This window comes from Streptomyces sp. NPDC034086 (assembly GCF_055575515.1).
In genome coordinates this window covers 918,188-1,033,530 of sequence record NZ_JBVISM010000001.1, presented here as the reverse complement: position 1 = coordinate 1,033,530, position 115,343 = coordinate 918,188, and the positions used below count along the sequence as shown (strand labels likewise).

General features: G+C 74.9%; 88 protein-coding genes and 5 pseudogenes (2 of these 93 running past the window's edge). 52 read left to right on the top strand and 41 right to left on the bottom strand.

Going from position 1 to position 115,343, the window contains the following annotated elements; genetic code table 11:
- Positions 1-1,001, top strand: partial view of an ABC transporter ATP-binding protein gene (locus tag ACZ514_RS04595; RefSeq protein ID WP_469124094.1) — the end only. It extends 1,009 nt beyond the left edge of the window; the window shows 1,001 of its 2,010 coding nt (coding positions 1,010-2,010); its start codon lies beyond the left edge, outside the window; it ends in the stop codon at positions 999-1,001.
- 42 nt (positions 1,002-1,043) lie between these two features.
- Here ACZ514_RS04595 and ACZ514_RS04590 read toward each other — a convergent pair whose 3' ends face one another.
- Entirely contained in the window at positions 1,044-1,889 is an 846-nt protein-coding gene (locus tag ACZ514_RS04590; protein WP_468173832.1) for a class I SAM-dependent methyltransferase, read from the bottom strand.
- 105 nt (positions 1,890-1,994) lie between these two features.
- Between ACZ514_RS04590 and ACZ514_RS04585 the strand changes: the two genes are divergently transcribed.
- Both ACZ514_RS04585 and ACZ514_RS04580 read left to right on the top strand, forming a co-directional pair.
- The gene (locus ACZ514_RS04585; protein WP_468173834.1) at positions 1,995-2,582 is read left to right on the top strand and encodes a TetR/AcrR family transcriptional regulator; all 588 of its coding nucleotides are present in this window, start codon (positions 1,995-1,997) and stop codon (positions 2,580-2,582) included.
- A 116-nt stretch (positions 2,583-2,698) separates the two neighbouring features.
- Positions 2,699-3,289: pseudogene (locus ACZ514_RS04580) on the top strand (phosphatase PAP2 family protein); the annotation flags it as partial.
- A gap of 87 nt (positions 3,290-3,376) precedes the next feature.
- Here ACZ514_RS04580 and ACZ514_RS04575 read toward each other — a convergent pair.
- The 4 genes from ACZ514_RS04575 to ACZ514_RS04560 form a co-directional block, all read right to left on the bottom strand.
- On the bottom strand, positions 3,377-4,072 hold the full coding sequence (locus tag ACZ514_RS04575; protein WP_468173836.1) for a response regulator: 696 nt from the start codon (positions 4,070-4,072) through the stop codon (positions 3,377-3,379).
- Positions 4,069-5,535 carry a sensor histidine kinase gene (locus tag ACZ514_RS04570; protein WP_469124093.1) on the bottom strand — a complete coding sequence of 489 codons (1,467 nt, stop codon included), beginning with the start codon at positions 5,533-5,535 and terminating at the stop codon, positions 4,069-4,071. The genes ACZ514_RS04575 and ACZ514_RS04570 overlap by 4 nt, the downstream gene beginning before the upstream one ends.
- A 96-nt stretch (positions 5,536-5,631) precedes the next feature.
- Complete coding sequence (gene helR / locus ACZ514_RS04565; RefSeq protein WP_469124092.1) at positions 5,632-7,806, bottom strand: RNA polymerase recycling motor ATPase HelR; 2,175 nt, start codon at positions 7,804-7,806, stop codon at positions 5,632-5,634.
- Positions 7,807-7,966: 160 nt separating this feature from the next.
- Positions 7,967-9,184 carry a glycosyltransferase gene (locus tag ACZ514_RS04560; protein WP_469124091.1) on the bottom strand — a complete coding sequence of 406 codons (1,218 nt, stop codon included), beginning with the start codon at positions 9,182-9,184 and terminating at the stop codon, positions 7,967-7,969.
- A gap of 278 nt (positions 9,185-9,462) precedes the next feature.
- Between ACZ514_RS04560 and ACZ514_RS04555 the strand changes: the two genes are divergently transcribed.
- The 16 genes and pseudogenes from ACZ514_RS04555 to ACZ514_RS04480 all read left to right on the top strand — a co-directional run bounded on the left by ACZ514_RS04555 (position 9,463) and on the right by ACZ514_RS04480 (position 31,106).
- Positions 9,463-9,879 (top strand): hypothetical protein, encoded by a 417-nt coding sequence (locus ACZ514_RS04555; protein WP_468173842.1) that lies wholly within the window; start codon positions 9,463-9,465, stop codon positions 9,877-9,879.
- Between the two features lie 140 nt (positions 9,880-10,019).
- On the top strand, positions 10,020-11,933 hold the full coding sequence (locus ACZ514_RS04550) for a VanW family protein (protein ID WP_469124090.1): 1,914 nt from the start codon (positions 10,020-10,022) through the stop codon (positions 11,931-11,933).
- 125 nt (positions 11,934-12,058) lie between these two features.
- Positions 12,059-14,731: a SpoIIE family protein phosphatase gene (locus tag ACZ514_RS04545; RefSeq protein WP_468694486.1), complete on the top strand. Its 2,673-nt coding sequence runs from the start codon at positions 12,059-12,061 to the stop codon at positions 14,729-14,731.
- Between the two features lie 9 nt (positions 14,732-14,740).
- Complete coding sequence (locus tag ACZ514_RS04540) at positions 14,741-15,433, top strand: M15 family metallopeptidase (protein WP_468694488.1); 693 nt, start codon at positions 14,741-14,743, stop codon at positions 15,431-15,433.
- Positions 15,434-15,839: 406 nt separating this feature from the next.
- The gene (locus tag ACZ514_RS04535; RefSeq protein WP_468173850.1) at positions 15,840-16,022 is read left to right on the top strand and encodes a hypothetical protein; all 183 of its coding nucleotides are present in this window, start codon (positions 15,840-15,842) and stop codon (positions 16,020-16,022) included.
- 32 nt (positions 16,023-16,054) lie between these two features.
- Positions 16,055-16,451, top strand: a pseudogene (locus tag ACZ514_RS04530) (helix-turn-helix domain-containing protein); the annotation flags it as partial.
- A 379-nt stretch (positions 16,452-16,830) separates the two neighbouring features.
- Positions 16,831-19,215 carry an Orn/Lys/Arg family decarboxylase gene (locus tag ACZ514_RS04525; protein ID WP_469124089.1) on the top strand — a complete coding sequence of 795 codons (2,385 nt, stop codon included), beginning with the start codon at positions 16,831-16,833 and terminating at the stop codon, positions 19,213-19,215.
- A gap of 344 nt (positions 19,216-19,559) precedes the next feature.
- Positions 19,560-20,588 (top strand): galactose-1-phosphate uridylyltransferase, encoded by a 1,029-nt coding sequence (galT, locus tag ACZ514_RS04520; RefSeq protein ID WP_469124088.1) that lies wholly within the window; start codon positions 19,560-19,562, stop codon positions 20,586-20,588.
- Complete coding sequence (gene galK, locus ACZ514_RS04515; protein ID WP_469124087.1) at positions 20,585-21,730, top strand: galactokinase; 1,146 nt, start codon at positions 20,585-20,587, stop codon at positions 21,728-21,730. Before galT ends, galK begins: the two co-directional genes overlap by 4 nt.
- A gap of 117 nt (positions 21,731-21,847) precedes the next feature.
- Positions 21,848-22,237 (top strand): hypothetical protein, encoded by a 390-nt coding sequence (locus ACZ514_RS04510; protein WP_468173858.1) that lies wholly within the window; start codon positions 21,848-21,850, stop codon positions 22,235-22,237.
- Positions 22,238-22,415: 178 nt separating this feature from the next.
- On the top strand, positions 22,416-24,122 hold the full coding sequence (locus ACZ514_RS04505) for a sensor histidine kinase (protein WP_469124086.1): 1,707 nt from the start codon (positions 22,416-22,418) through the stop codon (positions 24,120-24,122).
- On the top strand, positions 24,119-24,796 hold the full coding sequence (locus ACZ514_RS04500) for a response regulator (protein ID WP_468162252.1): 678 nt from the start codon (positions 24,119-24,121) through the stop codon (positions 24,794-24,796). Before ACZ514_RS04505 ends, ACZ514_RS04500 begins: the two co-directional genes overlap by 4 nt.
- Before the next feature lie 195 nt (positions 24,797-24,991).
- Positions 24,992-25,813 (top strand): ABC transporter ATP-binding protein, encoded by an 822-nt coding sequence (locus ACZ514_RS04495; protein WP_469124085.1) that lies wholly within the window; start codon positions 24,992-24,994, stop codon positions 25,811-25,813.
- A gap of 143 nt (positions 25,814-25,956) precedes the next feature.
- Positions 25,957-28,524, top strand: a complete 2,568-nt coding sequence (locus ACZ514_RS04490; protein WP_468162256.1) for an ABC transporter permease — start codon at positions 25,957-25,959, stop codon at positions 28,522-28,524.
- Between the two features lie 180 nt (positions 28,525-28,704).
- Entirely contained in the window at positions 28,705-30,072 is a 1,368-nt protein-coding gene (locus ACZ514_RS04485; protein ID WP_469124084.1) for an AMP-binding protein, read from the top strand.
- A gap of 68 nt (positions 30,073-30,140) precedes the next feature.
- Entirely contained in the window at positions 30,141-31,106 is a 966-nt protein-coding gene (locus tag ACZ514_RS04480) for a glycosyltransferase family 2 protein (protein WP_468162260.1), read from the top strand.
- 10 nt (positions 31,107-31,116) lie between these two features.
- On the opposite strand, the gene ACZ514_RS04475 is transcribed toward ACZ514_RS04480, so the two are convergent.
- Together ACZ514_RS04475 and ACZ514_RS04470 are read right to left on the bottom strand one after the other, a co-directional pair.
- Positions 31,117-32,328 (bottom strand): hypothetical protein, encoded by a 1,212-nt coding sequence (locus ACZ514_RS04475; RefSeq protein ID WP_469124083.1) that lies wholly within the window; start codon positions 32,326-32,328, stop codon positions 31,117-31,119.
- 279 nt (positions 32,329-32,607) lie between these two features.
- Positions 32,608-33,594: an aldo/keto reductase gene (locus ACZ514_RS04470; protein ID WP_469124082.1), complete on the bottom strand. Its 987-nt coding sequence runs from the start codon at positions 33,592-33,594 to the stop codon at positions 32,608-32,610.
- Positions 33,595-33,941: 347 nt separating this feature from the next.
- Here ACZ514_RS04470 and ACZ514_RS04465 point away from each other — a divergent pair, with 347 nt between their 5' ends.
- Entirely contained in the window at positions 33,942-34,265 is a 324-nt protein-coding gene (locus ACZ514_RS04465) for a putative quinol monooxygenase (RefSeq protein ID WP_388940705.1), read from the top strand.
- 34 nt (positions 34,266-34,299) lie between these two features.
- Here ACZ514_RS04465 and ACZ514_RS04460 read toward each other — a convergent pair whose 3' ends face one another.
- A complete protein-coding gene (locus ACZ514_RS04460) occupies positions 34,300-36,432 on the bottom strand; it encodes an MMPL family transporter (RefSeq protein ID WP_469124081.1) in 2,133 nt (710 codons plus the stop codon).
- Entirely contained in the window at positions 36,420-38,042 is a 1,623-nt protein-coding gene (locus tag ACZ514_RS04455) for a hypothetical protein (RefSeq protein WP_469124080.1), read from the bottom strand. Before ACZ514_RS04455 ends, ACZ514_RS04460 begins: the two co-directional genes overlap by 13 nt.
- Before the next feature lie 248 nt (positions 38,043-38,290).
- Between ACZ514_RS04455 and ACZ514_RS04450 the strand changes: the two genes are divergently transcribed.
- On the top strand, positions 38,291-38,701 hold the full coding sequence (locus ACZ514_RS04450) for a rodlin (RefSeq protein ID WP_468162270.1): 411 nt from the start codon (positions 38,291-38,293) through the stop codon (positions 38,699-38,701).
- Between the two features lie 405 nt (positions 38,702-39,106).
- Complete coding sequence (locus ACZ514_RS04445; RefSeq protein ID WP_468162272.1) at positions 39,107-39,850, top strand: hypothetical protein; 744 nt, start codon at positions 39,107-39,109, stop codon at positions 39,848-39,850.
- A 48-nt stretch (positions 39,851-39,898) separates the two neighbouring features.
- Here the strand turns inward: ACZ514_RS04445 and ACZ514_RS04440 are convergent, their stop codons facing one another.
- From ACZ514_RS04440 to ACZ514_RS04410, 7 genes are all read right to left on the bottom strand, one after another.
- The gene (locus ACZ514_RS04440) at positions 39,899-41,152 is read right to left on the bottom strand and encodes an ATP-grasp domain-containing protein (RefSeq protein ID WP_469124079.1); all 1,254 of its coding nucleotides are present in this window, start codon (positions 41,150-41,152) and stop codon (positions 39,899-39,901) included.
- On the bottom strand, positions 41,149-42,441 hold the full coding sequence (locus ACZ514_RS04435; protein ID WP_468162276.1) for an ATP-grasp domain-containing protein: 1,293 nt from the start codon (positions 42,439-42,441) through the stop codon (positions 41,149-41,151). The genes ACZ514_RS04440 and ACZ514_RS04435 overlap by 4 nt, the downstream gene beginning before the upstream one ends.
- Positions 42,438-43,676, bottom strand: coding sequence for an ATP-grasp domain-containing protein (locus tag ACZ514_RS04430; RefSeq protein ID WP_468162278.1), 1,239 nt, complete (start codon positions 43,674-43,676; stop codon positions 42,438-42,440). The genes ACZ514_RS04435 and ACZ514_RS04430 overlap by 4 nt, the downstream gene beginning before the upstream one ends.
- Positions 43,673-44,986, bottom strand: a complete 1,314-nt coding sequence (locus ACZ514_RS04425; protein ID WP_468162280.1) for an MFS transporter — start codon at positions 44,984-44,986, stop codon at positions 43,673-43,675. The genes ACZ514_RS04430 and ACZ514_RS04425 overlap by 4 nt, the downstream gene beginning before the upstream one ends.
- 51 nt (positions 44,987-45,037) lie before the next feature.
- Positions 45,038-46,099, bottom strand: a complete 1,062-nt coding sequence (locus tag ACZ514_RS04420; RefSeq protein ID WP_469124078.1) for a PLP-dependent cysteine synthase family protein — start codon at positions 46,097-46,099, stop codon at positions 45,038-45,040.
- Between the two features lie 151 nt (positions 46,100-46,250).
- Positions 46,251-46,862, bottom strand: a complete 612-nt coding sequence (epsC, locus tag ACZ514_RS04415; protein ID WP_468162284.1) for a serine O-acetyltransferase EpsC — start codon at positions 46,860-46,862, stop codon at positions 46,251-46,253.
- Complete coding sequence (locus ACZ514_RS04410) at positions 46,862-47,443, bottom strand: NADPH-dependent FMN reductase (protein WP_469124077.1); 582 nt, start codon at positions 47,441-47,443, stop codon at positions 46,862-46,864. The genes epsC and ACZ514_RS04410 overlap by 1 nt, the downstream gene beginning before the upstream one ends.
- Before the next feature lie 418 nt (positions 47,444-47,861).
- Between ACZ514_RS04410 and ACZ514_RS04405 the strand changes: the two genes are divergently transcribed.
- Positions 47,862-48,479 carry a CAP domain-containing protein gene (locus ACZ514_RS04405; RefSeq protein WP_469124076.1) on the top strand — a complete coding sequence of 206 codons (618 nt, stop codon included), beginning with the start codon at positions 47,862-47,864 and terminating at the stop codon, positions 48,477-48,479.
- 114 nt (positions 48,480-48,593) lie between these two features.
- Here ACZ514_RS04405 and ACZ514_RS04400 read toward each other — a convergent pair whose 3' ends face one another.
- Positions 48,594-49,775: a cytochrome P450 gene (locus tag ACZ514_RS04400; RefSeq protein WP_469124075.1), complete on the bottom strand. Its 1,182-nt coding sequence runs from the start codon at positions 49,773-49,775 to the stop codon at positions 48,594-48,596.
- Positions 49,772-50,482, bottom strand: coding sequence for a cyclodityrosine synthase (locus ACZ514_RS04395; RefSeq protein WP_468162292.1), 711 nt, complete (start codon positions 50,480-50,482; stop codon positions 49,772-49,774). The genes ACZ514_RS04400 and ACZ514_RS04395 overlap by 4 nt, the downstream gene beginning before the upstream one ends.
- A gap of 366 nt (positions 50,483-50,848) precedes the next feature.
- Between ACZ514_RS04395 and ACZ514_RS04390 the strand changes: the two genes are divergently transcribed.
- Positions 50,849-52,030, top strand: a complete 1,182-nt coding sequence (locus ACZ514_RS04390; protein ID WP_469124074.1) for an MFS transporter — start codon at positions 50,849-50,851, stop codon at positions 52,028-52,030.
- Positions 52,031-52,037: 7 nt separating this feature from the next.
- Here the strand turns inward: ACZ514_RS04390 and ACZ514_RS04385 are convergent, their stop codons facing one another.
- From ACZ514_RS04385 to ACZ514_RS04375, 3 genes are read right to left on the bottom strand one after another with little or no spacing between them, the layout of a single operon-like run.
- Positions 52,038-52,829, bottom strand: a complete 792-nt coding sequence (locus ACZ514_RS04385; protein WP_468163298.1) for an amino acid ABC transporter ATP-binding protein — start codon at positions 52,827-52,829, stop codon at positions 52,038-52,040.
- A 37-nt stretch (positions 52,830-52,866) separates the two neighbouring features.
- Positions 52,867-53,667, bottom strand: a complete 801-nt coding sequence (locus tag ACZ514_RS04380) for an amino acid ABC transporter permease (RefSeq protein WP_468162296.1) — start codon at positions 53,665-53,667, stop codon at positions 52,867-52,869.
- Complete coding sequence (locus tag ACZ514_RS04375; protein WP_469124073.1) at positions 53,664-54,536, bottom strand: ABC transporter substrate-binding protein; 873 nt, start codon at positions 54,534-54,536, stop codon at positions 53,664-53,666. Before ACZ514_RS04375 ends, ACZ514_RS04380 begins: the two co-directional genes overlap by 4 nt.
- A gap of 664 nt (positions 54,537-55,200) precedes the next feature.
- Here ACZ514_RS04375 and ACZ514_RS04370 point away from each other — a divergent pair.
- The 4 genes from ACZ514_RS04370 to ACZ514_RS04355 all read left to right on the top strand — a co-directional run bounded on the left by ACZ514_RS04370 (position 55,201) and on the right by ACZ514_RS04355 (position 59,507).
- Positions 55,201-56,640: a glycosyltransferase gene (locus tag ACZ514_RS04370; protein ID WP_469124072.1), complete on the top strand. Its 1,440-nt coding sequence runs from the start codon at positions 55,201-55,203 to the stop codon at positions 56,638-56,640.
- Between the two features lie 12 nt (positions 56,641-56,652).
- Positions 56,653-57,399: a PIG-L deacetylase family protein gene (locus ACZ514_RS04365; RefSeq protein WP_468694538.1), complete on the top strand. Its 747-nt coding sequence runs from the start codon at positions 56,653-56,655 to the stop codon at positions 57,397-57,399.
- A complete protein-coding gene (locus ACZ514_RS04360; RefSeq protein ID WP_469124071.1) occupies positions 57,396-58,625 on the top strand; it encodes an MFS transporter in 1,230 nt (409 codons plus the stop codon). Before ACZ514_RS04365 ends, ACZ514_RS04360 begins: the two co-directional genes overlap by 4 nt.
- Before the next feature lie 210 nt (positions 58,626-58,835).
- The gene (locus ACZ514_RS04355) at positions 58,836-59,507 is read left to right on the top strand and encodes a transcriptional regulator (RefSeq protein WP_468162304.1); all 672 of its coding nucleotides are present in this window, start codon (positions 58,836-58,838) and stop codon (positions 59,505-59,507) included.
- Between the two features lie 64 nt (positions 59,508-59,571).
- Here the strand turns inward: ACZ514_RS04355 and ACZ514_RS04350 are convergent, their stop codons facing one another.
- The 3 genes from ACZ514_RS04350 to ACZ514_RS04340 form a co-directional block, all read right to left on the bottom strand.
- Positions 59,572-60,999: a nucleobase:cation symporter-2 family protein gene (locus tag ACZ514_RS04350; protein WP_469124070.1), complete on the bottom strand. Its 1,428-nt coding sequence runs from the start codon at positions 60,997-60,999 to the stop codon at positions 59,572-59,574.
- A 287-nt stretch (positions 61,000-61,286) separates the two neighbouring features.
- A complete protein-coding gene (locus ACZ514_RS04345) occupies positions 61,287-61,460 on the bottom strand; it encodes a hypothetical protein (protein WP_468162308.1) in 174 nt (57 codons plus the stop codon).
- 184 nt (positions 61,461-61,644) lie between these two features.
- Positions 61,645-62,310: a DUF4360 domain-containing protein gene (locus ACZ514_RS04340; protein ID WP_469124069.1), complete on the bottom strand. Its 666-nt coding sequence runs from the start codon at positions 62,308-62,310 to the stop codon at positions 61,645-61,647.
- Positions 62,311-62,559: 249 nt separating this feature from the next.
- Between ACZ514_RS04340 and ACZ514_RS04335 the strand changes: the two genes are divergently transcribed.
- Complete coding sequence (locus ACZ514_RS04335; protein ID WP_468694546.1) at positions 62,560-63,504, top strand: nucleoside hydrolase; 945 nt, start codon at positions 62,560-62,562, stop codon at positions 63,502-63,504.
- Between the two features lie 281 nt (positions 63,505-63,785).
- On the opposite strand, the pseudogene ACZ514_RS04330 reads toward ACZ514_RS04335, so the two are convergent.
- Together ACZ514_RS04330 and ACZ514_RS04325 are read right to left on the bottom strand one after the other, a co-directional pair.
- Positions 63,786-64,553: pseudogene (locus ACZ514_RS04330) on the bottom strand (IclR family transcriptional regulator domain-containing protein); the annotation flags it as partial.
- An 869-nt stretch (positions 64,554-65,422) separates the two neighbouring features.
- Entirely contained in the window at positions 65,423-66,001 is a 579-nt protein-coding gene (locus ACZ514_RS04325) for an RNA polymerase sigma factor (protein WP_388940328.1), read from the bottom strand.
- A 453-nt stretch (positions 66,002-66,454) separates the two neighbouring features.
- Here ACZ514_RS04325 and ACZ514_RS04320 point away from each other — a divergent pair, with 453 nt between their 5' ends.
- Entirely contained in the window at positions 66,455-66,886 is a 432-nt protein-coding gene (locus ACZ514_RS04320) for a VOC family protein (protein ID WP_468162314.1), read from the top strand.
- A 24-nt stretch (positions 66,887-66,910) separates the two neighbouring features.
- Here ACZ514_RS04320 and ACZ514_RS04315 read toward each other — a convergent pair whose 3' ends face one another.
- On the bottom strand, positions 66,911-67,543 hold the full coding sequence (locus ACZ514_RS04315) for an NADPH-dependent FMN reductase (RefSeq protein WP_468163302.1): 633 nt from the start codon (positions 67,541-67,543) through the stop codon (positions 66,911-66,913).
- A 306-nt stretch (positions 67,544-67,849) separates the two neighbouring features.
- Between ACZ514_RS04315 and ACZ514_RS04310 the strand changes: the two genes are divergently transcribed.
- Entirely contained in the window at positions 67,850-68,719 is an 870-nt protein-coding gene (locus tag ACZ514_RS04310) for a polysaccharide deacetylase family protein (RefSeq protein WP_468162316.1), read from the top strand.
- Here ACZ514_RS04310 and ACZ514_RS04305 read toward each other — a convergent pair.
- Positions 68,706-69,575, bottom strand: coding sequence for a hypothetical protein (locus ACZ514_RS04305; protein WP_468162318.1), 870 nt, complete (start codon positions 69,573-69,575; stop codon positions 68,706-68,708). The genes ACZ514_RS04310 and ACZ514_RS04305 overlap by 14 nt on opposite strands.
- Positions 69,576-70,090: 515 nt before the next feature.
- Here ACZ514_RS04305 and ACZ514_RS04300 point away from each other — a divergent pair.
- The 3 genes from ACZ514_RS04300 to ACZ514_RS04290 all read left to right on the top strand — a co-directional run bounded on the left by ACZ514_RS04300 (position 70,091) and on the right by ACZ514_RS04290 (position 73,300).
- Positions 70,091-71,197, top strand: coding sequence for a mechanosensitive ion channel family protein (locus tag ACZ514_RS04300; RefSeq protein WP_468694554.1), 1,107 nt, complete (start codon positions 70,091-70,093; stop codon positions 71,195-71,197).
- A 245-nt stretch (positions 71,198-71,442) separates the two neighbouring features.
- A complete protein-coding gene (locus ACZ514_RS04295) occupies positions 71,443-72,096 on the top strand; it encodes a class I SAM-dependent methyltransferase (RefSeq protein ID WP_468162322.1) in 654 nt (217 codons plus the stop codon).
- A gap of 301 nt (positions 72,097-72,397) precedes the next feature.
- A complete protein-coding gene (locus ACZ514_RS04290; RefSeq protein ID WP_468162324.1) occupies positions 72,398-73,300 on the top strand; it encodes an alpha/beta fold hydrolase in 903 nt (300 codons plus the stop codon).
- A gap of 83 nt (positions 73,301-73,383) precedes the next feature.
- Here ACZ514_RS04290 and ACZ514_RS04285 read toward each other — a convergent pair whose 3' ends face one another.
- Together ACZ514_RS04285 and ACZ514_RS04280 are read right to left on the bottom strand one after the other, a co-directional pair.
- Entirely contained in the window at positions 73,384-74,430 is a 1,047-nt protein-coding gene (locus tag ACZ514_RS04285; protein WP_469124068.1) for a cation diffusion facilitator family transporter, read from the bottom strand.
- A gap of 734 nt (positions 74,431-75,164) precedes the next feature.
- Positions 75,165-75,716, bottom strand: coding sequence for a hypothetical protein (locus tag ACZ514_RS04280; protein WP_468162329.1), 552 nt, complete (start codon positions 75,714-75,716; stop codon positions 75,165-75,167).
- Positions 75,717-75,916: 200 nt separating this feature from the next.
- On the opposite strand from ACZ514_RS04280, the gene ACZ514_RS04275 reads away from it, so the two are divergent.
- Together ACZ514_RS04275 and ACZ514_RS04270 are read left to right on the top strand one after the other, a co-directional pair.
- A complete protein-coding gene (locus tag ACZ514_RS04275; protein WP_469124067.1) occupies positions 75,917-76,588 on the top strand; it encodes a hypothetical protein in 672 nt (223 codons plus the stop codon).
- 134 nt (positions 76,589-76,722) lie between these two features.
- Entirely contained in the window at positions 76,723-78,348 is a 1,626-nt protein-coding gene (locus ACZ514_RS04270; protein WP_468162333.1) for an alpha/beta hydrolase, read from the top strand.
- On the opposite strand, the pseudogene ACZ514_RS04265 reads toward ACZ514_RS04270, so the two are convergent.
- Positions 78,276-78,526, bottom strand: a pseudogene (locus ACZ514_RS04265) (SDR family oxidoreductase); the annotation flags it as partial. The gene ACZ514_RS04270 and the pseudogene ACZ514_RS04265 sit on opposite strands and share 73 nt — an antisense overlap.
- Before the next feature lie 126 nt (positions 78,527-78,652).
- Between ACZ514_RS04265 and ACZ514_RS04260 the strand changes: the two are divergent.
- Positions 78,653-79,087: a CBS domain-containing protein gene (locus ACZ514_RS04260; protein ID WP_468474639.1), complete on the top strand. Its 435-nt coding sequence runs from the start codon at positions 78,653-78,655 to the stop codon at positions 79,085-79,087.
- Positions 79,088-79,756: 669 nt separating this feature from the next.
- Positions 79,757-80,305, top strand: a complete 549-nt coding sequence (locus ACZ514_RS04255) for an N-acetylmuramoyl-L-alanine amidase (protein ID WP_469124066.1) — start codon at positions 79,757-79,759, stop codon at positions 80,303-80,305.
- Here ACZ514_RS04255 and ACZ514_RS04250 read toward each other — a convergent pair.
- The 5 genes from ACZ514_RS04250 to ACZ514_RS04230 form a co-directional block, all read right to left on the bottom strand.
- Positions 80,280-81,116: a class I SAM-dependent methyltransferase gene (locus tag ACZ514_RS04250; RefSeq protein ID WP_469124065.1), complete on the bottom strand. Its 837-nt coding sequence runs from the start codon at positions 81,114-81,116 to the stop codon at positions 80,280-80,282. The two genes, ACZ514_RS04255 and ACZ514_RS04250, sit on opposite strands and share 26 nt — an antisense overlap.
- Positions 81,117-81,127: 11 nt before the next feature.
- Complete coding sequence (locus ACZ514_RS04245; RefSeq protein ID WP_469124064.1) at positions 81,128-81,787, bottom strand: DUF2278 family protein; 660 nt, start codon at positions 81,785-81,787, stop codon at positions 81,128-81,130.
- 140 nt (positions 81,788-81,927) lie between these two features.
- Positions 81,928-83,442: an alpha/beta hydrolase gene (locus ACZ514_RS04240; protein WP_469124063.1), complete on the bottom strand. Its 1,515-nt coding sequence runs from the start codon at positions 83,440-83,442 to the stop codon at positions 81,928-81,930.
- A gap of 64 nt (positions 83,443-83,506) precedes the next feature.
- Positions 83,507-86,701, bottom strand: coding sequence for an amidohydrolase family protein (locus ACZ514_RS04235; RefSeq protein WP_469124062.1), 3,195 nt, complete (start codon positions 86,699-86,701; stop codon positions 83,507-83,509).
- 145 nt (positions 86,702-86,846) lie between these two features.
- Complete coding sequence (locus ACZ514_RS04230) at positions 86,847-88,322, bottom strand: multicopper oxidase family protein (protein ID WP_468162347.1); 1,476 nt, start codon at positions 88,320-88,322, stop codon at positions 86,847-86,849.
- A gap of 199 nt (positions 88,323-88,521) precedes the next feature.
- Here ACZ514_RS04230 and ACZ514_RS04225 point away from each other — a divergent pair, with 199 nt between their 5' ends.
- Both ACZ514_RS04225 and ACZ514_RS04220 read left to right on the top strand, forming a co-directional pair.
- Positions 88,522-89,631 (top strand): ADP-ribosylglycohydrolase family protein, encoded by a 1,110-nt coding sequence (locus tag ACZ514_RS04225; protein ID WP_468162349.1) that lies wholly within the window; start codon positions 88,522-88,524, stop codon positions 89,629-89,631.
- A 159-nt stretch (positions 89,632-89,790) separates the two neighbouring features.
- Positions 89,791-91,695: a glycoside hydrolase family 15 protein gene (locus ACZ514_RS04220; RefSeq protein ID WP_469124061.1), complete on the top strand. Its 1,905-nt coding sequence runs from the start codon at positions 89,791-89,793 to the stop codon at positions 91,693-91,695.
- Between the two features lie 119 nt (positions 91,696-91,814).
- Here the strand turns inward: ACZ514_RS04220 and ACZ514_RS04215 are convergent.
- The 3 genes and pseudogenes from ACZ514_RS04215 to ACZ514_RS04205 all read right to left on the bottom strand — a co-directional run bounded on the left by ACZ514_RS04215 (position 91,815) and on the right by ACZ514_RS04205 (position 95,754).
- Positions 91,815-93,016 (bottom strand): annotated as a pseudogene (locus tag ACZ514_RS04215) (anhydro-N-acetylmuramic acid kinase).
- Positions 93,013-94,329: an MFS transporter gene (locus ACZ514_RS04210; protein WP_469124060.1), complete on the bottom strand. Its 1,317-nt coding sequence runs from the start codon at positions 94,327-94,329 to the stop codon at positions 93,013-93,015. Before ACZ514_RS04210 ends, ACZ514_RS04215 begins: the two are co-directional and overlap by 4 nt.
- 3 nt (positions 94,330-94,332) lie before the next feature.
- On the bottom strand, positions 94,333-95,754 hold the full coding sequence (locus ACZ514_RS04205) for a L,D-transpeptidase (protein ID WP_469124059.1): 1,422 nt from the start codon (positions 95,752-95,754) through the stop codon (positions 94,333-94,335).
- Between the two features lie 200 nt (positions 95,755-95,954).
- Between ACZ514_RS04205 and ACZ514_RS04200 the strand changes: the two genes are divergently transcribed.
- The 11 genes from ACZ514_RS04200 (at position 95,955) to ACZ514_RS04150 (ending at position 113,321) form a co-directional block, all read left to right on the top strand.
- Complete coding sequence (locus tag ACZ514_RS04200; RefSeq protein ID WP_468162357.1) at positions 95,955-96,575, top strand: L-threonylcarbamoyladenylate synthase; 621 nt, start codon at positions 95,955-95,957, stop codon at positions 96,573-96,575.
- A 518-nt stretch (positions 96,576-97,093) separates the two neighbouring features.
- A complete protein-coding gene (locus tag ACZ514_RS04195) occupies positions 97,094-98,812 on the top strand; it encodes an AfsR/SARP family transcriptional regulator (RefSeq protein WP_468162359.1) in 1,719 nt (572 codons plus the stop codon).
- Positions 98,813-98,886: 74 nt separating this feature from the next.
- Positions 98,887-101,076, top strand: a complete 2,190-nt coding sequence (locus ACZ514_RS04190) for a TOMM precursor leader peptide-binding protein (protein ID WP_469124058.1) — start codon at positions 98,887-98,889, stop codon at positions 101,074-101,076.
- Positions 101,066-102,976: a TOMM precursor leader peptide-binding protein gene (locus ACZ514_RS04185; protein WP_469124057.1), complete on the top strand. Its 1,911-nt coding sequence runs from the start codon at positions 101,066-101,068 to the stop codon at positions 102,974-102,976. Before ACZ514_RS04190 ends, ACZ514_RS04185 begins: the two co-directional genes overlap by 11 nt.
- A 48-nt stretch (positions 102,977-103,024) precedes the next feature.
- Positions 103,025-104,572: a SagB family peptide dehydrogenase gene (locus tag ACZ514_RS04180; RefSeq protein ID WP_469124056.1), complete on the top strand. Its 1,548-nt coding sequence runs from the start codon at positions 103,025-103,027 to the stop codon at positions 104,570-104,572.
- A 30-nt stretch (positions 104,573-104,602) separates the two neighbouring features.
- Positions 104,603-107,380: a lantibiotic dehydratase gene (locus ACZ514_RS04175; protein WP_469124055.1), complete on the top strand. Its 2,778-nt coding sequence runs from the start codon at positions 104,603-104,605 to the stop codon at positions 107,378-107,380.
- Positions 107,368-108,435: a lantibiotic dehydratase C-terminal domain-containing protein gene (locus ACZ514_RS04170; protein WP_469124054.1), complete on the top strand. Its 1,068-nt coding sequence runs from the start codon at positions 107,368-107,370 to the stop codon at positions 108,433-108,435. Before ACZ514_RS04175 ends, ACZ514_RS04170 begins: the two co-directional genes overlap by 13 nt.
- Entirely contained in the window at positions 108,432-109,538 is a 1,107-nt protein-coding gene (locus tag ACZ514_RS04165) for a peptidase M50 (protein WP_469124053.1), read from the top strand. The genes ACZ514_RS04170 and ACZ514_RS04165 overlap by 4 nt, the downstream gene beginning before the upstream one ends.
- A gap of 104 nt (positions 109,539-109,642) precedes the next feature.
- Positions 109,643-110,611 (top strand): ABC transporter ATP-binding protein, encoded by a 969-nt coding sequence (locus ACZ514_RS04160; protein ID WP_468162373.1) that lies wholly within the window; start codon positions 109,643-109,645, stop codon positions 110,609-110,611.
- A complete protein-coding gene (locus ACZ514_RS04155; protein ID WP_468162376.1) occupies positions 110,608-111,363 on the top strand; it encodes an ABC transporter permease in 756 nt (251 codons plus the stop codon). Before ACZ514_RS04160 ends, ACZ514_RS04155 begins: the two co-directional genes overlap by 4 nt.
- Positions 111,360-113,321: a TOMM precursor leader peptide-binding protein gene (locus tag ACZ514_RS04150; protein WP_469124052.1), complete on the top strand. Its 1,962-nt coding sequence runs from the start codon at positions 111,360-111,362 to the stop codon at positions 113,319-113,321. Before ACZ514_RS04155 ends, ACZ514_RS04150 begins: the two co-directional genes overlap by 4 nt.
- A 138-nt stretch (positions 113,322-113,459) precedes the next feature.
- On the opposite strand, the gene ACZ514_RS04145 is transcribed toward ACZ514_RS04150, so the two are convergent.
- A complete protein-coding gene (locus ACZ514_RS04145; protein ID WP_007268044.1) occupies positions 113,460-113,633 on the bottom strand; it encodes a thiazolylpeptide-type bacteriocin in 174 nt (57 codons plus the stop codon).
- Positions 113,634-113,906: 273 nt separating this feature from the next.
- On the opposite strand from ACZ514_RS04145, the gene ACZ514_RS04140 reads away from it, so the two are divergent.
- The gene (locus tag ACZ514_RS04140) at positions 113,907-115,226 is read left to right on the top strand and encodes an amidohydrolase (protein WP_469124051.1); all 1,320 of its coding nucleotides are present in this window, start codon (positions 113,907-113,909) and stop codon (positions 115,224-115,226) included.
- Here the strand turns inward: ACZ514_RS04140 and ACZ514_RS04135 are convergent.
- Positions 115,219-115,343: the end of a hypothetical protein gene (locus ACZ514_RS04135; protein WP_468694595.1), read on the bottom strand. 334 nt of this gene lie beyond the right edge of the window; only the last 125 of its 459 coding nucleotides appear in the window; its start codon lies off the right edge, out of view; its stop codon occupies positions 115,219-115,221. The two genes, ACZ514_RS04140 and ACZ514_RS04135, sit on opposite strands and share 8 nt — an antisense overlap.

The following is a 115,343-nucleotide window of genomic DNA, read 5'->3' as shown; positions in this document are numbered from 1 at the left end:
TGGCCGTCCGCACCGGGGCCGCCAGCCTGGACAGCCTGGTCCTCCAGGTCACGGAGCTGTACCAGGAGAGCCTCTTCGTCGCCGACTTCAAGCACCTGTGCACGGAGGCGGAGGACCGCACCATCCCGGCCGGCGGGACGCCACTGCCGGAGCGGGTGCGCGAAGTACGGTTCGAGAGGGTGACGTTCACCTACCCGGCCGGCGGTCCCGGGGAGTCCCCCGAGCCCGCCCTGCGGGACGTCAGCCTCACCTTCCCCATGGGGAAGGTCGTGGCGCTCGTCGGGGAGAACGGCTCCGGCAAGTCCACCCTGATCAAGCTGCTGGCGGGGCTGTACCTCCCCGACGAGGGCGGCGGGGCGATCTGGTGGGACGAGGTCGACGCCCGCGGCGCGGACCGCCGTCAGGTCTTCGCACGGGTCGCCCTGATGTCGCAGAACTTCTACAACTGGCCCTTCACGGCAAGGGTGAACATCGGGATCGGCCGGCCCGGCGCGCCGATCGACGACGGCGCGGTGCGGACGGCGGCCGCCTTCTCCGGTGCCGACGAGGTCCTCGACGGTCTCCCCCGGGGCCTGGACACGCTGCTGGGCCGCGGCTACCGCGGCGGGCACCAGATCTCCGGCGGTCAGTGGCAGCGCATCGGCATCGCCCGCGCGCACTACCGCGACGCGGCGATCCTCATCGTGGACGAACCCACCAGCGCCCTCGACCCGATGGCGGAGCAGAAGGTCTTCGACCGGATCCGCGAACGGGCCACCGGCGGCCAGACGATCGTGCTGATCACCCACCGGCTGCACGCGGTACGGCACGCCGATCTGATCCACGTGCTCAAGGACGGCCGCGTCGCCGAGTCGGGCACCTTCGACGAGCTCATGGACGAGCGGACCGGCACCGGTGACTTCCGCGAGGCCTACCTCGTCCAGGCCAACGCCTTCGCCGATCCCCTGCCCGCGCCGCGGACCGGCGGCCATGAGCAGCTGCCGTCGGGGGACCCCGCGTGACCGCCCCGGCGGCGCTCGGGCGGCCCGGGCGCGCGGTACCGGTCAGGCGGCGCGGGTGGCGGTCAGGAGCCAGCCGGTGCCGCGCAGCCGGACGGCGCCCTCGGCCTCGTACGCGCGGAAGGTGTCGGTCAGGCGGTCGCGGGCGAGGGCCCGCCGGTCGGGGCCGACCGCGCTCAGCAGGTGGCGGCCGGGTCCGGAGCCGAGGAGGAAGTCCGCGGCCTCGCGGGCGGTGCGGCCCCAGGTCCCGGTTGCCGTGACGTGTTCGGCGCGGACGTCGCACAGGCCCGCCTCGCGCAGCAGGCCGGTCGCGGTGCCGGGGTCGGCGAGGGAGAACATGCCCGGTCCGCCGGCGGATCCGAAGCCGCCGGCCGGCAGGACGTCCCGCAGCGCGGTGAGGGCCGTCAGCCATTCGTTGCCCTCGGGTTCGGCCGCGCACAGGAGGGCGACGCGGCCGCCCGGCTTCAGGGCGGAGGCGATGTTGGCGAACGCCGCCGCGGGGTCGGAGAAGAACATGACGCCGAACCGGCTGATCGCGACGTCGTAGGCGGCTTCGGGCAGCGGGTGGGTCTGGGCGTCGCCGTGGGTGAAGGAGATGTTCGCGATGCCCTCCCGGGCGGCGGCCGTACGGGCCCGTTCCAGCATGGGGCCGGACAGGTCGAGGCCGTGCGCGTGGCCACGGCCGGCCGCCCGGGCCGCCAGCCGGGTCGTGGCGCCGGCCCCGCAGCCGATGTCGAGGACGTGTGCGTCGGGCCGGATGGAGGCGGCGGCGAGCAGGGGCCGGTCGAAGCCGGCGTTGACGGCGTTCCAGCGGTCGTGGTGGGCGGCCCAGTGGGCGCCCTCGTAGCCGTTCCATGCCCGAGCCTGGGCGGTGTTGGTGGTGGAGTGCATGCCGAAGGACCTCCGGTGGAGTGGGATGCACCTAGAATGGGCGCATGCCCAAACAGTATGGGCGAGCGCCCATACTGGCAATCCCCTGACCACCGGAGGATGTTGATGTCACCGCGAGGAGTGGCCATCGAAGGCCTGCGGGAGCGGCTGTTCGACGCGGCGGACCGCGTCCTGGCCCGGGACGGCGCGGCCGCCCTGACGAGCCGGGCCGTCACCGAGGAGGCGGGCTGCGCCAAAGGCGTCCTGCACACCCGCTTCGCGGGCCTGGACGAGTTCGTCGCCGAACTCGTCCTGCACCGCTTCGGCGCCGCCGCCGCGCTCTCGGAAGACCTCCCGTCCCGGGCGGGCACGGGCGCGGTGGCGGACAACCTCGCGGACGTGACCTCGGCCGTCCTGTCCCTGGACCCGGGACTGGTGGGCCTGGCCGTGACCCGGCCGGCGGCGGCGCGACGGGTCCGCGAGGCCTGGGCCGGGGGCGCCCCCGGCTTCGACGCCGTCGAACGGGCCGTCAGCGCGTACCTGCGGGCCGAGCAGGAACTGGGGCGGGTGGCGCCCGCCGTGGACGTGGAGTCGGCCGCGCTGGCGCTGGTCGGCACGCTGCACCATCTGCTGATGACCGGCCCGGCCGACGCGGAGGCCTCGTCCCGGGTCCGGGTCGGACGCCTGGTCCGGGCGCTGACCGGCGCGGCCTGAACCGCGGCCGGGCCGGGGGCGAAGGCGGCTGCCGCCGTCAACCCCGACCTTCGTCGGGGGTGGGGGCGGCCTTTCGGCCGGGGCGGCCGGGCGGCGGCGCCCCTACCGTCGGCCGCATGGATTCGATCGAACGATGGAGCGGGGCGCGTCGCCTGACCGCGGCGCTCGCCTCGGCGGGAGCGGGAGCGGCGGCGGTGGTCTGGCTGGCGCCCGGCGGCTCACCGGCGGCCAACGCGCCGGTACACGTCACCGCCGGCTGGTCTGCCGGCGCCTACCGTGCGCTGACCCGGACCGTGGCGCAGGGCCCGCCGTGGGCGACGGCCGTCCTGGAGGCGGCGAGCGAGGCCACCTTGCTGCTGCTGGCGCTGCTCCTGGCCTGGGTCGGCTGGAGCGCCCTGCGCCGCCGGGACGCGTCCGGCCTGGCCGGGACGGCGGCGGCCGCCGCCGGGACCGTCGCCGCCTACGGGACGAGCGAGGCGCTCAAGCTGCTGGCCGGTGAGGAACGTCCGTGCCGCGCCCTGGCGGGGGTCCCGGCCCTCGCGCCGTGTCCCGCGCCGGGCGACTGGTCGTTCCCCAGCAACCACGCCACCCTGGCGGTCGCGCTGGCCGTGGGAGTGGTCCTCGTACGGCCCCGGCTCGCCGTCCTGGCCCTGCCGGTCGGCGGGGCGGCCGCTCTGCTGCGGGTGCTGGTCGGGGTGCACTACCCGCACGACGTGCTGGCCGGGGCGGCACTCGGCACGGCGGCCGCGGTGGCGGTGCGGCTGCTCGTCCTGCCGTACGCCGTACGGACGGTGTCAGTCCTCCTCGCGCGGCGGCCGGCCGGACGGCACCGGGACCACGCCGGCCTCGTGCGCGACCACGGCCGCCGCGGCCCGGTTGTCGACGCCGAGGCGGGCCAGGATCGAGCTGACGTGGGCCTTCACGGTGCCCTCCGCCAGGCCGAGCCGGCGCGCGATCTGGCCGTTGGAGAACCCGCCGCCGAGGTGGCCGAGCACCTCCCGCTCCCGGCCGGTCAAGGCCTCCACCCGGGCGCGCGCCCCGGAGCGGCGGCCCGCTCCGGCACCCGCGCCGCCGGCCGCCAGATGGGCGACGACCCGGGCCGCCACCTTCGGTGAGAGGTAGGCGGCCCCGTCGGCGACGGCCCGGACGCCGGCGATCAGCTCCTCGGGCTCACCGGACTTGATCAGGAAGCCGGCGGCGCCGTCGCCGAGGGCCCGCAGGATGTACTCGTCCTCCCCGAAGGTCGTCAGCATCACGACTCCCGTTCCGGGAACGGTCCTGCGGATCTCGGCAGCGGCTTCCAGGCCGCCGGTTCCGGGCATCCGGATGTCGAGGACGGCCACCTGCGGGCGGTGGGACTGGACGAGTTCCACGGCGCGGCGGCCGTCGCCCGCCTCCGCCACCACGGTGATGCCGGGGTCACGGGCGAGGACGGCGCGGATGCCCGCGCGGATCATGGGTTCGTCGTCGGCGATCAGGACCCGGATCATCGGACGGCCTTCCCTGAGTAGTCGTCGGTGGAGACCAGGCGCCCGGCCCGGAAGCAGAGGCGGTAGAGGTCGCCCGAGCGGTCGTCGAACGGGTCGCCGGTCTGTACGTAGAACTCGCAGACCGCGCCCGGCGGCGGCGGCCCCGGTGCGGCCGGGCGGCGGGTGGTCTGGCGTTCGGGCAGGTACGGCACCACCTCGGCGCGGGGCTGGCCGAGGCGCAGGCGGGCGTAGTCCGCCGGTTCGAGGACCGACTGCCGGGCCGTCACGGTGTCCCACGCCCGCACTCCGCCGACCAGCAGGGCGGTGGTGGTCAACGGCACGAGCACGGCGGCGACGGCGGTACGGCCCAGCCGGCGACGGGCCCTGCGGTGCTCGGGCGGCAGTACGCCGCCCGGCCGGCGCGGCGGCGGGGGCGGCACGGTACCGGGGCGGTGCGGGAGCACGGCCCGTACGGCGAAACCGCCGCCCTCGGGGCCGGAGGTGAAGGTTCCGCCGGCCAGCCTGACGCGTTCGTCCAGGCCGATCAGCCCGAAGTGGTGGCCCTCCGCGGGCACGGAGGCCCCGGTGCCCCGGGCGGGCCGGACGGCGTGGTCCCGGGGCTCGGGCACGCCGGGCACCGGCCCGTCGGTCACGCCGACCAGGGTCCGGTCCCCGGTGTGGCGCACGAGGACGCTCACGCGGTGCCCGGGCGCGTGCTTGGCGACGTTCGTGAGGGCCTCCTGGACGACCCGGTGCACGGCCCGCCCGACGGCGGGCGGGATGTCCTGCGGCCCCGGTCCGCCCTCGACGTCCAGCCGTACGTCGAGGCCCGCCGCGGCCGCCCGGTCCACCAGGTCCTGGATCTCCGCGCGCCCGGCTCCCGGTCCGGAGCCCGGAGCCGGCTCGGACGGCTCGCGCAGCACTCCGATCACCTCGCCGAGCCGGTCCACCGCGGCACCCGCCCTGGCACGGATGTCCTGGGCGGCGGCCCGGTGCTCCTCCGGCAGGCCGGGGGCGAGCTTCAGCGCCCCCGCCGACAGGGCGATGAGGCTGAGGTCATGGCCGAGGAGGTCGTGCATGTCCCGCGCGATCCGGGTCCGTTCGCGCAGCCGGGCCTGTTCGGCGACCAGCCGCTGTTCCCGCTCCAGCCGCGCCGCCCGCTCCCACCCCGCCCGTACGAGTTCCCGGTACTGGCGCAGGAACCGGCCCGCGAACCACGGCAGCATCGCCGCCACGAGGAGCAGCCCGACGAAGCGGCTCGCCCAGCCCAGCCACGCCGGCACCAGGAGTACGGCCACCACGGCCGCCGCCAGGACTCCGGCCAGGGCCGCCACCGTGCCGCGGTTCCGCCCGGGCCTCCGGCCGCCGAGGAAGGCGCAGACCGCGGCCGGCACGCCCCACCACAGGGTGGAGACGCCGGTGCCCACGCCGGCCACCGCCCCGGCGAACAGGACGGCGGACAGGACCGGAACGGGTACCGGCACCCGTCGCGGTATCCGGATCCGCCACTTTTCGATCATCTTTCTCACGGACGTGACCTTACGGAAGCCGGTCCGTCCCGCGGCACTGCCGAAAGTCCACTACCGCCGGCCGGCCCCGGTGAGGACGACGAGCTGCCGGGTCGCCCGGGTCATCGCGACGTAGCGGTCGACCGCGCCTTCCACGCCCGTGCCGAAGTCCTGCGGGTCGACGAGGACGACCAGGTCGAACTCGAGCCCCTTGGACAGCTGCGGTGTCAGCGACCGGACGCGGGAGGTCGTACGGAACGTGGGGTCGCCGATGACGCAGGCCACTCCCTCCGCGTTCGCGGAGAGCCAGGCGTCGAGCACCGAGTCCCGGTCCGCGGCGGATCCGTGGACCACGGGGACGCCGCTGTCGCGGATGGAGGCCGGCACGTTGGCGTCCGGCAGGACGGCCCGGATGACCGGCTCGGCCTCCTCCATGACCTCGCGCGGCGTGCGGTAGTTGACGCTCAGCGAGGCCATGGTGATCCGGTCGAGCCCGATCCGCTCCAGCCGTTCCTGCCAGGACTCCGCGAAGCCGTGCCTGGCCTGGGCCCGGTCGCCGACGATGGTGAAGCTGCGGGAGGGGCAGCGCCGCAGCAGCATCTGCCATTCGGCGTCGGTCAGTTCCTGGGCCTCGTCCACGACGATGTGGGCGAACGGGCCCGCGAGGAGGTCCCGGCCGGCCGCGGGCAGCGCGGTCTCGTCGATCAGGCTGTCCTGGAGGTCCTTGCCGTGCAGCATCGTCACCGCCCCTTCGCCGTCGGCGTCGGCCGCGATGACGCTGTCGATGACGCCGGCCATCCGCTCGCGCTGGGCGGCGACGGAGGCCTCGTGACGGCGCTTGCGCAGGGACGCCTGCGAGTCGCCGAGCCGCTGCCGGGCCGCGTCCAGCAGCGGCAGGTCGGAGACCGTCCAGTGCCCGGTGTCCGCGCGCTGGAGCGTGCGCACCTCGTCGCGGCCGAGCCAGGGGGCGCACTGGCGCAGGTAGGCGGGCACCGACCACAGGTCGCCGACCAGCTCGGTCGCCTCGAGCATCGGCCAGGCCCGGTCCAGGGCGGTGACCAGCTCCCGGTTCTGCCGCAGGGACCGGCGGAACAGGTCCGGCGAGAGGTCGTCGTCCCCGTCGCCCTCGTCGTGCTGCTTGCCGAAGAGGATCGTGACGAGCTCCTCCCAGATCTGCTCGCGCGCCTCGTTGTGCGGGGTGCCCGGTTCGACCGCGTCGAACGCCGCGGCCCAGTCGCCGGCGGTCAGCCGGACCTCGCCCCAGTGGGTCGTGACGGTCATCCCCTCGGCGGGCGGTTCCTCGTAGAACCTGACGGCCGCCTCGATCGCCCGCACCAGGTCCGCCGAGGACTTCAGGCGGGCCGCCTCCGGGTCGCTCTCGACGGCCGCCGTGGCGCCTTCGGCGACCAGGTCCCGCACGGTGCAGGTCTGGACGCCCTCCTCGCCGAGGCTGGGCAGGACGTCGGCGACGTAGGACAGGTAGGGGCGGTGCGGGCCGACGAAGAGCACGCCGCCCCGGCGGTGGCCCAGGCGCGGGTCGGAGTACAGGAGGTGGGCGGTGCGGTGCAGGGCGACGACGGTCTTCCCGGTGCCCGGCCCGCCGTCGACGACGAGGGCGCCGCGGGATCCCGCACGGATGATGGCGTCCTGGTCCGCCTGGATGGTGCCGAGGACGTCGCGCATGCGGGACGACCGGGTGCCGGCGAGGCTCGCGATGAACGCCGACTGGTCGTCGAGCGCGGCGTGCCCCTCCAGTCCCTCGACGGTGAACACCTCGTCCCAGTAGTCGCCGATCCGGCCCTCGCTCCAGCGGTACCTGCGGCGGCTGGCCAGGCCCATCGGGCCGGCGTGGGTGGCCGCGAAGAACGGCTCGGCCGCCGGGGAGCGCCAGTCGATCAGCAGCCTGCGGCCCGTGCTGTCGGTGAGGCCGAACCGTCCGACGTACAGGGGCTCGGGGTCGTCGGCGAGGACGATGCGGCCGAGGCACAGGTCCAGGCCGAAGCGGCGCAGCACGCGCAGGCGCGCGGTGAGCCGGTGGACCTCCGCGTCCCGGTCCATGGCCTCCCGGCCGATGCCGCCGGGCGCCCTGCGCGCGGCGTCGAGCCGCTCGGACACCTCGGCGATCGTCTGGGCGAGGCACGCCTCGACGGCGGCGAAGTGCCGCTCGTCGCCCGCGACGAGCTTCGGGTCGGCCTTGGCGGAGAGGTGCTCGGGAAGGTTGAAGACGCTGGTGGTCAGCGGATTCACGGATGCGGCTCCGATCTGAGGTCGCTGGCGACCTGTGGGTGCGGTGAGTGTGCGGTGGGGGCGGGTCTTCCGGGCGGGCGCCCGATCACGTGGGGGCGGCGGCCCGGTCCGCGCCGAGGGCGGTCGGCCCGGATCACGCCGGGGGGCGTACCGGGGGCCGTTACCGGCCGAGTTCGTCGAGCAGTCGCCGGGCGGCGACGGTCGTTCCGTCGGTACGGACGGTGGCGGCCACGGCGGTGGCGCGTTCGCGGACCCCGGGGGCCAGGACGGCCCCGAGGACGGCCGAAAGGGAGTCGGCGGTGGGAACCGGCCCGTCGTGTTCCGCGCCGATGCCCAGGTCGCGGACCCGGCCGGCCCAGTACGGCTGGTCCCCGCCCCCGGGGACCACCGCCTGGGGAGCCCCGGCCAGGGCGGCGGTCGTCGTGGTGCCCGCGCTGCCGTGGTGGACGACGGCGGCGACCCGGCGGAACAGCGCCCGCTGGTTGACCTCGCCGACGAGGAAGCAGTCGTCGTGGCCGTCGGGCAGGGACAGGCCGGCCCAGCCCCGGGACAGGAGCACCCGGCGGCCGCGGGCCCGGACGGCTTCGACGGCCGCCCGGGCGAGGCCCTCCGGATCGGGGACGGGCGTGCTGCCGAAGCCGACGTACACCGGGGCCTCGCCGGCGTCGAGGAACTCCACCAGGTCCGCGGGGAGCGGCCGTTCGTCGGGCAGGATCCACGCGCCGGTCTGCACGACGCCCAGCTCCGTCGGCCGCCACGGGGCCAGGACCGGATCCGCGGCCAGCCACGGCCGGTCGGTGAAGGCGTAGTCGCGCACGCTGTCGACCGGCGGCAGACCCGCCGAAGCGCGGTGGACGTTGAGCATCTCCCCGAACATCGTGTGCGCGATCCGGGCGTCCTCGTCCCACAGGGTCCGGTTGGCGACGGACTCCGGCGGCACCGGCTGGCCCCGCCGCACGGGCGGCCTGCGGTGCGGCGACGGGAGGCTGACCGGCTGGTGGGCGGCGTGGACGTAGCGGATGCCGAGCTTGTCGGCGACCGAGCGGGCGGCGGAGGCGACCGGCAGCGGGCCGGTCACCACCAGCGCGTCACAGCCCTCGGCCGCCGCCGCGACCGTGCCGAACTGGGCCGCCATCAGTTCGGAGGCCCGCTCCGCCAGACCGGCCGCCGACCCGGGCGTCACCGAGGTCACCACCGGCCGCACCGGCCGGCCGGCGGGCACCGTCTCCACCCCGAGCGCGGCCAGCCGCTCCGCGAACTCCTGGTCCGGCGGGGCGCACACGCGCACCTCCGCGCCCAACTCCCGCGACCGCACGGCGAGTGCCGCGATCGGCTCGACGCTCCCGCGCGTTCCGTAGACCGAGAACAACACACGCATGACCGGCTCCCCCGCTTTGATGATCTTGGCTTAGGCCGGTGATTCTGCTGCATCACCAGGGCCTTGCGGCAAGCCCCCCGGTGCGTTATAACTTGAGAGTGGCAAGGAGTGGACATCCCTCCTTGCCTTTGTCGTTTCCGCAGACTCGCAGGCTCCGCGGGCTTCTTCGCAGGCTTCTTGTGCAGCGGGCCGGGGACCGGCGGACGACACCCCCCAGAGCCCCGCCCCGACCCGGCCGGGCCTGCACCGCCCGCACCGACCCGAGGGACGAAGGATCCATGACGCTCAAGGAAGGCCGGCGGGTGAGGCTCGCGGCGGACATCAGGCTGGCCGACGCGCTGACCGCCGCCGACGGCTCCGCCGACTCCCCCGCGCCCGCACCGCTGCCCGGGTTCCTCGCCCTGGCGGCCGGCACCGAGGGGACGGTCGAGCGGGTGGACGACGAGGAGCGGCAGGAGAGCCACGAGGTGCGCGAGTACCTGCGCCTCACCTCGCTCCTCGAGTCCTTCGGGCACGCCGTGCCCCCGGAGAGCAAGCGGCAGCTGGAGGAGCGGATCGCCGCCCTCGAACCGGAGTGGGCCGCTTTCCGGGAGCAGCGGCCCGGGGTCCGGCTCCGCGTCCGCTTCGACAACGGGTTCGTCCTCGACGGGACGCCCGGCGAGCTGTTCACCGAGGCGGCCGACCAGGCCCGCTGAGCGGGTGCGCCCCGGGGCGGCGGACCGCCCCGCCCCCGCGGCCCGGCGGCTGCCACCGCCCACCCCTCCCCCGTGCCGCCTTTGCCGGATTTGTGAGAACGATTACCTTCTCACCCGAATGGCGCGTTTCCAGGTCCATCATGGTTGACCGGAACTGTCGTCTACGCGCCCCCCGTCCCGGCCCACGAGGCCGCCCGGCGACCGGGTCGGCGCCACAAGGGAGAGCCGTGCGACCTGCGGGCAGCTGGACGGGTAGGAACTGGCGGATCGCGCTGACGGTGGCGGGAGGCGCCTTCGTGCTCGGGTTCGGCGGCCTGTACGCCGCCGGACTCTCCGTGGGCGACGACATCGCCGACGGCACCCGCGTGCGGGGCGTCGACATCGGCGGCATGAGCCGCGAGGCGGCGCGCAGCACGCTCCTGCGGGAGCTCGGGCCGCGGGCCGGCGCCCCGATCCCGGCGGGCGTCGGGGACCGCGTCGAGCGGGTCGCACCGGCGTCCGTCGGACTCTCCCTCGACGCCGCCGCGACCGCCGACCGCGCCTCGCACTCCGGATACGGGCCGGCCGGCGTCATCGGCCGGCTCTTCGCCTCCGGCGACCCGGACGTCGAGCCCGTGGTCCGCACCGACGAGCGGGCCGCCCGCGCCGGGATCGACCGGCTCGCCGCGAGCACCGCGCAGCCGGTCCGCGACGGGTCCATCACCTTCGACGCCGGCCGGCCGGAGGTCGTCACCGCGCGGACCGGTGTCTCCCTGGTCCGGGACCGGGCCCTCGACGTGCTGCGGGAGGCCTACCTGCGGCCGCGCCCGGCCGGCACCCCCGTCGCCCTCCCGGTCACCCGCACGGAGCCCCGCGTCGGCGAGGACGAGACGGCACGGGCCCTGCGCGAGTTCGCCGAACCGGCGGTCTCCGCGCCGGTCACCCTCACCGTGGCCGGTGCCCGCATACCCGTCAGCCCCGTGGTCCTCGGCGAGCACCTGAAGCTGAACGCCGGCGAGGGCGGGCGCCTGGTCCCGGCCCTGGACTCGCGGGGCCTGCTCAGCGACCCCGCGGTGGCCGGCCCCGTCACGGACGCCGCCGGATCGCCGCGCGACGCCGCGCTCGGCGTGGACGCCGACGGCCGCGTGCGGGTCACGGAACCCAGCCGCGCCGGGCGGAAGGTCACCGAGGAGGCCCTCGGCCGGGCCGTGCTGCCCGCGCTGACCCGCTCGGGCGCGGACCGCGGCGCGGAGGTGGCCACCACGGCCGTCGAACCGGAGCTCACCGACGCCGAGGTGCGCGGCCTCGGGATCAAGGAGGAGATGTCCTCCTTCACCGTCGAGTTCCCGGCCGCCCCGTACCGGACCAAGAACATCGGCCGGGCCGTGGAGCTGATCAACGGTTCCCTGGTCATGCCCGGCAAGGAGTGGAGCTTCAACCGCACGGTCGGTGAGCGCACCGCGGAGAACGGCTTCGTCGACGGAATCATGATCAACGACGGCCGGTACGTGAAGTCGCCCGGCGGCGGTGTCTCGGCCGTCGCCACGACGATGTACAACGCCATGTTCTTCGCCGGCCTCAAGCCGGTCGAGTACGGGGCGCACTCGTTCTACATCGAGCGGTACCCGGAGGGCCGGGAGGCCACCGTCGCCTGGGGCAGCCTCGACCTGCGCTGGCTCAACGACTCGGGCCACGCGGTCTACGTCAAGGCGTCCTCGACCGACACCTCGCTGACGATCAGGCTCCTCGGCACCAAGAAGTACGACGAGGTGCGCGCCACCAAGGGCCCGCGCACGAACGTCAAGCCGCCCGCGACGCACAAGGGCACCGGACCGGCCTGCGAGGCGCAGACGCCCCTGGAGGGCTTCGACGTCACCGTGGGCAGGATCTTCGTCAAGGACGGCCGGGAGGTCAGGCGCGAGTCGCACACGACGCACTACACCCCGCGCGACGAGGTGACGTGCGAGCCGCAGGCCGCGCCGGGCACCGCCCCGAGCGGCGCCCCGGCCGCCGCCGCACCGGCCGGCGAGGCTCCTGCGGCGGCCGCCGCAGCGGCCGCGGCGCCGGGCCGGTGAGGGGAGCGGACCCTCACCCAGCGTGACCGGAGGCGGGCGCGACGCGCACGTCGGGGGCCGTGGGGCGCCGGAGGTGCTACAACTGGGGACGTGACCCTTCCTCGCCAGCCGTACCGGGCAATGCGGTGCGGTCACCCCTGAGCAAGGGATTCAAGAGCGTCGCCGGACAGGTGTTCGTCCTCCAGGTGGCGATCGTGGTGTTGCTCGCCGCCGGTGCCCTCCTGGCGCTGCTCCTGCAGTCCCGCCACGATGTCGACCGAGAGGCGCGCAACCGGTCGATCGCCGTCGCCCAGACCTTCGCGCACTCCCCCGACGTGCGGGAAGCGCTGCGCACACCCGATCCGTCCGCCATCCTGCAGCCCCTCGCGGAGGCCACCCGCAAGGCCGCCGGGGTCGACTTCATCGTCGTCATGGACACCCGGGGGATCCGCTACAGCCATCCGCGGCCGGACCGCATCGGCAAGCGGTTCGTGGGCACCATCGAGCCCTCGCTCGCCGGCCGGGTCCACACCGAGAGCGTGCGGGGGCCGCTGGGCAAGGAGATCCAGGCGGTGGTGCCGGTCACCGCGCCGGACGGCCGGGTCGTCGCGCTGGTCTCGGCGGGCCTGACCGTGGAGAACGTCAGCGGTGCCTTCGACCGCCAGCTCCCCGTCATCCTCCTGGTCATGGCCACCGGCCTGGCCCTGGCCACCGTCGGCACGGCGCTGACCAGCCGCCGCCTGCGCCGCCAGACGCACGGGCTCGGCCCCCAGGAGATGACCCGGATGTACGAGCACCACGACGCGGTGCTCCACTCCGTCCGCGAGGGGGTCCTGATCACGGACGGCGACGGGCGGCTGGTCCTGGCGAACGACGAGGCGAAGCGGCTGCTCGGGCTGCCCGAAGGGGCCGAGGGCCTGCACATCGGCGAGGTGCCGGGCCTGGACGGCCGGATGGCCGACCTGCTGCTGTCGGGCCGGGTGGCCACCGACGAGGTGCTGGAGACGGGGGACCGGCTGCTCGTCGTCAACCAGCGGCCCACCCACCCGCACGGCCGGCCCGAGGGCGCCGCCGTCACCATCCGCGACTCCACCGACATGCAGGTCCTCACCGGCCGCGCGGAGGCCGCCCGCAAGCGCCTCAAGCTGCTGTACGACGCCACCGGTGACATCGGCACCACCCTCGACGTGGAACGGACCGCTCAGGAGCTCGCCGACGTCGCCGTGCCCCGCTTCGCGGACTTCGTCACCGTCGACCTGGCCGACCCGGTGCTCGACGGCGAGGAGCCCGGCCCCGACTCCGACATGCTGCGCACGGCGGTCAGCGGGATCCGGGCCGACCACCCGCTGTACCCGCTCGGCCGGCTGATCGAGTTCAAGCCCACCACCCCGCAGGCGCGCGGCTACGACACCGGGAAGACGGAGCTGGTGCCCGACCTGGCCGACGCCCCCGGGTGGCACGTGCAGGACCCCCGGCGGGCTTCCGCCATCGTCGAGTACGGCATCCACTCGCTGATCGCGGCGCCGCTCAAGGCCAGGGGCGTGGTCCTCGGCGTCGTCAACTTCTGGCGGGCCGCCAAGCCCGAGCCCTTCGACGAGGACGACGTGTCGCTGGCCGAGGAGCTGGTCGCCCGCGCCGCCGTCGCCATGGACAACGCCCGCCGCTACACCCGTGAGCACACGCTGGCCGTCACCCTCCAGCGCAGCCTGCTGCCCCGCGGCCTGCCCGAGCAGAGCGCCGTGGACGCGGCGCACTGCTACCTGCCCGCACAGTCCGGGGTCGGCGGTGACTGGTTCGACGTGATCCCGCTGCCGGGCGGCCGCGTCGCCCTGGTCGTCGGCGACGTGGTCGGGCACGGGCTGCACGCCGCGGCCACGATGGGCCGGCTGCGCACGGCGGTGCACAACTTCACCTCCCTCGACCTGCCGCCCGACGAACTCCTCGCCCGCCTGGACGACCTCGTGCAGCGCATCGACGAGGACGACACCGACGGCGGCGCCGGCGTGCTCGGCGCGACCTGCCTGTACGCCGTCTACGACCCGGTCTCCCGGTACTGCACCCTGTCCCGGGCCGGGCACCTGCCCCCGATGGTGGTGGCCCCGGACGGCACCACGGAGATCGTCGACGTGCCGGCCGGCCCCCCGCTCGGGCTGGGCGGCATGCCGTTCGAGACGAGCGAGCTGCGCCTGGCGGAGGGCAGCCAGCTCGTGCTGTACACCGACGGCCTGGTGGAGCAGCGGACCCGGGACATCGAGGAGGGGCTGGAGCTGCTGCGCGCGGCGCTCAGCCACCCGGACCGGGACCCGCAGGAGAGCTGTCTCGCCGTCCTCGACGCCATGCTGCCGTCCCGGCCCACCGACGACGTGGCCCTGCTCATCGCCAGGACCCGGACCCTCGGACCCGACCGGGTCGCGGAGTGGGACGTACCGCCGCGGGCGAGCGGGGTCGGCGTCGTACGGAACCTGGCGTCCGCGAAGCTCGCGGAGTGGGGGATGGAGGAGCTCGCCTTCACCACCGAACTCATCCTCAGCGAGCTGATCACCAACGCGCTGCGGCACGGCAGCCCGCCGGTCCGGGTCCGGCTGCTCCACGACCACTCCCTGACCTGCGAGGTGTGGGACGGCAGCAGCACCGCCCCGCACCTGCGGTACGCGGCCACCACGGACGAGGGCGGGCGCGGGCTGTTCCTGGTGGCGCAGCTCAGCGAGCACTGGGGCACCCGGTACACCGCCCAGGGCAAGGTCATCTGGTCGGAGCAGGGGCTTCAGGGTCACCCGGACGGCCTACCGCTGGAGGTCTTCGGGGACCTCGGACCCTAGCGTGGAGGAGTGCGCCCCAAGCGCTCCGTGTCCGCCTGCCTGACCGCGGTCGCCGTGCTGTACGCGAGCGCGACGCCCGGCTGCGCGCCCGCCGCCCGCGAGCGGCCCGGGGCGCCCGTACGGACGGCCGCGCCGGTGCTGGCGGCGCAGGTGACACCGGTGCCCGCGGGGAAGCTGGGGGCGAGCATGCGGGCCGGGTGTCCGGTGGCGGCGGACCGGCTGCGGCTGATCCGGATGAACCACTGGGGCTTCGACGGGAGGGTCCACCGGGGCGAGATGGTCGTCCACCGGGACGCGGTGCGGCCCCTGCTGTACGTGTTCGGCCGGGCCCTGGACGCCCGCTTCCCGATCCGGCGGATGCGGGTGACGGCCGACTACGGCGGCGACGACCGCGCGGCGATGGCCGACGACAACACCTCGGCCTTCAACTGCCGGCCGGTCACCGGGGACTCCGGGAAGCTCTCGCGGCACTCGTGGGGCCTCGCGGTCGACGTCAACCCGGTCGAGAACCCGTACGTGGACCGGCACGGGGTGGTGCATCCCGCGGCGGGCCGGGCGTACCTGCGCCGGCACCCGGCCCGCCCCGGGATGATCACCGCGGACGGGGCGGTGGCCAGGGCGTTCCGCCGGGTCGGCTGGGACTGGGGCGGGGACTGGTGGTCGCACCCGGACTACCAGCACTTCTCGTCCGACGGAGGCTAAGGGTTGTCCCGCGACTGCCCAGACGGCCTCTGCTCGCCGTGGCAGCCGCCGGAAACCGGGTGCAGCGGGCCACGGGTGCCTGGCACCATGGCTCACGTGATCACTTGTCGAAAGGCCGATGCCGCGTAGACGGCCGCGCGCGCTGCGCGCTGAACAGCCGGTCTCCCGCGTCTGGGGGCCGACCCCACCGTTCCGGATCCATGGACTCTCCGCGAGGGCGAGCCTGGCCGTGCACCGGGCCGAGCACTTGAGCGGCAGCTTCTGCATCCACCCGGGTGCCACCGACCGTGCCTTGCGTCGGTACCGCGCTTTCCTCCACGAACCGGGCAGACGTCCGCTGTACCCGCGGGAGTCGTTCTGCTCGTGCACCTGGTGCTCCTTCGACGACGTCAGACATGCACGCGACGTGCTGGAGGAGGTGCTGGAGCGACTGCCGGAACGAGCCCGTGCCGAGCTGGGTCGGCTCGTGAAGCCCATGGACGCGGTGTTCCTGCGCCGTACTCTGCCGGACCCGTTCGTGCACCGGCGCCAGTGGCGGACACGGTTCTGGTGGTACCGCCGCCTGGCCGACAGGTCGGAGTGGGGGTGACGGAACCCGTGGTCGCCCCCTGGCGAGGTGGGATGATCACAGCCCTGGGTGTTGTCATCACGGCGCCGGAGTCGTGCTGGACAGCCCCGTCCACCGGGCTGAGCTCGCACGGTTTCCGCAAGCTGATCACGGTCCTCCGCGGCGAAGGTGCCGACACCATGCGGCCGGGCCGGCCCTGGAGTCTTTCGCTGGAGGACCGGGTCCCGCCGGTCGCGGCCTATTGGCGGCCCAACCTGACCCTGCGGCAGATCGCGCCGCCGTTCGGTGTGTCCAAGTCGCCGCCGACCGAATCGTGGGTCAACTGGCAGACCGAGCACAACCACGATCACAAGCAGGTTCGCGCCCGAGTCGAGCACGTCTTTGCCCGCATGAGACGGCGTCCACCACGCCATGCTCGGCGTCGCCCACCTCCACCACCTCGTCCAAGCGCGTAACGGACCCCATCGACGGCCAGTCGATCTTGTCCCAACCCTCCGGAGATCAGTTACGGGACAACCCTGAGGCCGTCTCTTTCGGATCCTGCCGGTCGAGCCCGCGGTGTCCGGTGCCGTGCACCGTGAGGCGGAGCGGCTCCCGATGACCGGACGTCCTCGGGTGCCGCGGCAGCGCGGCGAGGCGCGGTGCCGGGCAGCGCGGTCAGGCAAGACCCGGAAGAGACGGCCCAGGGGTGGTGTCCTGGGCCTCACCGGGGGCCGCCACGCCCACCTGCGGGTGAAGCCTCCTCCACGCGCCGCCCGGGCGGCCGGGCGGCCGCGAGACTGGGCGCCGGTACGGGCTCGCGTACCCATGAACGCGTGGAGCGGATGAGATGACGAACGGCACGGTCCTGCTGGCATTGCGCGAGAACCCGATGGGCGGGGGTGTCAGCGCCGAGCAACTGCGGCGCATCGGCAAGGAGCTGGAGAACCAGGGGCTGGAGCTGCGCTGGGCGCCCAGTGCGCGGGACGCGCGCGCCGCCCTGCACACCGAGGCCGGGCTGGCGGCGGCCGTGGTCTCCTGGGGCCTGCCGCGCACGGCGGGAGGCGCCAGCGAGGAGGGCGGTGGCGGGGAGGTCCTGCGGTACGTGGAGAGCCGCTTCAAGGACCTGCCGGTCTTCCTGGTGATGGCGGACGACTCCGACCAGGACCTGGAGCGGCTGCCGCTGTGGGTGTCGGAGACGGTGGTCGGCTACATCTGGCCGCTGGAGGACACGCCCTCCTTCATCGCCGGCCGCGTGGCGACGGCGGCCCGCGGCTACCACCGGGACCTGCTGCCGCCGTTCTTCAGGGCGCTGCGCCGCTTCGAGGACTCCCACGAGTACTCCTGGCACACTCCCGCGCACTCGGGCGGTGTCGCCTTCCTGAAGTCGCCGGCCGGGCGGGCGTTCTTCGACTACTACGGGGAGCGGCTGTTCCGCACCGACCTGTCGATCTCCGTGGGCGCGCTCGGGTCGCTCTTCGAGCACAACGGTCCGATCGGTGAGGCCGAACGCAACGCCGCCCGCGTCTTCGGCTCCGACCGCACCTACTTCGTCCTGCACGGCGACTCCACCGCGGACCGGATGGTCGGCCACTACAGCGTGACCACCGACGAGATCGCGCTCGTGGACCGCAACTGCCACAAGTCGGTGCTCCACGGGCTGGTGATCTCCGGGGCGCGCCCCGTCTACTTGGTGCCGACCCGCAACGGCTACGGGCTCGCCGGCCCGTTGCCGCCCGCGGTGACCGACCCGGCGGCGGTGGCCGCGAGGATCGCCGCGAACCCGCTGACCGCCGGGGCGCTCTCGCCGGAGGCCCAGTACGCGGTGGTCACCAACTCCACCTATGACGGGCTGTGCTACGACACGGTGGCGACGGCGCGGGCGTTCGCGCCGAGCACGCCGCGGCTGCACTTCGACGAGGCCTGGTTCGCGTACGCCCGTTTCCACCCGCTGTACGCGGGCCGTTACGGCATGGCCGTCGGGCCGGACACCTTCCCGGACGCCGGCACCGGCAGCGGCGCTGATGCCGGTCCGGGGCGGCCCACCGTCTTCGCCACCCAGTCCACGCACAAGCTGCTGGCCGCCCTCTCCCAGTGCGCGATGGTGCACGTCAAGTCGGCGCCGCGGGCCCCCGTCGAACACGAGCGGTTCAACGAGGCGTTCATGATGCACGGCACCACCTCGCCGCTGTACCCGGCGATCGCCTCCCTGGACGTGGCGACCGCGATGATGGACGGTCCGCAGGGCCAGTGGCTGATCGACGAGGCGGTGACGGAGGCGATCCGGTTCCGCCAGGCGGTGGTCCGCACCGGGCGCCGCATCGCCGCCGCCGGGGACCGGCCGGGCTGGTTCTTCGGCGTGTGGCAGCCGGAGACGGTCGTCGATCCGGCGACGGGGGCGCGCGTCGGGTTCGCGGACGCTCCGGCGGCCCTGCTGAGCCGGGAACCGGCCTGCTGGCAGCTGGAACCGGGCGCCGACTGGCACGGTTTCGCCGGCCTCGGCGAGGGCTATTGCCTGCTGGACCCGGTCAAGGTCACCCTGACCTGCCCCGGAGTGACGGCCACGGGCGAGACCGGTGACTGGGGCATTCCGGCGCGGATCCTGACCGCGTACCTGGCGGCCCGGGGGATCGTCGTCGAGAAGACCGACAGCTACACCACGCTGGTCCTCTTCTCGATGGGCATCACCAAGGGCAAGTGGGGCACCCTGATGGACGCCCTGATGGACTTCAAGGCGCTGTACGACGCGGACGCCCCGCTGGACCGGGTCCTTCCGGAGCTGGTCGAGCAGTTCCCGCTGCGGTACGGGCGCGCCACCCTCGCCGGCCTGTGCGGGCAGATGCACGAGCACCTCACGCGCGCCGAGCTGATCACCGCCCTGGACGCGGCCTTCCAGGAACTGCCGGAGCCGGTGGCTCCGCCGCGCCACTGCTACCAGCAGCTGGTCCGGGGCGGCACCGAGCGGGTGCGGCTCGCGGACGCCGCCGGAAGGGTGGCGGCGGCGATGGTGACCGTGACCCCGCCGGGGATCCCGGTCCTGATGCCCGGGGAGTCCACCGGTGCCGAGGACGGGCCGCTGCTGAGGTACCTGCGGGCCCTGGAGGCCTTCGACCGGGCCTTCCCGGGCTTCCACAGCGAGGCCCACGGGGTGACGGTGGATCCGGGGAGCGGCGACTACCTCATCGAGTGCGTCCGCGCGGCCGACGGCGGGGAGGCCGGCCGAACCGCTCCGTGACGGTGTGGGGGGCGCCGCGGACGCGGTGGTGCGGGTGTGGCCACCCCGTCCGCGGTGCCGGCGGGGAGGCCCGGGACCCGTTCGGCCTGGGCGGGCCGGCGCCCGGGCAGCGGTCCGCGCACGGGGTGCCGGGGAGGCCCGGCCTGCGGTCCCCGGCGTGCCGGGGACCGCGTCCGGACCGCCGCGGGCACTCGCCGCCCGGCGGGTATCGCACGGGTGATCCATTCCCGTACGGTCGTATGATCGAGCCCGGCCGGCCCCGTACGGGCAGGGCCGCACACGCCTGCCGCCGCGGCCCGGGCGCCGCCCGCGTACTCCACGATCACAGAGGCGAGGACCCGCACGTGCACAGGACCGTCACCGAACTCGCGGACGGCCGCGAACTCATCTACTACGACAGCGCCCCCGGCCGGGACCGCCAGGCCAAGGACCCGCGGCCGCTCGACCCCGTCGGGAGCACGCCCGAGCTGCGCCGGGATCCGGCCACCGGCGACTGGGTCACCATCGCCTCGCACCGGCAGTCCCGCACCCATCTCCCGCCCGCCGACGCCTGCCCGCTCTGTCCCTCCCGGGAGGGCCGGCCGAGCGAGATCCCGGCCGCCGACTACGAGGTGGCCGTCTTCGAGAACCGTTTCCCCTCCCTCTCCGGCCCGGCCGGCCGCTGCGAGGTGGTGTGCTTCACCCCGGAGCACGACGCCGGTTTCGCGGCCCTCACCCCCGAGCGGGCCCGGCTGGTGCTGGACGCCTGGACCGACCGCACGGCGGAACTGTCGGCCCGCCCCGGCGTGCACCAGGTCTACTGCTTCGAGAACCGGGGCGCCGAGATCGGCGTCACCCTCCCCCACCCGCACGGCCAGATCTACGCCTTCTCCACCCCCACCCCGCGCACCGTCAAGCACCTCGCCGCCGCCGCCGCGCACCGGGCGGCCACCGGGCGCAACCTCTTCGAGGACCTGCTCGGCGAGGCCCGCGCGGCCACCGAGCGCGTGGTCCTCGCCGGGGAGCACTGGACGGCCTTCGTCCCGTACGCCGCCCGCTGGCCCTACGAGGTCCACCTGTACCCCCACCGCAGGGTGGCCGGCCTGACCGGCCTCGACGAGGCGGAGCGTGCCGAGTTCCCCGGGCTGTACCTGGACCTGCTGCGGCGCTTCGACCGGCTCTTCGGGCTGGCGGAGCCCACTCCGTACATCTCCGCCTGGCACCAGGCCCCGCTGGTGGGCGGTGAGGAACTGGCCCTGCACCTGGAGCTGTTCACGGTCCGGCGGACCGCCGACAAGCTGAAGTTCCTGGCCGGCACCGAATCCGGCATGGACGCCTTCATGAACGACGTGGCTCCCGAGACCGCGGCCCGCCGCCTTCGGGAGGTCCGGTGAGCACGCGGGTGCGCCGGGACTTCGAGCGGATCCACGGCCGCGCCCCGGAAGGGGTCTGGGCCGCCCCGGGCCGGGTGAACCTGATCGGTGAACACACCGATTACAACGACGGATTCTCCCTTCCCATGGCCCTGCCGCAGACCACGCTGCTCGCCGCCGGCCGCCGCGACGACGGCCTGCTGCGGGTGCACAGCGCCCAGGGCGACGGGCGGGTCACCGAGTTCGCGGTGGCGGAGCTCGCCCCGGGCGGGGGCGGCGGCTGGGCCCGCTATCCCGCCGGGGTGGTCTGGGCGCTGCGCGAGCGGGGTCTGGCCGTCGGCGGCGCCGACCTGCACCTGGACAGTTCGGTGCCCACCGGTGCGGGGCTGTCCTCGTCGGCGGCCCTGGAGTGCGCGGTGGCCGTCGCGTACGACGAGCTGTACGGGCTGGGGCTGTCCCGGCCGGAGCTGGCGCGGGTGGCGCAGCACGCGGAGAACGCCTTCGCCGGTGTGCCGTGCGGGGTCATGGACCAGATGGCCTCGCTGTGCTGCGCCGAGGGCGGCGCCCTGTACCTGGACAGCCGCGGTCTGGACGTCCGGCACGTCCCCTTCGACCTCACCGGGCACGGCCTGACCCTGCTGGTGCTGGACACCCGGGTCCAGCACGACCTCGCCGACGGGGCGTACGCGGCCCGGCGGGCGGGGTGCGAGCGGGCGGCGCGGCTGCTGGGCCTGCCCGCCCTGCGGGACCTGGACGAGGCGGAGCTGGCGAAGGCGCTGGCGGAGCTGCCCGGGGAACTCGTCCCGCTGGTGCGGCACGTGGTCACCGAGAACGGGCGGGTCGGCCGGGCCGTCGAGCGTCTGGCGGCGGACGAGCCGGAGGCCCTGGGCCCGCTGCTGACCGCCGGGCACGCCTCCCTGCGGGACGACTACCGGGTGTCCTGCCCGGAGACCGACCTCGCGGTGGAGGCCGCCGTCGCCGCGGGTGCGCTGGGTGCCCGGATGACCGGCGGCGGGTTCGGGGGCTCGGTGATCGCCCTGGTCCCGGCCGAGCGGGCCGCGTCCGTGGGCGGGGCCGTCGCGGACGCCTTCGCGGCGGCCGGGTTCGCTCCCCCGGCGGTGCTGGAGGCCGTGCCCTCGGCGGGCGCCCGCAGGATCTCCTGACCGGCCGGAGCGGAAGGCCCGCCCGGCCCGGCCGGAGCGGAAGGCGGCGTTCCTACTCGGGTGCGGATGAGTATCCGCACCCTGCCGGGACGGCCGGACGGGCCGAACACTGGAGGCATGAACGAGCGAACGCACGGACCGGCCCACGAACTGCCCACCGCCCTGGCACTGGCCGGGGTCGCGATGGCGGCCTGGGCCGCCTGGCTGGGCTGGGACCAGCAGCGGGACGTCCAGCCCGACGGTTCGACGACCGGCCCCTACGCGCCGTGGCAGGTGATCGGGCTCGTGCTCACCCTGCTGGTGCCGGTGTACTGGGCGGCCGCCCGGCGGTACGTCCTGGCCGCGGTGCTCGGCACCAGCGCCGGTCTGGGCGCGGCCGCCTTCGTCGACTGGTCGGACGACGGGAGCGGGCTGTTCGTGATCGGCGCGGGCATGGTCGTGGTCGGGAGCCTGGTGGTGACCGGTGCCCTGGCGCTCGCGGTCGCCTCGCTGAAGCGGAGGCCCTGAGACCGCCGCTACCGCCCGACGTGCCTGCCGATGTCCCGGGTCCTGACGGTGCCGACGGGGGCCCGGCCGTGCCGCCCTCCGGAGGGCGGCACGGCCGGGCTCCTCTGCCTTTCGGCAGAGGTACGGATCCCCCGCGAGGCTCACGCCGCCGCGCGCGGCGGCATCAATACTGGTCAGCGTGGTCCGCATCCCCTCACTCCGCCGTCCTGCCCGCAGCGTCCCGTCCGGGGCGCTGCCGCGCGGGTGCGCGCGTACGGCGGCCGGGACCGCCGGCGTGGCCCTGCTGGGGCTGGGCGTGTTCGCGGCCGTCGCGGGTCTCGGGCTCGTACGTCACCCGTGCCTGCACCTGCTGGTGATCCTCCTCGGCGTCGGGCTCTTCCCGCTGCGCCGCCGGTTCCCCGGGCCGGTGCTGCTCGCGCTGGCCTCCCTGACCGGGCTGGCGAGCGGTGTCGGGCCCCTCGCGGCGGTGGCCGCGTACGCCGTCGCGCGGCGCACGGCCGCGGCCCGGCGGCGGGCCCGGCTGCCGGCCGCCGCGGGCTGCCTCCTCGTGGCGGTGGCGACGGCCGGCGCGCCCCTCGCCGGTCCCGGGCGGGTGCCGTACGGCCTGGCGCTGGGCCTGGTGCTGGCCCCGACGGCGGTGATCGTGCCCAGCCTGGTCGGCACGGCGCAGGGGCAGCAGCGTCGTCTGGTGCGGGCCCTGCGCGAGCGCGGGGACGCGGCGGAACGGGCGCGCCGGGCGGCGGACAGCGAGGCCCGCACCCATGAGCGTTCGCGCATCGCCGCCGAGATGCACGACCTGCTCGGGCACCGGCTCAGCCTGATCTCGCTGCACGCGGGCGGGCTGGAGATGGCCCTCGGCCGGGCCGATCCCGAGCTGCGCGAGGAGGCCGTCCTGGTGCGGCGGACCACCGGCGACGCGATGCGCGAGCTGCGGCAGGTCCTCGGGGTGCTCGGGCCGCTGGGCCGGGACGCCGGGCCGGACGTCCTGACGGACGCGACGGGCACCCGCGCCGACATCGCGGCGCTGGTGGCGGAGTCCCGCGACGGCGGGGTCGCCGTACGGCTGGACTGGACGGGCCCCGACCTGGACGCCCGTCCGGCGGCGGTGCGCCGGGCGGCGCACCGGGTGGTGCGCGAGGCGCTGACCAACGTCCACCGGTACGCGCCGTCGGCGCACGTCACCGTGAGCGTCGTCCACGACGGGGAGGCGGTACGGATCACGGTGCGCAACGGGGCGCCGCCCGGAGCCGCCGGCGCCGGGGACGTGGGGGTGGGCACGGGGCGCGGGCTCACCGGCCTCCGGGAGCGCGTGGAACTCCTCGGCGGGGCCTTCGACGCCGCCCCGCTGCCCTCCGGCGGGTTCCGGGTGGAGGCGGCCCTGCCGGCGGAGCCGGGTGACGCCCTCGCCCCGGAGCCGTCCGCCGGGCCGTCCCCCGCCGGGCCGGACGTCACCGCTCCCGGCCCGGCGGGGGACGGCTTCGAGGACGCCGGCTCCGAGGGCGGGACGGCGAACACCCTGACGCTGGCCCTCGGCCTCGCGGCGCTGTGCGTGCTGATGGCCCTCGGGACCGCCTTCGTGTACGGCAGCGCGCCCCGGCGGGACGCGGGACCGCGGCCGCTGCCCCGGGTGGGCATGACGTACGCGGACGTGACGGGGCTCGGCGTCGTGGACAACGCGGCGGTCCGGGCCGCCGCCACCGGGCACGAGCCGCCGCGTCCCCCCGGCACCGCCGGCTGCGTCTACCCGTTCAACGGCGCGACCGAGGCCCGTCCCGGCGGGCTGCTGGTGGCCCGCTACTGCTTCGACGCCGGACAGCGTCTGACCGCCATCGACCGTTTCACCGTCCCGTCGGTCCGGGACGCCGCACCCTGGGAGACCCCGTGACCGAGACCGACCGGCCGATCCGCGTCCTGCTCGCCGACGACGAGACGATGATCCGGCACGGCGTACGCCTGATCCTGCGGCATGCCGACGGCATCGAGGTCGTCGCCGAGGCGGCGGACGGGAGGCGGGCCGTCGAACTGGCCGCCGTCCACCACCCCGACGTGGCGCTGGTCGACGTCCGGATGCCGGTGTGCGACGGGCTGGCGGCGATCGCGCCGTTGCTCGCGCTCGATCCGGCGCCGCGCGTGGTGATGCTGACCACCTTCGGTGACGACGACAACGTCGTCCGGGCGCTGCGGGAGGGCGCCGCCGGGTTCCTGCTGAAGGACGAGGGGCCGCAGGAGCTGATCAGCGCGGTACGGGCCGCCGCGGCGGGTGACGCCGTGCTCTCCCCGGGCGTGACCGGGGCGGTGATCTCCCGGATGCTGGGCGCTCCCGAGCCGGGCTCCGCCGACGGCCCGGACCGGGACGAGCGGCTCGCCCGGCTCACGGGCCGCGAGCGGGACGTGCTGGCGGCGCTCGGCGAAGGGCTGTCGAACCAGGAGATCGCGGTCCGGCTCGGCATCGGGACCGGCACGGTGAAGACGCACGTGGGAGCGATCCTGGACAAGACGGGTTCGGCGAGCCGGGTGCAGGCGGCGCTCCTGGCGCACCGGACCGGGCTGGCCTCCTGAGCCTCTGCCCGGGGGCGGAGGGGGCGGCCCGGACCTCTGCCCTTCGGCAGAGGAGCCGGGGCCCGGGCCGCTCTTTCGGCAGAGGCCCACTCGGGCCTTGAGGCCGATGTCCGCGCAGGTCAGGGCGGTGAGGATGGAGGTGTCCCCGGCGCGCGGCAGGTGTGCGCGGGCCGTCGTCCTCCAGGTGGAGCCTCCATGTCGCACGTGTTTCCGTCCTCCCCCGTGCCGTCCCCTCCCGTGCCCCCCGCGGCCGTGTCCCCCGGGTCCGCGGACGCCGTCGAGCCGGCTGCCCGGGCGACCGGGCTGACCAAGACGTACGGGAAGGGCGAGACGCGGGTCACGGCTCTGGACGCGGTGTCCGTGGAGTTCGCGCGGGGCCGGTTCACCGCGGTCATGGGACCGTCCGGTTCCGGCAAGTCCACGCTGATGCACTGCATGGCGGGCCTGGACACGGTGACCTCCGGCTCGGCGCGGATCGGCGGGGTGGAACTGTCCGGTCTGGACGACCGGCGGCTGACGCGGCTGCGCCGGGAGAAGGTCGGCTTCGTCTTCCAGGGCTTCAACCTGCTGCCCACGCTGACGGCGCTGGAGAACATCACCCTGCCGCTGCGGCTCGCCGGGCGGCGGCCCGACCCCGCGTGGAGGGACACCGTCATCGCCACCGTCGGGCTCTCCGGCCGGCTCGCGCACCGTCCGGCCGAACTGTCCGGAGGGCAGCAGCAGCGCGTCGCCGTGGCCCGCGCGCTGGTCTCGCGTCCGGAGATCGTGTTCGCCGACGAGCCGACGGGCAACCTCGATTCCCGTTCCGGCGCGGAGGTTCTCGGCTTCCTGCGGGATTCGGTGCGGGAGCTGGGACAGACCGTGGTGATGGTCACCCACGACCCCGTCGCCGCCGCCCACGCCGACCGGGTGGTGTTCCTCGCCGACGGCCGCCTCGTGGACGAGCTGCGGGAGCCGACCTCCGGCGCCGTCCTCGACCGGATGCTTGCCTTCGAAGCCGAGGGCCGCGCCCGCTGACCGGCACCCGTCCTCCCGCCCGTCCCTCACCCGTCCCCCGCTGACCGGCACCCGTCCTCCCGCCCGTCCCTCACCCGTCCCCCGCTGACCGGCATCCGTCCCCCGCCCGTCCTCCGCTGCCGACGCCTTCCGAAAGCCCACCCATGCTGCGAACAGCCCTGCGCAACGTCCTCGCCCACAAGGCGCGCCTGATCATGACCGCCCTGGCGGTCTGTCTCGGAGTCGCGTTCATCTCCGGCTCGCTCGTCTTCGCCGACTCCACCACCGCCGCCTACCGCGCCTCCCTGTCACGCGACTACTCCGGCATCGCCGTCACCGTGGACCCGAAGCACCCCGTGGGCGCCCCCGCCGACGAGCGCGCCGGCGTCCTCGACGACGCGCTCGTGGCCAGGCTGGCCACCGTGCCCGGGGTCGTCTCCGCCCGCCCCGCCGTCGACGGGTCGGTGACCCTGGCCGCGAAGGACGGCTCGCCGGTGCGCGCCGGCAACGCGATGGGCAAGCTGGCCGCCGCCTACGTCCCCGGCGCCGACGGCACGGACGCCCGCTACCCCCTGACGGCCGGCCGCGCGCCCCGCGACGGCGGCGAGGTGGCCCTGGAGCGGGGCACCGCGCGGGCCGGCTCGTACGCCCTCGGTGACACCGTCACCCTGGCCTCCGACGGCCCCGTGCTGCGGCTGCGGCTGGTCGGCATCGTCTCCACGGAGGACACCCGGGTCACCTCCGGCGGCACCCTCGCGGTGTTCGACAGGGCCACCGCCCAGAAGCTCTTCTCCGCCCCGGGCCGTTACACCGGGATCGACCTGTCCGCCTCGCCCGGCACCGACCCCTTCGACCTCGCCCGGCGGGTGGGGGCGCTGCTGCCGGCCGACCGCGCCGAAGCCACCACCGCGGCGGCCAAGGCCCAGCAGCAGTCCGTTTTCATCGGGGCCAAAACGCGCGCGTACTCCCGGCTGCCGCTGGTCTTCGCCGTGGTGTCCCTCTTCATCGGCTCGTTCCTCGTCATCAACACCTTCACCATGCTCATCACCCGACGGACCCGGGAGATCGCGCTGCTCCGCGCCGTCGGTGCCACCCGGCGCCAGGTGGTCCGCTCGGTGCTCGCCGAGGCCGCCCTCGTGGGCCTGTTCGCCTCCGTGACCGGATTCGGCCTGGGCCTCGGTGTGGCCGCCGCGCTGCCCCGCCTGCTCGGCACCGGGGAAGCCCCGCTGCCCGGCGGCCCGTTGGTGATCGGCCCCACCCCGGTCATCGCCTCCGTCGCCGTGGGCGTCGGCGTCACGGTCCTCGCCGCGTGGCTGCCGTCGCGCCGCGCCGCGCGGATCGCTCCCGTCGAGGCGATGCGCACCGCCGGGCAGCCGCCCGGCGCGAGGCCGTCCCGGATCCGGGGGGCGGCCGGCACGGCCGTGCTGCTGGCGGGCGCCGGCCTGCTGCTCTCCCTGGGCGGCGCGAAGGACGCCTCGGACGAGAACCTGCGGACCGCCATGTTCGGCTGCGGCGTCCTGGTGACCGGGCTGATCGTGCTGGCTCCGCTGCTGGCGGGTCCGGTGATCCGGTCGATCGGCCGGATCACCCGCGGGGCCGGCGTCGTGGGCGGCCTCGCGAGGGACAACGCCCTGCGCGATCCCCGGCGTACGGCCGCCACCGCCGTGGCCCTGATGATCAGCACGGCGCTGGTGACGGGGCTCGCCGTCATCGGGCACTCCTCCAGCCGGGCCCTTGACTCCCAGGCGGCGGCCGGGCTGAGCGCCGACTACGTCATCGGCACCCGCAACACCACCACCGCCGTGGACGACGCCGCCGTCGGGCGGATCGCCGCCGTCCCCGGTGTCGCGGCCGCCTCCGCCGTGTCGGACTCCGTCATCACCGTCGGGGGCGGGGCCGGGGAGGTCTCGGGCGTCGACCCGAAGACCGTGGGGGCCGTCATGAAACTCCGGTTCACCAGCGGTTCCGCCGCGGAGATCGGGCCGGGCCGGATCGCGGTCTCCAGCGGCTTCGCCCGGGAGAACCGGATCGGCACCGGTGACCGGATCACGGCGGCCGTCGGACCCGGCCGGAGTGACCAGGGCCGGCCCTACACGGTCGTCGGGGTCTACCGGGACAACCCCACCGCGCGGGACGTGCTCGCCGACCGCGGCGACGTCCAGCGGTACGGCTACCTGCGCGACTCCGTGCAGCGCGTCCTCGTGGCCGCCGGTCCGGGGGCCGCCACGGCCGGCCTCGGGAAGCGGCTGCGCGCCGCCGTCGACCACAGTCCCCTGCTGAAGGTCCAGAGCCGTGCCGAGCTGGTCCGCGAGCAGGCCGGCGTCGCCGGTGACCTGCTCACCATGGTGTTCGGACTGCTCGTCATCGGGGTGGTGATCTCGGCCCTCGGGATGGTCAACACGCTCGCCATGTCGGTCACCGAACGCACCCGGGAGATCGGCGTCCTGCGCGCCCTCGGCATGGACCGCACCGGGATCCGCCGCATGATCCGCCTGGAGTCCCTGACGGTCGCCGCCTACGGCACCCTGCTCGGGCTGGCCGGCGGCCTGTTCGGGGCGTGGAAGGTCAGCGGACTCGCCAACGGGGCCATTCCGCAGTACGCCTTCTCCCTCCCCTGGGGCACCCTCGCCCTGGTAGTCCTGCTCTCCCTGGCCGTCGGCGCCGCGGCGGCCGCCCTCCCCGCCCGACGGGCCGCCGCGCTCGGCCCGTTGGACGCCGTCGCGGACGCGTAGCGCCCGTTCCGGGAGGCCTGCCGTTTTGGACCTTCCGCTGACGCCGTCCGGTCTTCCTGGTCGGGAAAGCGCCTTGCGCGCGGGGACCCTGACGGACTGGAATGCCGAGGTCAGGGTCCGTCACCGGGCGCCACGCCCCGTACGGCGCCCGGTCCGGAAACCGGCACGGAAGGAACCGCATTGGCATCCCTGCTCGACGGCTGCACCCCCTGGCCCGGGGATTGCGTCGACCGCTACTGGGCGGCCGGTCACTGGGGCGGCAACACGCTGGACAACCTGCTGCGCGGGTGGGCCCTGCAGTACGGGCCGCGAACCGCGCTGGTGCACGGCGGCACCCGCGTCACCTACGCGCACCTGAACCGGCGCGTGGACCGCATGGCCGCCGGGTTCCGGCTGCGCGGCCTGCGGCCCGGTATGCGGGTGGTCGTCCAGCTGCCGAACGTGCCGGAACTCGTCGTCACCGTGTTCGCCCTGATGCGGGCCGGCGCGGTCCCCGTCCTCTGCCCGGTCCCGCACCCCGCGTCCGGGGTCACCGAGCTCGTACGGGTCACCCAGGCCGTCGGGTACGTCGGCCCCGCCACCTACCGGGGCTTCGACCACACGGCGATGGCCGCGGACATCGCCGCACGATGGCCCTTCCTGCGGCGGGTGTTCACCTACGAGCCGCCGGGGACCGAGTCCCCGTACGGCGGCATGACCACCGACCCGTCGAACTGCCAGTACGCGCCGCTGGGCTCCATCGACGCCGCACCCGAGCCCGCGCTGCCGCTGAGCGCCGGCCAGGTGGCGTTCCTGCTCCCCGCCGACGACGGCGGCGGCGGCGCGCCGCGGCTCGTTCCGCGCACCCACAACGACTACGCCTACCAGGCGCGGGCCGCGGCCGAACTGGTCTCGCTCACCCAGGACGACGTGTACCTCGCCGCGCTGCCCGCCGGGTCGGCCTTCGCCCTCGGGTGCCCCGGTGTCGTCGGCACGCTCGGCGCGGGCGGCACCGTCGTCCTGGCCGACGGGACGGACCCCGCCGTGTGCCTCCCGGCCGTCGAGCGGGAGAGGGTCACCGTGACCTCGCTGCCGCCGGCCGCCGCCGGGGCCTGGCTCGACGCGCTCGCCACGGCCGGTGCCGACGTGAGCAGTCTGCGCCTCGTACAGATCGGCGGCGGGCCCCTGTCACGGGCGACGGCCGAGCGGGTGGAGCGCGAACTGGGCGGGCGGCTCCAGCAGGTGTTCGTCCTGGCCGAGGGGCCGCTCGTGCTCACGCGGCCGGACGATCCGGACGAGTCCGTTCTCACCACGCAGGGGCGCCCGCTGTCGCCCGACGACGAGGTCCTCATCGTCGGCGCCGACGGCCGGAACGTGCCCGACGGGGAGACGGGCGAACTCCTGGCCCGCGGCCCGTACACCGTCCGTGGCTACTACCGGGCGGCCGGGGACGACGCCCGGTCCTTCACCGCCGACGGCTACTTCCGCACCGGGGCCCTGGCACGGCGCACCGCGTCGGGCGACCTGGTGGTGACCGGCCGGCGGCCCGAACGGTCCCCGGCGGACTGACGACGGCCCCGCCGGGACGGGCCGGCGTCCTTCCGGCCGACGTGCCGGGTCCCGGCCCCTCCCGCATCATGAGTGCTGTGCACGAGCCACCGCGGGGACCGGTCTCTGTGTCGGTCGTGGTTCCCGTCTTCAACGAGGAGGAGGCCCTGCCCGTTCTCGCGGCGCGGCTCCGGCCCGTCCTGGACCGGGGCGAGGAACCGTACGAGGTCCTCGCCGTCGATGACGGCTCCACCGACCGGACGCCCCGCGTGCTGGAGGACCTGCGCCGTACGTGGCCCCAGCTGCGCGTCGTGACCCTGCGGCGCAACAGCGGCCACCAGGCCGCCCTGACCGCCGGACTCCACCGCTCCCGGGGCTCGTACGTGATCAGCATGGACGCGGACCTCCAGGACCCGCCGGAACTCGTGCCGCGGATGCTGGCCCTGGCCCGGGCGGACGGTCTGGACGTCGTCTACGGCATCCGGACGGACCGCTCCGCCGACACCGGGTTCAAGCGCCGTACGGCGGCCGCGTACTACTGGCTGATGCGCCGTCTGGCCGGTTCTCACGTACCCGCGCAGGCCGGCGACTTCCGCCTGCTGTCCCGGCCCGTGGTGGAGACCCTGAAGACGCTCCCCGAGCGGCAGCGGATCTACCGCCTGCTCATCCCGTGGCTCGGCTTCCCCGAAGGCCGGATCACCTACCAGCGCGGGGAGCGGGCGGCCGGGACCACCAAGTACCCGCTGCACAAGATGGTCCTGCTGGCCCTGGACAGCGTCACGAGCTTCTCGGCGGTCCCGCTGCGCCTGGCCACGGCGATCGGCGCCTGCAGTCTCGTCGTCTGCCTCGCGTTCCTCGCCTGGGCCCTCGTCGCCCACGCGCGGGGAGACACGCTGCCCGGCTGGACCTCCCTGATCATCACGGTGCTGTTCTTCGGGGCCGTGCAGCTCTTCTGCGTGGGCATGCTCGGCGAGTACGTGGCCCGCATCTACACGGCGGTCCAGGGCCGCCCCACCTATCACGTCGCTCGCGACACGGAGGACGAACGGCGGTAGGCCGCGGCGGTCACACCAGGACCCCGGCGAAGAACATCGCCCCCAGCAGGGCGTACTGGAGCGCACAGCAGACCAGCAGGGGCACCTGCACCCAGCGGGACGCCCGCGCGACCAGGACGAGTCCGGCGAACATCTGCGCGTGGTTGCGGTACCAGGACATCTCCGCGCCCGCGAGGAACGGTACGAGGAACACCGCCTCCGTCAGGAGCAGGGCGGCCCACTGCGCGGCGTCGAGCCGGCGGTGCCGCACGAGCAGGGCGGCGGCCGTCGCCAGGACGAGCAGGGCGAAGGCGGTGTTCAGCCACAGCTGGGTCCGGTGCGCCTCGAGGGCGTGCTCCACCAGCGGCGGAAGCGGTCCCTTGGGCGTGTACCAGTCGCGGAAGGGGAAGCCGTACGCCGCGCCCATCTCCTCGAACGGCCGGTGGAGGCCGCCCTGTCCGTAGCTGGACTCCTGGATGACGGCGTACGCGTCCCAGTGGCCCGTGGCCTGCCACATCAGCCATGTGGCCCAGAGCACGCCGCAGCCGGCGAGCGCGGCGGACGACCCGGCCTTGGCGAACCGCACCGGCCACGGGTCGCCCCGCCAGGCGAAGAAGGCGCTGGCGAGCAGCATGCCGACGGCGACGGCACCGACGGGATGACAGGCGGCCGCCACGAAACCGCCGGCGGCGGCGACCCCCCAGGACCCGCGCCGCACTCCGGCGACGCAGACCAGGAGGGCCAGGGTGCCGGTGGCGACGGGAAAGGCGGCGTGGAGGTACACCCCGCCGGGGAAGACCGTACCGATGGCGAGCGTGAGGCCGGTGGCCCAGGTGAGCCGGGAGCCGAGCAGCCGCCAGAGCACCACGAACATGCCCAGCAGGCACGCTTCGGTGAGGACGAGGGCGGAGAGCTCGTAGGTGAGCCCGGTGGCCGACACCGCGCGGACCGCCATGGGGTACCCGGGGAACCAGGCGACGTTTCCGCACATGACGTCGCGGAAGTCCGGATAGCGGTCCCGGCACCGGAACATCTCGTAGCCGGTGCGGGCGATGGACAGGTAGTGCGCGGAGTCCCAGCGGCTGCGGCCACCGGTGGACCAGTACGCCACCGCCGATCCGTCGGCGGAGACCGATGCCCTCGCGACCGTCCAGGTGAGGAGGTTCGAGACCAGCCACGCGACGGCCGGCGCCCACAGGGCCCGGCGCTTCTCGCGGCCCGCCGGGCGGCTCGGTTCCACCATTCCAGCCCCGCGATCGTCTCGTCGGCGGCCCCCGGCCCCGCCGGGGGCGGTCCGCCCTCCTCCGCACGGCCGGGCCGGGCGGAGGAGGCGTGGCGGCCCGTACGGCGCCGTGCCTCGGGGTCAGTCTGGCGAACGCCTCGCGCGGGTGCATCCGGGGGCGCCCGCAGGGGTCACGCGGCCGCGCCCGCCGGTCTGGCGGGCCCGCCGGGCGTCCTCTCCCCCGCACGGGTGAAGATCCCGGCCGGGCCGTCGGACCCGCACCCGCGGGGGCGCCCGTGCTCAGTTGCCGACGAAGGTCAGGCTGGTGGCGTCGTACCGGGTGCCCGCGATCCGCTCCGCCGGCGCGGCGGCCTCGATGGCGGCGAGGTCCTCGGGGGACAGCTCCACGGCCAGGGCCGCGACGTTCTCCTCCAGGTAGCGCTGCCGCCGGGTGCCGGGGATCGGAACCACGTCGTCCCCCCGGTGCTGGACCCACGCCAGGGCGAGCTGCCCGGTGGTGATCCCCTTCGCCGCGGCCAGTTCGTCCAGCCGCGCGACGACCGCCAGGTTCCGTTCGATGTTGCCCGCGGCGAACCGGGGCTGCGTGCGCCGGATGTCGTCCTCGGCCATCCCCTCCACCGAGCGGTGACGGCCGGTCAGGAAGCCCCGCCCGAGCGGGGAGAACGGCACCAGGCCGATACCGAGTTCCCGGCAGAGCGGGGCGGTCTCCGCCTCCAGGTCCCTGGTCCACAGCGACCACTCGCTCTGCAGCGCGGCGATCGGGTGGACCGCGTGCGCACGCCGGATGGTGGCCGCCCCGGCCTCGGACAGGCCGAGGTGGCGGACCTTCCCGGCCCGGACGAGTTCGGCCATGGCCCCGACGGTCTCCTCGATCGGCACCTTCGGGTCGACGCGGTGCTGGTAGTAGAGGTCGATGTGGTCGACGCCGAGGCGTCGCAGCGACGCCTCGCACGCCTCCCGCACGTAGGCCGCGTCACCGCGGATCAGGGTGGGCTCGCCCAGCCGGTTGGCGAAGCCGAACTTGGTGGCCAGCACCACCTCGTCGCGACGGCCGGCGACGGCCCGTCCGACCAACTCCTCGTTGTGCCCGAATCCGTAGAAGTCGGAGGTGTCGAGCAGGGTCACACCCAGGTCGAGGGCGCGTGGGACGGTCGCGATCGACTGCGCGTCGTCCGGGGTGCCGTAACCGTGGCTCATGCCCATGCATCCCAGGCCCTGCGCGGAGACCTTCAGGCTGCCCAAGTGCCGGGCGGGTACGCCGTTCATGCCGCTTCCTCCTGATCTCGGAACATCGTCGGACCAGGAGGCTAGGTGCTGGAGCGCGCTCCAAGTCAACCGCCGGCCGCCGAGCGGCGACCGTCACGGGGGGCCGGCGCATGGCGAAGGCCCCGGTCTCCATGAGGAGGCCGGGGCCTTGTTCGAGCGCTGGGCAGGCCTTGCACCTGCATTCCCCCACGGGAAGTGGGGTGTCTTTCCTTGGACCACCAACGCCGGTCCCACCACCGTGTTCCGCGGCGGCGAGCTCGAGATCAACTATAGCGCAGCCCGCGGCGCCGAAAACCCCTGGCCGCGGCCGCCGGTGGTGGCTGCTGGGGCGTGCCTACAATGACTGAATGATCTTCATTGTGGTGAAATTCGCCGTCAAGCCCGCATACGTCGACCAGTGGCCGGAGAAGGTCGCGGAGTTCACCCGCGCCACCCGTGCCGAGCCGGGCAACCTGTGGTTCGAGTGGTCCCGCAGCCTCGAGGAACCGGACACCTACGTCCTGGTGGAGGCGTTCCAGGACGACGCGGCCGAAGCGCACGTCACCTCCGAGCACTTCGCGGCGGCGCTGGAGACGATGCGTCCGATGGTCACCCGCACGCCCGAGATCGTCAGCACCACCATCGAGGGCGCCACCGGCTGGAGCCGGATGGGCGAACTCCGGATCGACTGAACCGCCCCGGCGGGCTGTCGCCCGGCCCCCGTGCTCAGCGGACCGCCGCTTCCTCCCTCGGCGCCGCGGGCCCGCTCCCCGCCGCCGGGCGGGGGCGGCGCGCGGGCCGGGGGAACCACCAGTTGGCGCGGCCCAGGAGGGTCATGGTGGCGGGGACGAGGAGGCAGCGCACCAGCGTGGCGTCGACCACGACGACCAGGACCAGCGCCGTCGCCAGTTGTTTCATCACCAGCACCTGCCCCGTCGCGAAGCCGGTGAAGACGACGCACATCAGCAGTGCCGAAGAGCTGATGATGCGGGCGGAACGCTGCACGCCCGCCTCCACGGCCAGGTCGTTGCCGGCGCCGGCGCGGTAGAGCTCCTGGATGCGGGAGAGCAGGAACACCTCGTAGTCCATGGACAGGCCGAAGGCCAGGGCGAACACGACGACCGGCAGCCAGTAGCCCAGGCCGCCGAGGGTGTGCACGCCCAGGAGCCCCGCGCACCAGCCGTCCTGGAACACCAGGACGAGCGCGCCGAACGAGGCACCGAGGGACAGGGTGTTCATCACGATCGCCTTCAACGGGAGCAGTACCGAGCCGGTCATCGCCAGCAGCAGGACGTAGCTGGTCAAGGCGATCAGGGCGGCGGCGCGCGGCGCGTGCTCGACGACCTCGGCCGTGAAGTCGGCGTCGAGCGCGGCCCGTCCGGTCACCCAGACGGGGAAGTCCGCAGGTCGGTCCGCGCGGAGCCGCTCCACCAGCCGGGCGGCGCCGGCCGCGTCCTCGTCGGGGACGGGCACGAGGCGGACGACGGCGACCCCGGAGCCCGCGGCGGTGGCGGGCTCGATCCGCTCCACCTGCGGGAGGGCGGCGAAGCGTTCCGCCCACGCCGTCAGCCGTGACGGACCCGTTCGGGCCACGACCACGACGGCGTCGGCGCGGTGCTGGGGGAACCCCTCGGTGACGAGGCCGGCGAAGCGCCTCGCCTCGGTGCCCGGCGGGAGTTGCAGTTCGCCGACCGGGCTGACGAGATGGACCCGCAGGAAGGGCGCGGCGGCGGCCAGCAGGAGGACCCCCACCCCGACGGCCACGGCCGGGGCCCGGCGGCGGGTCCAGCGGGCGAGCGCCGCGAAGGCGCCCTCGTCGGCCTCCCGGCAGGCCCGGGCCCCGATCCGCTTCCCGCAGGCCGTGAGCAGTGCGGGGGTCAGGGTGACGGCGGCGGCCAGCGACAGCAGGACGGTGCCCGCGGCGGCCAGGCCGACGGAGGCGTAGAAGTCGCTGGGGAAGGCGGCGAGCCCGCTGAGGGCGGCCGCGACGACCAGCGCGGCGAACAGGACGGAGCGGCCCGCGCTGCCCATGGTCCGCACCACCGCCTCCGGGACGTCGTGGCCGGCGGCGCGTTCCTCCCGGAAGCGTCCGACGGTGAGCAGCGAGTAGTCCACGGCCAGGCCCAGGCCCACCATCGTGGTGGTCGACAGCACCGGGGAGGTGAGGTCGTACCAGCGCGACAGCAGCAGGAGCCAGAGCATCCCGGTGCCGATCGTGGCGACGGCGGCGAGCAGTGGCACGGCGGCCGCCACGAGGCCGCCGAACAGGAGGTACACCACCGCCAGCGTCAGGGGCAGGGTGATCAGTTCGGCGCGCCGGGTGTCGGCCAGGGTCCGCGCCGCGACCTCGGCGCGCGCCCGGTCGCTGCCGCCGAGCGTCACGGCGGCCCCGGGCAGGGCCCGCCGCACGGCGCGCAGCCGGGCTTCCACGGCCCGCTCGCAGCGCCGGCGGTCCTCCCCGGCCGGCTCCCGGTCCAGCCGTACGGAGAGCAGTACGGCCCGCCGGCCGGCGGCGTAGGCCCCTTCGGTGAGGGGGGTGACGGCGTGCACGCCGGGGAGGGAGACCAGGTCGCGGCGTGCGGCGGCGAGTTCCCGGCGCAGGTCCGGGTCGGTCACCGGCACGCCGGACACCACCGCGTCGATCTGGCCCCCGTAGGGGCGGACGCCGTCCAGCAGCCGGTTGCCGCGCACCGATTCGTGCGCGGCCACGCTCCAGGGCCTCCGGTCCAGGCCGTCCGCCACCGGTCCGGCGGCGGCCGCCCCGGCGGCGAGGAGCAGCAGCCACAGCAGCAGCACCGGCACGTGGTGGCGTACGCAGACCAGGGCGAGCCGGGCGGGCACCGTGCTCAGGCGGCGCATCGGCGGCCTTCGGCGAGGTAGGCGGAGCCGATGGTGACGTCGCCCGGTCGCCGTACGGTCAGCCGGACGAAGCCGTCCTCCCGTCTGCCCCGCATCGGTTCGAGGCAGCCCGCGTCGGCCGTCAGCCAGGGCGAGTCGACGATCCGCACGGTCACCGTGCCGGGCCGGGGCACGCGGACGGTGATCCCGGCCGCGCCGGAGGTCCGTACGGTGGCCGGCGGGTCCACGAGGGGAACGGCGTCCCGGACGCGGTAGATCCGCCAGTTCCGGTCCCGCCACACCGGCTCCAGGTACGCGGGAACGCCGCCGACCAGGGCGTGTTCGGCCTCGGAGGCGGCGTCGGGCGGGCCCTCGTGCAGGACCACGAGGCCCACGGCCCAGTGGTCGAGCCAGGCACGGTAGGCGTCGGGGGTGAGGCCGTCGGCCCCGTAGAAGAGGCGGCCGCGTTCCACGTCCGCCTGCCGGTTCCAGCCGCGCGCCAGGGTGACGTACGGGGCGAGGACGGCGGCCTCGCGGTGGCTGCGCGCCATGACGGCCTCCACCCGGGTGCGGTCCGCGCCGAGGCGGCCGAGTTCCGCGAGGACCCCGTCGGTCTGCGCGGCCCACGCCGGGACCCGCACGGTGTCGGCGAGGTGGGCGGCCGTGTTCCCGCCCGTCCAGAGCAGGCACAGGACGAGGCCGGCCCCGGCCAGGGCGCGGCGGACGCGGCCGGACGCCGGGGCGGCGGCGAGGAGCAGGGCGGGCGCGGCGAGGCAGCCGAGCCGCTCGACGTTGGTCCCCATCGGGGAGGGGACGGCGTACGTGAGCACGACGGCGGCCGCGTACAGGGCGGCGGCGCGCCGGACCCACGGCCAGGCGGGCGGTGCCGCCGCGAGGACGGCGAGGGACATCAGCAGCGGCGGCCAGATCCGCTCCGCCGGCATGGGCTGTTCGCCCCGGAAGGGGAAGAGCCAGGCCGTCAGGGCGAGTACGGCGCAGGGCGGCAGGACCAGGGCGGCGGCTTCGGCGGCCCGGCGGCCGGGCTCGGGTGGGAGTGCCGTGCCGATCAGGAGGAGGAAGAGGCCGGCGACGGGGCTGGCCGTCGCGGCGAGGGCGGCGCAGAGGGCGGTGGCGGTGAGCCGCCCCGCGCGGCCGCCGGACCGCCGGGACCGGATTCCCCGTACCGCCGCGAGTCCGAAGGCGGCGCCCAGGACGAAGGTCGTGCGCCCCGACGCCGCCTGGCACCACAGGGCGAGGGCCGCCGCGAGCGCGGGCCGTTCGGGCGAGCGGACCCCGCTGCGCGCGCACAGCAGTCCGGCGAGCCAGGTGGCCGCCAGTCCGCCCGCCACGGTGACCGGGACCACGCCGAAGGCGGCCATGGCGTAGGGCGAGACGAGGCTGTAGGCGGCGGTGTGCAGCCCGCCGTGCCAGGCGAGGTTGTAGGCGGAGCCCGGATGGCGGGCGGTGAAGTCCGCCCAGGCCGTCTGGGCCGCGAGGTCCCCTCCGCCGGTCGCGAGGACCGACGCCCACACGGCGTACAGCGGCAGCGCGCAGGCGGTCGCGGTGAGCGCGGCCCTGACGGTGAGGGGCAGGGCGGCGGGCGGCCGCCGGGCCAGGGCGACAGAGGTCATGGGCGGCTCCGGTCGTGGCTGCGCGTCGCGTGGGCGGAGGGGTGGGCTCACCTTCCAACGACGGGCGGCGGCCGGTGTGGCGACGTTCCGGTCACGGGCACCCGGTCGGCGCCGTGGGGGGCGCGGCGGCGGGGGCGGCGCTCTGCCGTTCGGGTGACGCCCCGCCACGTCCCCGGCCGTGTTCCCGTTACAAGGGCGGATCCCCCGATCCGGGGCTCGTTTCCGCTACAGCGAAGGAAAGTTCTCGAATGCTGAAGAAGATGATGGTCACCGCAGCAGCCACCGCCGCCGCCGTCGGCGCGGGTGCCGCCGTCGCCGCGCCGGCCATGGCCATCGGCAACGACAACGGGATCAACACCGTCAACGGCAACGGCGCCCAGCAGATCTACGGCAACCAGAAGACCACCGGCGACCAGAGCCCCCAGCTCGGCCTGGTCCAGGGCACCCTGAACAAGCCCTGCATCGGTCTGCCGGCGAAGGTCAACGTCCAGTCGCTCGTCGCCCTGGTCAACGTCGGCGTCCAGGACATCAACGTCCTGTCCAACCCGCAGAACCAGCAGTGCACCGAGAACTCCACCCAGGCCAAGGGCGACGAGCCGCTCTCCCACATCCTGAGCAACATCCCGGTCCTCTCCGGCAACCTGTCCGCGGGCAGCTGACCTCCGGCTACCGCTGCTGAGCGGGCCGGCCGTGGGCGTCCGCACGAACACCCACGGCCGGCCCATCCGCGCACTCCGGGGCGCCGGGCGCGGGGTGGTCGGACTCCCCGTGCCGTGCGGGCCCCGGGACGGGCCCCCGTGAGCGCATGACGACATGACGAAGTGAGCGCATGACGAAAGGCCCCGGTCTCCGTGAGGAGGCCGGGGCCTTGTCCGAGCGCTGGGCAGGCCTTGCACCTGCATTCCCCCACGGGAAGTGGGGTGTCTTTCCTTGGACCACCAACGCCGGTCCCACCACCGTGTTCCGCGGCGGCGAGCTCGAGATCAACTATAGCGCAGCCCCCCGGGCCGGCGCACGCGCCCGGAGGGCCGACAATGGTCTGACGCCGACGAAGGGGGGTACCGGTGCCGCGTCGTGCGCGCGTCATGGCGGTGGCCGTCGCTCTGCTGGTCTGCTCGGCCGGCTCCACGGCCTGCGGGCCGGGGGCGGGAACGGGGGACGGACCGGGGGCCGGACCGGGGGCGCGCCGCCCGGAGCCGCTGACGGCGGCCGAGTTGCTGGCGGTCCTGCCCTCGGGGAAGGACCTGCCGGGCTTCGTCGTCACTTCCCGCGGGCCGGCCGCACCCGCCGCGCCCTCCGCCGTGGCCTCGCGGGTCGCCCCGGGGCATCCCGGTGAGTGCCAGGCCCTGGTCGACTTCGAACTGGACCACGGGGCGGCGCACCGGCCGGCGGCCAGGGTGGTGGCCGAAGTGGCGCCGCGCGCGGGCACGCGGGACCCCCGGCGGAACGTCGACTTCGGGAAGCTGCACTCGGTGGCGCTGTCGAGCCACACCGTCGAGGAGGCCTCGGCGGTGCTGGAGTCCCTCAGGAAGGCCGTGCCGCTGTGCGGGGGGTTCCTGGTGTACACCCTGGCCTACGGCGACCAGGACGCCCGCGTCGTCGTCGGCCGTCGGCCGGCTCCGGCGGCGGGGGACGACGCGGTCGCCTTCGACTGGACGGTGCCGGGCATCGCGATGGACCAGACCGTGCCCGTCACGGTCGTCCGTACCGGCGGGGTCCTCACCGCGTACTCCGGTGCGGTGCCGGCCGGGGTCGCCCAGGGCCAGCACCGGCGGCTGCGGGCCTTCCTCTCCGGGTCCGCGGGCTGACGGGCGGCAGGCGACGGGAGCCGGGAACTCGGGTCGCCCGCCGGCCGGTCAGTCGATCACGATCTCCGTCTCGAACCGGGCGCCCAGCTCACGCAGGCGCCGCTCGCACTCCTCCCGCGTGGGCGCCGACAGTACGGCTGCCGCGAGGAAGTCGGAGGAGAGGGCGGCCTCTTCGATGACCTCGCCCGGTTCGGCGAAGACCCCGTAGAACTCCACCCAGGGCTCCTCGGGGGTGACCGGGATGGCGCGTACGGTGCCGGGCCGCTTCATCATCAGGACCTGGCCCGCCATGCGGACCGGCTCCAGCCGGGCGCCTTCGGCCGGCCCGGCCAGGACGGGCAGCCGCAGTCCCGTGTGCGCCCGCACCGCCAGTTCGACCGGGTGCACCCCGAACACCGCGTTCAGCACCTCCCGGATCCGCGCGCCGGCCGGGCGTGAGGCGACCTCGCAGACGACGAGGCGGTCGTCGGGAGTGTGGAAGACCTCCGCGTGGAAGCAGTAGTCCGCCGGGCCGCCGAGGGCGTCGAGCGCCTCCTGCGCCACCTCCAGCAGCCGCGGGGTCAGCGGGTCCGAGGGGGCCAGCGTGAGGTCCACCCGTGCGCCGGGGTCGGCGCGGAAGGAGGAGAGGTCGTACTGGTACTGGGACGGCCACGCCATCACCGTGCGGCCTCCGACGACCACGCCGTCCACGTGGCACATCCGGCCCGGGACGTACGCCTCGGCCAGCAGGTCCTCCCGGGGCGCGGCGCCGGGCGGGAAGGCCTCAGCGAGGTGCTGTTCCAGCTCGTCCGCGGTCGTGACGATCCTCAGCCCGATGGAGCCGAAGCCGTCCCGGGCCTTGAACACGAGCGGCAGGCCGTGCTCGTCCGCGAAGTCCCGCGCCGCGTCGGCCGTGCCGGGCAGGGCGTGCGGGGCGACCTCGATGCCGGCCGCCTCCAGCCGTCGCTTCATCAGCAGCTTGTCCCGGAAGGGCAGCACCTCCTCGGGCCGCTGCCCGGGCAGGCCGAACTTCTCCCGCAGCCGGGCCGCCCGCAGCAGGTCCGCCTCGTGGGGGGCGATGACGTGGGTGACCGCGTACTCCTCGGCGAGTGCGAGGGCGACGTCGTCGAGGAGGTCCTCGTCCTCGAAGTCGTCGAGCACGACCAGCCTGCGGTAGCCGCCGTCGCCGTCCGGGACCTGTTCGCGGGCGCCCTCGATCCGGTCGCGGGCGGCGATCACCACCACGCCGCCGTCGAGCCCCGCCAGCCAGCGGTCGTACGGGAACGGGCCGAGGGGGAAGCGGTGCAGTACGAGCGCGGTCACGCCGCCACCTCCAGCTCTCTGGCGCCGGCCGGGACCGGGGCCGGGGTCACGTCGATGCGGATCCGCCCGGTCAGCCGCTCGCACAGGGCGATCGCGGCGTCGGTGTCGGCGGCGGTCACCGCGGCGAAGCCGAGCCGGTCCCAGTTGTCCCGCAGCGGGCGCACCGTGTCCCCGGGCCCGACGGAGACCTCCACGGCGAGCACGTCGGGGCGGGCGGCGACCTCCTCGACGCCGGAGACGGCCGTGACCGTGCCGGGGTCACGGAGCACGAAGCGGGTGCAGGCGCCCGCGCGCGCCGGCGGGGGCTCCGTGAGGGCCTCGACCAGGCCCAGCGGCCAGGCGACTCCGTAGCCGAGGAGGTCGATGCCGTAGGCCGCCTCGACCAGTTCGTTGATGTGGCCGCCGCCGACCCGGTTGTGGGACTCGATGACGACGGGGCCCCGGGAGGTCAGCCTCAGCTCGGTGTGGCTGGGTCCGTCGGTGACGCCCATCGTGTCGAGGAAGTCCTCGACCGCCGCCGTGATCCGGGCGTGGGCGTCCGGTGTCAGACGGGCGGGCAGGGCGTGGCCCAGCTCCGCGAAGTGGGTCTCGTCGACGAGCTTCTCGGTCACCGCGATCACCACGTGGCGGCCGGCGAAGCTGAAGGCCTCCACGCTGAACTCGGGCCCGTCGAGGTAGGACTCCATCAGGAACTCGGTGATCTTGTAGAGGGTGGAGCCGCGGTCGGTGTGCCGGCCGCGCAGCTCCTCGATCCGCTCCCAGGTCGCGTCCAGCTCCCCGGGACCTCCGACGCGCAGGAGGCCGAAGCCGGCCGTGGCGTCGGTGGGCTTGATGATGAAGGGGTAGCCCGCGAGGGCGGCGAAGGCGTCGAGGGAGGCGCGGTCGGTGACCCGGTCCCAGTGGATCGACAGCTTGCCGCGCTCGGTGAGGTGCCGGCGCATCAGGAACTTGTCGCGCATGCGGCGGCTGGCCTCGGGGCCGGTGCCGGGGAAGCCGAAGTGGGCGTTGAGGCGGGCGGCCATGTCCAGGCCGGCCTCGGTGAGGGAGGCGACCGTGTCGAAGCCCCAGACCTGCCGGGCGGCCTCGGCGAGCGGCCGTACGGTGTCCCAGTCGGTGTAGTCGACCATCAGCAGGGCGTCGGCGAGGCCCGTCTGGTAGGCGTTGATCTTGTCGGGGTGCTGGAGGAGCACCACCCGGACGCCCAGCGCCTTGGCGCGTTGGAGGTGCTGGTCCGTGGCGCCGACGAGCAGCAGGGTACGGTCCGCGGCGCGCGCGGTCGGGGCGGTCATCGCAGTGCTTCCTTCGGGGTGGGCGTGGTCGTGGTGCGCAGTGCGGTGCGTGCCGCGGCGATCCGTTCGGCGGCTCCGGAGGGGGTCGGGGCGTCGACGACGGCGTAACCGTGGCGGGTGCCGGAGTCGGTGGTGCGGGGCAGGACGTCGCCGGGCGCGTACGGGAAGTGCACGCCGTGCACGTGGTCGAGCGCGCGCAGTCCGTCGAGGCCCTCGACGGACTCCAGGCGCCCGGCGGGCAGCTGGAAGAAGCCGATGGAGGCGTACCGGTGCGGTGCGGGGACGGTGACGTCCTCGCCGGCCAGGCCGCGGAAGATCGCGGCCTCCAGGTCGTAGCCGGTGGCGACCTCCACGAGCAGCGGGATCCGGTCACCGCCGAGGCGGGCCTGGGATTCGACGATCCGCGGGCCGGCCGGGGTGAGGATGACCTCGGTGTGGGCGGGGCCGAAGGCGTAGCCGGTGAGGTCGAGCAGGGCGGTGACGGTGTCGCGCACGGCCTCGGCGTCGGCCGGGTCGAGGGGGGCCGGGTGGATGTGCCCGGTCTCCACGAATCCGGGCGGTCCGCTGGTCTGCTTGGCGGTGATGCCGACGACGTGGTGGGTGCCGCCGACGGTGAGGGTCTCGACGCTGAACTCGGGGCCTTCGAGGAAGTCCTCGATGACGAAGGGGCCTTCGAAGCCGCCCGCCTTGACCCGCTCGGTCCATTCGGCGAGGTCGCCGGCGGTGCGGACCAGTGCGATGCCCCGGCTGCCGGCCGTGTTGGTGGGCTTGACCACGGCGGGCAGTCCGAACCCGGCGAGCAGCGGCTCCACGTCGGCGAGGGTCTCGGCCCGCCGGGCGCGGACGACGGAGACGCCGGCGGCGTTGAGCAGGCCGCGCATCGCGTGCTTGTCGTTGAGCAGCCGTACGGATTCGGCGGTGTTCGGCGACAGGCCGAGGGCCTCGGCCTCCGCGAGCACGGGGGCCATGGTGGCCTCGCTGCCGAGGTGCAGGACGTACTGGACGTCGTGCTCGAGCGCCGTCCTGGCGACGAGGGCGCGCAGGGCCGCCTCGTCCGTGAAGTCGACCAGGAACAGTTCCCGCGAGTGCGCGGCGACCGCGTCGAGGTAGTCGGGCGGGCGCAGCGCCGGGTCCCAGATCGACCAGACCTGGAATCCCGCTTCGACGGCCTTGCGTACGAGCTGTTCGTACGGCATCACCATCAGGATGCGGACGGGATCGCGGGGCGGGGTCATGAGGTGGCTCCGTTCTGGGCCGGCGCGGTCGCCGGCGGGGCGGCCGGCCGCTCGGCGGCGGGGTCCCGCTCCGCGGCGCGGCGGGATCCGCGCAGCGGCAGCAGGGAGCGGTAGACGAGGATGGCGCCGAGGCCGAAGGCGCCGTAGAGGATGCTCATGCCAGCCGGGGAGAGGAAGGCTCCCACGGTCACGCAGACCGAGCCGATGAGCAGGCCGATGCGGGGCACCAGGCCGTAGGCGGCGAGGTACTTGGTGCGGGCCGCCGGGTCCACCAGGTCGGCCAGGAGGGCCTGCTTGACCGGTACGTTCGCGATCTCCCCGAGGGTGAAGACGACGGCGGCGGCGATCAGGATCCAGCCGTTGTCGCTGACGGCGAGGACCATGTGGCCGGCGGTGAAGAGGGCGATCCCGGCGTAGAGGCGGACCCGGTCGGACAGCCGTCGGAACATGCTGCCGGTGAAGAGGGCGAAGCCGACGACCAGGACGGTGTTGACCGCCCGCAGGATGCCGAGCATGGCGACGCCGTCCACGGAGGGGAACCAGCGCTCCAGGCCGGCCAGTGCCTGTTCGGGGAAGTCGTCGGCGAGGCGGACGGCGATGTAGTAGCCGATCTGGACCTCGATGGCCCGGGTGAGGAGCGCGGCGCCCACCAGCCTCAGGAACACCCGGTCCCGGGAGACGGCGAGGTAGCCGCGGAGCATGGCGGGGATGCCGGAGGCCTGGTCACCGGCGGATTCGGGGGCGCTCTCGGCGATCCGCCACCAGGTGACCAGGGCGGTCGCGAGGGAGAGCGCGGCCGCGGCCGTCAGCAGCAGGGCGAAGTGCTCCCCGTAGAAGAAGCCGCCGATCAGGGCGCCGACGGTGAACGCCATGTTGATCGACCAGTAGTTGACGGTGTAGACGAGCCGGCGGTTCTCGGGGGTGGAGACGTCGATCATCATCGCCTCGGCGGCGGGCGTGGCGGCGCTGGCGAGGCAGGTGTTGAGGAGGAAGAGGAGGAAGGTGGCCGCCCCGGACTGCCACCAGGGCGAGTTGGCCAGGGCGAGCAGGGCGAAGGTGAGCGCCGCCCCCACCTCGCCGGCGACCATCAGCGGCTTGCGGCCGTGGACGTCCGCGAGGTGGCCCCCGACGAAGTTGCTGGCGATGCCCGCCGCGGCCACGGCCATGGTCAGCACGCCGGCCGCGGCCGCGCCGTACAGCGTGGCGAGGTGGATGACCATCAGCGGCATCAGCATGATGCCGAGCATCCGCTGGACGAATCCGATGCCGAGCCGCAGCTTGATGTTCGGATGGAGCTGACGGAAGTTCACGCCGGGTTCCTTCGGGGGTGGGGGGCGGGTGGGGCGCCCGGGCGCGGACGGTCAGGACTTGGCGGTCAGGGCCGGAGCCGGGTCCGGGACCGGTGCGGGCGCCGGGGCCGGGGCGGGGGCGGGGGCGGGGGCCGGTGCGGGGGCCTGCTGCTGGACGGGCCGGGCGGCGGGGGCGGCCTCGTTCCAGAGGCTGAGGTAGCGCTCGCCGGTGTCGGGCAGGATCGTGACGATCGAGGCGCCGATGTAGTCCGGGTGCGCGGCCAGCCGGGCGCAGGCGTGGGCGACGGCGCCGGAGGAGACGCCGACGAAGATGCCCTGCCGGCGGGCGAGCGAGCGGGCGCCGGTCATGGCCTCCTCGTCGGTGACGGTGACGACGCTGTCGATCAGGGAGACGTCGGTGGTGGGGGCCACGAAGCCGCCGTTGAGGCCCGGGATCCGGTGCAGGCCGCCCGTGCCCTGGGACAGCACCGGCGAGTTCTCCGGCTCGACCGCGACGACGCGGATCGACGGGTTCTGCTCCTTGAGGTACTTCGCGACGCCGCTGAGGGTGCCCCCGGTGCCGACGCCGCAGACCAGTACGTCGATCCGGCCCGCCGTGTCGGCCCAGATCTCGGGGCCGGTGGTCTCGTAGTGGGCGCGCACGTTGTCGCTGTTCTCGTGCTGGCAGGCGAACCAGGACCCGGGGGTGGCCGCGTGCAGTTCCTCCGCCCTGGCGATGGCTCCGGGGTAGCCGGCGTCGCGGGGCGTCAGCACGACCTCCGCGCCCAGGGCCTTGAGCAGGGCGATCCGCTCGGCGGTGGCACTGTCGGGCAGCACGATGACGCAGCGGTAGCCGCGGGACGCGGAGAGGGCGGCGAGGGAGATGCCGGTGTTCCCGGAGGTCGCCTCGATGACGGTGCCGCTGCCGGGCGTCAGCTCGCCGCGCTCCTCGGCGGCGCGCAGCATGGCGAGGGCGGCCCGGTCCTTGCTGGTGGACATCGGGTTGGCGGACTCGAGTTTGGCCAGTACCTCGGCGCCCGGGGCGGAGTCGTCGAAGTGCAGTCGGATCAGCGGGGTCGAGCCGACCAGGTCCGCGATGCTGTCTGCGATGCGGCGCGTCTCACGGCTTTCCACGTGTGCTTCCTCACAAGTCAGGTCGTACGGCTGCGCGCCGGGCGGACGGATGCGGTCCGCCGGGCCCGGTGCGGCGTTCGTGTGGGGGGGGTGTCCGGCAGGGCGCCGCGGGACGGCGGCGGTGCCGGGCTGAGGGCGGTGCGGTGCGCGGCTACCAGGAGCCCGCCGAGGCCGTCATCGCGTACAGGTCCTCCATGGGCTGGGGCCGCTGGCCGACGGGCTTGATCACCGCGGTGGCGGCGAGGACCCGGGCGCCCGCGGGCACGTCCTTGTTCACGAGGGCCTGGGCTCCGATGACGGCGTGCGCGCCGATGGTGACCGGCCCGAGGACGGTCGCGTTGGTGCCGAGTACGACGTGGGCGCCGACGACCGGGTGCCTGCGGTCCCCTTCGGGCCGGTTGTTGTCGCTCCACCAGCCGACCGCTCCCAGGGTCACCTGGTGGTAGATGGTCACGTCGTCCCCGACGACGGCGGTTTCGCCGATCACGACGGCGGCACCGTGGTCGATGAACACCCGGCGGCCGAGCACCGCTCCGGGGTGGATCTCCACCGAGGTGCTGCGGCGGGCCTTCCACGCGATGAGCCGCGCGATCATGCGGTGTCCGCGCAGGTGCAGCCGGTGGGCGATCCGGTGGGCCCAGAGCGCGGGGAGGGCGGCGTGCAGGAGGGCCTCGCGGCGGTTGCGCATGGAGGGGTCGCGGGCGACGACGACCTCCAGGTCCTCCTTCATGATCCGGAACAGGCCGGGCTTCGAGGCCGCCATCAGACCAGCACCTCCTCGCGGTCGCCGGCCACGGCGAGTTCGGCGATCAGGGCCCGGGTCAGGCTCTCCAGCCGGGTGACGAGCCCGGCGTCGGTGTAGCGGCCGTCCTCGGAGGCGAGCGTGCCGGCGCGGGCGACGGCGACCGGCTCGTGCGCGACGACGCGCGCGCCGCAGCGGGTGAGCACGCCGATCAGTCCGCTCTGCGCGTCGAGACCGCCGCGCGCTCCGGGAGAGGCGCTGGTCACGGCGGCCGGCTTGCCGGTCAGCGGGCTCGGGCGGTCGCCCTGCGCCCGGGACAGCCAGTCCAGGGCGTTCTTCAGCGCGCCGGGCATCTCGCCGTTGTAGGAGGGGGTGCTGATGAACAGCGCGTCGGCGCCGGTGACCAGCTCCTTGGCGGCGCGGACGGCGGCCGAGCCGTCGGTGCGCTCCAGTTCGGCCTCGTAGTGGGGCAGCTCGCCGACGGGGAGCAGCACGCTCTCGTGCTCGCCGGGCAGGTTCCCGAGGATGTGGCGCACGGTGGCCAGTACGGCGGTGTTCGCCGAATCGCCTCGGGTGCTGCCGGATATCAGAACGATCTTCACTGGTGGAACTCCTTCTCCTCAGCCTTCCGGTCGGCAGGCCTTCGACTGGTCGGGACTCACGCCTGCGTTCCGGGCCTCCCGGTCCTGCCGCTCCGCCGCGCGGGCCTGGGGCGCGGCGGCCGGGCACCGGGGTGCTCGAGCGGGATGGTCCGGCCCCGCGTCCTGGTCGTAACCGTGTCAGCTCGAACCGATGCCGTGCTCGACTGCGGCTCGCGCCCCGGCGGAGGGTCGCTCCAGGCATAGCCGCGGGGTGCCGGGAGGGTGGTCGGGGAGGTGGAGGAGGTGGGGGTGCGGATGCGGGGAAGCGCCGCGCCGCGCGGGCCCGATGGTGATCAGGGGCCCCCGGTGCCAGGCTGGAGGGAGCAGCCACAGCTGAGGCTCCCCCGGACCTGTTCGCGTCAGCGGGAGGTGGAAGCCCATGAGGATCCGCACGTCACGCAGCCGTACCCGGAGGCGTACTCGTACCGCGCTCCCGCTGGCCGTGGCCTCGGTGCTGTCCGCCGCGCTCGTGCCGCTGGCCGCGCCGTCCGCGACCGCCGTGAGCTGCGACACCGCGGCGGCCGCCCGGCCGCCGGGCGGCGGGCTCCAGGAGCGGGACGCGGTCCTGTGCCTCATCAACGCCCAGCGCACCCAGCGCGGTCTGCCCGCCCTGACGGGCGACCAGGCCCTGACGGACGCGGCCCGGCAGCACTCCGCCGCGGCCGTCCAGCTGAAGTGGTGGGGGCCCTGGAAGGATTCGCACACCAACCCGCGGACCGGCTCCACGCCGCAGAGCCGCGTCATGGGCGCCGGCTACTGCCCCCACCCCCGGTCCTGGGGAGTCTCCGAGATCACCTACAACGGCTGGGGCGGCTCGGGCACCCCGAACGCCGCCGTCAAGTGGTGGATGAACAGCCCGGGTCACCGCGCGATCATCCTGGACGCCTCGCTGCGCCAGTTCGGCGGTTGGGCGCGGGCCGGTGCGGCCGACCCGGCCGGGGCGGGCGCGAGCGGTGCCGGAACGTACGTCGTGGACTTCGGCCGCTGCCTGCGCTGAGGCGGCCGGGCAGGCGGCCGGGGAAGGCGGGCACGCGTCGGCCGTCCGTGCGGCTCCGCCCGCCGGCGGAGCCGCACGGACGGCCTCCGTACGGTGGTGGTCAGACCGTGCCGGTCACCACATCACGGGCAGGCGCTCGGGCAGGCGCTTCATGAAGCCCGTGCGCCACACGAGCTGCTCGACCGGGACGGCCAGCCGGATGCGGGGCATGGCCTTGAGGAGGGCGAGCAGCGCGGTCTCGGCGTGCTTCTTGCCGAGGGCGGTGGCCGGGCAGTAGTGCGAGCCGCCGCCGAAGGAGAAGTGCGCGGAGGAGTTGGGGCGGTTGAAGTCGAGGCGGTGCGGGTCCGGGAAGACGGCCGGGTCGAAGTTGGCGCCCTCGGGCAGGACCAGCACCAGCTCGCCCGCCTTGAGCCGGACGTCGCCCAGGGTCGTGTCCTCCATGACCAGGCGCGGCAGGCCGTCGCCGATGGACAGGTTGATCCGCAGCAGCTCGTCCACGGCCTGGGGCATCAGCTCCGGGTGGTCGGCGAGGTGGTCGGACTCCTCCGGGTGGGTGAGCAGGGTGACCAGCGCCATGGCGAGGAAGCCGGCGGTGGAGATGACGCCGGCGCCGAAGAGGGTGACGCCGACCGTCGCGAACATCTCGTCGGTGACGTGCTCGTACCCCTCGGTGCCGCGCAGCCGGGCGAGGTCGCCGATGAGGCCGTGCTCGGTGTCGTCGAGGCGCTCCTTCATGTACGCGATGTCGCGGTCCCAGTTCAGGCGCGCGGCCGGGATCTCCCGGGCGCTGTTCATGAACGCGATGGGCAGGGACTCCGCCAGGCGCGGGGCGGCGTCGTGCGGGATGCCGAGGATCTGGCAGTGCATCGCCTCGGAGAAGGGGTCGGTGAACATGCTGCGGACGTCGACGGGGGCGCCGTGCTGGAGCATCCGCTCGACCAGTCCGGCGGCGTGCTCGTCCATCCACGCCTGGAGTCCGGGGGATTTCGGGTTGATGGCCTTCATGACGGCCTTGCGCAGGCCGGCGCCGGTGATGTTGCCCATGTTGTTGACGACCTCCGGGGGGATCGTCAGCGCGTACTGACGGGGCACGCCCGGGTCGGAGGTGTTCTTGAGGCTGAACCGGTCGTCCTCGAGGACCTGCTTGACGAGCTCGTAGGAGGAGACCAGCCAGGCCTCCGCTCCGGCGATGGTGCGGACCTTCGCCACGGGGGGCAGTTCGTCGACCTGGGCGGGCAGGTGCGTTCCGTCCCACGTGAAGGGGAATTCGAGGATCGGCTCCGCGTGGGTGGTCACAGCTGGTCTCCTTCGGTGGCGGGGGTGACGACGGCGTGGCCCTGGTTGCGGGAGGCCCGCAGTCCGGCGCCGCGCGAGTAGAGCAGGTCCGCCATCGGCAGCGCCTGGTGGTAGCAGTTCAGCGACGAGGGGACGCCGAGGATCGCGGGGGTGTCCAGGAAGAGCGGCGCTTCGGCGCACACGTAGTCCAGGCAGACGGCCCGCTGGTGTGCGGTGGCCTGCTGGCCCCCGAGGACCTTCGACGACAGGAAGATGTCGACGAGTTCGTTGCAGGTCTGGGCGAACGCCGGGTCGGTGTGCAGCCGGTCCAGCAGGTCGGCGTGCATGCGGTCGTAGGCGGGGATGCCCTGGAGCGAGGACATCGGTCTGCCGCGCAGCCGGGTGCCGGACGGGTCGATGTCGGCGACCGCGTTGGTCACCTTGGCGCGTACGCCGCGCAGGTTCTTGACGGTCTTCCGGCGGGCCTCGTCGGGGGGATAGCCCATGGCCTCGTACATCTCGGCCACGTGCAGGTCCGTGTAGATGAGGTCGGCCTGCGCGAAGTTGTCGAGCGCCCACTCGGCGAGTGCGTGCACGCGCTGGGCGGAGAAGTAGGAGTTGCCGGGGGAGATGCCGATGACGGCGTGGTCGCCTTCGTCGGCGATGACCTGGCAGTGCGGTGTGTACGCGTCGACCCGGAAGGCACTGGTTCGAGTGGCTGTTGTCATGGGAGTGGTCGCATCCCTGTCGCCGCGATTCCCCGCGCGGACCCCGTGTCCCCAGGTGCGGCGGCGACGAGCTGAAGCTATACGAACACGCGAGCCACCGGACGATTACCGTGGAGTTCGTCTCGGTTACTGAAACCGCATGTTGCCCCAGTCAACCGCAACGGGCTGTGAGCGCGTCGATCCGGACGGTAAAGTGACGTTCCGCCACGTCCGCTGGCGCGTCGGCCCTTTCGGAAGCAAGATTCCGTTTTGAGCGGTATCAGGGCTTCCGCTGTTCCGGCGGGGTGTGTGCCGGGCGGGCGACGCCCCGGCGATTCGGGGCGCCGGGGCCGGACCGCTGGTGGAGCCGGGGTTACCGTCGGCGGCATGGACCGGATGCGCCGGGGGTGGCGGCAGTGCGTGCTCGGCGGGGCGGTGTTCGCCGTGTGCATGGCGGGCACCACGCTGCCGACCCCGCTCTACGGCCTGTACCAGGAGAAGTTCGGCTTCTCCGAGCTGACCGTGACCGTCGTGTACGCGGTGTACGCCTTCGGGGTCATCGGGGTGCTGCTGCTGGCCGGCAACGCCTCCGACACCGTGGGCAGGCGGCCGGTGCTGCTGGCGGGGCTGGGCTTCGCGGCGGCGAGCGCGGGGTGCTTCCTGTGCGCCACCGGGCTGGGCTGGCTGTACGCGGGGCGGCTGCTGTCCGGGCTGTCCGCCGGCCTGTTCACCGGGGCCGCCACGGCGTACGTGATCGAGTCCGCGCCGCCGGGCGGCGGCGGCCGGGCCACGTTCGTGGCGACGGCCGCCAACATGGGCGGGCTGGGCTGCGGTCCGCTGCTGGCCGGGCTGCTCGCCCAGTACGCTCCCGCGCCGCTCCACCTGCCGTTCACCGTGCACCTCGCCCTGGTGGCGGCCTCGGTCGCCGTCCTGCTGGGGCTCGGGGAGACCGTACGGCAGCGGGGGCGGGCGGCCGGCGTACGGCCGCGGCGGCCGGGGCTGCCGGCGCCGGTGCGGCCGGTGTTCGGGCCGGCGGCGACCGCCTCGTTCGTGGGGTTCGCGCTGTTCGGCGTGTTCACCTCCGTCAGCCCCGCGTTCCTCGCGCGGTCCCTGGGGGTGCACAACCACGCGGTGAGCGGGCTGGTCGTCGCGCTGGCCTTCCTCGCGTCCACCGCGGGGCAGCTGGTGGTGGGCCGGGTCGGCGCCCGGCGTTCCCTGCCCCTGGGCTGCGCGGGGCTCCTCGGCGGGCTGGCGCTGCTCGCGGGGGCGCTGTACTGGGACCTCCTGGTGCTGGTGGTGCTGAGCGCGCTGGTCGGCGGCGCCGGTCAGGGGCTGGCCTTCCGCGGGGCGCTGTCCGTGGTGGCGCGGGCGTCGCCGGCCGACCGGCGCGCCGCGGTGATCTCGACGCTCTTCGTGGTGGCGTACACGGGCATCTCGGTGCCGGTCATCGGTGTGGGCGTACTGGTGGAGCCGATCGGGCTGGAGGGCGCGGGCCTGGTGTTCATCGCCTGCATGGCGGCCCTGGTCTCGGCCGCCGGGGTCTACCTGGTGCGCCGTGGCGACAGGTGAGGGGTGATCAGGCCTCCGGCGGCGTGCCGTCGTCGGCCGGCGCCTCGACCGCCGCCGGGTCGAGGATGCGGTTGAGGAAGTTGCGGGTGCGTTCCTGGCGGGGGCGGGTGACGACCTGTTCCGCCGGTCCCTGCTCGACGATCACGCCGTCGTCCATGAACACGACCCGGTCCGCGACCTCCCGGGCGAAGCTCATCTCGTGGGTGACGACCATCATCGTCATCCCCTCCCCCGCCAGGACCCGCATCACCGACAGCACCTCGCCGACGAGTTCCGGGTCGAGCGCCGAGGTCGGCTCGTCGAAGAGCATCACCTCGGGTCCCATCGACAGGGCTCGGGCGATCGCCACCCGCTGCTGCTGGCCTCCGGACAGCTGGGCCGGGTAGGCGTCCGCCTTGCCCGCGAGACCGACCCGCTCCAGGTTCTCCCGGGCGACGGCGGCGGCCTTCTCCTTGTCCGTGCCGAGGACCCTGCGCTGCGGGAGGGTGAGGTTGGCGGTGACGCTGATGTGCGGGAAGAGGTTGAACTGCTGGAAGACCATGCCGATGCGGCGGCGCGCGGCGTCGATGTCGACGTCAGGGTCGGTGAGTTCCGTACCGCCGACGAAGACCTGGCCCCGGCTGGGCTCCTCCAGCAGGTTCACGCAGCGCAGCAGCGTCGATTTGCCCGAGCCGGAGGGGCCGATGACGCACACCACCTCGCCCCGGGCGATGTCGAGGTCGATGCCCCGCAGGACGTGGTTGTCGCCGAAGGACTTGTGCAGTCCCCTGATCTCGATCTCCGGGCGGTCGCTGCCCATCGTGTTCCCCGTTCCCGTCGTCTGTGGCATCGCTTCCTCACGTGGCCTTGTCGGCGCGGGCCTCGAGCCGGCGGACCACGAAGCCGAGCGGCACGGTCACGAGGAGGTAGCACAGGCCCGCGACGAGGATGGGAGTGGAGTTCGCGGTCTCGCTCGCGAGGTCGCGGCCGAATTTCGTCAGTTCCCGCTCCTCCAGCGTCACGCCCAGGAAGAGCACCAGCGAGGAGTCCTTGAAGAGGAGGACCAGTTCGTTGGTGAGCGGGGGGATGACGATGCGGAACGCCTGGGGGATGACCACGGACACCATGGCGCGGCCGTGCGAGAAGCCCAGGGAGCGGGCCGCTTCCATCTGCCCCTTGGGCACGGCCTGGATGCCGGCGCGGATCGTCTCCGCCATGTAGGCGGCGGCGACGAGGCCGAGGCCGAGCGCGACCTTCCCGTACGTCCCGCCGGGGATGGCGGTGCCGGGGAAGGCCAGCGGTACCGCCACGCCGACGAAGATGAAGATCAGCAGCGCGGGCAGGCCCCGGAACAGTTCGATGTAGACGCTCGCGACCCAGCGGTACGGGGCCACCGAGGACAGCCTCATCATGGCGATGACCAGGCCGAGCACCAGGCCGAAGAGGAACCCGGAGAGGGTGTACACCACCGTGTTCCGCAGGGCGATGGTGATGATCTTCGGGAAGAGCCTGAGCGCCAGGTCCGTCTGGGCGAACTGGTTCCGCAGCCGGTCCCAGTCGGCGAGTACGCCGACCAGGACCAGCGCGGCCGCGAAGACCGCGTACTGGACGCCCTGCCAGACGCGGCGCCGCTGCCGCCGGGTGAGCCGTGAGGTCACGACGCGGCCTGGGGCAGCGGGCCGATCCACTGCTCGTAGGTCTTCTTGTAGGTGCCGTCGGCCTTGGCGTCGGTGATCACCTTGTCGATCGCGGCGAGCAGGGCGCTGTTGCCCTTCTTCACCGAGAAGCCGTACTTCTCGCCGGTCTCGATGTTCTGGCCGAGGACGAACGCCGAGGCGTTCGCCGGGTCCTTGAGCCAGCCCTGGACGACCGGGTAGTCGATGACGACGGCGTCGACCTGTCCCGTGCGCAGTCCGTTGAGCACCGCGTCGGAACTCTCGAAGGCGACGGGGTCGAAGCCCTGCGCCTTGGCGTAGCTCTCGCCGGTGGTCTCGGCCTGCGCGCCCAGTTTCTTCGCCTTGGCCTTGACGTCGGCGAGGGAGGTGATGCCGCTCTTCTTCGTGGAGAGCAGTGCCTGGGTGGCGTCGAAGTAGGGGACGGAGAAGTCGACGTTCTTCTTGCGCTCGTCGGTGATGGTCATGCCGGCGGCGGCGAGGTCGCACTGGCCCGAGTTGAGGAAGGCGCCCGTCTTGAAGTTTTCGAACGGGGTGTCGAGGATTTTCTGTTCGACTCCGAGCTTCTTCGCGACGAGGTCGATCAGGGCCACGTCGAAGCCGACGACCTTGCCGTTCTGCTCGAACTGGAACGGCGGGTAGGGCAGATGGGTGCAGGTGGTCAGCTTGCCCTTCTCGACGACCTGTACGCCCCCTGCCGCCTCCCCGGGGCCGCTGTCACCGGAGGAGCAGCCCACGGCCAGGAACACGCCCGCCGCGGCGGCCGCGGCGGCCAGGGCGCGCGGACGCCGGCGGGAGGGGTGGCGGTGGGCGCCGTCGCGGTGACTGCGGTGACCTTCGGCCGTCCGGAACACGGTTGACCTCCACGGGTGCAGGGGGGGAACGGCGGTCGCGGGAGGAGACCGTCCGTCGAGATCGTAAGCCCCGGCGGCACACCGGCAAGGGACCATTCGCGATGCGGCGCGAACCGTCCGGCCGTACGGAGCCACCCATCGGAAGAAGTCCCGGAGGAAAAGGGCGCATGACCTCCACGCTGCGTTCGCGTAAGCGCTCCGTCAACGGATCCGCGTTCCTGGCGGCGGACCGCTCATCGCACTCCGCGGAAATGCCCTGATGGGAGCCCCGGCACGGACCCGAACGGCGACTGCGGGGCTTCTCCGCGCGTTCGCTACGTGTGCGGGAACACATGTCGCGGCTGTGGACCTCATGCCAGGATCGGGGCGGGGCGACGCGGATTCCTTCATATGCCGACACTTCCTCACTTCCCCGGTCGCCCCCGACCGTCATGGGTGCGGGGACCGCCCTGCGGCCACACCGGGCCGCGGGGACCGGAATTCGACCATGAGTCGAGCGGGTTTCCCCTCACCTTCCATGCCCGACACTCCCGGGAAGGCGAATATCGTGACACGTCTGCGCCATGGAAACAGGTTGTTGCACAAACTCTCGGTCCCCCTCGGTTCCCGCCCGCCGGGGAGGGCCCAGTCGGCCCGGGGAAGGCGATTACCGGGCCCCCGGCCGGTGGCCGCGCCCGCTCCGGTACCGGCCGTACCCGAGGTGGAGCTGCCCGGCACGCCACTGGACTGGATCGAGCCGTTCGTCGGCGCCGAACGGACGGAAACCGTACGGGACACCCTGCGCGGAGTGCGTGAGCTGCTCGACGGGCGCGCCGTATGGCACATCAGTGACAACCCGGTACGGGGCGGGGTGGCCGAACTCCTGCGGGCCAATCTCCCCTGTCTCGCGGGCGAGGGCATTTCCACCCGCTGGGCCACTCTCGGCGGGCCGCCCGAATTCCGCGCTTTCACCAAGTCCCTGTACTACCGGCTGTGCGGAGTGGCTCCGGGAGCCGAGGGCGCGGACCTCGAGCGGGGCCGCCGGCTGTACGAACGGATATGCGCGGAAACCGCGGCGCGGCTCGTCCCCGCCATGGACCGGCGTTCCATCGTCGTCCTCCACGACCACCAGACGGCGGGACTCGTCCCCCATCTCCGCGAAGCGGGCTGCACCGTGCTGTGGCGCGCCCATGTCGGCACGGCACTGCGGGAGGACCTCGCGGCCCCCGGATGGGAATTCCTGTACCGCTACATTTCCTCCGCGCATTGCCACATCACCTCTTATCCCGGAGTCCTGCCCGCCGGACCGCCGGCGGTGGACCTCCGTGTCGTCCAGCCGTCCATCGACCCGCTCTCCCCCAAGAACATCCCGCTGCACCCGGACGTGGATCCGTCCCGCCTGCTGGCCGGCGCGGGGCTGATCGAGGAGGCCGGCGGCGCCCCGCGGGGGCGGCACCCCCTGACCGACCTCCTGGTACGCCACCCCGCGCGCGTGGTGCGCGCCGGCGGACCGGCCCCGGCGGACGCGCCGCTGGTGACCCAGGTGAGCCGCTGGGACCGGGTCAAGGACATCCCGGGGGTGATCAGGGGCTTCGCCGAGTACGTCGATCCGGCCTTCGGCGCGCACCTGATGCTGGTCGGCCCGGATACCCGGGGCGACCGGCAGGCCGAGCAGGTCTTCGCCGAGTGCCGCCGGGCCTGGGAGGACCTCGGCCCGCGGAGGCGGCGCGTCCACCTCGTCCAGGTGCCGACGGACAACCGGTCCGAGCACGCACTGACCGTCAACGCCGTCCAGCGCCACTCGGCCGTGGTGATCCAGAAGAGCCTGGCCGAGGGCTTCGGCCTGACCGTGTCCGAGGCGGCCTGGAAGGGACGGCCGGTGGTGGCCGCCGCCGTCGGGGGGATCCGGGAACAGGTCGAGCACGGCACGACGGGGCTGCTGCTCGCGGACCCGCGCGACCTGCGCGGGCTCGGGGAGGCCGTCAACCGGCTGCTCTCGGACCGGGACTACGCGCGGGAACTCGGCAGGAACGGCCATCAGCGCGTGCTGCGGCGCTTCCTCACCGACAGCAGCGTCCTCGGCTTCGCGCGGGTCCTCGCGGACGCCGCCCAGCGCTACCGGTAAGGAGGGACAGCAGTGCGCATCCTGGCCGTCGGGGCCCATCCCGACGACGTCGAGCTCTTCTGTGCGGGGACGCTCGCCCACTACGCCCGGCAGGGGGCACGGGTCACCGTCGCCATCGCGACCAACGGTGAACTCGGCTCCCGCACCCTGCCGCCCGACCGGACGGCCGCGGTCCGCGAGGAGGAGGCGCGGCGGGCCGCCGGCGTGCTCGACGCGGAACTGCTCTGGCTCGGGCAGCCGGACGGTTTCCTCTTCGACACGGCGGACACCCGCCGCCAGATGGTGGAGGTGCTGCGCCGGGTCCGGCCCGGTCTCGTGTTCGCCCACCACCCCGACGACTACCACCCCGACCACCGGGCCGTGAGCCGGCTGGTCGGCGCGGCACGGCTGCTCGCCCGGGAGCCCGCCCTCTCCACCGGGAGCCCGGCCACGGACACGGTCCCCCCGCTCTTCCACATGGACACCCTGCTCGGAACGAACGGGGGCACCCCGGACCTGTGGGTGGACATCACGGACACCATGACGGTGAAGGAGGCGATGCTGGCCGAGCACCGCAGCCAGAACAGCTCCCGCAAGGAGCGCAAGGGCGCCGACTTCGTGGACCTGACGCGGCAGCAGGCGGCACACCGCGGACGGGAGGCCGGCGTCCGGTACGCGGAGGCCTTCACCTGCGCGCCCTCCCATCCCGCCACCTCGGTGCACGATCTGGTCCCGGAGGGCACGGGCCTCCGCCTCCCGGTCCTGCCCTCCCCGCGGTGAGCGGCGCCGGGGGCCGGGGTACCGCCGCCGGGGGCGGGGGCGCGCTCTACGCGGTCTTCTTCCTGAACGGGATCGTGCTGGCGAGCTGGGCCCCGCGCATCCCCCAGGTGAAGGAGCAGCTGGGACTCTCGGACGGGCAGCTCGGCACGGCCCTGCTCGGGGTGGCGCTGGGTTCCGTACCGGCCATGCCCGCGGCCGGTCTGCTGGTCAACCGCTTCGGCAGCCGGCCCGTGGCCCGGTGCGCCGCCCTCGTCTACGCCCCGGCCATCGCGCTGCCCGGGCTGGCCGGCTCCATGACCGGCCTGATGCTGGGGCTGGCCGTCCTGGGCGCGTCGGTCGGGGCGCTGGACGTCGCCATGAACGCCCACGCCGTGGACCTCGAGCGGCGCAGCGGCCGGGCGAGGCTCTCCTCCTTCCACGGCCTGTTCAGTGCCGGCGCGCTGGCGGGTGCGCTGCTCGGGACCGCCGCCGCCGGCGCGGGGGTGGCCGCGCGTACGCAGTTCACGGTGTCGGCGGCCGTCGGGACGGCCGCCGCCGGGGCGGCGGTGGCGGCCCTGCACCGGGCGGCGCCGCCCGCCCCGCCCGGGCGCCGGGCGGCGTCCGGCCGGCCGGCATCGGGCGTCCGGCGCCGGGGTGCCGGCCGGCTGCTGCCGCTCAGCGCGCTCGGTCTGTGCGTACTGCTCGTGGAGGGGGTGGTGACCGACTGGAGCAGTGTGTACCTGGCCGACGCGCTGGGCGCCGGCCCGGGTCTGGCGGGTGCCGGATACGCGGCCTTCGCGCTGGCCATGACGGCCGGACGGCTCGGCGGCGACCGGACGGCCGGGCGTTTCGGTCCCGTACGCGTCGTGCGCTGCGGGGCGCTGCTGACCGCGGCCGGGGCGGTGGTGGCCCTGGTGTCGGGACACCCGGTGGCCTCGGCGGTGGCGTTCTGCGCGGTCGGCCTCGGGATCTCCGCGTCCTTCCCGCTGGTGGTCAGCGGGGCGAGCCGGATCCCCTCCGCCGCACCGGGGACCGCGGTGGCGACGGTGTCGACCACCGGCTACTTCGCCTTCCTCGCCGGTCCGCCGCTGATCGGGTTCCTGGCGTCCCACAGCAGCTTGCGCATGGCCCTGTTCCTGGTCCCGGCGCTCGCCCTGGCGGCCGCGGCGCTCGCTGCCTCCCTGTCCCCCAAGCAGTCCGACGACAAGATTCCGCTTCCACGAGAGGACACACCAAGCAACCATTGATCACTCCAGAAACTGCCCACCATAGCCTTCTAATTCAAGGATCGGAGTCGGACTCAACCTTCCGAACATCTGTTACTGTGCCCGCGCTTGGTGTTCGTTCAGCATTCCGTTTCTCCTCGGGCGCGGGCCGTTCGAGGGTTGTCGCGAGGTGGCGTGTACGTGTACAGCACTCCCTTTTCCCCCACCGAAGCCCGATCCGCGCGCGCCCGCATGGGACTGAGCACGGTTCAGGTGGCCGAGGCCATGGCGGCCTGTGGCAGCCCCGTCCACCCCGCCATGGTGGCGGCGTGGGAGCAGGGCTCCCACGTCCCCTCCGACCAGCACCTCTTCGCCCTCGCCGACGTGCTGTGGTGCGACGCGGCCACCCTGATGGGGACCGCGCCGAGGACGCTCCCCGAGTTCCGGCTGGCCCGCCGGATCACGGTGGAGCGGCTGGCGTACCGGCTGGGCATGGACCCGTCGGAGTACCGCGCCGCCGAGGGGTCGGGGCACTGGCACGGGGACTCCTGGCAGACGAGGGTCCTGGTGGAGGCCCTGGGCCTGTCCCTGCGCGCGCTGACCACCATCACGGGCCGCGGGCGGGAGCTGGAGGAGCACCTGCGGTCGGCGGTCGCCGGGCGGTGGAAGGCCCACGTCGACCCGGTGGCGGAGATCGTGTCCGTGGACGCCACCAGCGTCGGCGACGCGCTGCACACGATGCACACGGAGCTCGCCGCCTTCTCCGAGCGGTACCTGGGCCACCTGGTCGCCCGCAACGACGACTCCAGACTGAAGGAGACAGCGGCGGAGCGGTCCGCCTACCTGCGCCGGCTGACCGACCACTTCTGGGAGCTGATCGGCGAGCACGGCGAGGCCCCGGCACAGCCCGGGGCGGGCGGCTGACGCGGATCCACGGGCGGCCGGGCGGGCCGGGAGGGCACGGTTCCCTTCCCGGCCCGCCCGTGCGTCAACGGGCCGCCGCCGCGAGGGAACCGGGCGGGCCGTCCTCCCCGAGGTCCTCCCAGTCGATCTCGCTCGTGCCGCGGCTGGTGAAGACGTTGAAGAGCAGGTTCAGCAGGATGGCCGTGAGGGCCCCGAGGGTGATCCCGCTGTCGAGCACGGCCCGGACGTCGTCCGGCATGCGCTCGAAGAAGGGCTTCACCGTGGTCGGCAGCAGGGCCGCGCCCAGACTGACCGCCAGGATCAGGGTGTTGCGCTCCTCGCGCAGGTCGGCCTTGGCGAGGATCTGGATGCCGACGGCCGCGACGATGCCGAACATGGAGACCGCCGCTCCGCCCAGCACCGGGTGCGGGACGGAGGCGACCAGGCTGCCCGCCTTCGGCAGCAGCCCCAGAGCGATCATGAACAGGCCCGCCGCGACGACGACGTAGCGGCTCATCACCTTCGACATCCGGACGATGCCGATGTTCTCCGCGAAGGCCACGTACGGGAAGGAGTTGAGGACACCGCCGAGGACCGTCGCCACGCCGTCGGCGCGCAGGGCGCGCGCGACCGTGTCGGCGTCGACCTTCTTGCGGGTGATCTCCCCGATGGCGTAGACGTCGCCGGTGGTCTCCACCATGGTGATCAGCATGACGACGAGCATCGCGGCGATCGGGAGCAGTTCGAAGCGCGGCATGCCGTAGTGGAAGGGCGTGGTGACCCCGATCCAGTCGGCCTGCGCCACGGGGCCGAAGTCCACGTCGCCGAAGAGCCAGGCGACGGCCGTGCCGGCCACGAGCCCGAGGAGGACGGCCAGGCTGCTGAGGAAGGGCTTGCCGACGCGGACCAGCGCCAGGACGAAGAGCAGGGTGCCCAGCGCGTACGCGAGGTTCCTCGCGGACCCGTACGCGGTCGTTCCCACGAGGTGGGCCCCGCCGGCCGCGTCCTGCAGGGCCACCGGGATGAGGGTGATGCCGATGACGGTGAGGATCGTGCCGATGACGACCGGCGGGAAGTACTTCACCAGCCTGCTGAAGAGCGGCGCGAAGGCGAAGGTGGCGATGCCCGCCGTGATCACCGCGCCGTAGACGACGAGGAGGCCGGCGGTACCGCCTCCGGCGCCCAGGCCGATGGCGATCATGGGGGAGACCGCGGTGAAGGTGACTCCCTGGACGAGGGGGAGCCGGGCGCCCGTCCTCCCGATGCCGAGGGCCTGGATGATCGAGGCGATGCCGCAGGTGAGGAGGTCCGCGTTGATGAGGTGGACCAGTTCCTGGCGGGTGAGTCCGAGTGCGTTGCCGAGCAGGACGGGGACGATGACCGCCGCCGCGTAGAACGCCAGCACGTGCTGGAAGCCGTACAGGGCGAGTCGGGGGAAGGGGAGGAATTCGTCGACGGGGTGTATGCCCCGTCGGGTGGACTGCCGGGAGGACTGTCTGGTGGCTCTTGCCATCTCTGCCTTGCCTTCACGAGGTAGGTGAATGAGAGGGCCGCCGCGCTCGGGCCCCGGGTGGCGGGGCGGGCGCAGGCCGGCTCGCATGGAGCCGACGTCGGGCGGTGTTGCCGACAGCACGTCGCTCTGGATGCATTTACGTCCCGGATTGGCGGGACATCCTTCGATCAGCACCCGGATCCATGACTGGACATGGGATCCGAAGGGGACGCGACCGGAGGGGCGCTCACCATAACCAAAGGGCGGGTTTCCTCGCGAGTAACCGAGCTTCCGCTTCCCGGGCGGGCTCAGCGCCCGGACGGCCGGGACGCCTCGGAGGGGGCGGAGGGCTCGGCCCCGGGGGCCGCCGGCACCTCGGGCTCCTCCAGGTCCTGGAGACCGGGGAAGCGGTAGGGGTCGAGCGCCCACTGCGGGGTACCGGTGGAAAGGCCGTAGGTCGGTGCGGCGTTCATGGTGCTCATCAGACCTCCCGGTAGTGGAGTCATCACTGAACGTCATGACTCGTTACTTTCTGCTTCCGGTTGCCGGATGGGGTCATTCCCACCCGAATGTCGCCAATGGCATCTCTTCACACCGGCCCCCCGGCATGCCGGGGGGCCGTGCCCGGCGCGTCCCGGACACGGCCCCTCGCCGTCAGACCGGGTGTCAGCGCCGCGCGGGGCACGTCTTCCAGGAGAAGTGGTACACGGTGTTGAAGCTGCCGTCGGTGGAGTCCATCGCGAGGAAGCTGGTGGTGTTGGCCGTGTCGGAGGAGCCGGCGTTGGCGCGCAGCTCGGTGTTGATGTTGAGGTTCCGCTTGGCCCCGCAGGGGTGGAAGACCAGGGCCTCGACGGGCACCGCGTCCGTCACCTGCCAGTTGCCCTTGGCGGGGCCGTTCAGGGTGTGGCTCCGGTGGGCCGTCTGGGACATGCCCTGGAAGTAGTAGCTGGCGTTCTGGGTGGCGCTCGCGCCGGGCTCGATGCTGGCGAAGCCGCGGTAGTCGGCCTTGGCGATGGCGTAGGTGTAGCCCTGGGGCACGTTCACGCGGAGGCCGAGCTGGCAGTTCTTGCGGAAGTCGGTCGCCTTGGCGTCCTTGCCGACCTGGGCGAGGTACTCGCTGTAGGTCACCGTGAAGGCGGTGTTGTCCTCGGAGACCGCCACGGTGGCGGTGCCGGGGCGGCAGCCGGAGCCGTTGACCTGGACCACGTCGACGGTGATCTGGCCGGGAGGCGCGGGGGCCGGGACGGAGGGGGTCGCGGCACCTGCGGAGGGCGCCAGGGCCGCAGCGGCGAGCGCGGCGGCCGCGCCGGCGGTGAACACCGTTCTGAGCATGGGTTGTCCTTCCGATCGCTGCTGTGCGTGATCGGCACGAACCGTTCCACACTCCCCCGCGCCATCGGCGCAGGCGCGGCAGCGGCCATCGCCGCCACCCCCGTCCGGGGGAGTCGGCCGACCATCACACCGCCCGCCGGGGGGTCTGCGTCCGCCACGCCCCCGCGGCGTTTTTGGCTCGTAAGGAGCGGCCCGCGCGGGCTCCCGGGGGCAGACTGGGCGGCCCAGGCCCAGGAGGAGGACCAGCGCGTGCCCGTACCGATCATCATCGACTGCGATCCCGGACACGACGACGCACTGGCGATCATGCTGGCGGCCGGGGATCCGGGCGTCGACCTCCTCGCCGTCACCACCGTCGCCGGCAACCAGACGCTGGAGAAGACCACCCTCAATGCCCGCCGGGTGCTGACCCTCGCCGGCGTCACGGACGTGCCCGTCGCCGCCGGCTGTGACCGGCCGCTGCTCCAGCCGCTGGTCGTCGCCGCCGACGTGCACGGCGAGTCCGGTCTGGACGGGCCGCAGTTCCCGCCGCCCACGGTGGGCGTGGTGCCCGAGCACGCGGTGGACCTCATCCACCGGATCCTCCTCGAGCACCCCGAACCGGTCACCCTGGTGCCCACCGCCCCGCTGACCAACATCGCCCTCCTCCTGACCCGCCACCCCGGTATCGGCTCCCGCATCCGAGAGATCGTGCTGATGGGCGGTTCCGTGGGGCCGGGCAACCGCACACCGGCGGCCGAGTTCAACGTGTACACCGACCCGGAGGCCGCCGCCGTCGTCTTCGGCAGCGGGGTACCCGTGACCATGTGCGGGCTCGACGTCACCCACCAGGCCCTGGCGACGCCCGAGAGGCTGGCCCGCTTCGAGGCCCTCGGCACGGAACTCGGCTCCGTCTGCGTGGAACTGCTCACCTACTACGCCTCCACGTACCGTCTGCTGTGGGACATGCCCCACGCGCCGCTGCACGACCCGGTGGCGGTGGCCCGGGTGATCGACCCGGCGATCGTGGGCTGCGTGGACGCCAACGTCGTGGTCGAGCTCCAGGGCCGCTACACCCGCGGGGCCACCGTGGTGGACCTCCACGACTACGTGGGCCGCCCGGTGAACGCGCGGGTCGCCACCACCCTGGACGCGGACCTGTTCTGGGACCGCATGGTCGGCGCGGTGGCCGCCCTCGGGGCCCGCCGCGCATGAGGCGGCCCCGGCCGCGACCGGGCGCCCCGGACCGACGCGCGGCGCGCGGAGGGGGCCGACGCGCGGCGGAACGGGCCGGCCCGGATGTCCGGGCCCGCTCCGGCGCGTCGTCGTCCTGACCGGAGGCCGGCCCCCGTCCCCGGGGGCCGGCCGCTCTAGACGGTGGTGGAGAGGAAGGTGGGCAGGGGAGCCGGTTCCGCCGCGGCGGGGCCGGTCCACGGCAGGCCCGGGGCGGCGGGTGCGCTCCGCACCGGTACCGGGTCGGGCCGGGCGCTGCCGGCCACGATCAGGGCCAGTAAGACCGCGGCGGCCTCGCTCTGCAGGATCCGGGCGGCCTGCCTGAGCCGTGCGGCGTCGGGGACGGGGATGGAGAGGGCCACGCATTCGGCGTTCGGGCCCGAGGTGATCGGGACGGCCGCGCAGACCGTGCCGATGGCGTACTCCTGGAGGTCGAGCAGCGGGGCGTTGGGCCCGCGCGTGTCGAGCTGGTGGAAGAGGGCCTTCTCGCTGGCGAGGGTGTGGCGGGTCAGCTTGGACATCTGGTGGCGGTCCAGGTGGTCCTTCCGGTCGTCGTAGTCGAGTTGGGTGAGCAGGGCCTTGCCGACGGCGGAGGCGTGGGCGGCCGACCTGAAGTCGACCCACTCCTCGACGACGGGTGTGCCCGGGCCGTCGGCGTACTGGGTGATGGAGACCTCGCCGTCGGTGTAGCGGGCCACGTAGACGGCGGCGCCCACGGCGTCACGCACCCAGGCGAGGGTCTCCTTCAGGTGCCCGCGCCCCTCGCCGCCCGCCGCGTCGGTGACCAGCAGGGCGCCGCCGGCGATGTAGGCGTCGGGCCCGGTGGGGGTGGCCAGGTTGGCCCGGAAGAGCTGCTCCACCGCCCGGGCGATCACCAGCTGCGGCAGTTTCGTCTCCCGGGCGATCTGGGTGAGGCTGACACCGCCCGAGAACCGGTTGATCACCTCCAGGACGCGCAGCGCCTGGTGCACGGACTCCAGCGCGGCGGGCGCCGGCTGTCCTTCGGGGGTCTTGCGGGCGGCGTGCGTCAGGTGCGGCTGCTTGAGCGCTTCGAGCGCCCACGCGTTGGCCTCGCCGGTCAGGTACAGGGGGTTGAGGCGTGCGTGGTGGGCCACGGCCACGGCGACCGGCGGACCGGGGGTGAACACCTCCCCCAGGTCGGGGTGTTCGGTGTGGGGGCGCTCAGCCACGGCCTGGCGCAGCCGTGCGGGCAGCCGGTAGGGCGGCCGCACGGCCCGGCCGGGAACCCGGGAGAGGGAGCTGAGGTCCTGGGTGGTGATGGGCGGGGAGGTCCAGATCACGGAGGCGGTGAGGGCCTCTTCGAGGTCCCCCGGGATCAGCGGCAGGTGGGGCAGGTGCTCCTCGGCGGCCAGGATCCGGGCCTGCCGGCTCCAGTGGCGGGCGGTGCGGACCTCCGCCCGGGAGAGGTGGTGGAGGTAGAGGCACTGCGCGGCGGTACGGGAGCCCGCGCCGGCCGCGTACTGGAACCAGAAGCGGGCGCCCTCCGTGCGCTCCGCCAGGTGGAGGAGGGAGCCGAACAGCAGGGCCGAGTCCACGCCGTGGGGCCAGGACTCGGCGTGCAGGGCGCGTTCCGCGAAGTCCCGGCTCTCCACGAGGGACCAGGTGACGTCGTCCAGGACGCGGGCCGCCCGCACGTGACAGGCGGCGTCCAGGACGAGGGCGTCGTGGTCGGCGGCCGTGGCCGGACACCGGAGGGGAAGGTCCGGGCCGGTGGCGCTGCCGATCGCGGAGCGGGCGCGGTCGGCGACGATCCGGCGGGCGATCCGGCGCCGGGCGGCGCCCTCGTCGTAGCCGGCGTACTCCTCCGCGAGCACCGAGGCGTTCTTCAGGGCCGCGTCCAGTTCGCTCAGCGGCATGTCACGGTCAGCGGGCATGTCGCTCACTGGTCCTTCTCCTCTCCGGGGATCCAGTCCACCCCGAGCTTGCGGGACAGGGTTCGGCGTGCGCCGCGTACGTGTGACCGGACGGTCGCGGGGGAGATCCCCATCATGCGGGCGACCGTCTCGGAGTCGTTGCCCAGCAGGAAGGCCAGCAGCACCACGTCGTACTGTCGCTCGGACAGCTCCGCGATGGCCGCGTACAGGCCGAGCTTGGACTCCAGCAGTTCGAGGCGTTCCCTCGACGAGCGGCGCAGGGCGCAGAACCAGGCGGTCTCCACCATGGCGACCTGGCGGCCGAGGGCCGCCAGCCGGCGTTCGACGTGTTCGCGCAGCACCGCCCAGGCGAAGCCGTGCAGGCTCGCCTCCTTGAGGGCCTGGCGCCACACTTTCAGCAGGAAGGTGAACACGTCGTCGACGACTTCCTGGGCGTCCTTGGCGTTGCCCAGCTGGAGGTGGGCGTAACGCAGGTACGCGCGGTGCTGCTGCGAGTGGAACGCGGTGAACTCCACGGGCAGGACGCCCGCCAGTTCACTGGAGACCGTCTGGTCCCCCGCTGGGTCGAACTCGCCTTCGCTCATGCACTCCCCCACCGTTGCTCGTCGCCGCCCTCCAGGGCGGTGGGTGTCACATCGCTCGAGAAAACACGGACCGTGGTGGTGACTATCAGCGCGAGGGCGACGATCTCGGCAACATTCACTTCGGCGTGGAACCTTCCGACTGGCGGGTGGGGAAGAAGGGCTGCCCGCCCCCGTGCGCGGCAGCCCTGGAGCGACGAGCGCCCTCATCACCACCCCATCGGAAACGGCGTCCGATCGTGCACGCCGGTCGCGGAAAACTTCCGGAAGGGAGGCATCCGCCGTTCTGCACGCCCCCGCGGCACCGGCGCGCGCCCCCTTGTGCGGTGTGCGCCCCGCGCCGGCCGGTCGCGCCGGTGGCTGCGCCTGCGGACCCGGCGGGCCCTCGTGCGGGAGACTCGGTCCCACCGTCCCACCGTCCGGCGGATCCGCCGGCGCTCCCGAGGAGGCGCTCCCGTGAACTGGACGCTCGAAGTCGTCCCGGTACCCGTCACCGACATGGACCGGGCGAAGGAGTTCTACGCCGACGCCGTCGGCTTCGGGGTGGACCTCGACGACGAGGTCGCCCCCGGGGTGCGCGTCATCCAGCTGACCCCGCCCGGGTCCCGGTGTTCGGTCGCGCTGCTCCAGGGGATGCCGCCCGCGCCCGGTACGGCGGTGATGGCGCCGGGCACGCTGCACGGGCTCCAGCTCTGCGTCACCGACATCGAGGCGGCCCGCGCGGAGCTGGTGGCGCGGGGCGTGGACGTCTCCCCGGTGCGCCGCCTCGGGGCGGCGGGGTGGGAGGACGGCAAGGGCGACACCTGGAACTCGTTCCTGACCTTCCGCGACCCGGACGGCAACGGCTGGGTGGTGCAGGAGGCCCCCTCCGAACTGTCGCAGCGCTGAGGGGGGCGCGGTCCGGCGGGCCGCTCAGTCCTGGGCGCGGGCGGTGACCGGCGCGTCGGTGCGGTCACCGAGGAACTCGTACCAGCGGCGCTGCAGGCACAGGTAGCGGGTGTCGGCCTCGGCGAGGTCCAGGAAGGAATCGACCGTCGAGGCCAGGCGCTCGGCCAGTCCCCGGTCGGCGAGCGCGCCGTCCTCGGTGAACTCCTGATGGGCCATCGCCAGGCTGAACATGTCGGGGTAGACCCGCGCCCCGAGGTGTTCCAGGGGGATGCGCAGCGCCCACAGGCCGCGGTTGCCGCCGACCATCGAGGGCGAGGCCGACACCAGCAGCACCTGCTTGTCCTTGAAGGGCTGCGGCCGGACGCGGGAGACCCAGTCGACGGCGTTCTTGACCACGCCCGGGACGGAGGCGTTGTACTCGGGTGAGGCGATCACCAGGGCCTGGGCCGCCTCGATCCGCTCCCGCAGGGCCAGTGCCCCCGGCGGCACCCCCTCGTCGGCCTCGAGGTCGCCGTCGTACAGCGGCATCGGGAAGTCCCCGATCGTGGCGGGTTCGGCGGTGGCCCCGGCCCGTACCACCAGGCTCGCGACGAGGGCCGCCAGCCGCGCGTTGACCGAGCCGGTGCGGGAGGAGCCCGAGAGCACCAGCGCGTGCAGCGAGGCCCTCCCGGTGAGGTCCCCGCCCCGGGGGCGGGCCGGGTCGTGCGGGAAGCGGTCCTGGTCGGTCGGGTTCACGGCTGTCTCCCTTGCCGGTAGGCGCCTGCGGTGACGGCGGCGGCGGTGCCCGCAGCGGACTGTACGGCGCTCCCGGGCGGCGGCGGGCCGGGCGCACCGTGTGCCGGCGGCGCGGCCCGCGGTAATCACCCGGGTGCCCACCACGGCCGCGCGGCTCCCGGCGGGCCGGTCGCGCATAGTCGTGGCAGCGCCGCGCGGGGCGGCGCCGTGTCCGAAGGAGTCACTGTGGTGGATGTGGGACGACGCGCCGCGATGGCGGCGCTGCTGGCGGCGGGGCTCGTTCCCGGCCCCGTCGCCGTGGCGGCCTCCGGTCCCCCGGTACGCGGGGCCGCCGCCACGGCGGGCCCCCGGCCGCCGGCCTCGCTGCTGGGGCGGGAGATCCGCCGGCTGCCGACGTCCGGCAGGGTGATGGCGCTCACCTTCAACGCCGCGTGGGACGAGAGCGGCCTCGACGTGGTCCTGGCCGAGCTGCGGCGCCGGGGGGCGCCGGCCACCTTCTTCCCCACGGGCCTGTTCGCCGGGGCCCGTCCGGCCGCGGTGCGCGCGATGGCCGACGCGGGGCACGGGCTGGGCAACCACTCGCACAGCCACCCCTCCTTCGACGGCCTCGCCACGGCGGAGCGGGAGCGGGAGGTGCTCGCGGCCGACGCGGCGATCCGTACGGCGTCCGGGGCAGAGCCGCTCCCGTTCTTCCGGTTCCCGTACAGCTCCACCACGCCGGAATCCGTCGAGGACGTCAACGGCCTGGGCTACGCGGTGATCGAGTTCACCAACGACACCAACGGCTACCTGGGGCCGGCCGGCGGCATGACGGTGGACAAGGCGGTCAGCAGGGCGGTGGGCTCGTTCGGTCCCGGGGCGATCCTCCAGATGCACGTCGGCAGCAGCGCGGGCGACGGGGTCGTCCTCGACGCGCGGGCGCTGCCCCGGATCATCGACGCGGCCCTGGAGGAGGAGTACGCGATCGTCGACCTGCGGGAGTTCCTCACCGGTTCCCAGCCGACGCGGAACCGCCCGTTCCGGCGGCTGGAGGGCCGCGGGAACGGGCGGTCGGGGTGTTCGCGTCCCTCCGGTCAGGACGGTGTTACCACCAGATGACGACGTAGCCGGATCCGCCGGGCTGTCCCGGGACGCCGGCCGCTCCGGGGGCGAGGCCTCCCGCCCCGCCGTCGCCGCCCTCGCCACCGCGCGGGGGCAGGGCGACGATGCCGTCGGCGGGGAGACCGCCCTGGCCGACCGTCAGGCCCGTGCCGCCGGGAGTACCGGGGGCGCCCGTCCGGTTCACGCCGCCCGTGGAGCACGAGCCGTTGCCGCCCGCACCGCCGGCGCCACCGGAGCCCGGGACGGTCGTACCGCCGTCGCCGCCGCCACCGCCCGCGCCGCCGGAGGCGGTGGCGAGCGTGGTGTTGGTCGTCGTCGCGACGACGGTGGAGTTGCCGCCCGCGCCGCCGTCGCCGCCGTCGCCGCCCGCCGCTCCGCCGCCGGCACCACCGGTGCCGCCGGTTCCCGCGTCGCCGACGTCCACGCCGTAGTCGGCCAGCGGGGTCACGTTGAGGGTGCACCAGGTGAAGCCGCCGGCTCCGCCACCGCCGCCCGCACCGCCCGCGCTGGTGGCGGAGGCCCCGCCACCACCGCCGCCGCCACCGCCGGCGCCCCAGGCCTGGACGAAGACGGTCCGGACGCCCGCCGGAACGGTGAAGGTGTTGTCGGCGGTGAACTGGCGCAGCCCGTGCGGGAACTGGGAGGGCTTCTTCTTGTGGTCGTCCTTGTCGGGGTTCCGCTTCTTGTCCTGGGCCGTGGGGGCGTTGTCGCCCGGCTTCGGACCGTGCGCGGAGGCGGCAGGGGCGAGTGCCACCAGCTGGCCGGTCAGGGCCGCGGTCGCGGCGATGGAGGCGAGGAGCACCCGGGAGCGCGTCCGGGGCCGTCGGGTCACCTTGTGAGCGTTCAGGTTCATGACTTCCTTCCCCGCCGGCGCGAGAGCGCCGCGGGAGTGGGAGGGAACGGTCGCGTGGGCCCCCATGGCCTGTTGGCGGGCCCGGGCGCCTCTCCACGCGCTGCACATATCACCCCTCCCCCACGGCCGCGGCCACCCCGACAGGCCGGAGGTGTGGGCCGGGCAGGTGAGCGGTTCGTCAACCCGGACCAACCCCGCGGCCGACGGCGGGGACTCCCGGCCGGGGGCGACCCGCTCCACCGCCCGCAGGCCGGGCAGCGGCCGGACCTCGCCGGGGCTGCCGGGCGCCCGGCACGGGTCCGTGTGTCCGTGCCCCGCCGACGACCGGAACGCCGGGGTCCGACTGCGGGCGCGGGGGGACCATGCGGCAGGATGACCGTGCGTTCGGAATGCGTACATCCACTCCAACGGCGCCGCGCACGACACGATCTGACAGGTGACAAGGTGACGACACAGCACATACGGCGGCCCGCGGCCGCCCGCTCCCTCGCCCCCCACGGCGCGGAGGCGGGCCGGTGACCCGGGGCCTCGTCCTGCACGACTGGATGGTGGCCGGCATCGCGCTGGCCTCCGGCGGCGTGGCCGGTCTGCTGCTGCGGGCGCTGATGAAGTGGCTCGCCAAGCACGCGAGCCGGACCCGCTGGAGCGGGGACGACGTCATCGTGGACGCGCTGCGCACGATCGTCCCCTGGGCCGCGGTCCTCGCCGGGGCCGCGGTGGCCACGTCGGCGCTGCCGTTCACCGCGCGGGTTTCGGGGCTGGTCAACCAGACCCTGACGGCCGTGCTCATCGTCATCGCCACGCTCAGCGCGGCCCGGGTGGTGGCGGGTCTGGTCCAGTCGGTGGCCGCGGCCCGCACGGGCGTCGCGGCGTCCGCGACGATCTTCGTCAACATCACGAGGATCGTGGTGCTGACGATGGGCGTCCTCGTGGCGCTGGAGACCCTCGGGGTGTCGATCGCCCCGCTGGTCACCGCTCTCGGCGTGGGCGGTCTGGCGGTCGCCCTGGCCTTGCAGGACACCCTGGCCAACCTCTTCGCCGGGGTGCACATCCTCGCCTCGAAGACCGTCCAGCCGGGCGACTACATCCGGCTCACCAGCGGCGAGGAGGGGTACGTCGTCGACATCAACTGGCGCAACAGCGTGGTGCGCAACCTGTCGAACAACCTGGTGATCATCCCCAACGGCCGCCTCGCGCGGACGAACATGACCAACTTCACCCAGCCCGAGCAGAAGCTGTCGATCCTGGTCCAGGCCGGAGTCGGTTACGACAGCGACCTGGAGCACGTCGAGCGGGTGACCCTCGACGTCGTCGACGGCGTGATGGCCGACATCAGCGGCGGGGTCCCCGACCACGAGGCCGCCGTACGCTTCCACACCTTCGGGGACTCCAGGATCAACTTCACGGTGATCCTCGGGGTGGGCGAGTTCAGCGACCAGTACCGGATCAAGCACGAGTTCATCAAACGCCTGCACCAGCGGTACCGGGCGGAGGGCATCTCGATCCCGGCGCCCGCGCACACGGTCTCGCTGCGGCACGACGACGCCGGGGCGCGGCCGTACCCGCCCGTCCCGCACCAGCGGGAGGGCTCGCCCGAGGCGCTGGCGGACCGGCGTCGCTGAGCCGTCCCGTCCGGATGCCGCCCGGCCGGCCCATGCGGTCGGGGGCACGCTGCGGGAGGCCGTGCGCCCTCCCCCGGACCGGTGACCGGCTGCTGTCCGCGGAGCCCCCGGCCCGGCCGGACTCGCACGGGTGCCTGCGGCCATGTGGATGACCCTCTCCTGTTCTCTGCTTCTTGGACGTCCTGTGAGGTTGAGGGACTGGCTGACAAGCAGTGGTGTCGGTGGCTGCTGCGAGGATGTGAGGCATGATCAACACCTCTGAGATCGCCGATTACTGGGATGCCGCAGCTCCGTCGTTCGATGAAGAGCCGGATCACGGTCTGCGGGCCGAACGCACGCACCGTGCGTGGGACCAGTTCCTGCGCAGGTGGGCACCGCCCGGCCCGGCGGACGTCCTCGACATCGGCTGCGGTACGGGTTCGCTTTCGGCGCTGCTCGCTGCGGCCGGTCACCGGGTGACCGGGGTCGACCTGTCCGCGAAAATGGTGGAGCAGGCCCAGGCGAAGCTGACAACCGCCGGTCTCCCGGGGCGCTTTGTCGTGGGAGACGCTGCCGCGCCTCCCACGGGCGACCAGCAGTTCGACCTGGTGCTCGCTCGCCACCTCCTCTGGACCCTCCCGGCCCCCGAGACCGCGCTGCGCGAGTGGGTGGCTCGGCTGCGCCCGGGAGGCACGCTGCTCCTCGTCGAAGGGCGTTGGAGGGAGGCAGGGCAGTCCGGGGCGCCGTATGTCAAGGGTGCCGAAGCGCTCCCCTGGAACGGCGGAGTGCTTCCCGCCGACCTCGCCTCCGCGGTCGAACCGCTGGTGGCATCGGTGCGGGTGGAGGATCTCAGCGACACCCCGGACCTGTGGGGCCGGCCGGTCGATGACATCCGCTACGCCCTGATCGCTCAGGTCTGACGTCCTGGCTCCGTTCTCGGACGCGGCGCGGCATGTCCAGGCAACCGCTGGGCGCGGTGACCGGCGCCGGGCCTCGTCTCGCTTGTACGCGGTGACCGGCTCCACCTCGCGTCCGCGCGCGTGGACCCTCCTGGAGGGAGCGTGGGCAGGTCGCGACGTGGGTCCACTTCGTCGTGGACCGCACCGCGAGCGAGCCGGGGCGCGCCGCGGGCCGTACGGCGGACGCGTCCGGCCGTGTGAGGCCTTCCGCGCCGTCCCCGCCGGTATGTTCGGCGTCCTTCCCCCGCGACGAGGAGGCGGCGTGACGGTGCGCGAAGAGAAGGCCCTGAACGTGGGACCGGCGGGCATCGAGGTGGCCTACGAACGCTGGGGGGACGCGCAGGCCCCGCCCGTGCTGCTCGTCATGGGCCTCGCCCTCCAGATGCACGGCTGGCCCGACGGATTCTGCGCGGAACTGGCCGGGCGCGGCGTCCAGCTGGTCCGGTTCGACAACCGCGACGTGGGGCTCTCCTCCCACTTCCGGGACGCGCCGGTGCCCGATGTGCCGGCGGCGCTCGCGGGCGACCTCTCGTCGGTGTCGTACTCCCTGTCCGACATGGCGGCCGACGCGGTGGGCCTGCTGGACGCGCTGGGGCTGGACGGCGCCCACGTGGTCGGCCTGTCGCTGGGCGGGGCGATCGCCCAGACGATGGCGATCGAACACCCCGGAAGGGTCCGGTCGCTGACGTCCATGATGTCCACGACCGGCGGCCCGGGGGTCGGCCTGCCGGACCCCGCGGCGCTGAGCGCGCTGGCGGGGCCGCCGCCGAGGAGCCGCGAGGACGTCGTCGAGCGGATGGTCCACTCGGTACGGGTGCTGGGCTCGCCGGGGTTCGCCTTCGACGAGGCCGGGGTCCGCGAGCGGGCCGGCCGGGCCTTCGACCGGTCGTACGACCCGCTCGGCGTCGCCCGCCAGGCGCTGGCCTCGGTGGCGTCGGGCGACCGTACGGCGCGGCTGCGGTCGCTGCGGCTGCCCACGCTGGTGATCCACGGGGCCGACGATCCGATGTGCCACGTCAGCGGCGGCCGGGCCACCGCGGAGGCCGTGCCGGGCGCCGAGCTCGCGGTCTTCGACGGCATGGGCCACGACCTGCCGCGGGCCCTGTGGCCGGAGATCGCCGCGCTGATCGCGGGCCTGGTCCACCGCGCGGAGGCGGCCCGCTGAGCCACCGCGGGCCGCAGGGCCGGTGGGGCCGCGGCCCCGGCACCGCCGCCCGGTCTGGGCGCGGCGTCGGCGGCCGGGCGGTCTCAGGCCGCCAGGTGGCTCCCGGGCGCCGGGTGGTCGGTGTGGACGGTCGCGGCCGTCATCCTGGGCACGGCCCGGATCAGGGCGTGCTCGGCGGCGAGCGCCAGTTCGTGCGCCTGCACGACGGTCAGGTGGGGGCCGACCACGATGTCGGCTTCGGCGCGCAGGGTGTGACCGATCCACCGCATGCGCAGCTGACCGACGCCGAGGACGCCGGGGACCTCCCGCAGGGCGTGCTCGGCGGTGTCCACGAGGGCGGGGTCGACGCAGTCCATCAGCCGGTGGCAGACCTCGCGGGCGGCGTCCTTGAGGACCAGCAGGATGGCGAGGGTGATCAGCAGGCCGACGACGGGGTCGGCGGCCCGCAGGCCGGCGGCCGCGCCGGCGGCACCCAGCAGGACGGCCAGCGAGGTGAACCCGTCGGTGCGGGCGTGCAGGCCGTCGGCGACCAGCGCGGCGGACCCGATCCGCCGGCCGGTGCGGATGCGCAGGCGGGCCACCCATTCGTTGCCGGCGAAGCCGGTCAGTGCGGCCGCGCAGACCGCCCACAGGTGGGTGACCTCCCGGGGGTGGAGGAGCCGGTCGACGGCCGTCCAGGCGGCGAGGGCGGCGGACGCGGCGACGGCCAGCACGATGAGCACGCCCGCCAGGTCCTCGGCGCGGCCGTAGCCGTAGGTGTAGCGGCGGTTGGGCGCGCGGCGGCCGAGGACGAAGGCGATGCCCAGCGGTACGGACGTCAGCGCGTCGGCGGTGTTGTGGACCGTGTCGCCGAGCAGCGCGACCGACCCGGACAGGGCGACGATGACGGCCTGGGCGGCGGCGGTCGCCCCCAGCACCGCGAGGGAGATCCACAGCGTGCGCATGCCCTCGCGGGAGGTCTCCATGGCCGCGTCGACCTTGTCGCCGGAGTCGTGGCGGTGCGGGGTGAGCAGGTGCCGCACCCGGCGCCACCCGCCCTGAGGATGAGGATGAGGGTGGTGGGGGTGGGGGTGGGGGTGGTCGTGCCGGTGTGTGGAGGTGCTGCGGCCGCTGCCCCGGTTGCCGTCCATGGGGCCTACGTTGGCACAGGGAACCCGTTGCGGCTACAGCCGTCGTACGGGCCGTGACCAGGTGCGACGGGCTCGCAGCTGCGCACCCTGCCGAGGTGGGGGCGGTACCGCCCCCGGCCGCTCCGCCGTGGGGGGGTCCGGCGCAAGCGGCCCGTGAGAGGGGCTGGTGAGACCCGGGGACCCGCTCGTCGCGAACGGGCGGTCCGAGTCGACGGCCTGGACGGCCGCCGTGCTCGGACCGCCGCTCGGCGGGGCCGCGACGGGGTGGCCCGGGCCGGCGGTGACCGTGACGGCCAACGCCGTGAGCCTCCTCCTCTCCGCCTTGGGGTTCCGCGCGATCGGCGGGACGGAGCCGCACCCGGAGCACGCGAGGCCGCAGTCACGGCCGCGCGCCGGTTGACCTGCTCGCGGGGTGGCACCACACCGTGGCCGTCGCCACCCCGCTCACCGCCTCCGCCCTCCCGGCGCAGGCCGCCGGCGGCCCGTGCCCCCGGGCTCGTGCTGGTCATGGCCGCCGAGTTCGGGCTGATCACCCGCAACGGACCCCGGCGGACGGGATCGTCCGCACCCTGTCCGCGTGATCGGTCACCGGCGGGGCCGTCATCGCCGCGCTGACCGCACTGGGGGCCCGCCGGCCGGCCTGGTCGTCCCGACGAGGCCGTTCCTGCTCCCCCGGCAGCCGCACGCGGGGCGGCCGTGACGGGAGGGCGCGCGCGGCGGGGGGCGGCGGGGCCTCAGAAGACGGCCGTGAGGAACCCGACGAGGAGGGCGGCCGCCAGGCCCAGCACGACCACGGCCACCATCGCGGCCAGCGCCGCGAGGACGAACCCGCCCCCGTCCACCCGTTCGCCGCGGCGGGCGCAGGCGGACAGCCAGGCCGCCAGGGCGAGGAAGGGGACGAGGAGCAGACCGGTCGCGACGCCCAGGTTGCCGACGGCGAAGCCGGACAGTTCGTACGCCTTCCCGCGCGCGGTCCGCACCGGCACCCGGGTGCCGGGCCGGTAGGTGTCGGCGGCCGTCTCCAGCAGGATCTCCTCCTGCGGTCCGGCTCCCCCGCGGCCCGGGGCGTAACGGCCCTTGCACTGGGTGCCGGCGGCGTAGCCCTCCACGTCGGTGGCCTCGTAGCACTCGGCGACGGTCAGGACGCCGTCCACCGGTCCGAAGCCGAGTACGGCCGCCAGCTGAGGCCCGGGCAGGAGCCAGACCAGCCAGGCGGCGAAGACGAGGGTCGCCGCCGATCCGAACGCGGCCGCTCCCCTGGCCGCCTTGCGCGCACCGTCCCGCACTCCGTGCACCCCCCTCCCCCGTGGGCCCATACCCCCGGCGGGGGGTACCTCATGCGGGCCGCCCGCAAGTAGCCACCGTCCGCCATCCGCCATATGGGGTGCCGACGCCCGCGCGGGGTCCCGCGCGGCTCCTAGGATGAGGCCCGCCGCGGCCCCGGGAGCGCGCCGCGGTACGGCTACGCGGGCAGGGAGTTGTGGGAATGAAGCGGTTGCGGGTAATGGTGGCGGTCGGAGTCCTGGCGCTGGCCCCGGCGGGAGCGGGCACGGCCCAGGCGGACCCGTCGGCCCGGGCCTCCGGCGGGGCGGACTGCCCGGCCGCCGAGATCTTCGCCACCGACAACACCGCCGTCATCACCGATCCGGACGACCCCCGGCTGCGGACGCGGCTGCGGCGCTTCGACCACGAGGTGCGGGAGATCATCCGCTCCCACGGGGCGCGGCCGGAGTCCTCGACCCTGCTGGACGGCGTGTTCTGGTCCGAGAAGGAGCAGCAGACCACCTACGAGCGTTCGCGGGAGTTCGACGTCGAACAGGTCAACGCGGACGGACTGCACCACATCGCCGATGTCATCCGCAAGCAGTACCGGCAGGAGTCGGTGCTGACGTTCCGCTGCCTGCCGCGCACCTCGCCGGAGACGGACGCCGTCGAGATCCGGGCCGAGGGCGTCAGCGCCACCCGGCTGCACGACGCGCTGATGGCCGACCCCGTGGCGCGCGTGCGGCTCGGCGGCGGCTCGGTGGCCCTCGACGGGCGGCTGATCCTCATCGCGCCGATCGCCGACCTGCCGCTCGCCCGGACGTTCACGGCCGGCCTCGGGGTCGACTGGAAGGCCGCCGAGGTCCGCTACGGGGACGAGGAGTTCGTCGCGTAGACCGCGCGCCGTCCGGTCCGCCGGGGGTGGCACCAGCACCACCGCCGATACGGGTGGCGGGGTGATCGCCGCGGGCGCGGCGGTCGCGGAGGATCGACACGACCGATCACCGCGACGGGGGAGAGACCACCCGGATGGACCTGTTGAAGAAGACCGCGCGCCGGGCCGCTGCCGCCGCCTGCGGGCTGCTCGCCGTGGCGGCGCTGCCCGTGCTCCCCGCGGACGCCGCGAGCGCGGCGAACACGGCGGGGGCGAACCCGGTCCCCGGCCGCTACGGCGGCCAGCGCCTCGACTGGCGGCCCTGCGACTCCGGGCCGCTGGAGTGCGCCTCGATGGTGGTGCCGCGCGACTGGTACCACCCCGGCAGGGGACCCGACCTCACCGTGGCGGTGTCCCGGCACCGCTCCACGGACCCGGCCGCCCGGCGGGGCGTCCTGATGATGGCGGCCGGCGGCCCGGGGGCCTCCGGGCTGGGGCGGCCGGCGGGCCTGGCCTCGTACGCGCCGAAGCTGGCGGCCGCGTACGACATCGTGAGCTTCGACCAGCGCGGTGTCGGGGCGAGCACGAACGTGGTCTGCTCCGACCAGGCCACGGTCGACGCCCTGTTCGCCGGCGGCGATCTGCGCGACCGCTCGGAGGAGGCCGTACGCGGCACGGTGGAGCGGGCCCGGGGCTTCGTACGCGACTGCCGGCGCAACTCGGGCGGCCTGCTGCCCTACATCACCACCGACCAGGCCGTGCACGACATGGATCTGTACCGGGCGCTGCTCGGCGAACGGCGGGTGTCGTACTACGGCCCGTCCTACGCCACCTACCTGGGCGCCCGGTACGCGACCCGCTTCCCGGACCGGGTGGAGCGGGCGGTGCTCGACAGCAGCATCGACTCCGGCGGCAGCTGGCAGGAGTTCATGACCGGGCAGCCGATGAGCTTCCAGCGCCGCTTCGAGCAGGACTTCCTGCCGTGGCTGGCCGCGAACGACGCCACCTATCACCGGGGCAGGACCCCGGAGGAGGCCAAGGCGTCCTACGAGCGGCTGCGCGCCTCGCTGCGCGAGCGCCCGGTGGACCTGGAGGGGACCAGGATCCTGCCCGACCACCTGGACGCGGCGGCGACCGGCAGCGTCTACAGCGGTGACCACTTCCCGGACCTGGCGGCGCTCCTCGGCGTCCTGGAGGACCCGGCGGGCGCGCCGGCGGCCGTCCGCCGGGCCATCGCCCAGAAGCTGAAGCACCCCATGCAGGCCGCGTTCGCCGCGGACTTCTTCTCCGTGGTCTGTCAGGACACCCCCTGGAACCGGGACAGCGCCTACTGGGTGCGCAGGAGCGGGGCGGACGCCCGCGACCACCCCCTGGCCGGGGCGCGGGAGCTGGCCTTCGCCTCGGTCTGCGCGGCGTGGCCGCGCTCCCGGGCTCCGCGCGTCGAGGTGACCGGCAGCGGGCTGCCGCCGGTCCTGATGCTCAACTCGAGGCACGATCCGGCGACCCATTACGAGGGGGCCGTGCGGGCCCACGCGCGGCTGGCGGGATCGCGTCTGATCACCGTCGGCGGCGGTGACCACGGCACCTACCAGGCGAGGAACGCCTGCGTGGACGGCTACGTCGAGGGCTTCCTGCTCGGGGGCCGGCTGCCGGAGGCGGACGCCGAATGCGCGGGGAAACCGCTGCCGGTTCCGGCCGGGCGGGGTGCTCAGGCGGAGGAGCCGCTGCCCACGACGAGGTCGGTCCCGACGACCGGGCCGGCCGCGGACGGGGCGAGGTAGAGCGCGGCCACGTCCCCGGCTCCCGCGACCCGGCCGAGCGGGTTCCGCGACCCGACCCGCCCGGCCCGGTCGGCCTCCGTCCCGCCGGGCAGCGGGCGCATCGGCGCCGCGCCGGCCCGGGGCTGACCGCGTTGCCGCGTACCCCCTCGTGGACGTGGTCGAGGGCGGCGGCGCGGAACCCCGTGCGGTGCGGACGCGGGGATGCCCGGCGCGCCGCGCCGCTCCATCCGTGTTGTCCTCGTAGGGGAGGGCAGGGGAGGGCAGGAAGGGTTTCGGAACGTACTCGGAGGACCGAGGAGGAACCATGGACAGGAACCTGCGGGCCCGCGACATCATGACCCAGGGCGTGCAGTGCATCCGCGAGGACCAGTCCCTGCAGGACGCGGCGCGCATGATGCGCGAGCTGAACGTCGGATGCCTGCCGATCTGCGGAGACGACCAGCGTCTCCAGGGCCTGATCACCGACCGCGACATCGTCGTCAAGTGCTGCGCCGACGGCAAGGACCCGGCGAGCATGCGGGCCGGGGAACTCGCCGGCAACCTGCACTGGATCGACGCCGACAGCAACGCGCAGGAGGCGCTGGACACCATGGAGGTCCACCAGATCAAGCGGTTGCCGGTCATCGACGTGGAGGGCGGCCACCGCCTGGTGGGCATGATCACCGAGGCCAATCTGGCGAAGAACCTCTCCGACGCGGACATCGCGGAGTTCGCCATCCGCGTGTACGCCGCCAACTGAGCGCGGCGATCCGCCCGCCGTCGGCCGTGACCACCGGGCCGCCGGCTCGTTGAAGGGGCGGTCAGCGAAGTGCGCAGAGCGCCGGCCGGGCACTTCCAGTCCGGCCGGCGCCTTGTGTCCTCGGGCCCGGGAACGCGCGGAGCCGGCCGGCGGAGCCGCCGGCCGCGGTTCCGTCCGCCGTCGTCCGGGATCCTGGAGAGCGCCGAGTTGCGCACCCGCGGAATCCCGCTGACGCCCCTCACCGCCGCCCTGGCCTGCGGGCTGGTCGCCCCGGCCGCGGCCGGCGGCGAACCGGCCGACGCTCCCCCGCCGCCGCGCGGCGTCACCCCCACTCGGCCGGAGCCGCCGTCCTCGCGGACGCCCGGACCCCCTTCGGCATGCTCGCCGTCACGGCGCCCGCCGGCGGCCCGGGCGGGACCTACCGGGTGCGCGTACGGGAGCGGGGCTCGGGCCACTGGGCGCCGTGGACGGCGGTGGAGGCCGGGGAGCCGTGGTGGGCCGGGGAGCCGTGGTGGGCCGGGCCTTCCGACGCCGTGGAGGTACGCGCGGCCGGGGCCGGGGCGGCCCGGCCCGGCCTCCGGCCCGGCGCCGGTGGCGGGCGCGGCCTCCCGGCCCCGCGTCGTCCCGCGCGCCCGCTGGGGCGCGGCCGAGGATCCCGGGGAGCCCGTCGTGTACGGCGGGGACGTCAAGGCCGTGTTCGTCCACCACACCGCCCAGAGCAACGACTACGCGTGCGCCGACTCCCCCGCCGTGGTACGCGGCCTCCAGGCCCTCCACCGGCGGGTCAACGGCTGCAAGGACCTCGGCTACCACTACGTGGTCGACAAGTGCGGCACGGTCTTCGAAGGCCGGGCCGGCGGCTCCGGACGGCCGGTCACCGGCGCGCACACCCTCGGCTTCAACCAGGACACCCTGGGCGTCGCGGCCATCGGCCGCCACTCCGGCCCGCAGGCGCCGCCCGCGGCCACGACGGCCGTCGCCGGGATCGCGGCCTGGGCGCTCGGCCGGTACGGGCACGCCCCGACCGGCACCGTCGCACTCGTCGCCTCCGCCGACAACGGACGCTTCCGGGCCGGCGAGCGGGTGAGGGTGGAGCGGATCTCGGGCCACCGCGACGTCTTCGCCACCGAGTGCCCCGGAACCGCCCTTCACCGGCAGTTGCCGGCCGTCCGGGCACTGGCCTCGGATCCCTTCAACGGCGTGCTCGCCGGCCGCTGACCGCCCAGGCGCGGGCGGTGAGCGCGACGGAGCCGTCGGGCCGTACGGGCAGGGCCCCGGCGAGCACGTCGCGCAGCCGCCGGCGGGCGTCGGGGGCGAGGGAGGTGACGTAGCCGGGGGCGGGACCCTGCCCGGACAGGAAGGGTTCCCACAGGTCCGCGAAGTCCGCGAACACGGTGGGCACCTCGATCGGGGCGACCTCCACCCCGCCCAGCCCGGCGCCCGTCCACAGCGTCCGCAGCGGCTCCGGGCGGCACAGGGGGAAGCGGCGGCGCTCGTCCAGGGCGGCCGCCGCCGGGTCCAGGGCGGCCGCCGCCTCCCAGAAGTGCCGCAGCAGCCCCATGCCCTCGGCGTAGTCCCACACGTACGCGGCGACCAGCCCGCCCGGCCGCACGGCCCGGGCGGCCTCGGCGACCGCCGTGTCCGGCGCGGGGAGGAAGTTCAGGGTGAGGGCGCTGACGGCCGCGTCGAACGTCCCGTCGCGCACCGGCAGCGCCTGCGCGTCGGCCACCGCGAAGAGCGGGCGGGACGCCGCGGTGCCCGGGGCGACGGCTTCCGCGGCGGCGGTGCGGGCGGCCGCCACGAAGGCGGCCGACCGGTCCACGCCCAGCACCAGCCGTGGCCGGCAGTGCGCGGCCACCGCTCCGGCCAGTGCGCCCGTACCGCAGCCCGCGTCGAGCCACCGGGCGCCGGCGGCGACGCCGAGCGAGGCCGCGAAGGCCGCGGCGACCGGCCGGCTCCAGCGGCCCATGTAGCGCTCGTAGCCGTTGCCGGCCGCCCAGGTGTCGAAGCGCCGCTGCGGTTCCTCCACGCCGGCGGCGTTCACACCGGATGCCCGTCGGGCCCGGTGCGGCCGGACTGGCTGGAGAACTTGTTGAGGAAGACGTCGTACAGGCCGTCGGGCCGGCGGGTGAGGGTGGCCCCGTCCTGCCAGGTGCCGTTCTCGTCCCACCACTGGCTGCCGTACGGATCGCCCTGGTTCTGGTGGACGTTGTGCATGCCGAGCCCGTGGTCGAAGGGCTCTCCGAAGACCATGATCTCCCGGCCGGGCACCAGGATGGGCTCCAGTGCCCGGGCGGCGTCGAGGTTGGAGCCGGAGATCCAGGAGCGGGGCGGGTTCAGCCGGTTCGAGAGGTCCCGGAGCCAGGCGGGCGGGCGTACGGGGAGGGCGCAGCCCGGGCGGTGCTGGAGGGCGGGATGGCGCAGGTAGTCGAGGGCGCCGGAGCCCGGGCTCGTCGAGAGGTCGTGGTAACCGGGATCCAGGGAGGGCACCGGGTCGAGCACGGAGGCGGGCAGGGTGAACACCTTCCACTGGACTCCGGTGGTGGACTGTTTGCTGTCCACGTCGACGGCGCACCGGTACCGGCCGGCGGGCGCGTCCACCTCCAGGTTGACGTGGAACCAGTGCCCCTGGGTGTCGGGCCGGTCGCGGAAGTGGCGGTGCAGCGTTCCCGACAGCACCCCGTAGGAGTCGAACGGCATGACGGCCAGTCAACCACCGTGCCGGCCGCCGGCGCGGTGACGCGCGGGGCACCGTCGCCCAGGCCCCCGGCCGGCCCAGCCCTTCCCGGGCCGGCCGCGCGGGGTCCGGGGCCGCCGCCGTGCCGCACCGGTGCCGGTGCTCAGTTCGCGCAGCTGGTGTCGCGGGCGGGGCGCTGGCCGGTGGTGAGGAACCGGGTGACGGTGCGGTCCCCGCAGGCGTTGCCGTTGCCGAGGTAGACGCCGTGACCGCCCTGCTCGACGGTGACGAGTACGGCCCGGTCGCCGAGGGCCTCGCGCATCTTCAGGCTCTTGGAGTGGGGCGTGGAGGGGTCGCGGCGGCTCTGGATCATCAGGATGCCGGAGGGACCGTGGTGGGTGATCTTGGTGGGCTTGTGCTCGGGGGCGTCCTTCCAGAAGGAGCACGGGAGCACGTTGACCGGCATGCCGGCCGTCAGCGGGTGCCGGGCCCGGTCCTCGTCGACGGCGCGCTGCCGTTCGGCCCGGGAACCGCCCGGCCAGGCCACGTCGTTGCACAGGACCGCGACGAGCTGGGCGGCGTCCTCGTCGCGCAGGGGGCGGGCGAGCTCCGGCGGGAGGGCGGGGGTGTGGGCCGGGTCGCGCAGGGCGGCGACGAGCCGGGCTAAGCCGGGGAAGGCGGAGTCGCTGTAGAGGGTGTTCTGGAGGGCCTGGCGCAGGCCGTTGCCGGTCAGGGGCACTCCGGGGGTGGTGGACGGGCGGGGGGCGCGGTCCAGGGAGGCGAAGAGCGAGAGCAGGAGGGGCTCGACCTCCTCGGGGCGCTGCGCCAGCCGCAGGCCGTCCCTGTCGCGGTCGGGGTGGGCGGCCCAGGCGGCGAAGTCGGGGAAGCGGTCGTCGGAGCCCTGGGCCATGTTGGCCAGCCAGCCGCGGGCGACGCGCTTGGGGTCGGGGTCGCCGCTGCTGTCGAGGACCCAGCGGTCGGTGCGTCCGGGGTACGTCTGGGCGTACACGGCTCCCACGTAGGTGCCGTACGAGACCCCCCAGGCGGAGAGCTTGCGCTCGCCCAGCGCCGCGCGGAGGCGGTCCATGTCGCGGACCTGGTTGGCGGTGGTGAAGCTGCGCAGGACGGGTCCGCCGTTGCGGGCGCAGGCTTCGGCGGTGCGGCGGGAGCGGGCGAGGTTCTCGGTGATGTCCCCGTCGGGGGCGGGCCAGGAGCGCAGGGCGGTGAGGTAGCGGTCCTCGGGGGCGAGGCCGCAGCTCGCGGTGGTGGAGCCGCCGACGCCGCGGGGGTCGAAGGCGACGAGGTCGTAGGCTCCGGCGAGCTGCTGCTGGAGAGCGGGGCCCTTCTGCGTCAGGCGCTGTACGCCGGAGCCGCCCGGGCCGCCGGGGATCACCACGAGGGTGCCGCGCCGGGCCTCGGGGCGGTCACTGCGGATCCGGGAGACGGCCACGCTGATCCGCGGGCCGCGCGGGTCGTCGTAGTCGAGCGGGACGGGGAGGTCGGCGCACTCCTGGGTGGCGGGCCCGCCCGGCTTGGCGCAGGGGCGCCAGTCGAGCCCGGGCACCTCCGTGCGGGGGCCGCCGGCGGCCTGCGCCGGGAGGGCGGAGGCGGTGAGCGCGGTGGCGGCGGCCGCGGCGGAGAGGGTCAGCAGGAGGGCCTTGCTCCGGGAAATCGTCATGCGGCAAGCCTCGTGCAGGGCGCCCGGGCGGCCCATCCGGCAGACCGGCCGCCCGGGGGTGGGGCTAACCCCCGTACGGGAGGCGTCCGTCGGTCGGGGGCCCGGTGCAGCAGGAGTCACGGTGCATCTGGCGCAGCACGGGCCGCCAGGCCCGGTCGGGGGTGGCCGGACCGGGGAAGGCGGCTTCCAGGGCGTCGCGTGCGTACGGGGTGCCGGCGCGCAGGACCGCGCGGACGCGGACCAGGTCGTCGAAGTCGGTGAAGGGGTCTCCGTCGACGAGGGTGAGGTCGGCGAGCCTGCCCGCTTCGGCCGTGCCGAGGTGCCGGTCGGCGCCGTAGACGCGGGCCGGGGTGCGGGTGGCGGTGGTGAGGGCCTCGGCGGGTGAGAAGCCGTACCGGTGCAGGGCGCGCAGGGCGAGGTGGAGGTGGAGGCCGACGGGGGTGAGCGGGGCGTCGGTGCCGAGCGCGACGCGGCCGCCGCCTTCGAGGACGCTCCGGTAGGCGGCGACCTCCCGCTCGAGCGCGGTGTCCTGCTCGGGGGTGGGCGGGCGGGCGGCGGCGGCCCGGAGGGCGGCCACGTCCCAGGGCGGCATCATGGCCGTGACCCGCCGGTCGGCGGCGAGGGAGGGGTCGGCGCCGATGAGGGGCAGGGCGGTGAAGGGGGTGGCGACGAGGTCGAAGCCTCCGTGGGTGTAGACCTCCAGGGTGTCCTGGTGGGTGTGGCCCGCGGGGGTCGCGCCGTGGCCGTACTCGGCGCGTTCGGTGGCGATCAGGTGGGTGGTCAGGTCCTGGCCGGACTGGATGCCCGGGGCGCACAGGTGGGAGCCGGAGCGGACGCCGAGCCGTTCGTGGGCGAAGCGGGCGGCTTCTTCCATGAAGGCGTGGGGGGCGCGGACGTAGGTCTTGACGAAGTCCCAGTCCAGGGCCTCGGCGCGGGCCAGGGAGCGGGCGAGTCCGGCGTGCGTGCGGTGGGCGCGGCCCATGCTGTAGGCGACGCGGGAGCCGTCGAGGAGTTCGCCGCCGGCCAGCAGCCGGGGGGAGGCGAGGCGGCCGGAGCGGATGTCCTCGCGCAGGCGGGCCTGTTCGTAGGCGGAGCCGCCGAGGGAGACGGCGGTGGTGATGCCGTAGGCCAGGTGGAGGGCGCCCTGGCGGGCTCCGTAGGTGTAGGGGTACGGGTGGACGTGCGCGTCCCACAGCCCCGGCAGGACGGTGCCCCGGGAGGCGTCGATGGTGCGGGCGGCCCGGCGGCGCGGGCGGTGCGGTTCGACGGCGGTGATGCGGCCGCCGCTGATGAGCAGGTCGACGTCGGCGCGGGGCGGGGATCCGGTGGCGTCCCACAGCAGTCCGGCGTGCACGACGGTGTCGACGGGCTCGGGGCGGCGGTAGGAGAGGGCGACGGGGACGGTGCGGGGCGCCCCCTCGGGGGTGCCGTCGGGGCGGAGGCCGAGCAGCCGCAGGCGGGCGCTGGACTGGTAGAGCAGGGTGCGGGAGTCGGCGGACCAGGACGGGTGGTCGGCGGGCTCGTCGGTGAGGCGGCGGGCGGGTCCGGCGGGGGTGCCGTCGGGGGTGACGGGGAGCAGCCACAGGGCCGATTCGGCGACGCAGGCCAGGAAGCGGCCGTCGGGCGACCAGACGGGGCCGGCGGCGTAGCGGTCGGAGAGGGAGGTGTGCGGGGCGAGGGCGTGGAGGCGGGCGGAGCCGGTGGCGGTGTCGACGATCCGGATCAGGTTGTAGCCCTCGCGGAAGCGGCGGCTGAGCCGGTTGCGGTCGCAGAGGGCGAGGTGGCGTCCGTCGGGGGACCAGCTGGGCGCGCTGGGGAGGCCTCCGCCGCCGAGGGCGGCCACGAGCGGGGTGTCGGTGCCGGAGGCGAGGTCGCGGACGATCAGCCGGCCGGCGAGGTCGAGGGCGGCGAGCCGGGTGCCGTCCGGGGACAGGGATCCGTAGACCCGGCCGGGCGGGGACAGGACGCTGTCCCGGCCGCCGGCGAGTTCCCTGCGGCGCACGGTGTTCAGCCCGTCGCGGTCGTCGGTGTAGAGCAGGGCCCGGCCGTCCGGGGTCCACACCGGGCCCTGGACGTACGCGGTGGCGGGGGCCTGGAGGATCCGGCGCGGGGGTCCTCCGGCGACGGGGGCCACCCAGAGGGCGCCGAGCGCGGCGAAGGCGACGCTGCGGGCGTCGGGAGACAGGGCGGGCAGGTGGACGCCGCGTACGGGGCGGGGGCGTTCGGCTTCCAGGTCGTACTCCTTGACCCGGTAGCGGGGGCGGGGCACTTCGAGGGTGGCGTCGAGGGGGATCTCGTGGGCGGTGCCGTCGCGGTGGGGGCGGATCACCCGGAAGCGGCCGTCGAGGGTGACCAGCAGGCGGTCGTCGCCGATCCAGCGCGGGGGCGCGGGGGCGAGGTCGCCGTCGAGGGCGACGGGGCGGCCGTCGGTGTAGAGGGTGAGGTGCTCGGCCCTGCGGGGGCCGGGGGCGGCGGACAGCCAGGCGGTGCGGCCGGCCGGGGAGAGGGCGGGGGCCAGCATGCTGCCGGCGGCGGCGGTGTGTTCGGTCCGCACGGGGCCGGTCCCGTCGGCGGCGACGGAGGCCAGGAGGCGGGCGGTGAGGGTCTCGCCGGACGGGGTGGCGCGCGGGAAGAGCACCCGGCGGCCGTCGGGCGAGAAGACCGGGTCGAGGTCCTCCCAGGCGCCGTCCTGGCCGGGTCCGTCCTGGCCGGGCGTTCCGGTGAGGCGGCGCAGGCCGCCGTCGGCGAGGGAGACGGTCCAGATCCGGTACGGGCTGCCGGCGACGGGGTCCCCGCCGCGTTCGGAGCAGAAGGCGAGGGTGCGGCCGTCGGGGGACCAGGCGGGCGCGCGGTGGTCGAAGGGGCCGTCGGTGAGGCGGCGCAGGCCGGTGCCGTCGGGGCGCATCACCCAGATGTGGAAGGTGCCGCCGCGGTAGGCGCTCATGGCCACGCGACTCCCGTCCGGGGAGAACACCGGGCGGCCCGGTTCCAGGTCGGGCGGGGTGAGGCGGGTGGCCGGCCCGCCGTCCGGGGGCAGCGACCAGAGGACGTTCTGCACCTCGGCGATGATCCGCCGCCCGTCGGCGGTGGCGGTGGCCGCGCCGTTGGTGGCGCGGGCGAAGCGCAGCACCGCCCGGTCCCCGCCGGGGAATCGCCGCGCCGGCGCGACCGCCGCGGCGCCGGGGGCGCGGAGCCCGGCCAGTGCCGTCAGCGCCCCGGCCGAAGCCGCCCTCAGTACCGTCCTGCGCCCCGTCCGCATCCCGGTCACCCGTCCCGCGTGTCGTTCCTGCCCGGCCGTCCGTCGGACGGACAAACGATCGGCACCCCGGCGGGGCAACGGGGACGGGTCCGCCCCGGCGGCCGCGGGGGCCGCCGGGGCGGGGAGGCGCGCAGGGCGCGGGGGGTCAGGAGATGCGCATGTTGGCCATCATGCCCATGGCGCCGTGGTCGAACAGGTGGCAGTGGTAGACGTAGGTGCCGCGGTAGCCGTCGAAGGTGGCCTGGAGCTTCACGGTCTCGCCCGGCTTGAGGGGCACGGTGTCCTTGAGGCCGGTCTCGGGGCCGGAGGTGACGGGCTTGCCGTTGCGTTCCAGCACCCGGAACTGCACCAGGTGCATGTGGAAGTTGTGCGGGGCGATCTTGTTGCTGTTTGTCACGGTCCAGATCTCGGTGGCACCGTAGGCGATGTCGGTGTCGATGCGGTCCATGTCGTACGTCTTGCCGTTGATGTACGCGCTGCCGCCGGGGGCCTCGTCCATCCGCATGTCGAACGCGCGCTGGACGGTGGCCGGGCCGAGCGGCGGCAGGGTGCGCAGCCGGTCCGGGACGACGCTGTGGTCGGGGGCGGTGCGGGTGACGCGGAACTGGAGCACCTTGCCGACCACGTCGGCGGACTCGAACGGGGCGATGTCCTTGTTGCGCAGCTCGATGACGGTGCCGACGGGGTATCGGGAGAAGTCGATGACGACGTCGGCGCGCTCGCCGGGGCTGATCGCGACCACGTTCGTGCGGTGCGGCTCGGGCAGCAGGCCGCCGTCGGTGCCGATCTGGACGAGTTCGGAGTCGTCGGCGAGGTGCAGGTCGAAGAAGCGCTGGTTGGAGGTGTTGGTGAGGCGGAAGCGGTACTTGCGGGCCGCGACCTCGAAGAACGGCCAGGACTTGCCGTTGGCGAGGACGACGTTGCGCTTCATGAAGTCGCCCATCGCGTAGACGAGTTCGCCGCTCTCGAGGAAGCGGGCGTCGCGCAGCGAGATCGGGACGTCGTACTGGCCGGAGGGCAGGCGCAGGCGGCGCTCGATGTCGTCGGTGAGGATGTAGGTGCCCGTCATCCCGCGGAAGACGTTCTCCGACTCCATGTGGTGGGCGTGGTCGTGGAACCACAGGTTCGCGTGCGGCTGGGTGTTGGGGTACGTGTACGTCTTCGTACCGCCGCCGGCGGGGATCAGGTCCATCGGGGCGCCGTCGCTGTCCTGGGGGACGTGGGCGCCGTGGAGGTGGATCGAGGTGGGGACGGCGAGGGAGTTCGTCTGCTTGATCACGACGCGCCGGCCCGACTCGGCCCTGATGACGGGTCCGGGGAAGGAGCCGTTGAAGGTGCGCAGCGGGGTCTTGAGCCCGGGCACGATCTCCTTGGTGGCTTCCTTCAGGGTCATCCGGTAGTAGCTGGTGGTGCTGGTGGTCCGGTAGGGCTGCAGGACCGGGGGCACGGGCATCTTCTGCGTGAACTTGGTTATGGACGCGGCGTCGAGTTCGGCGGCGCCCGCGGTGGTGCGGGCCGGCTCTGCCGTGGCGGCGTTGACGGCGGGCAGCAGCATGCCGCCGGTGCCGACGATGCTGGTGGCGGCGACGCCTGCCCGGAGTGCGGTCCGTCGAGTGATCACTTTTCCCCCGTGGGTGTGGCCCGGCGCCTCGTGTGCCGGTCGGTCGGGTTGGCGCAAAGTGCGCGGTGGCTGGACGGGGAGAGCCTGTTCGATTGCGCTCGCGCCGCGCTGGTGCGGATGTGGAGGGCTGGTGAGGTGGCCGGAAAGGCCGTGCGTACGATGCCCCCGGTGTTCGACACGGATAGGGGGCCGGGAGCCGATGGACGGGCTGACGGAGGGCGGGAAGCGGGCGGAGCGCGGCAGGGCGGCGGAGGCGGCCCGGGGGCTGCTGCTCGGGCTGGCGCTCGGGGAGTCGCTGGGCGCGGCGCGGGGCGGGCCGGCCCCGGCGGGGGCGCTGCGCGCGGGGGTCTGCACCCAGCTGGCCTGTTTCACCGTGGAGGGTTCGGTACGGGCCTCCGTGCGCGGCAGCCACAAGGGCATCTGCCATCCCCCGTCGGTGCTGTGGCACGCGTACGGCCGCTGGGCGTACCTCCAGGGGATCGCGCGCGAGCACGTGCGCGGGCGCTGGGACCGGTCGGACGGTGCCCGGGAGTGGCCGGACGGCTGGCTCGCCGGGGTTCCGGCGCTGGCGGAGCGGCGCGGCAGCGCCCCGGCCACCGTCGAGGCCCTGGCGGGGCCGTGGCAGGGCACGCTGGAGGAACCGGCGACGCGCAGCCGCGGCTGGCACGCGGTGGGCCGGACGCTGCCCCTGGCGCTGTGGGGTGACGCCCGGTCGCCGAAGTACGTCCGGCTGAGGAACCACCAGCTGCGCGAGGTGGCGGCGCTGACCCACGGGGACGCGGGGGCGCAGTGGGCGGCGGTGTGCGCGGCCGTGCTGGCCGCGCACTGCCTGGTCGGGGAGTCGGTGCGCGGTGCCGCCGGGGACGCGCTGGCGGCGCTGGGCGGGGTGGAGGACGTACCGCGGGCGGAGCTGGGGCTGCTGGCCGGGGCGCTGGCGGCGGCGGCCGCTCACCCGGGGGATCCGGGCCGGCTGGCGCGGTGGGCGCCGGATCCGACGGCGTGGTCGGCGGTGCTCGGGGGGCTGTACGCGGCGGCCTCGTTCCCGGAGCGCGGGGAGGTGGAGCGGGCGCTGCGGTTCGCGGCGGGGGCGCCCGACGGGGAGGCGGTCGCCTGTGTGACGGGGGCGCTGCTGGGCGGGGCGCACGGGGCCGGGGCGCTGCCGGTGGGGCTGGTGAGCCGGCACGAGCTGGCGTGGGTGCTGGACACCCTGGCCCGGGACCTGCTGTCGGAGCTCGGGGAGTCGCCGGGCGGCGGCGAGTACGAGAAGGGCTGGGACCCGTACTGGCTGCACCGTTACCCCGGCTGGTGACGGGCGTTGGACCGTCCGGGCGGTGCTGCGGGCGGTCTCGCGCGGCTGGAGCGATCACGCCCCTTCGGCGGGGGCGCCGCCGGGGATATTGGATGAGTGGCGCCGTGTACGCGCTCCCCCCGGCTTCTTGACGCTTCATCACAGTGGAGGCAATGCGTGATGCGCACACGGTCGGTCCTGGTGGCCGTCGCCCTGCTCGCGGCCCTGTCGCAGACGGCGGACGGCGCGGTCGCCGCGGGCGGGCCCCTCTCCCCCGCCGGACGGGCGGCCTTCGACGGGCAGCCGAGGCACGACGTGGCCCTGTACTGGATCAGGGGGGCGGGGAACTCCGGATGGGCGGCGGCCCAGGAGTTCACCACCGACGACGGCCGGCTCTCGCGGGTCTCGCTCTTCCTCGGCAGTACGGCGGCGGCCGGGAGGCTGACCGTGCAGGTGCGTACCGCCCGGGGCGACGCCGGCTCGGCGGTCGCCTCGGCCGGCGTCGACCTGGCCGCGCTGGGCGGGGAGGGCACGGGCTGGGTGGAGGTGCCGATGAACGCGGCGCTGCGGCCCGGCGGCCGCTACCACCTGTTCGCCCAGGCCACCACCGCCGGGAACGGGACGGTCACCTGGTACGGGACGCGGTCGGCCCCGGCCCGCTTCCCGCCGGCGGCGCAGTACGACCAGGCCCGGCGCACGTGGCAGCCGGGTTCGGGCCGCCTGGCCTTCCACGTGAACCCGGCGGGCTCCGAGCGGTGCGGGGAGACGGAGGCCTGTTACGTACCGGCCTCGACGAAACCCGCCCGGACGGCGGGCCTGCTCTTCAACGGGCGGGCGGTGGAGGCCGTGAGCCCGCCCTTCGCGGTGGGCGCCCGCTACGTGGAGGGCAGCAACGTGCTGGTGCTGCCCTCGGGCCGCTGGCGCTACCTGCCCGAGGGCGAGGAGAGGTCCAGGGTGGTCGAGGCCGGCGACCCGGGCGCGCTGGCCCAGATCGCCGAGTCCCGGCGCTGGCTGGCCCGGGGGCAGGTCCCGGGGGCGGCCGGGGTCCGCCGCGAGAGCGCCGGGCGGGCGCTGCTGTCGATGCGGGCGCTGCTGCGGCCCAACGGGGCCTTCGCCGCGGCCTGGCACCCGTTCTGGGACTACTCCTGGCCGCGTGACGCCGCCTTCGCGGCGGCCGCCTTCGCGCACACCGGGCATGGCGAGGAGGCGTACCGGATCCTGCGGTACAGCGCCGCGACGCAGCGGGCGGACGGCACGTGGGAGGCCCGCACCCGGCTCGACGGCTCGGGGCCGCCGGACTCCCGGCCGTGGCAGCTCGACGCCAACGGCTGGGTCCCCTGGGCCGCCTGGCAGTGGTACCGGACCGCGCCGCGCGAGGACCGCGAGGAGCGGCTGCGCGCGCTGTACCCCGCGCTCGCGAAGGCCGCCGACTACGCGGCGGCCTCCCTCGACGGCGAGGGGCTGCCGCCCGCCTCCCCCGACTACTGGGAACTGCCCACGCGGACCGCCAACCTCGGCACCGCCGCACCGCTGCTGTCCGGCCTGCGGGCCGCCGCCGACCTGGCCTCCGGGCTCGGACGGGAAGCGGACTCCGCGCGCTGGGCCTCCGCGGCGGGGCGGCTGGAGGCGGCCGTCGCCGGACGGTTCGGGCCGCTCGGCTATCCGCGCACCCTCGACGGCGACTTCGGCCCCGACACCGCGGTCGCGTTCATGGCGCCCCCGTTCAACCGGGCCCCCGCCGACCTCCCCCGGGCACTCGACGACACGTACCGGGCCCTGCGGAGGTCCAACGGCGGGCTGGTGCCGGGCACCGACGACTCGGAGTGGGGGAACGTCACGTGGACGCCGAGCACCTCGCTGTTCGCCCTCGCCTGGTCGGCGACGGGTGAGCGGGAGAAGGGCCGCGCGGTGCTGGACTGGGTGCTCGCCCAGCGCAACGTGCTGGGCGAACTGCCCGAGACGGTGGACGAGCGGGGCCGGCCGCGCGCGGTCGTGCCGCTGGGCTGGACCGACGCGCTCGTCCTGCTGAACCTCGTACAGGAGGGGGCCGCTCCCCTGCCGACGCCGCCCGCACCCCGCATGTGACCGGGCTGACCGCCCGTCAGGGGCCGCACTGCGGGCGGACTGTCCGGAGGCCGCCGTCGGGCGGGCCGTGCGGTCGGACGGCCCCCTCGGCGGGGGCCACGTCACCGGCGGCGGTACGCTCAGGACGGTCCGGCACGGGACGGCGGGCCCACGGCGATCCGTACGGGTGGACGGGACGGCCGGACCGGCAGGCGCAGCGGTCCGCGCCCCGGGGTGAGGGAGCCGAGCGGCCGGGGTCCCCGGGCGCCGGTGCAGCCGGGGGCGTTGCCGGGCAGGCCGTGCAGGGTGAGGAAGCCGAGGACGGCGAAGGCGTACGCCTCCTTGGCGGCGGCGGGCAGGCCCAGGGCGGCCGAGTCCAGCAGGGCGGTGCGCGGGGGCAGTTCCTCGCGGAGCATGGCCATGAGGACCGGGTTGCGGGTGCCGCCGCCGGAGGCGATGACCTCGGTGACGCGCAGCGGGCGCAGGGCGTCGGCGACGGTCCGGGCGGTGAGGCGGGCGAGGGTGGCGAGGAGGTCCTGCGGCGGGAGGGCGGGGCAGCCGTCGAGGGCGGTGCGCAGGTGGCCGTGGTGGAACAGCTCCTTGCCGGTGGTCTTGGGAGCGGGGCGCCGGTAGTAGGGCTCGGCGAGCAGGCGCCGCAGGAGCGGTTCGTGGACCCGGCCGGCTGCGCGGCGAGGGCGCCGTCCTCGTCGTACCCGAGGCGCCCACCCGTGGCTTCGCGTACGGCGGCGTCCATCAGGGCGTTGCCGGGTCCGGTGTCGAAGGCCACGGGCGGGCCGGCCGCGGGCACGGCGGTGAGGTTGGCGATCCCGCCGATGTTCAGGGCGGCGGGCGTGCCGGGGCGTCCGCGCAGCAGCATCAGGTCGACGAGGCTGACGAGCGGGGCGCCCTGGCCGCCGGCCGCGATGTCGCGGGGGCGGAAGTCGGAGACGACGGGACGCCCGGTGGCCTCGGCGATCCAGGCGGGGCTGCCCAGCTGGAGGGTGCCGTGGACCTGCCCGGCGTCGGCCCAGTGGTAGACGGTCTGGCCGTGCGAGGCGATCAGCCCGGCGCGGCCGGCGCACAGTTCGCGGTCGGCGCGGACCGCGAGGGCGGCGAAGGCCTGCCCGATGCGGGTGTCGAGGAGGCACACGTCGGCCAGGGTGGTGGCCGCGGGCGGCAGGGAGGCGGCGAGGGTGTCGCGCAGGCCGTCCTCGTAGGGGGCGCTGACCAGGCCGAGCGGGACCAGCCGCAGGGTCTCGCCGTCGTCCTCGAGGGTCAGCCGCGCGGCGGCCGCGTCGACGGCGTCGTACGAGGTGCCCGACATCAGCCCGATCACCCTCATGGCAGGGGCCTCCTGTGGCCGTCGCCGCGCACGCCGGCCAGGGCGAGGGCGCTGAGGGCGCAGGTCCCGGCGGCGTAGTAGGCGGGGACGTCGTGGTCGCCGGTGGCGGCGGTCAGGGCGGTGATGACGAGACCGGCGCAGCCGGAGAACACCGCGCCGCTGAGGGCGTACGCCAGCCCGAGCCCGGTGCAGCGCACCCGGGCGGGGAACATCTCGGCGAGCATGGCGGGGCCGGGACCGGCGAGCAGACCGACGGTGGCGCCCGCGCCGAGGACGGCGGCGGCCTTGGCGGCGGCGGGGGCGGCCGGGTCCTGGAGGAGGTGGAGCAGCGGGAGCGCGAGGAGGGTGACGGCGAGGGCGCCGGCCAGCATCACGGGGCGGCGGCCGACGCGGTCGCTGAGGACGCCGGCGGGCAGGATGGCGGCGGCGAAGCCGAGGTTGGCGAGGGTGGTCGCGACCAGGGCCTGGTGGAAGGAGGCCCCGAGGGTGGCCTGGAGGTAGGAGGGCAGGACCACGAGGAAGGTGTAGCCGGCCGCCGACCAGCCCATGAGCCGGCCCACCGCGAGGGCGACGGCCCGGACGGTGCCGGTGCCGCTGCCGGCGGGGGTGGGCGCACCGGCCCCCGGCGGCGGGGCCGGAGGCGGCGGCTCTGCGGGAAGTCCGGAGCGCAGCCGGTACGCGGTCAGACCGAGCGGCAGGGCCAGCAGGAAGGGGATCCGCCAGCCCCAGGCGTGCAGCGCCGCCGGGGAGAGGAGCCCGGCCAGGAGGGCGGCGACGGCCGCGCCGGCGAGCAGGCCGAGGGCGACGGTGAAGGACTGCCAGGCGCCGTGGCGGCCCCGCCGGCCCGGGGGCGCGGATTCCGTCATCAGGGCCACGGCCCCGCCGAACTCTCCTCCCGAGCAGAGCCCTTGCAGGACGCGGAGCAGGACCAGCGGCCAGGGGGCGGCGGCTCCGATGGCGTCCCGGGTCGGGAGGAGGCCGATCAGGGTGGTGGCCAGGGTCATCAGGGCGATGACGAGGATCAGGGCGGGGCGGCGGCCGATCCGGTCGCCGAGGCGGCCGAAGAGGAGGGCACCGACGGGCCGGAAGAAGAAGGACACCGCGAAGGAGGCGTACGTGGCCACCAGCGGCCCGGCGCCGCCCTGGCCGGCCGCCCCGGCGGGGGTGAAGAACCGGTCGGCGATGACGGTGGCGAAGGCTCCGTACACGCCGAACTCGTACCACTCGGTGAAGTTCCCGACGGAGCCCGCGAGCAGCACCCGGCGCGGGCCGGCGGCGTGCGGGGCGGGGCGGCGTACCGCGAGGGGGGCCATGTCTCAGGTCGTCGGGGTGAGGCGCGAGGGGCTGTCCGGCGGCGGGGACGGGGCGGTGGCGCGGTTCAGGGCGCTGCCCGAGAGCCAGGTGCCCCAGTCCAGGTTCCAGTCGCCGATGCCGTTGCCGAAGGGGTCCATCTTCGCGCCGCCGCTGTTGACCACTTCGACGATGTCGCCTTCGCGGACGGTCCCGTAGAACCAGGCGGCGTCCTCGGTGGACATGCCGGTGCAGCCGTGGCTGACGTTCTCCTCGCCCTGCGCCTCGACCGACCAGGGCGCGGCGTGGACGTACTCCCCGCTCCAGGTGACCCGGGTCGCGTAGAAGACGGGGAGGTCGTAGAACTCCTTGGTGCCCTTCTTGATGCCGACGGTGTCCCCGCGCATGCGGACCTTGTACTCCTTGCCGAGGACGACCTTGATGCCGCTGCGGGTGCGGAAGCCCGCCTTGCCGGTGGTGACCGGGATGGTCCGGACGACGCGCCCGTTGCGGCGTACGGTCATCAGGTGGGCGGCGGAGTCGGTGACGGCCTCGACGCGGTCCCCGACGGTGAACTCGAGGGGCTCGGAGGGGCCTCCGTAGCCGTGTTCGCCCAGTTCGACCCCGTCGAGGCCGCTGCGGACGCGGACGACGGCGTGGGCGGGCCAGTAGGCGCGGGGCCGGAAGTGCAGGGTCGAGCCGTCGACCCAGTGCCAGGCTCCCTCGACGTGGGGCCGCGAGGTGACCTGGAGGGCCCGCTCGACGCGGGCGCGGGCTGCGGGGTTGTCGGCGGGGACCGGGTGGCTGAGTTCGGCGGTGACGATCGCGCCCGCGCCGTACGTGCCGGGGCGGGGACCGAACTCGGCGGTGAGCCTGCCCCCGTCGTCGGGCGCGTCGGGCGGCGAGGTGCGGAAGACCATGCCGACGCCGACGGGGGCTCCGCGGCCGTCCTGGGCGCGGACCCGCACGGTGTAGCCCTCCCCCGCGCGCAGGGGTTCGGTGTTGCGCCAGTGTCCGCCGTCCGGGCCGAGCTCGCCGGCGAGGTGGCGGCCGTGCCCGTCGGTCACGGTCACGTCGGTGAGACGGCCGGCCTCCGGCCGGGCGAGGGTGATCTCGAGGGGGGAGCCGGGGTCGGTGGGGAGTTCGCCGGCCTCGCCGAGGGCCGGGTCGCTCAGGACGGAGCCGCCCCGGGCGGTGGCGAGCACCCGCTGTTCCCGCCAGGTGCCGCAGCGGCCGCCCCGGAAGACTCCGGCGGCGCACCATCCGGCGGTGTCCGCGCGCGGGCCGCCGTCGAGGGCGTGGCCGACCAGCAGGGTGACCGCCGCCTCCGGGGCGGGGCCGGGGGCCGCGGCCGCTTCGGCCGTGCGGCCCGGTGCGTGGGCGAGGGCCAGCGCGGCCCCCGTCACCGCGGCGACCGCACTCCACGCCTTCGTCCCTGACTTCGCCACGCAGGCCTCCCAGTTGTCCCACGGCCGGATGAGAGCATCAAAGAGGACGGAAAGCCGAAACGATGATCATAAACTCGGTGCTGCGTCCGAACGAGCGCCCCAAGTGAACCCGGTCGGAGCACAGCGCCCCTCCCGGCGGGCGGGCCGGGGTCAGCGGCGCAGCGGCGGAGCGGAGCGATCCGGTCCCGTAGGCTCGGCGGATGGCGAAGTATTTCGACGTGCACCCCGAGAACCCCCAGCGGCGCACCCTCAGCGGCGTGGCCGACAGCATCCGCTCCGGCGCGCTCATCGCGTACCCGACGGATTCCTGTTTCGCGCTGGGATGCCAGCTGGGCAACCGTGACGGCATCGCGCGGATCCGGTCGATCCGCAACCTGGACGACAAGCACCACTTCACCCTCGTGTGCCAGAACTTCGCCCAGCTGGGGCAGTTCGTGCACGTGGACAACGACGTGTTCCGGGCCGTCAAGGCGGCGACCCCGGGCCCCTACACCTTCATCCTCAAGGCCACCTCGGAGGTGCCGCGCCAGCTGCTGCACCCGAAGAAGAAGACGGTCGGGGTGCGGATCCCCGACCACCTCGTCACGCAGGCCCTGCTGGCCGAGCTGGGCGAGCCGCTGGTCTCGAGCACCCTGCTGCTGCCGGACGAGGAGGAGCCGATGACGCAGGGCTGGGAGATCAAGGAGCGGCTCGACCACGTGGTGGACGCGGTGGTCGACTCCGGTGACTGCGGCACCCGGCCGACCACGGTCGTCGACTTCTCCGGCGGCGACGTGGAGATCCTGCGCCGCGGAGCGGGCGACACCGCGCGCTTCGAGTAGCACGCCGGTCCGCGCGCCCCGGCCGGCTCCCGGCCGGGGCGCTTTTCCTTGGGGCGGTGGATTCCGGTTCGGGTCCGGAATTCACCGTTCCGACTCCGTCGGGCACGATGGGAATGCGCCAGTCCGGTCACCTCATCCGGCCATCCGGCGGCCCGCCGGCAATGCGGCCTCCATCGGTACTCGACCGCGCTTCCATCGGAACTCGTTTACGTCTGAACAGAATTGACGAACCGGCGGTAACTCGACGGATTCCCGGCGTGACGGAGAGGAGAAGAACGCCTGGACCGCCGGAATCGACCCGGATCTCGGTTCGACTTCCACAAGATCCGTTCTGTAGGGTTCCAGATATTCACCGCCCAACGGGGAGCGGCGAGCAGCCGCGGGCACTGGTCCGGACTCCTTCGGGAGTACCGGTCCGTCATCGCGGCTCGCGGGAACGGCGCCCCCCGTCATCACGCTCATCTGCGACACACGTGACCCGACACGGGGGACCAATGCGGTTCCAGCTTTTGGGGCCCTTGAGTATTGCGCACGGCCCCGAGACAGTAGTTCTCAAACCCTCCAAACCGACCAGTCTTCTCGCCGCCCTCCTGCTCCATCCCGGCACCGTCGTTTCCACCGGCTATCTGCTGCGTGCCGTGTGGGACGAGGAGCCGCCCGCCACCGCCCGGGCCGCACTCCAGACCTGTGTGCTGCGCCTGCGCAGGTTATTCGCGAAATACGGCATATCCGCGACCACCATCGAGGCCGTGCCGGGCGGTTACCGCATGCGCAACGACACCGAGACGCTCGACCTCGTCCTGTTCCGGTTACTGACCGCGCAGGCGCGGGCCGCCGCCGGGACCGCCGAGGAGCTGTACCGGCTGCGGGAGGCGCTCTCCCTCTGGCAGGGGCAGCCGCTGTCCAACGTGGCCTCGGCCATGCTCCACCGGGACGCGGTGCCCGCGCTCGAACAGGAGCGGCTGCGGGTGCTGGAGCGGGTGTGCGACCTCGAACTGGCCGCCGGCAACTGCCACCAGGTGCTCGTCGACCTGTACGAGGGCGCCCGCCGCCGGCCGGTCCGCGAACGCTTCACCGAGCAGCTGATCGAGGCCCTCTACCGCACCGGCCGGCAGGCGGAGGCCCTCGCCGAGTACCGCGCCGTGCGCGAGCGGCTGCGCGAGGAACTCGGCGTCGACCCCGGTCCGGGCCTGCGGCGCCTGGAACTGGCGATCCTGCGGGCCGAGGAGCTGGGCCCGGCCGGCCGGCCCGAGGACCTCGGACCGGGACCGGCTCCGCCACGCCCCGCGCCGGCCCTGCGCGAGCGCGTCGCCGAGCACGCCGGGCCACCGCCGGTGCCCGGGTTCGCCGGGCGCGCGGCGGACCTGCGGGCCCTGGCACTGCGCCTCACCGACACCGACGGGCCCCGGCTGCTGGTCGTCTCCGGAGCCCCCGGGATCGGCAAGTCGGCGCTCGCGCACCAGAGCGCGTACGAGGTCCGGCGGGCCTTCCCCGGCGGAGTGTCGGCCATCGACCTGGCCCGGCCCGACGGAAGCCCCCTGGACGTCGAGGAGGCGCGCAAGCTGCTGCCGGGGCCGGACGGCGGCGGCCGGCGGCTGCTGGTCCTCGACAACGCGGCCGGGGCCGGGCAGGTGCTGCCGCTGCTGCCCGGGACCGGCGGCGCCACCGTCCTGGTGACGAGCCGGCGCGCCCTCGCCGCCGCCGTCGCCCGGCACGGCGGCTTCGTGCACCGGCTCGACGTCCTCGCGCCGGCCGAGGCCCACGAACTGCTCACCGGCCTCGTCGGGGCCGGGCGGATCGCCGCCGAGGAGCGGGCGGCGCGCGAACTGGCCGCCGTGTGCGGCTACTTCCCGCTCGCCCTGCGGATCGCCGCCGGACGGCTGCTGACCCGGCCGGGGCTGTCCGTCGCCGACTGCGCGGCCTGGCTGGCGGAGGACCCGCCGGGCCGGCTGGCCCTCGCCGAGGACCCCCGGCTGTCGGTGCCCGAGGTCCTCGGGCAGGCCGTCGGCGCGCTCCCGCCCGATCTGCGGGAGGCCTTCCTGCGGATGGGCTCGCTCGAGCCGCACTCCGGTCCGGCCACAGCCGCCGGCGAAAGCGTGCTGGAACAGCTCGTGGAGGCCGGGATGCTCGAGGACGGGCCGCCCGGCGAGCCCTACCGGATCCACGCCTTCCTCCGCGTCTACGCGCGGTGGCTGGCCCGGGGCCGTGACGGCGCCGCGGCGCTCCTGCCCGGCTGAGGCGGCTCGCCCGCCTCCCCGACATTTCCCACCTCACGCCTTCGTCCCCACCAGACCGCAATCAGAGGTGTTCCATGTCCCTGGACAGCTACCAGTACGTTGCCGCGACACGCCCCAGGATCCGCCGGGACGTGCTCTTCACCGAAACGCCCGACGGCGTGCTCTTCCACAATTCCGACGGTGGGTTCCGCCTCACCGCCCGCACCGCCTACCGGTTCGCCACGCTGATCGTCCCGCACCTGACCGGCGAGCACACCGTCGAAGAGCTCTGCCGGGGGCTGGGCGACGCCCAGCGCGCGATGGTCGGCGAACTCGTCAAGACGCTGTACGAACGGGACTTCGCCCGTTCCGTCGCAGAGCCCGCGCGGCCGGAGCCGGCCGCCGCGCCGTCGGCGGACGTGGCCCGCAGGTTCGCGCCGCAGATCGCCTACGCCGACCACTACGCCGATGACGCCGAAGCCCGCTTCCTGCGCTTCCGCAGAACCCGGGTCGCCGTCCTGGGCGAGGACGCCGTGGCCCGCTGGTGCGCGCTGAGCCTGGTGCGCAACGGCTGCGCCACCGTCGGCCTGCCGCCGGGGGCGGACGCGGACGCGGTACGGGCCGAGGCGGCCGAGGCCGTCGCCGACGGCTGCCCGGTGGAGGTCCGTACGCTGCCCGGACAGCCCCTCGGCTGGGACGCGCTGGACGGGTACGACTTCGTGGTGGTGACCGGCGGGGCGGCGGCTCCGGCCCGGCTGCTGCCGCTGCTGCGCGCCGGGATACCCGAGGGACGCACCCTGCTGCCCGCCTGGTCGTACGGGAACGACGCCGTCGTCGGCCCGCTCATGGCCCACGGCACCGCCGGCTGCTGGTCCTGCGCGGCCCTGCGGCTGGGCGCGGCCCGCGGCGGCGCCCCGGCGGCCGCGCTGTGGAGCGCGCTGGCCCTTCCGGAGGCGCCGCTCGCGCAGGGCCCGGTGCCGGGGCGGCCGCTGGCCGCGATGCTCGGCAACCTGCTCGGCTACGAGGTGTTCCGCGCGGCCTCCGGTTCGCTGCCGGCCGAGACCGCCGGGCGGCTCCTCGTCCAGGACATGGCCTCGCTGGACGTCACCGCCGAGCCGCTCTTCCCGCACCCCCGCTGCCCGTTCTGCGCGCCCGGGGAGCCGGAGGCGGCCCCCTTGGACCTCGCCGCCGCCGGCACCTCGAGCACGCCCGCGCTGCCGGTGCTGGAGACCGCCCGGGACGCGGACGAGCTGGTCGAGGAGCTGAACCGGCGTTCCGCCGTGGTGCGTCCGTACGCGGGGGTGTTCACCCGGTACGCGGACGAGGAGCTGACGCAGATCCCGCTGAAGGCCGGGGTGGTCGAGCTGGGCCTCGGGCACGGCGAGGCGCGCACCGTGGCCGCGTTCGACGTGCACCACGTCGCGGGGGCGCGGATGCGCGCCCTGGACGCGGCGGCGCTGGTGTACGCGGAGCACGTGGTGCCGGCCCGGGACGTGGTCGGCGGCGGGGAGCCGGGCGCGGTGGCCGCGGCGGGGCTGGCGACGGCCTCCGGGATACCGGGAGAGCCGTCCGCGTACCAGCGTGCGGTGTCCCTGCTGACGAAGGAGCCCGTCCTGGTCCCGGCGGGCGCGGTACGGCCGTTCGGCCCGCACAACGCCGAGCGGCTCTTCGAACGCACCCGCGCCGGGGCCGGGGCCGGCCCCTCCCCCGCCGACGCGGCCGCGGCCGGGCTGCTGTCGGCGCTCGGGCACGCCGCGCTGCTGCGGGCGGTGCGCGGGGCGGCGGCGGACCGGGTGCCCCTGCCGGACCGTGACGGCGAGGACGCCGAACTGGCCTTCCTGCTGCGGTCGGCGGACCGGCTGGAGCTGGAGCCGGAGCTGCTGGACCTCGGGGAGGGACCGCGGTCCGGGGTGCAGGTGCTGCTGGCGCGCGCCGGGGAGCGCTGGGCGCTGGGCGAGGGCCTGGACCGGCGCACGGCGGCGGTCGCGGCGCTGCGCGAGCTGCTGGGCGCGGCCCAGTACGGGGCGGACGGCGCCGACGCGGGCCGCGACCCCCTGCTGCGCGATCTGGACCCGCGCGCGCTGGCGGTGTCCGGTGCGGCGGCCGCGCCCGTGGCGGCGGGGCCCGGGGCGTCCTGGGAGCAGGTGCTCGAACACCTCGCCGGGGCGGGGCTCGACGCGTACGCGGTGCCGACCGGGTCGGCGGAACTGGCCGGGGTGGGCATCCACACCGTGCGGGTGCTGCTCACCTCGGCGGCGGTACGGGAGTCCGGCGATGACGCGTAGCGGCTCCGCCCCGGTGGCGGACGGGCTCGGGGCGGAGGCCGCCGGGCGGTTCACGGCGCTGCTGGAGCGCGCGGTGGCCGCGCTGGGCGGGCCGCCGCCGGCCGTGACGGCGCTGGGGCTGCGGGACGCGTTCGCCGCCCCGGACCGGGAGGTCCCGGCGGGCGCGGTCCCGGTGGCCCTCTACGGCCACCAGGCGGTGGTCGGCCCCCTGCCGGCGGACGGGCCGGGGTGCGCGCGGTGCCTGGAGCGGCGCTGGCAGGCCGTGCGGTCGGTCGCGCTGCGGGACGCCCTGGAGCTGGGCGGCGAGACCCGGGCGGTGGGCGGCTGGCCGTACGCGCACCCCTTCGCGGCGGACGCGCTGGCCGCGCTGGTGGTCTCGGCGGCCTCCGGCACCACCGGTCCGGCGCGCGGGGTGTTCCCCCGGGTGTGGGTGCTGGACCTGCGCGGCGGCGCCGTGCGGGGGTACCCGCTGGTGCCCGATCCCGAGTGCCCGGTGTGCGGGACGCCCGAGGCGGACACGGCCCGGGCGCTGGATCCGGAGCCGGCGCCCAAGTACCGGCCGGGGGCGTTCCGTACGCGGCCGGTGGAGGCGTACGCCCTCGACGTGGCGGCGTTCGCGAACCCGCTGTGCGGGGCGCTGGGGCCCTCGCTGGTCCAGGACATCTCCTCGACCTCCACCTCCGCGACCATCGGCTGCTTCTCGATGCGCTCCGGCGCGTACCTGCGCGAGACGTTCTGGGGCGGCCACACGGACTCCTTCGACCGCAGCGCGCGCGTCGGGGTGCTGGAGGGGCTGGAGCGGTACGCGGGCATGCGCTCGCGTTCCCGTACGACCAGCGTGAGGGGCTCGCTGAACGGGTTCGGGGCCGAGGCCGTGGATCCGCGCCGGGTCGGTCTCTACAGCGAGGCGTTCTACCGGGACAACCCCCGGGTGCGGCCCTTCGATCCGGACCGGGAGATCCCCTGGGTGTGGGGCTGGTCGCTGCGCGACCGGCAGCCGAGGCTGGTGCCGGAGGTGCTGACGTACTACCACGCGCCGGGTCTGGAGAACCGGTTCGTGCAGGAGAGCTCCAACGGCTGCGCCTCGGGCGGCAGTCTGGCCGAGGCCGCCTACTTCGGGCTGATGGAGGTGGTCGAGCGGGACGCCTTCCTGCTCACCTGGTACGGACGGCAGCCGCTGCCGGAGATCGACCCGGCGACCAGCCGGCGCGCCTCGACGCGGGCGATGGTCGACCGGCTCGCCCTGTACGGGTACCGGGCGCGGTTCTTCGACACGCGGATCAGCTTCCCGATCCCGGTGGTGACGGCGGTCGCCGAGCGGTTCGACGGCGGCCTCGGGCGGATGTGCTTCGGGGCGGGGGCCGGGCTGGACCCGGAGTCGGCGCTGGACTCGGCGCTGTGCGAGATCGCGACGGACGCGGTGAACCTGCCCGGGCGCACCGAGCGGGACGAGGAGCGGCTGCGCGCGATGGCGGCCGACTTCGGCCTGGTGACCGCGCTGCACGACCACCCGCTGGTGTACGGGGTGCCGGAGATGGGCCGCCACGCCGACTTCCTGCTGCGCGGGCCCTCGCGGGGTCCGCTGCGGCCGGTGTCCTCGCTGCTCGGGCCCGAGGGTGTGTCGGACGACGTGTCCGAGGACCTGGCGCGGTGCGTGGAGGCCGTCGCCGCCCGGGGGTTCGACGTGGTGGTGGTCGACCAGACGCTGCCGGAGCAGCGGGCGCTGGGTCTGCACACCGTGAGCGTGCTGGTGCCGGGGCTGCTGCCGATCGACTTCGGCTGGTCGCGGCAGCGGGCGCTGGGCATGCCGCGCATGCGTACGGCCCTGCGCGAGGCGGGGCTGCGCGAGCGCGACCTGGAGCCGGCCGACCTCAACCCGGCCCCGCACCCCTTCCCCTGACCCGGCCGCCGGCGTGCCCGGCACGGCCGCACGAACCGAGGAGGACCCGTGGGCTACGCCCATGACTACGCCAGCGCCATCATGTACCGGGGCCGGGTGCCCATGGAGCCCGTGGACTTCGTGCCCGACTGGGCCGACCGTCCCCGCAAGGCGAAGTACTACCCGGACGCGGAGACCCTGCCGCTGCCGGATCCGGCGGCCGGGCCGCGTCCCGCGGCGGGGTTCACGCTGCCCCTGCTGTCCGGGATGCTCCAGGACTCGTACGGGCTGACCGGCCGGCGCCTGGGCGTGCAGGCCAACACCGACCTGGCCGCGCTGCCCCACTACGCGCAGGCCAACTGGTCGCGCGGCACCGCCTCGGGCGGCGGGCTGTATCCGGTCGGTGTGTACTGGGCGGCCGGGGCGGGCGGGCCCCTGACCCCGGGCCTGTACCACTACGCCCCGCACCAGCACGGGCTGCGCCGGCTGCTGGCCGGCGACGTCACCGGTGACGTGCGGGAGGCCCTGGGCCACGGACCGGGCGAGGGCTGCTCGCAGTACCTGGTGCTGAGCGTCAAGTACTGGCAGAACTCCTTCAAGTACAACAGCTTCTCCTTCCACGCGGTCAGCATGGACGTGGGCGCCCTGGTGCAGACCTGGCGGCTGTGGGCGAGGGCGTACGGGCTGCGGATCGCGCCCGTGCTCTGGTTCGACGAGGAGCGGCTCGCCCGCCTGCTGGGCACCGCGCCCGGGGAGGAGGGCGTCTTCGCGGTGCTCCCCCTGGAGTGGGAGGGCGGCGCGGAGCGGGACGGCGGGGCGGCGCCCCCGGCCGGCGCGGAAGTCCGCCACCGGGACGCGGAGCGCTCCCGTACCGTGCTGGCCTTCGAGACCCTGGAGCGGATCCACCGGGCGACCCTCGGCCGGGCCGGGGACCGTCCGGCACCCGGCGTGCTGGACGCGGCCGCCGCGTACCCGCCGCGGGGCGGGCGGCCGGTCCCCCTGCCCGCCCCGGCGGCGCCGGCGATGGAGGAGGGCGCCGCGCTGCGGGCCCGGCGCAGCAGCTTCGGCCGGTTCGACGCCACCCGGGCGGTGACGGCGGAGCAGCTGGCGGCGGCGCTGGCCGACTGCGCGGCGACCCGGCCCGGCAGCGAGGCGGAACGGCCCGGCGGGCCTTCGCTGACCTCCTTGTACGTCTTCGTCAACCACGTGGAGGGCATCGAGCCGGGCAGCTACGCCTACGACGCCGGGGCACACGCGCTGCGGCTGGTGGTACCGGGTGCGCCCGGGCCCTTCCTCCAGGCCAACTACTTCCTGTCCAACTACAACCTGGAGCAGGCGGGCGCCGTGCTGGTGCCGGCCCTACGGACCACGGCGGTCCTGGACGCGGTGGGCGACCGGGGCTACCGCCTGGTGGGGGCGGCCGTCGGCGCGGTCGCACAGACCTTCTACACCACGGCCGCCGCGCACGGGCTCGGCGCCGGCGTGGCGCTGGGCTTCGACAACGTCTCCTACGCCGAGCGGCTGGGGCTGACCGGCACCGACGAGGCACCGCTGCTGATCATGCTGCTGGGCCACGAGCGGCCGGGGCCCGCCGACTTCCGCCACGAGATCGCCTGACCGGGCGACGAGAGAAGCAGGAAGACCAGGATGAACACCACCACCGAATGGCACACCGGCGAGCGCTTCATGCTGCGCGTCGCCGGACTGCCCCTGGCCGCCGCCGACGCGCTGCGCTGCGGGGACGCCGGGCGCTGGGCGGCCGACGTGCTCGCGGCCGAGGACGCGCTGCGGGCGGACGCGCAGTGGCTGAGCGAGGTACTGCACCGGGCGGTCGGCGAAACCGATCCGGAGCCGGGCGGCCCGGGAGCGGCGCACCGGCGGGAACTGCTGCGGCTGCGCCGGCAGATCCACAACGGGCGCCTGCCCGCCGATCCCGGGGCCGCCCTGCGGGCGGTGGCGGGCCTGGGGGAGGAGGCGGGCGACCGGCTCGCGCTCTGGCTGCGGCGGACCCGGGAGCTGGACAAGCTGCTGGCCGAGGGGGAGCCGCTGCTCGCCGGCGACCTCGTCCGGGGCCGGGCCGCGCTGCGCGGGCTGCTGGACGACGACCGGCTGCGGCACGGCCTGCTGCTGGCCTCGCCGGTGCTGGAGGGCCAGCTCGACGCGTACACGGCGGCCACCGCCGGGGGCGCGGAGCCGGCGGGCCGGGCGCGCAAGGCCGAGCGCTCGGTGCTCTCGTACCTCTACCGCACCGCCTGCAAGACCAGTCCCTTCAGTACCTTCACCGGGGTGGCGACCGGCCGCTTCACCCCGGAGGCGGGGGCGGACGGCATCCGGGTGGAGGACACCTGGAGCAGCCATGTCCGGCTGAACGTGGTGGTGCTGGCGCGGCTCGCCGAGCTGATCCTCGCCGACCCGGTGCGCCGCCGGGACCTGCCGCTGCGCCCGGCCCCGGGCTGGGGCCGGGAGGACGACCGGATCCGGTACGTGCGCCGCTCGGTCACGGCCGGCGACGACACGGCCGCCGTGACCTTCGACGCGGTCAAGGACCGGCTGTTCTTCCTGCGCCGCAGCGGCACCCTGGACCGGCTGCTGGCCCTGTTCGCCGAGCGGGCGCGGCAGGCGGAGGACCGGCCGGGCCGCGGTGGGCCGGAGCTGCGCCACCACGAGCTGGCCAACTGGCTGGCGGCGGAGCACGGGGCTTCCCCCGAGGAGTGCGAGGCGTACATCGGGGCCCTGCTCCAGCTCGGCATGGTGCGGGTGCCGTGCCTGGACACCGAGGTGCACGGCGGTGATCCGGTACGCGCCTTCCAGCGCGCCCTGTCCGGCCTGGAGCGGCCCTGGGCCGATGAGCTGGCGGCGCTGCTGGAGGAGCCGGCCCGGCTGCTGGAGCGCTATCCGCTCGCCGGGCGCGCCGAGCGCCGCGCGCTCCTGCACGGTCTCCGCACGGCACTGCGCCGGGCGCAGGAGGAGCTGGGCGCTCCCGCGGACGCGCAGCTGCCGCAGACGCTGGTGTACGAGGACACGAGCGCGGGCCGTGACCTGGCGGCGGCTCCCCCGGCCTGGGCGGAGCCGGGTGCGGGCGGCGGCTCGCTGCGCTCGGTCGAGCGGATCCTGCCGGCCTTCGACCTCACGATGGCGCAGCGGATCACGTTCGAGGGGTTCTTCACGGCCCGCTACGGCCGGGGCGGCCGCTGCGAGGACCTGCTGGGCCTGGTCCACGACTTCCACGAGGACTTCTTCGACCAGTACCTGTCCTTCACGGCGCGGCGTACGCCCTTCGACGCGCGCGGCGCGTACGTGCCGGAGGAGAACTGGCTGGGCCTGCCCGGGATCCGTGCCCTGGACGCGGCGCGGCGGGCCTTCACGGGCCGGATGCGGGCGCACTGGGCGGCGTACCTGGAGCACGGCGGGGAGGGTGAGCTGCGGCTGTCCGAGGAGGACGTCGAGGCCGTCGCCGGCGAGCTGGAGCCGGTGGTGCCCGGGTTCGCGCCGCGCTGCCACCACGTCCAGCTGGCGCGGGACCCGCGCACGGGCGCGGAGCTGACGGTCCTCAACCGCTCGTACGGCGGGCTCTCCTTCCCCTTCAGCCGGTTCACGCACCTGTACCCGGAGCCGGACGGGCTGGACGGGCAGCTGCGCGCGACGGCCGCCGGGGTCACGCCGCCCGGCGCGGTGTTCGCGGAGGTCACCGGCGGCGCGGTCACCACCAACCTGAACCTGCACGGCCGGCTCACCGAGTACGAGATCGTCTGCCCGGGCGAGAGCGGGACCCTGCCCGAGGAGCGGCTGCTGCGCCTGGACGACCTGTACGCGGAGCACGTGCCCGGCACCGGGCGGGTGGTGCTGCGGTCCCGGCGCCTGGGCCTGGAGGTGATCCCGGTCTACCTGGGGTACCTGGTGCCGCTCGCGCTGCCCGCGGTACCGCGCACCCTGCTGCTGCTCTCGCCGTCCTCGATGTCCCCGCTGGACGTGTGGGCGGGGGTCCCGGAGGGCGACCCGCAGGGCGGCGTGACCACCCGGCCGCGGGTGGTGCACGGGGACGTGGTGCTCAGCCGGCGCAGCTGGAGCACCACGGCGGGCGAACTGCCGGCGCGGGGCGCGCGGGAGGCCGGGCACTTCCTGGACTGGCAGCGGTGGCGCCGGGCGCACGGGCTGCCGGAGCGGGTGTTCGCGACCGTGTCGGCGGGCCCTTCCGCGCTCGGGGCGAAACCGCAGTACGTGGACTTCTCCAGTCTGCTGTCGCTGGCGGCGTTCGAGCCGCTGCTGCGGGAGCCCGGCCACCGGGTCGTGTTCCGGGAGATGCTCCCGGACCCGGGCGGCCTGCACACCCGGTCGGCGCGCGGCGAGCACGTCGCCGAGCTCGCCGTCGAGACCTTCACCACGACCACCCGGACCCCGGAGGGCGCACCCCGATGCCAGAGCTGACCCCGACGCGTGGCGCGTGGCAGGCCATGCACGTCTTCTACGCCGCCAACCCGCAGCCGCTGCTGGTGCAGTGCGTGCGGCCGCTGATCGCCTCCCTCACGGCGGACGGGCTGCTGGCGGGGCACTTCTTCATCAACTACTGGCTGGAGGGTCCGCACGTACGGCTGCGGCTGCGGCCGGTGACCCCGGAGGCGGAGCCCGAGGTGCGCCGCCGCACCGAGGAGGCCGTGTCGGCGTTCCTGAAGGCCCGGCCCGCGCTGTACGAGGTGGACTCCGGTTTCCTCAACGAGTTCTACAACACCCTGTTCGACATCGAGTTCCCCGACGGGGACCGGGCCGCCTTCATGGGCGAGGACGGCCGGATGAACCTGCGGCCCAACAACTCCTTCTCCTACGAGCCGTACGAACCCGAGTACGGGAAGTACGGCGGCCCGGCCGGGGTGGAGCTCGCGGAGTGGCACTTCGCGCACTCCAGCGATCTCGTCATGGACGCCCTGGGCTCCATGAACCTGCACCTGCGGACGGTGCTGCTGGGCACCTCCGCACAGCTGATGATGGTGATGGCGGGGGTGTTCCTGCCCGACCGGGAGGAGCTCGGCTCCTACCTGGACGGCTACTACCGTTTCTGGCACCGCGCGTTCCCCGGCACCGGGTTCATCGGCTCCGTCGAGTACGACCGGACGTACGAGGGGACCGCCCCCGCCCTGGGACGGCGGTTCGGCGCGGTGCTGGAGGCGCTCGGCTCCGGGGAGACCGGCCGGCTGCCGGGCTTCCTCGCCGGCTGGGCGGAGCACTGCCGGGAGCTGCGGCGGCGCGCGGAGACCCTGGCCGTGGGCGGGGAGCTGGTGTTCCGGTCCTGGGACGGGAGCCGTGACGAGCGGGTGACGGATCCGGCGGTGGCGCTGCCGCTGCTGCTGTCCCCGTACATGCACATGACCAACAACCGGCTGCACGTGACCATCCGGGACGAGGCCTACCTGGCGCACCTGCTGGGCCGGGTGCTGCGGGAGGGGGCCGCCGAGGGCGCGGAGGCCGCCGGGACGGTCGTGCCGTGACCGCCCCCTCGGGACTGCTGGAGCACCGGCCCGCGCTGCGGCCCGGGGTACTGCTGTCACCGCCGCTGCTGAACGGCCCCGCCGTGGTCCACCTGGTCAAGGACCCGGTGTCGGGGGCGGCGTTCGAGATCGGACCGAAGGAGTACTTCCTCGTCTCGCGCCTCGACGGCTCGCGCAGCCTCGCGGAGATCGGCGAGGCGTACGGGCACGCCTTCGGGCGCCGCCTGGGCGAGCGGAACTGGCAGCAGCTGCTGGGGCTGCTCGGGACCCGCCGGCTGCTGGCGGGCGGACCGGTCCCGGAGGCGGAGGCCGGTCCCGGGCCGCAGCGGACCGGGACCCTGCTGCGCGGGACCCTGCGCCTGGTCGCGGACGCCGATGCCACGACGGCGCGGCTGCACCGCTTCCTGCGGCCGGTCCTGCGGCCGGCGGTGCTGGCGGCGCTGCTGGTGGTGTGCCTGGCGGTGGAGGTGTGGCTGGCCGCTTCGGCGGGCGGGCTCCTCGCCGATCTGGGGTGGCTGCTGTCGCGTCCGGTGCCCCTGCTGGCCGTGGCGACGCTGCTGTGGCTCAGTACGGCCCTGCACGAGTTCGCCCACGGGATCGCCGCCCGGCACGTGGGCGGCCGCGTCGGGGAGATCGGGCTGCGCTGGCGGCTGCCGATGGTGATCATGTACTGCCGGGTCGACAACTACCGCTACCTGCCGCGCCGGCGCGACCAGCTGGCCGTCGCCGGCGCGGGCGCCTTCGCCAACCTCCTGTTCCTGCTGCCCTTCTGCGCCTGGTGGGCGACCCTGCCCGCCGGCGATCCCACCCGCCGGGTCCTGGGCGCGCTGCTGCTGCTCGGCAGCGCGCAGGCCCTCGTCAACCTCGTCCCGCTGCCGCCGCTCGACGGCTACACGCTGCTCGGGCACGCGCTGCGCGTGACCCGGCTGGCACCCGCGAGCGCGGCGTACCTGCGGCTGCGGCTGCGGGAGCCGGGCGCGGCGGCCGCCTACCCGGTACGGGCCCGGCGGCTCTACCTGGGCTACGGGATCGGCTCGGCCGTGCTGGTCCTGCTCCTGGCCGGGCTCCTCACAGCCGCCGCCGTCCTCGTCATCAGGTCCTGAACCCCCGCCCGCCGCCGGGGCGGCCGCGCGCTCGCGCGTGGCGCCCCCCCGGCGGCACCCTTCGTCCCCCCGCCCGATTCCGACACCGAGGGAACCGCACGCCCATGACCACTGACCACACCCCACCGCCCGACGCCGCCGTGGCCGTCTCCGTCCGGGAGGTCCGCAAGCGCTACGGCGACCGGCAGGCCGTGGACGGCCTCTCCCTCGACGTGCGCCGCGGCGAGTTCTTCGGCCTGCTCGGCCCCAACGGCGCGGGGAAGACCACCTTCATCGAGATCGTCGAAGGACTGCGCCGGCCGGACTCCGGCACGGTCGAGGTCCTCGGCCAGAGCTGCTGGCCGCGCAACACGGCCCTGCTGCCCAGGATCGGCGTCCAGACGCAGGCCTCGGCGTTCTTCGTCCGGCAGACGGCGCGCGAGCACCTCGCCACCGTGGCCGGCCTGTACCGCAGGGACGCGGCCGCCGCTGACCGCACCCTGGAGACGGTCGGGCTGACCGAGCAGCGCGACGTCCTGGTGGAGAACCTCTCGGGCGGCCAGCGCCAGCGGCTCGCCATCGCCTCCGCCCTCGTCCACGACCCCGAGCTGATCTTCCTCGACGAGCCGACCGCCGCGCTGGACCCGCAGGCCCGCCGCGACCTGTGGCAGGTGCTGCGCGCCCTCAAGGGCGAGGGCCGCACCATCGTCTACACCACCCACCACCTCGACGAGGCCGAGGCCCTGTGCGACCGGGTGGCCATCCTCGTCGGCGGACGCCTCGCGGCGCTGGACTCCCCGCACCGGCTGATCACCGCCGCCGGTGCCCGGGCCCGGCTGCTGGTTCCCGAGGGGCGGATCGGCCCGGCCGAGGCCGCCGCGATGGAGGGGGTGGAGCGGGTCAGCGAACAGGGCGGCTCGCTGGTGCTGGAGACCTCGGTCCCCGGCAAGGTGCTCCAGGCCGTCGACGCGCTCACCGGGCTCGACGGCGTGATGACCCGCACGGCCACCCTGGAGGACGTCTACCTGGAGCTGACCGGCCGCACCGAGGCCGCGGCCCACGCCCCCGCCCACACCCTGGAGTCCCCCGCATGAGCGCGTACACGGCACTGACCGCCGCCGGCTACCGGGCCCAGGTCCGGGACAAGGCCACCCTCTTCTTCACCTTCGCCTTCCCGCTGCTCTTCCTCGTGGTCTTCGGCCTGATCTTCAGCGGCCAGGACGTGGAGCAGAGCGGCCGCCCGTACATCTCGTACATCGCGCCCGGCGTGATGTCGTGGGGCGTGGCCAACGCCGCCGTCTTCGGGATCGCGTTCACCCTGATGCAGTGGCGCCGGGACGACCTGCTGCGGCTGATCCGGCTCAGTCCGACACCGCTGACCACGGTGCTGGCCTCGCGCTACGTACTGGCGCTCGTGGTCGGCGTGGTGCAGGCGGCGGTGTTCGTCGCCGTCGCGATGCTGCCCGGGTTCGGCCTCGAACTGGACGGGCGCTGGCCGCTGGTGCTGCCCGCGCTGGTGCTCGGCATCACCGCCTTCATGGCGATCGGGGTGATCGTCGGCAACTACGCCCGGACGCCCGAGGCCGTCGCCGCCATCGCCAACTGCATGATGGTGCCGATGGCCTTCCTGTCGGGCTCCTTCCTGCCGCTCGACATGATGCCGTCCTGGCTGCGCTCGGTCTCCCGGGTGCTGCCGCTGCGCTACCTCAACGACGCCGCCTCCGGGGCCCTCACCGGTTCCGGCTCCCTCGCCGCCATCGGGACCGGCTGCGCGGCACTGGCCGGTTTCGCCCTCCTGTTCGGCGGGATCGGGCTGAAGACCTTCCGCTGGAGCGACCAGTCATGACCGCTACCGCGACACGGACCGTACGGGCGGCCGAGGCCCCCGCCGGCACCGCACTGGAGACGGCCCGCCGCCGGCTGGAGCGGGCGCTGACCGCCGCCCCGGGCGCGGCGGCGCCGTACGTGGTCACGCTCGGGGTGCACGACGCCCTCGGGCCGCGCACCGCCGACCCCTTCGCCGGCATCCGCCCGGCCGCCACCGTCCACCTCGGCGCCCAGGCCGTGCTCGTGGGGCCGTGGGGAGGCGACGGCACCGCTCCCGCCTGCGGGCAGTGCCTCGCGATGCGCTGGCAGCGACTGCGCAGCAAGAGCGAGCGGGACGCGCTGGAGACGGGGAGCGGGCCGCGCACCCCCGTCTCCGCGCAGTGGCCGCTGCTGTCGCCGTACGTGCTGGACGCGGTGGTGGCCCTGCACGCGGCCGTGACCGGCGGTGAGGCGCTGGCCCCGGGCGCGGTGGCCGCCGACCGGGCCCTGCCGCAGGTGTCCCGGCTGGACCTGGAGACCCTCCAGGTGCGCACGTACCCGCTGGCCGCCGACCCGCTCTGCCCCGACTGCGGGCCGCGGGCCGCCGCCGCGCCGCGGCCCTTCACCCCCGCCTCCCGGCCCAAGCCGGCCCCGGACGCGCAGCGGCTGCGCACGGCGTCCTCGTACCCGGTGCCGCGGGAGGCGCTGGCCAATCCGGTGACCGGGGTGCTCGGCGGGGGCACCTGGATCAACGTGACCTCGCCGACGACGGCCCCGGTCGCGGGCAGCGTGTTCATGCGCGGCTACGCGGGACTGACGGACGTCACCTGGAGCGGGCAGGCCAACAGCTTCTCCGCCAGCCGGGACCTCGCCTTCCTGGAAGGGCTGGAGCGGTACGCGGGCACGCACCGGCGCACCGGCGCCGAGGCCCTCACCGCCTCCTACGCCGAGCTGGGCGATCGGGCCCTGAACCCGGCGGAGTGCGGCTTCTACCCGCCCGGGACCTACCGGGACGACCCGATGGTGTCGCCCTTCGACCCGGAGCGGCCCATCCCCTGGGTGTACGGGCATTCGCTGCGCGACGACCGGCCGGTGCTGGTCCCGGCGCGCCTGGCGTACTACAGCGCGGGGCTGGCCGCCGACAACTTCGTCTTCGAGTGCTCCAACGGCTGTGCGATCGGCGGCTGCCCGGAGGAGGCGCTGCTGGGCGCCCTGCTGGAGCTGATCGAGCGGGACGCCTTCCTGCTCGCCTGGTACGGCGGGCAGCGGCTGACGGAGATCGACTTGGACACCGTGCCCGGGCCGGCGGTGCGGATGATGGTGGACCGGGCGGCGCTCCAGGGGTACGACGTGCACGCCTTCGACAACCGCGTCGACCTCGCGGTGCCCGTGGTGACGGGGCTGGCCGTACGGCGCGACGGCGGGCCGGGGCTGTACTCCTTCGGCGCGGGCGCGGCGCTCGATCCGGCGTCGGCGGTGGAGGCGGCGCTGTCGGAGGTCCTCACCTACATCCCGCACCTGCCCCGGCAGGTGGCCGAGCGGCAGGCCGAACTCGAGGAGATGACCCGGGACTTCGGGCGGGTCAGACACCTCAAGGACCACGCCCAGCTGTACGGGCTCCCTGCCATGGCCCCGCACGCGCGCACCTACCGGGAGCCGCTCGCCGTGCGGTCCATGGCGGAGCTGTACGCGGGCTGGGAGGCGGGAGGGCGTCCGAGGACGGGCGACCTGCGGGACGACCTGCTGCTGTGCGTGCGGGAGCTGACGGGGGCCGGGCACGATGTGATCGTCGTCGACCAGACCACGCCGGAGCAGCGCCGAATGGGGCTGAGCACGGTGTGCGCCATCGTGCCGGGCCTGCTGCCGATCGACTTCGGCTGGTCGCGCCAGCGGGCCCCGTACATGCCCCGGCTGCGGACGGCGGCGGTGCGCGCGGGACTGCGCGGGAGCCCGCTGACGGACGCGGAGATCCGGATGGTGCCGCACCCCTTCCCCTGACCCGTCGGCCCCGGCCCCGGCCCCCGACTCCGGTTCCGGGGCCGGGGCCGCTTCCGGGCCACCAGGCGTGCCGGATGCCCCGGACCCCTTCCTGCGGGGTCCGGGGCATCCGGTGTGTGCGGTGCCGCGCCGGGAGCGTCAGGCGCTGCAGGAGGTGGTGCTGGTGGTGGAGGAACAGGTCGAGGTGGAGCTGCAGCTCGTGGAACCGGCGAGCACGACCTCGCTGGCGTCCGAGTAGTCCGAGATCTCGAAGGTCTCCGACTCCAGCTCCAGGATCTCGTCGGCGAGCGAGGCGAGCGGCGACTTCTCCATGGGACTCTCCTTCATGGGTGCGGGCGGTGCAGCCGGCGTGGTCGGCGCGGCTGGTTCCGGTGGTCCGGGTGGTCCGGGTGGTCCGGGTGGTCCGGGTGGTCCGGGTGCTGCCGGCGGTCTGCCGTCCGTGTGTTCCGGCCGGTTTCCCGTGGTGCCCTTCCAGGAGAACCGGTCACACCTTCACTTCACCCGTCCATCTCCTGACACTCCCCTGACAGAAAGTGTCAGCGTTCTGACAGTCCGGCCGCCGGGCCGGTGGCCGAGCATGGCGTCATGACCGTCTCCGCCGCCGGGCTCCCCGGACTCCCGCCGCTCCTGCGGCCGTTGACGACCCTGTACCTGGACCTGCACCGCCACCCCGAGCTGTCGGGCGAGGAGGAGCGTACGGCCGCCCGGTTCGCCGACTGGCTGGAGTCCGCCGGGTACGACACCACGCGCGGGATCGGCGGCCACGGCGTGGCCGGGGTGCTGCGCCGCGGCGCCGGGCCGACGGTCGTGCTGCGCGCCGAACTGGACGCGCTGCCGGTCCGGGAGAGCACGGGGCTGCCGTACGCGAGCGAGGGTCCCGCGGCGCACGCCTGCGGGCACGACCTCCACCTGGCGGCTGCCGCCGGGGCCGCCTCGCTGCTGGCGGGCGCCGGTCCGGGGGCCTGGCGGGGCACGCTCGTGGTGGTGGGACAGCCCGCGGAGGAAACCCTGGAGGGGGCGCGGGCGATGCTGGCCGACGGACTGTACGAGCGCGTCGGGCGCCCGGACGCCGTCCTGGCGCAGCACGCCGCCCCGCTGCCCGCCGGGATGGTCGCGCACGGGTACGGGCCGATGACCGCCGGGAGCGTCACCTTCCGCGTGGTCGTGCACGGGCGCGGCGGACACGCCGGCGCCCCGCACCTGACCGTGGACCCGGTGGTGACGGCCGCCCACGTCGTGACCCGGCTCCAGACGGTGGTGGCGCGGGAGGCGGCGCCCTCGGAGCAGGTCGCCGTCACCGTGGGTTCGCTGCGGGCCGGCGAGCGCGCCAACGTGGTGCCCGACCGGGCCGAGCTGGGCATCACCGTACGGGCGGCCGGAGAGGCCGCGCTCGCCCGGGCCGCGGAGGCGGTCGAACGGATCGTGCGCGCCGAGTGCGCCGCCTCGGGCTGCCCCCGGGAGCCGGAGGTCGTCCGCACGGGCGCCTCCCCCGTCACCCACCCCGACCCGGCCACGACGGCCGCGGTGCGCGCGGCGCACACGGCGCGGCTGGGGGCGGAGCGGGTGGCGATGTGGCCGCCGTCCCTCGCCACGGAGGACTTCGGGCTGTTCGGCGACGCGGGGCGGCACGTGCACGGCGCACGGGGAGTACGGCTCGCCTACTGGATGCTCGGGGTGATCGGGCCGGCCGCCTGGGCCGCCGCCCCCGGCGAGGGGGCGGCCGGGAAGCTGGCGGCCCTCCCCGCCAACCACGCCCCGGACTTCGCCCCCGACGTGCGCACGGCCCTGCCCGCCGGGGTGGACGCGCTGACGGCGGCGGCCCTGGCCTGCCTGGCGCCCGGCGCGGACGGGGCGGACGGGGCCCGGCGGAAGGGGACGGACGGGGCCCCGAGTCCCGTTACTTGATGTCGTAGCGGCACATGCCGGTCTTGCCACCGCCGTTGTCGGCGACCTTCTTGCCGTCGACGGTGATCACGCACTCCGCGGCGTGCAGCAGCCCGTCGGCGCCGGTCACCGAACCGG

Coding starts and splice junctions, on each gene's coding strand:
- ACZ514_RS04590 (WP_468173832.1), bottom strand. CDS start 1,889: ATGCACTCCACCACCAACACCGCCCAGGCTCGGGCATGGAACGGCTAC.
- ACZ514_RS04585 (WP_468173834.1), top strand. CDS start 1,995: ATGTCACCGCGAGGAGTGGCCATCGAAGGCCTGCGGGAGCGGCTGTTC.
- ACZ514_RS04575 (WP_468173836.1), bottom strand. CDS start 4,072: ATGATCCGGGTCCTGATCGCCGACGACGAACCCATGATCCGCGCGGGC.
- ACZ514_RS04560 (WP_469124091.1), bottom strand. CDS start 9,184: ATGCGTGTGTTGTTCTCGGTCTACGGAACGCGCGGGAGCGTCGAGCCG.
- ACZ514_RS04555 (WP_468173842.1), top strand. CDS start 9,463: ATGACGCTCAAGGAAGGCCGGCGGGTGAGGCTCGCGGCGGACATCAGG.
- ACZ514_RS04550 (WP_469124090.1), top strand. CDS start 10,020: ATGGTTGACCGGAACTGTCGTCTACGCGCCCCCCGTCCCGGCCCACGA.
- ACZ514_RS04525 (WP_469124089.1), top strand. CDS start 16,831: ATGACGAACGGCACGGTCCTGCTGGCATTGCGCGAGAACCCGATGGGC.
- ACZ514_RS04510 (WP_468173858.1), top strand. CDS start 21,848: ATGAACGAGCGAACGCACGGACCGGCCCACGAACTGCCCACCGCCCTG.
- ACZ514_RS04495 (WP_469124085.1), top strand. CDS start 24,992: ATGTCGCACGTGTTTCCGTCCTCCCCCGTGCCGTCCCCTCCCGTGCCC.
- ACZ514_RS04490 (WP_468162256.1), top strand. CDS start 25,957: ATGCTGCGAACAGCCCTGCGCAACGTCCTCGCCCACAAGGCGCGCCTG.
- ACZ514_RS04480 (WP_468162260.1), top strand. CDS start 30,141: ATGAGTGCTGTGCACGAGCCACCGCGGGGACCGGTCTCTGTGTCGGTC.
- ACZ514_RS04475 (WP_469124083.1), bottom strand. CDS start 32,328: ATGGTGGAACCGAGCCGCCCGGCGGGCCGCGAGAAGCGCCGGGCCCTG.
- ACZ514_RS04470 (WP_469124082.1), bottom strand. CDS start 33,594: ATGAACGGCGTACCCGCCCGGCACTTGGGCAGCCTGAAGGTCTCCGCG.
- ACZ514_RS04465 (WP_388940705.1), top strand. CDS start 33,942: ATGATCTTCATTGTGGTGAAATTCGCCGTCAAGCCCGCATACGTCGAC.
- ACZ514_RS04460 (WP_469124081.1), bottom strand. CDS start 36,432: ATGCGCCGCCTGAGCACGGTGCCCGCCCGGCTCGCCCTGGTCTGCGTA.
- ACZ514_RS04455 (WP_469124080.1), bottom strand. CDS start 38,042: ATGACCTCTGTCGCCCTGGCCCGGCGGCCGCCCGCCGCCCTGCCCCTC.
- ACZ514_RS04450 (WP_468162270.1), top strand. CDS start 38,291: ATGCTGAAGAAGATGATGGTCACCGCAGCAGCCACCGCCGCCGCCGTC.
- ACZ514_RS04435 (WP_468162276.1), bottom strand. CDS start 42,441: ATGACCGCCCCGACCGCGCGCGCCGCGGACCGTACCCTGCTGCTCGTC.
- ACZ514_RS04430 (WP_468162278.1), bottom strand. CDS start 43,676: ATGACCCCGCCCCGCGATCCCGTCCGCATCCTGATGGTGATGCCGTAC.
- epsC (WP_468162284.1), bottom strand. CDS start 46,862: ATGGCGGCCTCGAAGCCCGGCCTGTTCCGGATCATGAAGGAGGACCTG.
- ACZ514_RS04405 (WP_469124076.1), top strand. CDS start 47,862: ATGAGGATCCGCACGTCACGCAGCCGTACCCGGAGGCGTACTCGTACC.
- ACZ514_RS04395 (WP_468162292.1), bottom strand. CDS start 50,482: ATGACAACAGCCACTCGAACCAGTGCCTTCCGGGTCGACGCGTACACA.
- ACZ514_RS04390 (WP_469124074.1), top strand. CDS start 50,849: ATGGACCGGATGCGCCGGGGGTGGCGGCAGTGCGTGCTCGGCGGGGCG.
- ACZ514_RS04385 (WP_468163298.1), bottom strand. CDS start 52,829: ATGGGCAGCGACCGCCCGGAGATCGAGATCAGGGGACTGCACAAGTCC.
- ACZ514_RS04355 (WP_468162304.1), top strand. CDS start 58,836: ATGGGACTGAGCACGGTTCAGGTGGCCGAGGCCATGGCGGCCTGTGGC.
- ACZ514_RS04350 (WP_469124070.1), bottom strand. CDS start 60,999: ATGGCAAGAGCCACCAGACAGTCCTCCCGGCAGTCCACCCGACGGGGC.
- ACZ514_RS04345 (WP_468162308.1), bottom strand. CDS start 61,460: ATGAGCACCATGAACGCCGCACCGACCTACGGCCTTTCCACCGGTACC.
- ACZ514_RS04340 (WP_469124069.1), bottom strand. CDS start 62,310: ATGCTCAGAACGGTGTTCACCGCCGGCGCGGCCGCCGCGCTCGCCGCT.
- ACZ514_RS04325 (WP_388940328.1), bottom strand. CDS start 66,001: ATGAGCGAAGGCGAGTTCGACCCAGCGGGGGACCAGACGGTCTCCAGT.
- ACZ514_RS04305 (WP_468162318.1), bottom strand. CDS start 69,575: ATGAACCTGAACGCTCACAAGGTGACCCGACGGCCCCGGACGCGCTCC.
- ACZ514_RS04295 (WP_468162322.1), top strand. CDS start 71,443: ATGATCAACACCTCTGAGATCGCCGATTACTGGGATGCCGCAGCTCCG.
- ACZ514_RS04285 (WP_469124068.1), bottom strand. CDS start 74,430: ATGGACGGCAACCGGGGCAGCGGCCGCAGCACCTCCACACACCGGCAC.
- ACZ514_RS04275 (WP_469124067.1), top strand. CDS start 75,917: ATGAAGCGGTTGCGGGTAATGGTGGCGGTCGGAGTCCTGGCGCTGGCC.
- ACZ514_RS04270 (WP_468162333.1), top strand. CDS start 76,723: ATGGACCTGTTGAAGAAGACCGCGCGCCGGGCCGCTGCCGCCGCCTGC.
- ACZ514_RS04260 (WP_468474639.1), top strand. CDS start 78,653: ATGGACAGGAACCTGCGGGCCCGCGACATCATGACCCAGGGCGTGCAG.
- ACZ514_RS04245 (WP_469124064.1), bottom strand. CDS start 81,787: ATGCCGTTCGACTCCTACGGGGTGCTGTCGGGAACGCTGCACCGCCAC.
- ACZ514_RS04240 (WP_469124063.1), bottom strand. CDS start 83,442: ATGACGATTTCCCGGAGCAAGGCCCTCCTGCTGACCCTCTCCGCCGCG.
- ACZ514_RS04235 (WP_469124062.1), bottom strand. CDS start 86,701: ATGCGGACGGGGCGCAGGACGGTACTGAGGGCGGCTTCGGCCGGGGCG.
- ACZ514_RS04225 (WP_468162349.1), top strand. CDS start 88,522: ATGGACGGGCTGACGGAGGGCGGGAAGCGGGCGGAGCGCGGCAGGGCG.
- ACZ514_RS04220 (WP_469124061.1), top strand. CDS start 89,791: ATGCGCACACGGTCGGTCCTGGTGGCCGTCGCCCTGCTCGCGGCCCTG.
- ACZ514_RS04210 (WP_469124060.1), bottom strand. CDS start 94,329: ATGGCCCCCCTCGCGGTACGCCGCCCCGCCCCGCACGCCGCCGGCCCG.
- ACZ514_RS04200 (WP_468162357.1), top strand. CDS start 95,955: ATGGCGAAGTATTTCGACGTGCACCCCGAGAACCCCCAGCGGCGCACC.
- ACZ514_RS04190 (WP_469124058.1), top strand. CDS start 98,887: ATGTCCCTGGACAGCTACCAGTACGTTGCCGCGACACGCCCCAGGATC.
- ACZ514_RS04185 (WP_469124057.1), top strand. CDS start 101,066: ATGACGCGTAGCGGCTCCGCCCCGGTGGCGGACGGGCTCGGGGCGGAG.
- ACZ514_RS04175 (WP_469124055.1), top strand. CDS start 104,603: ATGAACACCACCACCGAATGGCACACCGGCGAGCGCTTCATGCTGCGC.
- ACZ514_RS04170 (WP_469124054.1), top strand. CDS start 107,368: ATGCCAGAGCTGACCCCGACGCGTGGCGCGTGGCAGGCCATGCACGTC.
- ACZ514_RS04160 (WP_468162373.1), top strand. CDS start 109,643: ATGACCACTGACCACACCCCACCGCCCGACGCCGCCGTGGCCGTCTCC.
- ACZ514_RS04155 (WP_468162376.1), top strand. CDS start 110,608: ATGAGCGCGTACACGGCACTGACCGCCGCCGGCTACCGGGCCCAGGTC.
- ACZ514_RS04150 (WP_469124052.1), top strand. CDS start 111,360: ATGACCGCTACCGCGACACGGACCGTACGGGCGGCCGAGGCCCCCGCC.
- ACZ514_RS04145 (WP_007268044.1), bottom strand. CDS start 113,633: ATGGAGAAGTCGCCGCTCGCCTCGCTCGCCGACGAGATCCTGGAGCTG.
- ACZ514_RS04140 (WP_469124051.1), top strand. CDS start 113,907: ATGACCGTCTCCGCCGCCGGGCTCCCCGGACTCCCGCCGCTCCTGCGG.